Below are 115,343 nucleotides of genomic sequence, written 5' to 3'. Positions count from 1 at the left end.
GAATTTGCACCAGGTTTCGACTTGTTTGTATTTAAAGGTAGTCATGCTCTGACTGTGCAGTTTGAGGCTTTCATTTAGGACAAAGATGTTTAGGTCTACTTCGCCGTAGGTGTCGCCGGTGAGTTGGGCGTGGGTTTCTATTTTACGGTAGAGGTCGCGCAAGAACATGAGGAGTTGTCCGGGAGTATAGAGCATTGCATTGTTGTGTAGTTCATCGTCGAGGGTATGAAAAAGTTTTTCTCTGAGTTCAACGACGGTCAAAGTATTGAGCAATTGAAACTCTAGTTTTTGGGCATAGGATTCGTTTTTACTTAAAAGTTCTAATAGAATTTTGTTTTTCTGGTCGGCCGATAAATTACAGACCGCTTTTTGGAGGGCTGGGGAGATTTTCATGAGGGTTAGGTTTTGATTGAGAACAAGTTAGTGAAAATGATTTAAGAATTCAACAATTCAACAATTCAATAATTCAAAGATTCAAGGATTCAACGATTCAAGAATATTGGTTGTGGTAGTTAACGTTAACAGAGCAATGGTTTGTGCGATGCATGAATTCTGAATTCAAAAATCAAAATTTAAAAAGTTAACAGGACACTGAGGCTTGAAGTCCGATGTAGGAGGAGTCTCTAAGGCCGATTACGCGAAGTAAGAACATAAACTCTTACCTAAAACGAATCAAACAGGGGTAGAATGGAAAACCCACAGGAAATTTTGCTTAGGAAACACGCTGTGGCAAAAGCGACCTAAGAAGCTTTGGGTACAGGGATGTTGAAATGCAAAAGAGCCGAGGATTTGCAATGGCGCCCCGGCCGTTTGCCTTCTTCTCTCCTATTTACAAATCGGCAATGGTTTTGTTTTCGACTACATTAAGGATGCTGTCTCTCACCTCTACCATGGCTTTGTTGAGCTTGCAGCTTTCTTCCGAATCACAGTCTTCGCACTTTTCGTAGTAGTTTAAACTCACGCAAGGCAGCCAAGCGATTGGTCCTTCCAAAGCCCTATACACCTTGGCCAGCGAAATTTCATTGGCCGGTTTCATCAGGTAGTAACCTCCGCCCTTTCCTTTCTTGGAAGCGAGTATACCTTGCTTTTTAAGATCTAAGAGTATAGACTCTAAGAATTTGAGGGAAATGTTTTGAGATTGCGCGATTTCTGAGATCAACACAGGTTTGCCTTTCTCTTGTTGAGCCAGGTAGCTGAGTGCTTTTAAACCGTATTTCGTTTTCTTAGAAATCATGGGGTAAAAGTATATCTTTTTCTAGAGGTGGGAGGAATTTTTGGTCAGAATTTTTAAGATAGAACTTGAGTGTCCGCTATTCTTCCGAACTAAATCTGAACACGAAACAATTCATCTAGTACAACCTACTCAAAGGACTTTAAAAACCTAGACTTTCGAGTTAAATTACGTCAAAAGCATCAACACTCAACATTTCCTTTAAAGGGGTTTCGGAAAGAAAGCGGACACTCAGTGATCCATGAAATTTATAGCACAAAAAAAAGCCTTGACGCATACGCCAAGGCTCCACTTTTATATCTTGATCTAATTAAAGAATCGCGTCTAATTTAGATGCCAATTGTGCTTTAGGAACTGCTCCTACTGACTTATCAGCAACTTCACCATTTTTAATGAATAAGATAGTTGGGATGTTTCTTACTCCGAACTTAGCAGAAATTCCAGGGTTTTGGTCAACATTCACCTTTCCAATCACTGCTTTCCCTTCGTATTCTCCATGCATCTCATCAACGATAGGTCCAACCATTCTACAAGGTCCACACCATTCTGCCCAAAAATCAACCATAACTGGTTTATCTGAGTTCATTACTACTTCGTCAAAGTTAGCATCTGTAATTTCTACTGCCATTTCTATTTATTTAATGTTTATAATTCCTTATCCGAGGATAAATTTAACGTTTCAGTTCTATCAGACAAATATTTTACCAATTAAATTCTACTGACAGCTTGGCATGCTAAATACACCTCTTCTATACTGTTTGGACGGCAAAGGTCTGAAATCCATACAGCTTTTTATGTATCCTAGGTTACTTATTTATTTTATCCAGTTCTTTCTGTTTCATTAAGGCTACCCAGAGACTAATTTCATTGTTGTCCATGCGCGACCAAATGGGACGTATAATTCCGTCATAGACAGCGATATTGGTGTAATCTCCAAAAAACACTTTATCATCTGGAGTAAAAGAAGATGAACTGATTTTGTAATCTGTAAAACTTTGGGCACCATCTTTACTCACGCTCAAGTAAACATCCGTTGCATTTCCTTTTGTTGCCCTCCTATCGTAATAGACCACATACAAATACCCAGAAATAGGATCTATGCTTAACCACGTAAAAAACTGATGACGCTTACTCTCATCCTGGTTTACTTTAATTGGAGCACTCCAGGTTTCTCCTCCATCTGTAGATTTAGAAATCCAAATATCTGTATCCTCTGTACCGTTGCGCTGATCGGCCCAATTGAGGTACAACTCTCCATTTACAGGATTACACCTTAAAATTGGCAAACCGTTGGCGCGGTATATTCCTGGAATTGAAAGGGTCCACCCTTCTACCTGCTGCGCCACATCAATTTCTTTCTCGAGCCAAGTTTCTCCACCATCTGTAGACTTGGTAAAGACCAATCCATTGGGTCCCGTCCATGCCACATAAATGGTTCCATCTGGACCCACCGCTGGCACAGCGCCTTCTACGGTATTGTCATCATCCAAACAATCTCCACCTCTTTTAGAGATACGCTTGGGGGTCGACCACGACTGTCCCTGGTCTGTAGATTTAGCAAACATGATTTGGGAACTGTCCTCTGGATTTTCAGAATGATAGGCATCAAATTGTGTCCATGTAAGGTACAACTCACCATTTAAGGGATGCTCTGCCACCCAATGTTTGTCTTGCACCTTCTCTCCCACTGGTGTTGTAAAAGATTCTTCATTAAAATCACCTGTTATCGTATTGGTGCTTTGACAAACAATACGATCGAGGTGGTGTCCAAAAGTTTTCGGACTTGCCAGGTGAAAATAATAATACCTTCCCTTTTGATCTATGTGCATTACAGGATCTCCATTCACTCCATATTTAGAGCGCAGAGTTTGGGCTTTCCATTTCTTACCTCCATTGGTTGAATAATAATAATCATCCATCACGGTACCGGCTATCATTTCCTTAGGTTTTAAAGGATTGATGGCTATACTAGGTTCCACTTGCGCATAGGAATAGGTCGCACTATCTGGCTTTGGTATTTGCACTGCTTTAAATTGTTGACCAAAACCAAAAAAAGGGATACTTAAACATATCCCTCTAAAAAATAAATTCATCATACTTTTTAATTATTGTAATCTCAACCAGTATCTCGCTAATGAGTTTTCCGCTGGATCTAATACAAACTCGTATCTGTCTTGTTTGTGCTCTCCCATTTTTGCTTCTAATACGCGTAAAACATCATCACGCGAAACAATCAAGGTAAAGCTATCTCCAGGAGCCATTGTTTCTAAGAAAGAAGAAAACTTAGCAGCATCCATACGGTAACCATTAATAGAAAGAATTTCATCATTCACACTCAAACCTGCATCTTCTGCAGCAGAATTCGCTCTGATTCTTCTTACCATTAACTTCCCATCTTGCTCACTAACTGATGAACCGAAGGATGGTGTTGTAGTACTTGCATCTTTTACTTCCAAACCTATTTTCGATAAGTAAGTGTTGTAAGGAATCGTTTCAACTCCATAAACGAAGTCTCTGAAGAAGGTATTCAAATTCATATCTAAGAAATCCTCTAACTCGGCTTGGAATTCGTCTTCACTAAACCCTCTGTTCAATTTCTTGTAGAACTTGTTGTAGAGCACTTGCATGAAATCGTCTAAAGATTTCTCTCCTTCATATTTATCAATGATCATTGCATCAATCACCAAGGCCAATAAATTACCTTTCGAGTAGTACGAAATCGTAGTATTGGCAGAGTTTTCATTTGGTCTGTACGACTTGATCCAAGCATCAAAAGAAGCGTGTGCTACAGGCTGAACTTTGTTCCCTTCAGATCCTTCAACATAATTCAAGGTTCTTTTTAATCTACTCAAGTATTGCTGTTCTGAGTAAAATCCAGCTCTACGCAAGATCAATTCATCGTAGTAAGAAGTGAAACCTTCCATCACCCATAATAAAGAAGTGTAGTTTTCTTCATTGTAATTGAACGGTCCCAATGCCTCAGGACGGATACGCTTCACATTCCAAAGGTGGAAATACTCGTGTGCTACTAAAGAAAGGAAACCTAGGTAAGCTCCTCCATCGTAGGTCCAGCGGTTTACATTTAAAGTTGTAGAGTTGGTATGCTCTAATCCACCGCCACCATTTAAGGTATTGTGAATGATAAACCAGTACTCTTTATTTGGGTTTTCACCAAAAATAGAAGTCGCACTTTCAACGATTTTGGCCATGTCGACCTTTAGTTTTTCAACATCGTAGTTTCCTTCTCCATAGATGGCAACATTATGCTTTACGCCAGCTGCATCAAAAGAAAACTCTTCTTGGTTCCCTATTTCAATGGGACAATCTGCGAGATGATCGTAATTCGTATATGTAAAACGTTGCGTGTTGTTATCATTGGCTACGCCATCTCCAGCTTTAGGAAGAGCTGTGGTGATTTTCTTGAAATCTTTATAAGGTGTAATCGTCAATTCTCCACCGAGGTCTTTATAACCTTTCGGGTACATAAAAACACTTGTCCCGTTAAGGTACCCATGTGTTAAATCAAGAAAACTAGTACGAACCGAAAGTTCAAAGGCGTATACCTCGTAGTTCACGGTAACATCATCTTTCTTGTTTTTTTCAATACGCCAAGTATTTTTAGAAGTTTTGTACACTTCCAAGGCTTCCCCTTTTTGGTTTTTCGCTTTAACGAGGTTTACGTTTTTAGGAAACTCGCGGGCAAGGTAAGAACCTGGCGCCCAAATCGGCATTTGAATATCTATGTAATCTTTTGAAAAATCTTGCAAATTCATCTCTACCTTGAAGTAGTGATTTTGCGGTTTTGGCATACTTAAATTATAGCTTACTTCTTGCGCCCAAAGAGAGAGGGAAGCAAGGGTGATGCAAGCTGTAGAAAGAAGTTTTCTCATACTGTTGTTTGAATTTTTCTCAAAGATAAAATTTTATTTAGATGCTTTTGAGCCCCTAAAAATCATCCAAACGCTGAGTGTACTGAATTTTGCCGAAACTCAAAATTTAGTCGCTCAAAAAACAAAATCAATTTCGATTTTTCAGCATACCTATGGTTATACTTAAAACAATATTCATCCAACTTACCTTGTAGATGAAAACGTGAAAAATCGTGATGAATTCCATCCAAAACCTTCAGGAAATTTGCTTTTATTTTTATCATCCAATCCTCTTTTAAGGTGAGGTGACGACAGGCATGATCTTGCGAAAAACAACTTCTACTATGTTTTAATAATTTTGGAAAGCGATAGCTACAATCACACCTTAATTTATGCCTAAGATCGAGTTCTATTTTTTCCAAATCCATGGGAAGCACTAACCTTATTTTATCCCTAGTTCTTCTTTTCGACAACTTGATGAAAACTTCAAGTTTATCGGGTAAGTTTGGAAAGTGATCGAAAACTTCGGGCGCGTCTAAGAAAGCGTGACATTCCTGTACTTCCCGGAAATTTATTTCTCCTATTTCCTGCTGAATCTTTCGAATCATGTGGAAAACTGTTTCATACCTAGTTTGCTGAGAAAGCCGCAGAATCTCCTTTATGGAACATGCTTTTTTTGTGTCTAAAACCAGGTGTAAAATCTCCATCCATTCCGAAAAACTTTTATTACTATCTCGCATGAAGGATATGGATTTTAAAGACACTTTTTTTGAACATTTCTCACATCTCCAGCCCACAAAACTATCGTACCATTTCAACTTTTTAAAGCCGCATTTTGAACAAGTTTCAACAGATTTTTGATAAAAAGGTTTTAAGAATTCCACACATTTCATCTCGTCGAAAAAAGTGGAATAAAAGGTTAAATTATTCATAACTCATTTGTTTAGGTTGATTGACAATAAGTTACAACTATTTTACGATCCACACAACACTTCGGAAAGATTGCGGACACTCAGCATTTCTTGATAATTATCCTTCTCAAAAAACTTTCTCCCCCTCCCCCTCCCCCCATTCCATATAATTAATTAGCTTTGTTAACCACACTCTAAAACGTTTACGATGAACAAATATATCCTCGGATTTTGTGCCCTTTCTTTAGTGGCTTGTACAAATGACAACGATGTTCAAGAGGCTGCGCTAAACAGTCAAAATGCTGAAAATATTCAATTGCAACGCCAGGTTGAGCAACTCAAATTGGAACTTAGCAACAAAGACTCCCTCATCAACGAGTCAATTGCGTTTTTCAACGAAATCCAAGATAACCTTGCCTCAATTAGTGTGAAAAAAGACGATATTCAAATCAAGAGTAGCGATCCAGAATTGGGAGAAGATGGTAGAAAGGAAATTCTACAACAAATTCAAAACATTAACTTCTTACGTGAGCAAAATGCGCGTAAAGTCAGACAACTTCAAGGTAAATTGAAGTCGAGCAACATGCGTATTGAAGAGTTACAGTCTATGGTAGACCGACTCGTTTTACAAATCAAAGCCAAAGACGAGCAAATCGAAAGCTTGCAAAATCAATTGGCAGATTTGGACGTGCAGTATTCTGAATTGTTCGACCAGTACCAAGAGCAAGTAGATTTAAACTTGGAAACCATGATGGAGCTAAACACCGTTTACTATGCCATGGGTTCTGTTGAGGAATTGGTAGAAAACAATGTAATTGTGAAGGAAGGTGGATTTATCGGTATCGGTAAAAAGACGGATTTGAGTGCGGACATGAACGAGAATTACTTTACAAAGGGAGATAAAACGAAAATCAAAGAAATAACGGTAGGTGGAAAAGAACCTAAATTCATCACCGATCACCCCTCTGATTCTTACAAGTGGGAAGGCGGAAAATTGATCATCACCGATGCGCAGAAATTCTGGAAAATCTCAAAATACTTGGTAATTGAAATCAAATAATATCAATTGCAAACACATATTAAATACCTCTTCTTTTTGGAAGGGGTATTTTTTTTGGCTGCTCGGGCGCGTCATCCGTTAAAGTCAAACTCCTGGCCAACCTCCACCACTAAAGCTAGCATGCGCTTCCGCTGGTCGCAATGCCAACTTAACTGGTGCATGCTTTTCCAGTAGCACGCCTGCCACTTCTACCGCTAGCAGTATTCAATGCCATCATTAATCATTAAATGATGAAACTTAAAATAATACCTTATATAAAGTATTTAGATACGAAAACTCTTGAACTGAATAAAAATCCAATAGGGGTAGCAGTGGTAGTAGGTATAGCTGTTACCTAGAGGCTGTTGGGTGTGCTGGGCGACTAACAGAAGCCCAAACGCCGTTACAACCCCTTGGTAAGAGCTGTAGCTACTAGGAACGAATAACCCGACCCCTCCCCAAGTTACTTGGGAAGGGGATTGGCCTAATAAAACAACTCCTTTACATTCTGCTGTATCTTCAAGGATAATTCTGAAGTAGGCAAATCGTTGTCATCCCGGCCAAAAGGATCTTCTATTTCTTCGGCCAAAACCTCCATGCTTACCAAAATATAAAAGACCAAAGTAGCGATGATGGCCGTATAATAACCAAAGAACTCTAACAGCGCCAACGGCAATGACGCCGTGTATAAAAAGATAAACTTCTTGATAAATATACTGTATGAATAAGGGATAGGGGTGTTTTTGATGCGCTCGCAAGCACCTATATTATTAAGGAAATTGTTGAGGGTATGTTCTACAGTGATATAATTTTCTTCGCTCAGTCGCCCTTCCTGTACCAAACGTCTTACTTGGGCATACATCATTTTTACCAACTGCGAGGGAACATGTTCTCTATCTGCCAAGTTTACTTTTTCTTGGTCAGTTAAAAGTAATTCCTCCATCCTAACACCCTCTCGCAAATGATCGCGCATGGCAAACACATAATTCGAAATCATACGGTTGAAAAAGTCGCGCTCATCGTCTTTTAAGTCGAGCACACTTAACTTAGCAGCAAGATTTCGGGCATCATTGACCATTTCACCCCATTTTTTTCTTCCTTCCCACCACCTATCATAGGCGGTATTGGTTCTAAAAACCAACAAAAGAGAAATCACAAAACCTATAATGGAGTAGATGGTCAACAAATTTTCTAACATTACCGACCCTGGAAAATAAGTTGCCGCCACATAACATAGCGTTAACGTAAACACGAAAAAATAAATTAACTCCTTCCACAAGATAGAAAGTGTATCACTTTTATGTATTCCCAGTACGAGTTTGAGCCAATTTTTAGGGTTGTATTTTATCATCTAGTGTGTTTTTAACGACCACTAATATAGAAACAAGCACGAAGAAAGAGACCATCTAAAATCTTAAAAAGCTAAGGAACAGCCACCTATATTTTCAATCCATTTTTTTTTGAAAAAAAAGCACGATTTTCTTTTGAGGAACCAATTGAATTCATAATTTTGCGGCCAGTTCTTTAACACAACGGTGAGATGGGTGAGTGGCTGAAACCACCAGTTTGCTAAACTGACGTACGAGCAATCGTACCGCGGGTTCGAATCCCGCTCTCACCGCAAAAAAAAATTAAAATTATTTCAATTTTAATTGCGGATTAAAAAAAGTTGATTATCTTTGCAACCGCAATCAGGGAATGGTTAACGAATCTAACCCTTGCAATTGAAAGATAAAGACTTGAAATAACAAAAGATTAATAGGAATTATCTCCATTAATCGGGGTGTAGCGTAGCCCGGTCATCGCGCCTGCTTTGGGAGCAGGAGGTCGCAGGTTCGAATCCTGCCACCCCGACAAAGGGGATGAGAAATCATCCCCTTTTTTTTATGGATTTATCGTCCTATTATGAGTATATTGTAACTCAATAAATAATACAATGAGTAGGTCGCGTAGCTCAGCTGGAGACGCATTCCGATTTCAATCGGAACGGTCAAAGTTCGAATCCTTGCACGATCACAACAGAGGAATTGTAACTCTTTAAACACACAATCATTAGGTCGCGTAGCTCAGCTGGATAGAGCATCTGCCTTCTAAGCAGACGGTCAAAGGTTCGAATCCTTTCGCGATCACAAGTAAGGCTTCCACTAGGAAGCCTTTTTTGTTTTCGGTAGTTCACCCCACCCCGCTTCCCTTTCATCCACTTTTAGCCTACCAAATTAAACATCTAGTTAATTTTCATATTTTTGTTGCTTTACAACTACTTCACAATGACGGCTTACGCGCATACTTTTCTGCGACCTCTACTTTTGGCGCTTCTATTGTGCTGTTCTTTTAAAGGGATAGGACAAGAGAATTACTTTATTAAAGCTGACAGTTTAGAAAAAGCTGGATTACACAATGCCTTCCTAAAGGAATTGTATTCCTTAGAACAAGAAGATCAAATTAAGTCAGACCCAAAAAGTCACTTAAAACTCTACGTGAAACTAATGGAATACTATCGTTTGATAGAATTCAATCAAGATTCCGTTATCAAATATTACAAGATAGGAAATCAACTTGCGCTGGATTACCATAACCAAGAATACCTCTACAATTTTGATTTTATGTGGGGTACCTTCTTAATGAACACGGGTAATTACAAAGATGGCTTGCTAATCTTCCAAAAAATATGTCCGGTAGTAGAACAAAAGAATTACCCCTACCTCCCCCACCTTTATGATTCTTATGCCCGACTATTTTACATACTAAAAGACTACGATAAAGCCTACAATTATTTAAAGAAAGAAGCTACCATCTTCAAAAAACTAGGAAACTTAGCCAATACCTCTGCCACCTATAACAACATTGGAGTACTTTATATATCTCAAAATATTCTAGATTCAGCCCTTGTATATCATGAATTGGCTCAAAAAATTAATTTTCAACTAAACGACAGTATAAACATTGTTCGTTCCTATAACAATATTGGTAGGGCTTTTTATAAATCCGACCAATTCGATAAAGCAGATAGTATATTTCAACTGGCCTTACGCTATGATCCAAAGCGATTAAATGCTGGACTATTGGTTAATTATGCCAATTTATTAATCGACCAAAACGAATTTGAAGAAGCTGAACAGTTTTTACTTAATGCCATAGATAGAAACCCTATTAAGCACACACAAAAATCAGCCATTGCTGAATTAATACGTGTAAAAAAGGGACAAAAAAATTACAGGGAGGCACTGCAGTACAGCGAGGAATTGCGCTTGCTCTCAGAAGAATTATTAGATGAAACTAAAATAAAGGAACTAGAACGCCTCACCGTTGAGTATGAAACCACCCAAAAGGAGCAAGAAATTTCTAACCTTCAAGAACTCACCAAAAACCAGCAGGCCTTGTTGTCTAAAAACAGATTACTTGTTATTGTTTCTGCAGCTTTAATGGTCCTGATAGGTTTATTACTTGTGCTTTATTTTAAAAACAAAAATTTCCAAACGAAGGTGGAAAAAATGACCATGGAGCAAAAACTCCTTCATTCAAAGATGAATCCACATTTCATATTTAATTCCTTATCAAATATACAAGCCAACATTCTTCAAGATCAAAAAGAGGTTGCGGTGAAATACCTTGTAAAATTCTCCAAACTTTTACGCTATAATTTAGAACAATCAAAACAAGACAATGCCGTTTTAGGAGACGAACTCAAAAGCATCAAAGATTATTTAGACATGCAAAACCTACGTTTAAATGGCGCTTTAGTCTACACTATTAATGTGGAGGAGGAAGTTGAAAACGATGGAGACATCTATATTCCCGGTATGATGATACAACCCATCGTAGAAAATGCATTGGAACATGGTTTAGAAGGTGTAGAAAATCCCTATATTCAAATCGATATTGAAGATAAGGACGACCATCTAAAAATTTGCGTAATGGACAATGGAGTAGGTTTTTCTCAAACCCAAAACAAAAAGAATCCTAATAAAACTTCACACGCAAGTAATATATTAAAACGTAGGTTGGAAATACTTTCGAAAAAATTGAACCTTGAGCTCTTTTACCACATAGAAGATAATTTAGATAAAAACAATAGGATAATAGGAACCATTGCAACCCTAGCAATTCCTATTACCACTCCGCAACACTACTGAGATGAGAACGATAATAATAGATGACGAAAAACAAATTCGAGAAGGAATAAAAATATTGGTCAATACCATACCCAACCTAGAGGTTGTAGGGGAAGCTGACAACATTGTTGATGGCGAAAAATTGATCAATGAATTAAAGCCAGAATTGGTACTCCTTGACATACAACTTAAACAAGATACCGGTTTTCAACTTCTGGATAAAATAGAACATAAAAACTTCCATTTAATCTTTATCACGGCTTACAATGAATACGCTATAAAAGCCTTTAAATACAACGCGTTCGACTATCTGTTAAAACCTATAGATCCAGAAGAACTTACTTTAACTGTACAGCGCTTAAGAGAACAGAAAAACATACAAGCAGAACAACTCATTGAGGCTTCTAAAAAGAATGAAGACTTAAAAAGACTTGTTGTTAAAACTACCGAGCAAATCTATGTACTCCCCTTGGATGAAATCATTCGATGTGAAGCAGATCTTGGTTACACACACTTCTATATGAAAAGCGGGAAACGCATTTTGAGCTCCAAGACTTTAAAGGAATACAACTCTTTACTTCCAGAAGATACTTTTATTCGAATTCACCAATCTCACTTGGTGAATGTAAACTACATCACCAGCTATAATAAAAAAGGAGTAGTACATCTTTCGAACAATGAAGAGGTACCAGTTTCTGTGCGTAAAAGAAGCTTGGTTTCTGAATTATTAAAATAAAAGCATATAAATAGAAAGGTGATTCAGGTGTGATATTCAACCTCATTTAAAGAAAAGTGATGAGAGCTTAAACTGCCTTTTATTTACAATTCCCTATTGCATAAAAAAGAAATGATACAACCCATTACGAGTTGTATCATTAACTTGATGTTTAAAACACCTACTACTGGTTTACTTGTAAAAAGGCTGGTTAAAAAGCCCTTTCCGCTATGTGATGGTACAAAGATGCGAAGACTTTTAACACCAAATTCATCGGTTTAATATTCGTAAGTTAACATTCAATATTTGTTGCAAACAAAAAAAGGCCCCTCTAAAACGGGACCTTTTTTGAACTTTAACCTCTTGAATCTAGTAGTTTACATCGTCCTTCTATTACTTTCCATGAAAAACACCTTCGAGAACAGCAAATAATTCTGGATGTTTACGCGCCATTAGCTTTGGTCTTTCTTTATAATATTCAGTAATCACTGCAAAAAACTCAGCGGCATTTGTTGCGCCATAAGGATTGATGTCTGATTTACCCTTTTGAATTTTTAAAATTTCCCTTTGTGCCAGAACAACCCATTTCTCCCTAATTTCTTTGGTCATCATAAAAGGTAAGCCATCTATACTTCCATCTTCTTTGTCTAATAAATGAGCAAACTCATGTACACCCACATTTTTCTTGTCACTATCATTATTAAATCCAAGTTTCAAGGCACTCAAAGACAAACTCATAGTGCTATCCATCAATCCTCCATCATACACTTGACCTTGTATAGTATGGGTCTGTCCTACCTCAAAATCTTTATTAAAATTATCCGGATAAACCAACACCTCACTTAACTCTCCGTAATTCCAATATGGCAATCCCCAAAAAGCAATAATCGCGGCACTAGCTACGTAAAAGGCAGTTGATTTTTCTGCGTGTTCTTTCCCTATTTCCGTTACCCTTATCTCTGCTAAAAACAAACCAATCCTATGCTCAAAGACTTTCTTTTGTTCCGCTTTTAAATTCTTATAAAAAGGAATATGTTCATTCAACCAATACCTATCATTTGTATTAATTTCATAACGCCTAATTCTAGCTTTACTCTTTTCCTTTTGTTGTGAAATCAATATCCAAATAAAAAAGGCGCTAAGGACTAAAAACACGCCCATAGACATCATATATGGCGTATCCACATAGCTTATTATACACCATATAGCAGTTATTAATAAAATTAACTCTAATAAGTACTTTTTTATAAAACGAACAGTCATCACTCCTTCAATTACTTACACCTATGTTTACTAAATGTTTACCCCTTAACAATCAGTTAAAATCTAAAATATAGCTAATATGTAAGGAAATACAATAAAACACTAAAACTAATACTATGCGCAAAAAAATGTACAAGGTTTTGACATTTTTCAGTCTTACCTTTTCCCTAATCACGACCTCCTATGCTCAACAAAACGCCTTTAACTTTGATGGATCTAACGATTATGCCTCTGGAAGTTTTTCAGGAGCACCTGCAGGAAATTCCCAACGTACCGTTGAAGCTTGGATTAAAACAACGGCTACTGCCAATGGAAGTCAAAAAGTAATAGTTGATTGGGGAAACATGACCAATGGTCAACGTTTTACCTTAAACCTACTTTGGAGTAATTCCTTAAGAATCGAAATTGGTGGAAGTGGTATTTCAGGTACTACCCCTGTTAATGATGGACAATGGCACCACGTTGCTGCAACTCACAACCCGTCTGCGAGTCCAACAACAAAACTTTACATTGATGGAAATTTAGAAACAAGTGGTAACTTTTCTGTAACTCTAAACACTCCTGTTTCTCCAACAATGTACATTGGTAAAAGAAACGATAACACAGGTTACTTTGACGGTGATATAGATGAAGTTAGAATTTGGAATGTTGAACGTACATCCAGCGAAATTCAAAGCAATATGTCTTCTGAGTTTTGTACAGCCCCAGCGAACTTAGTTGCTTATTTTAATTTTAACCACGGAACAGCAAATGGTTCTAATGCCGGATTCAATTCCTTTATTGATTTTTCAGGAAATGGAAACAACCTTACTCAGTCTGGTGCATCTATGAACGGAACATCTTCTAACTATATTACAGGTATAAACGTACCTTATCAAATGTCGGCTTCTTTCGACAGTGATTACACGTGTGGGTCATACTTCTGGCAAGCCACAAATCAAACGCTAAGTGGAATAGGTAACTACAGTGCAACAATTACCTCTTCTACGGGTTGTGACTCAATAATAAATATGTTTTTAAGTTCTGGTTTAAACTTCTTTGGAGAAACAATTGATACCTGTGCAGCTTCTTATACTTGGCCGGTAAATGGAACGACTTACACTACTCCAGGTACCTACCAAGAAACATATACGAACATTCACGGATGTGATTCAATCAGACAGTTAAACCTTAGTATAGGACAAAACAATACAACTACACAAACCGTAACCTCTTGTGGAGATTATTTATGGAACATAGATGGAAACACCTACAACACTACAGGAATTTATGTTGCTAATCTTACCAATCAGTCAGGATGTGATTCTTCTGTTACTTTAGACTTAACGATTGCAACTATAGACAATACAGTTACAGATAATGGAGACCTTAGCTTAACAGCAAATGCTACAGGAGCAATTTTCCAATGGATAGATTGCGCTACAAACACACCTATTTCTGGAGAAACAAACGCCAACTTTACAGTAACTCAAAATGGAGAATACGCTGTAGTTGTGAGTAATGGAACATGTACAGATACCTCTGCATGTATTACCATAGATTATGTTGGAACGGATGATTTTAACACGCATCCTTTTGCCTTCTACCCTAACCCTGCACAAAATGAACTGCATGTCATCTTCGAAAATGGCGCGGAAAAAACTATTGAAATCATAAACGCGGCAGGACAAACTGTCTACACACAAGAAACAAAGACTTTGAACAACACCCTTAACATAGAGGGGCTACCAAAAGGAGTGTACATCCTCCAAATTAGTTCTGATGAGGCTGTAAGTTCTCAACGTTTTATCAAAAACTAAACCCTACAAAAAAGGCTGCAGAGATGCAGCCTTTTTTATTTAAATATTTAATGATTTAAAAATTTAAAGATTCGATCCATTGGATTTAATCTTTTCCGTTTTGCTCAAAAATCAAAGTTGAGATTTGATCAGCAGCAAAGAACTTCTGCGCTAACGCTCTAATTTCTTCTGCTGTTATTCTATCTAGTTCGTCGTAGATATCATCTAATGTATCTATCTGATCAAAAATTAAAAGGCTCTTACCGAGTCCTAACATCATACCTGAGTTAGAATCCATACTTAAAGCTAAGTGACCTTTAAATTGCTCTTTGCCTTTTTTCAACTGTCCTTCCGTCAACAATACTTCCGTAAAACGTTTCAACTCTTTTAAAATAAGTTTCTCCGTTTTCTTCATGTATTTTGGATCGGTTCCTGCATAGATAGACCAAAAACCTATCTCTTGATAAGGTGTATAATTGGCCTCTATATTATAGGTATAACCATATTTTTCACGTACAGACAAGTTTAATCTAGAATTCAATGCTGGTCCGCCCAACATATTCACCAATAAACTCATTACGCGTCGCTCATCATCATTATACCCTGGAGCCAAACCTCCCAATAAGATATGCGATTGATAATTGGCTTCTTTCAAAACCTTTCTAAAAGGCTTATAATCATCAAACCCTTTCGGGTGTTGCTTTTCTTTTTTAGAAGTAATGTGTCCAAAGTCCTTTTCCAGAACCTTTTCCAATTGCTTCACACTCGATTGTCCTACATAAGAAATCACCATATTGTCTGGGTAGAAGAACTTCTCTGTGTAACGCAACAAATCGTCTTTATGAAAACTGCGCACAGATTCTTCGGTCCCTAAAATATTGTTTCCCAGTGGGTGCTCTCCAAACAAGTAATTTTCAAAATCATCAAAAATTTTATCGCTTGGACTATCCATATAGGCATTCAATTCATCCAAGACTACTTCCTTTTCCTTTTCTATTTCCTTTTCAGGAAAAACAGAATGAAAAGTAATGTCAGACAAAAGTTCTGAAGTACGCTTCAAATGCTCAAATGAGAAAGATCCGTAAATACAGATTTCTTCTTTGGCTGTGTAAGCATTCAATTCTCCCCCTACAGAATCGAGGCGAGAGAGAATATGGTAGGTTTTTCGCTTCTGTGTTCCTTTAAAAATACAGTGCTCTAAAAAGTGCGCTAAACCAACTTCATGATCATCTTCAAATCTAGATCCACCCAATACGGTAACTCCCAAGTGCGCCACTTGTTTGTCTGTATGTAGGTAAACCACACGCATTCCATTCGAAAGCGTAAAAATCGTTGGTTCGTCTTGAATCATTTATGGATTTTTCCTAAACACTTCCCAATTGTGAGAAGCATCTTTTTTGTAACAAATTCTATCGTGTAATCTACTGGCTCTTCCCTGCCAAAACTCGAAACGCTCTGGTTTAATCAAATATCCACCCCAGTGCTCTGGTCGTGGAACTTCATTGGGAAATTTCGCTTCGTATTCGGCCGTTCTATCCTCCAAAGTTTGTCTACTATCGAGTTCTTCACTTTGGTGAGAGGCCCAAGCACCTATCTTACTTCCTCGTGGACGAGAATTAAAATACGCATCACTTATCGCTGCATCTGCCTTTTCACAAGTTCCTTCAAAACGTATCTGACGTTCTAAACCGTGCCAAAACAACAAACCTGCAACCACACCTGTTTCTGCGATTTCTCTTCCTTTTTGAGAATTGTAATTGGTGTAAAAAATAAAACCTTCTTCGGTAATGTCTTTCAAGTAAAGAATGCGCGAACTTGGCTTTCCTTCTTTGTTTACCGTTGTAAGATGCAAGGCATTGGCTTCGGGCTGCTCACTTTTAAAAGCGTGCTCGTACCATTCCTTAAATAAATCAAAAGGGTTGCTGGGCACATTATCGCCCAACTCCCCTTTATCAAAATCTTTATGTTCGTTCTTTATTTTAGAAATAAAGTCTATACCCATTTTACTCGCTTTCGTCAGTAAATGTACTTTCTTCTACCGTTTCTTCAACTTCATCTTCGTCATCTCCAGAAGCTGTAAATACTGGAGGGTTTCTAGACTCATTGTATTCTTCCTTCTCCTCGTCTGTCATTTCTCTTCTATCCAACTCTCTGTCTAAATCAGGGTTGAATGGGAAGATGTCAATGATAGGTGAAATAGCAATCGCTGGAATTTCAAAACTCACCAACATAGATTCTAAACTTTCCTCTATTCTTTCGTAAGCTTCTTTTGCATTAGCAGCCGTTACCAAGAAGTTGTTCGATACCTTTTTCTCTTTCCCAGAATCTGCATCTACAGAAACGTAAGTTACCTTACACTTGTACCAGTAATCTGCGTCCTCGTAGTGGAAAATGTCTGCGTAATCCGTTTTAGAAATTCCGGTTACCAAAAACTCCCCACGAATTTGCTCTCCTAACTCTTCGTAAATTCTTGCTTCAGCATCTGTAAAAGATACCGCATCTAACAAATAAGGTTCAGTAACGCGCTTTAACGTTCCATCCTCCATTTGCTTTGTATATTTAACCTTTACGGTGTACCAACTGTTCATAAATCAAAATTTCTTAGAAGCACAAATGTAAGCATTCAACTTCAAAATGTTAACGGTATTTTAAGAGAAAGTGAGAAGAGATTTGAGAAGGTAGTTTAGAGGACGAGTTTGGAGTATTAATGAGAGGATTACTATATTATGACTTAGTAATTATCAATGAATTATTTTAACCACAAAGGGAAACAAAGCTTTTCACTAAGGGCACAAAGATATCTCATCGTAAATCATGAACCTTCTTTTATTTTAAATATCTATAAATTAACCTTATCTTAAGTTACAAAACCTAACCTCATGAATGAAAATCAACTCGCAAAGACTGTAATTGGATGTGCCATAACCGTTCATAACGCACTCGGTCCAGGGCTTCTTGAGTCGGCCTATAAAGAATGCCTGTACTTCACTTTATCAGAAAAAGGACTATATACAGAAAAAGAAAAACCTATACCCCTGGTCTATAAAGAAGTCCACTTAAACTGTGGCTACAGAATAGATTTACTTGTCGAAAACAAACTCGTTATAGAAATAAAAAGTGTTGAATCTTTAAATGATATTCATCTTGCACAAACGCTCACGTATTTAAAACTGGGTAATTTCAAACTCGGCTTACTCATCAACTTCAACAATGTCCTTCTAAAACATGGTATTAAACGAGTCATAAATGGCTCACTTTAATCCTTTGTGCCCTTTGTGTAAAACCATAGTGTTCTCCGTGGTTAAAACCACATAATTCTATATGTAGAAACACATTTCTTCTTTCCAAATTTCCCCACCCTGCGGGATGTGTAAACCAGGCTATACGCTATACAAACTACCCTACTCAGCTATTACACGAAAGCTTACCACGGCTCTCGCTGTCGCCCCGGCAAGCCAAGTTCATCACGCCAGTAGTGCAGCCTGTGCCGCTGCTATCCTTTTTGGGGAAAATTTATCTGAGTCCTTTTTAAAACTTAAGAATTCTTATTTCATTAACACGAGTAATACAATCTCCCTACCTCTCTAAAAACCAAACATTTTGACTTCCAAATATCTACTCATTTCAATTGCCGTTAATAATTATTGTTTTAAGTTTGTACAACTAACCTTCAAATCATCCAATGTGCTTTGAAGAACAAAACATAAGCATATGAAAACTTTAAAAAACATCATCACAGCAGTAGCATTATTAATCTCAACTTTGAGTATGGCGCATCCTAACTCATTGCACTTCGGTCAAGACACCGACACGAACATTACAATCACAGAAGGTGAATCATTTATGATGGGGGATTGGTTAATAGAAGCTACTGAAGGAGACGTTGATATTGCTATCAGAACATGGGGGGTTAATCTAACAAAAACTCAATTGGGAGCATTTGTAATGACTTATAAAGGAGATTCATTAGAAGGTATCAATATCAACTTGAATGATATCGAAATGTATGATGATGATAATGATTACGTAGTTGGGTATTACTCAGAAATCAACAACGATGGGGAATTCACAATGATATTTGATAATAGTAGTGTAGTTTATAGATTATCTTACATTGATTTTGGCGAAAATAGTTATTTAACAACAGAAGACGAAACAATTGAAGATATTTTCAATATTACTTTAACTAATTTCAATATACAAATTACAAGCAATAGCTTTGAAGACTACACATACGCTGTATACTCAATGAATGGTCAAATAATTGAGACCAATACAGTTAACCAAAATATTACGGTTGATATGAATGGGAGAAATGGAATCTTCGTTGTAGTGATTATCAAAGGGAATGAAAAAACCTCGAAAAAAATCTATTCATAATTGAATAAAGTTAAATTCCATTTTGAAAATTGTTTTAATATTCATATCATTAATAACCGTATAATTATTAAAGAAATGTCATTTAAAAAGTTTATAGATTTTTGTACAGAAGGTAATCTTTTGGAAGCCAAAAAGCTTAATATTACTCCCACAGATAAAGTTATATCTGATGCTCTTAAAAATGCCTCCTACAATGGACATCTTGAGGTCGTTAAATATCTTATGGAATTTAATTACAATTATACAGGAATAGGTCAGGCACTTATAAATGCCAGAGCTAAAAAACATTTTGACATTGTTAAGTTCTTAGAAAAAATGAAAGGTTTCATTTCATAATTATCTATTTCCCTTATACTATTCACTCCCTGAAGTATACATAACCAAAAAGCTTCAGGTGTTAAAACAAAAGGTCTATGCTCAGCATAAGCCTTATGCAAGGCTCCAAGAAAAGAATGCTGTATACCTTGCCTTATATAATTATTCCCAATTAAACCTTCTGATGCATAAATAATCTGTTCCCCAACCTTCGAGAGCAAACAAGAATCTGCAGGATAAACCGGCAATGGAATAGAAGATGATTCAACTTTATCCACTTCAAAAACGGTTGCGTCAGACAAATCCGTTTGAGAAAAGCTCGAAAAAACGAATAGACTAAAGGTTATTGCGAAAATTGATTTCATAATTTAAATATATATTACTAATGCTATCTTTTTGAACTTTGATTTTTGAATTCATTGAAAAGGTACAAAGCACAGCAAAACAAACAAATCAGAATTTTATCGCTGCAATTCATGGCTTTGTACCTTTGGTTATACCCCTTAAATGCACCCTTCCTAGAAAAGTAACACTTCCGCGCGAATTCATCGCGTGGGAAACTGTTACTTTTGCCCCGCGCTATCGCACGATTTTAATCGTGTGATATATATTATTTTTATATATTCCTTTGAACCAAAGCTTCTACTCCCTATCTTTTATCAAAAGAAAACTCCCTAAAAAAACCTCAATCAAAAAAATAAACTATCTTTGCCCCACGCATTTAGGCGTATACATAAAAATCATTAAACAATATTGGAATGTATTTAGCACCAGAAAAAAAACAAGAGATTTTCGCAAAACACGGAAAATCAGGAGCAGACACAGGTTCTGCAGAGGGACAAATCGCTTTGTTCACTTACAGAATTAGTCACTTAACTGGACACTTGAAAAAGAACCGTAAGGATTACGCTACTCAACGTGCTCTTCAGTTATTAGTTGGTAAAAGAAGAAGTCTTTTAGATTACTTAAAGAAAAAAGACATCGCTCGTTACCGTGCTATTGTTAAGGAATTAGGATTAAGAAGATAATTCTACAAAGTTTTCTTATTTTTAGAAAACAAAATGTATTAAGAGGGGGCAATCGATTCAGTTCGACTGCCCTTTTTTTATAAAAAATCTAACACTTTAACAGGTGTTAGTCGCAGTGTAACTGTGTGAATATGTAATACATAGATATGAATATAGGAATAAAAAAGACCATCACTACAGGTGGAAAAGAGATTTCCATCGAGACAGGAAAGTTAGCCAAGCAGGCTGATGGATCAGTAGTGTTACGAATGGGAGATACAATGTTGCTTGCAACAGTTGTATCGGCTAAAGAAGCAAAAGAAGGAGTTGATTTCCTTCCTTTGACTGTTGATTACAGAGAAAAATTTGCAGCTGCAGGTAAAATACCTGGAGGATTTTTAAGACGTGAGGCGCGTCCTACAGACAGCGAGGTTTTAATCATGCGTTTGGTTGACCGTGCATTGCGTCCATTGTTCCCAGAAGATTACCATGCAGATACGCAATTGATGATACAATTGATTTCTTACGATGGTATTCACCAACCAGATGCATTGGCAGGTTTTGCTGCTTCTGCTTGTTTGGCTGTATCTGACATTCCTTTCAACGGACCAATGTCTGAAGTAAGAGTAGCGCGAGTTGAAGGTGAATACATCATCAACCCTACGAAAGAGGAAATGGAAAAAGCTGACATGGACATTATGTTAGCCGGTACGCAGAAAGACATCGTGATGTTAGAGGGTGAAATGCAAGAAGCCTCTGAAGAAGACATGATAGAAGTGATCAAATTAGGTCACGAAGCAATTAAAGAACAATGTGCATTCCAGTTGGAATTAGCTGCAGAAGTTCCTGCTTCATCTCCAAAAAGAGAATACTCTCATGAAACACACGACGAAGCATTAGAGAAACGTATCCACGAAATGGCTTACGACAAATGTGCTGATGTTGCGCGTCAAGGATTAGCTGACAAAGCAAAAAGAGCGGAGTTATTCGGAGCAATCAAAGAAGAAATCACAGCTCAATTCACAGAAGAAGAGCAAGAAGAATACGGAGCTTTAATTGGAGTTTACTTCAAGAAAGCAATGAAAGAAGCGGTACGTTACGTTATCTTAAAAGAGCGTATCCGTTTAGATGGACGTAAGTTCGAAGAAATCAGACCTATCTGGTGTGAGGTAGATTACTTACCAATGACTCACGGTTCTGCTATTTTTACAAGAGGTGAAACACAATCATTAACTACTTTAACTTTAGGTGGTAAATTAGATGAGCAGTTATTAGATGGAGCTACGTTCAGAGGTACTGAAAACTTCATGTTACACTACAACTTCCCTCCATTCTCAACTGGAGAAGCTCGTCCAATTAGAGGAGTATCTCGTAGAGAAATTGGTCACGGTAACTTAGCATTTAGAGCTATTAAGCCTATGCTACCAGAAGACAACCCATACACGATTCGTTTAGTATCTGAGATCTTGGAATCTAACGGTTCTTCATCTATGGCTACAGTTTGTGCTTCAACCTTAGCGTTGATGGACGGAGGTATCCAAATGAAGGCACCAGTTTCTGGTATCGCAATGGGATTGATCATCAACAAAGAAGGAGATTTCGCAGTATTATCTGATATCTTAGGAGACGAAGATCACTTAGGTGACATGGACTTCAAAGTAACAGGTACTGCTAAGGGAATCACTGCTTGTCAGATGGATATTAAAGTAGACGGTTTACCATACGAGGTATTAACACAAGCGTTAATGCAAGCGAAAGATGGACGTTTACACATCTTGAACAAATTATTAGAAACTATTCCAGCTCCAAATGCTGACTTGAAGAAGAATGCACCAAGAGTTGTTTCTTTCGAAGTACCTAACGATATGATTGGTGCTATCATCGGACCTGGAGGAAAAATCATCCAACAGATTCAGAAAGATTCTGGAGCTACAGTAACCATTGAAGAGATTGAAGAAACTGGAAACGGTAAAGTTCAAATCTTGGCAGAAGGAGCTGAAGCTATGGAAGCAGCAGAGAAAGCAGTTCGTTTAATTGCCTTCCCTCCACAAGTTGAAGAAGGAATGGAATACGAAGGAAAAGTTAAATCTGTTCAAGCATACGGATGTTTCGTAGAGATTTTACCAGGAACTGACGGGTTAATTCACGTATCTGAGTTCGCATGGGAAAGAATCGCGAAAATGGAAGACGTAGTAAAAGAAGGAGATTTATTGAAGTTTAAAGTGGTAGGAAAAGATCCTAAAACGAAAAAATGGAAATTATCTCGTAAGGTTTTATTACCGAAACCAGAGAAAAAAGAAGCTGAAAACAAAGAAGCTTAATATAGTAAAAGGGCGATCGAATGATCGCCCTTTTTTATTTAACCATTTAAGGATTTAAAAATTTAAGAAGATGTAGTAGCCAATCCTCTACTCAACAATAAGTCGTCTTGTAAATTTGTAATCTCCCTCATAAGTGAATTCTAAAAGATAAGTTGCAGGAGCTAATCCTTTAACATTTAAACTCGTTTCAGTAGAGCGCAACACTTCCCTACCATCAACTGCCAAAACAACTACCTCTATTAAGTTTGCGTTGGCTTCAAAATAAACTTCATCAGCCGTAGGGTTTGGATACATTTCAAATGCTATGAACTGCGCTTGATCTATCCCAACTGTTGTCACCGCAAAACATTCTGATGTATCAGAACAATATGGACCATCATTACCCACTGCCGCGTAACTTCCATTGGCTGTGGCTGTGAAACTAGTTCCCGTTCCCACCACATTACCTGTGGCACAATCTATCCAATCATAACTCACAGCTCCTTGTCCTTCTAGGGTAACATTGTCCGTACTTACGATGGTAACATCTAGTTCTGGATCTATCGTTAAGTCCAAGGTCACGATAGAATCACACCCATTACTCGCTCCCAAAGTTTGGGTATACGTACCTGAGGTGGTGTAAGTATTTCCATCCGACCAGGTAAAATCTCCACAACTACTAATGGTTTCTGAACCACTTGCATTGGGGGTAATATTTAAATCAATAGCTATCGTACTATCACAGCCTATAGCATTTTGAATAACCGCTACATAATTCCCGGACGATGTATATACTTGTCCGTCTGGTGCTGTATAATCGCCGCAAGAATTTACAGTGATATGAGAGCCTGAAGGTGTTCCAACGATAACCCACAAATCAATCACGCTGTCACAACCCACAGCATTGGGTATAGTAATCGTATAATTTCCCGAAGTCGTTAATATTTGACCATCTGGTGCTGTAAACGATCCTGTACAAGAAAACTCATACATCGTTGCGCTTGAATTTCCCTGCAATAGATTAATGTACAAAACACTATCACAACCTTGACTGTTCATTAAGGTATCCGTAACACTCCCAGGAGTTGTATAAATTTCATCTCCACTCGGAACAGTATAGGATCCCGAACCACATAAATATACATTTTGACCAGAGGCCGTTGCGCACACCTCATACACAGATACTTCATCCAACAAAAAACCATCGTTTCCGCCTCCAAAGTAGAAATTGTCATGCTGCTGCACCTTAATTACATAATTTGAATTAAAACTTAGGTTGTACAAAGCGTTTATACTATCCAAACTCCAATCGAAATGTGTGTACTGCAAATCTGTATACTGTGTCCCATTATAATGAAACACCTCCGTATAGGTGGTTCCTCCATCATCTGAAATATAAATTCCATCTTGGGGATGATCCTCTTCATTCCATTCACTTAAATAAAATGAAAAACGCAAACCAGATTCTCCTGCCAAATCTAAATGTAAGGCTGCATGTGTGGTTTCAAACAAACCTCCAACGGCATTATGTAAACCTAAAAAATGTGTACCTGTGTAGGCATCCGCAGAACTTCCACTCCACACATAAGTTCCACTTGTATAAATGGCCACTTCACAATTACTAGACTGTACATAGGTACTCCAACACCCATCCAGTCCATTCTCAAAACCTGTAAAATAAGGAATGGTTGTCGCTGTTTGTCCGAGGACTCCTCTACCAAAAAACAGCAAAATCAACATTAAAAAAAACGAGTAAAATCTTCTCATAACCAGTAGTTTAATTAGTTCTTACACAAGCTACTGATCTTTCATTAACTGACCAAAAAAAATTTTCTCACCCCCTTAAAAACGAATTTTATCGATTTCAGAAAGAGAAGAAATGAAATCTGAAGCTCTTTATTCCTTGTCTTGTTTTTGTCCGACACCATTTGACCAAAACATTTCAAATCGAAGCATATCTGTTTTAATTCTAAAATAAATTTCACAATTGTTATTTTTTTTTCATCTTAGTGCAACTTTTAAAAAACAAGCATAGTCTAGTACTATATAACATTAACACAGCAAAAACATGAAAAAGCTTCTTTTAGGTTTGACCTTTTTGTCAGCAATGCTGATTTCACAAGTGTCATTTGCCCAAAACCAAATCAACGACAGTGAGTTAACTACGGAGTTTGTTCAAATTGAAGAACAAGACGGCGTTAAGTTTTCTGTTGCTAAGCAAGAATGTATGGTCTTTGAAGGACAAAAACCTTTGGTTTACATTTTTGTTAAAATAGAAAACACTACAAACGTGGAAAAAACGGTTGACTTCGGTATCGCTTTAAGCTACGTAGAAGGATGTTCAGGATGTGACTACGACAGTGAATTTAAAACTACACTTACTATAGGTGCAGGAGAAACGATTACTGGAGATTGTAACTTCGAAACAAGAGGTACTTCTCGTATTGTAGCAAATCCTAACTTAGAAGGAGGATGGACATTCGAAGGTGTTCAAATCATGTTTATTGAAATTAAATAATAAGTACTACGATGAAAAAAGTATTATTATCACTCTTAGCCTCGGCAACTGCTGCTTTGGGATCTTTTGCTCAAAGTAACTATTGTTCGGCGGTTGTTTATCCAGATGACTCAACAGTTTGTATTGGAGATACAGTAGAAATATTTGCCTTTGCCAACTTGGTAAATGGTAACCAGGCCTTTAACTTTAACAACTCGGCTATGCCTCCAGCTTGGCAGGCAGCAGGAGGAACTAGTTTCTCTGAGCCTTGTGGACAAAGTTTAGATGCAACACCGTATTACTGGGCATCAACGGCATCAAGTGGTACAACACCAGGAATTACAACAGCTGGATTTGACGTATCTTGTGGTGGATTTATCATCTTTGATATGGTTTTCTCTATTCAGAGTCAGCCAGCTCCATGTGAAGGACCTGATGAAGGTGATGAGGGGGTTGAATTACAGTATTCTGTAAATGGTGGACCATTCCAACCAGTTTGTTACTTCTCCCCTTCTGGACAGATTTTACCACAAAACCCAAACACATCAGGAGGAGTTTTACCTCCGGGAAACATTACTCAGTTTACGTCTTGGGATACTTATACTATTCCAATTCCAATTAACGCATTGAGTACAAATACAAGATTTAGATGGATACAAGAACAATCTTCAAGTTCAGCGAATGACAACTGGGGGTTAGACAACATCATTATTAACGCAACAGGTGCTCCTTGTGGGGTTACAACAGATTTAGAATGGTGGTATGGAACAGGACCTTCATCTAACTTTAACACAGGTGCTTTAGGTAACGTTGTATCTTTTGAAGCAGTTATTACACAAGATTCTAATTTCGTAGTAGATGTGTACGATACCTTAGGTGTTTACCACTGTACTTCTGATACTATTTCTATCTACGTTCACCCAGATGCAATGACTTACAACTTGGTGGATACGGTTTACTCTGATTGTCCAACAACAAACCCAGAAGTATCTGTGACAAACTTTGCAAACGGAGTTGCTCCTTACAACGTATTCTGGCCTCAAGTTCCGTCTACAACGCAACCTACGGCTTTACCAACGGGAGGAAACACTTATGACACCCTATTGTACTATGTTGAAATTACAGATGGTTGTGGATACCAAAGGTATGACAGTACACTTTTAATTGTTCACCAGAACTTACAAGTTGACTCTATTCAAATCGGAAACACTTCAGGGTGTTCTCAAGATGGTTACGTTTCTGCATACTACAGTGGAGAAGTTGGAACAGAAGATTTGAACTGGTCTGGACCAGGACCTAACTCGCCAAATGGTATCGATGGATCAGCATGGGGTAACTTAGGACCAGGATGGTACTACTTTACGATAGAAGATGACGCTTGTAAAGCGACGGATAGTGCTTACATTGAAGCATTAAATGCACCTACAGCTGTAATTACACCAAACCAAACGGAAGGCTGTGTTCCTTTGGAGATTGTATTTACAAATGAATCTACAAATGCAGACATCGGATATACTTGGGATTTTGGAAATGGAAACTCTTACGATGTTTCTGACAACTCGGCACAAACAGAAACTTTCAATGCTTCAACTACAGTTACTTTGATTGCTCGTCAATCTGACAACTGTTCTGATACGGCAACGGTGGAAGTTACAGTATTACCTTGTGGTTGTACAGACCCTGCTGCATTAAACTACAGTGATTTAGCTGTAACTGATGATGGAAGCTGTATTTACCCTGAGCCAAATGCTACAATGCCAAACGTATTTACACCTGGAGATGATGGTAAGAACGAAATGTTTACTTTCATCACTGCTTCAAATTACTCTACAATTCGTTTAGTAATTACAAACAGATGGGGTAATGTTATGTATGATCATACAGAAGAATACGACGCTTCTTTATTACCATCTCAACAAACAATGCCAGCTTGGGACGGTACAAACAAAAGCGGTACTGATGCAGCAGAAGGAACTTACTTCTACTACTTCTACTTAGAAGGAACATCAGAAGACAAGAATGCAGAAGGTCAAGGTTTCTTACAGTTAGTGAGAAAATAAGACGACTAAACATAATTGGAAAAAGGCTTCTCTTCGGGGAGGCCTTTTTTTTGTTCAATGATTTGATTATTTGAAAAGCTACTTACTCTATTCAAACTTTAGGTATCTAGAAATCCAACTGTCTTGCTTCTATGAAAGTTCTGAGGCCTGAGGTTCGAGGAACAAGAAGTCTCGAAGGCCGAACATCATACAATTCAACAATTCAAAGATTTGAAGGATTTGAAGGATTTGAAAAATTCTTTAAATAATTCTTCTTCTAGGTATCTAGAAATCTAGCTGTCTAGTTTCCATCTAAGATCTGAGACCTGAGGTTCGAGGAACGAGAAGTCTCGAAGGCCGAACATTATATATTCAACAATTCAAGGATTCAACAATTCAAAGATTTGAAGGATTCAAGGATAGTTAACCATCTAAAAATCTATCGAGCTCTTAACTCCCCCTCTCAACTCCACTTCGTCAATTCTCCCTACTCTTGCTCCATACTTTCCTTCCGTTTATCCAAGAGATTCAACCCAAACTTATAGACATAAAAAAAGCCCGACGAATTCGTCGGGCTTGAATATTATAGATTGCTAAGATTATCTCTTCGCTAATTTGTTATCTGATACAGTAAGGCTTTTTCTACCTTTTCTTCTACGAGCAGCTAATACTTTACGACCATTTTTAGTCGCCATTCTGCTACGGAAACCGTGCTTGTTTCTTCTCTTTCTTTGTGACGGTTGGAACGTTCTTTTACTCATGACTTTCTATTATTAAGTATTTTTATTCTATATCTGTTTCCTCTGTTTCAGGGTTGCAAAGATATATAAATTTTCTTTTACGCAAAATACTTGCACAAATTTATTTAAAAATGAACAACTTATTCTACGCAAGCGTTACTTTTGTCCGAAAATAGCACGTAAATGTTAGGACCAAGAAAGAAAGGCAAGCGCGAAAAAGTAAAATTAAGTAAAGAATCTGTACAAAAAGCAAAAGGAATCTTCTCTTATTTGAAGCCCTACTCTTTTGTTTTTGCAATTGGATGGATTTGCTTGGTACTTTCTTCTTTATCAGGCCTTGCTTTCCCATATCTAATGGGGCAATTATTAGGTGGTGAATCTACTGAAACACCCACCAATATGGCCGATACGGTGAGTCTTATTAATTTAGATAACGTCAATGATGTTGCCCTATTGCTACTTGTATTATTTGGAGCTATGTCGGTTTTCTCTTTCTTTAGGGTTGTACTTTTCACCAATGTAACAGAAAACACCTTAAGAGACATTCGTAACGACGCTTTCTCAAAATTGATTTACATGCCCATGGATTTCTTCAACCAGAATAAGGTAGGAGAATTAACCAGTAGAGTATCGAATGACATCACACAAGTACAAGAAACCTTAAGAACCACCATCGCTGAATTTTTCAGACAAATCATTACGGTAGTTGGTTCAGTGCTTTTCTTGGTATTGACATCATGGAAATTAGCTTTGATTATGTTATCTACAGTTCCAGTGATTGCAATCATTGCCGTGTTCTTCGGTAGATTTATTCGTAAGTTATCTAAAAACGCGCAAGACTTTAATGCCGAAAGTAACTCTATAGTAGAAGAAGCTTTGATGGGGATTACCAACATTAAATCTTTCACCCACGAAATCTTTACCTTAAATAAGTACAAAAAGGCAACAGAAGAAATTAGAAACTTAAATGTGAAAAGTGGATTATGGAGAGGTGTTTTCGTTTCATTCATGATCTTCTTTATGACCAGTGCCATCGTCTTTATTATTTGGCAAGGAATAAAAATGACCCAAGGTCCAGACCCTGAAATTTCATCGCAACAATTCTTCTCTTTCATTATGTTTACGATAATGATGGGAGCCTCTTTCGGAAGTATACCAGATTTATATGCAGGGATACAAAAGTCTATTGGAGCCGTTGAAAACTTGATGAATATCATTTCTGAAAAAACTGAGTTTGAGGTGAAACAAGGAAGCTTGCAGCCTACGTTGGAAGGAAACATCAGCTTTGAGAATGTAAACTTTGCCTACCCTCAGCGTAAGGATATAGAAGTATTAAAGGGTATTTCTTTTGAAGCAAAGAAAAACCAAACCATAGCCTTGGTAGGTAGTTCCGGTGCCGGTAAATCTACCATAGCCTCTCTTCTATTCAATTACTACGACATAGACAGTGGTTCTATTGCTTATGACGGCAACAAAGTGGAAGATATTTCAGTTGAACATTTGCGTTCTCAAATGGCCATTGTTCCACAGGAGGTAATCTTATTTGCTGGAACCATTAGAGAAAACATTAAGTTCGGTAATGTAAATGCGAGCGAAGAAGAAATTATCGAAGCAACTAAAAAAGCCAATGCTTGGGTATTTATCAAAGACTTCCCTCAAGGATTAGACACAGAAGTTGGAGATAGAGGAATACAACTTTCTGGTGGACAAAAACAACGTATCGCCATTGCGCGTGCCTTGTTGAAGAACCCTAGAATATTAATATTGGATGAAGCAACATCTGCTTTAGATTCTGAATCTGAAAGATTGGTACAAGAAGCTTTGGAGAATTTAATGGAAGGAAGAACCTCTATTGTTATCGCTCACCGTTTGTCTACCATCAGAAATGCAGATAAAATTTTGGTATTAGAACACGGTAAAGTAGTTGAACAAGGTACACACAACGAATTAGTTCAAATTGAAAATGGGGTGTACGCGAATTTGAGTCAACTTCAGTTGAACTAAGCGCAATACCATAAAATATGTAAAGCCCGACTTGTAAGAGTTGGGCTTTTTTAATTCAAAGAATCAAGAATACTTAACTAAAGAATTCCGGGGTTTGAAGATCAATCAAGAATAGACCACTTTCAAAAAACACTCAATATTGAGTGTTGATTCATATTCGTAGTCAAAATACCTTTGAAAGAAAAATTGACTTATGAAAACTTACTATCTAATTTTAACCGCATTCATCTTGAGTGCATCGAATGCATTTGCTGCCATCATCGTGGTAGACAACAATGTAACCGCACCAGCAGGAGTTTACACTGATTTACAAGTTGCTGTAACGGCAGCAGCGGCTGGAGATACAATACTATTAACAGGATCTTCAACAAGTTATGGTTCTTGTAACGTATATAAGCAATTACATTTCAAAGGAGCTGGTTATGATCCAGACAAGCAAAATGCGTTACACTCTATAGCTAATATAATTATTTACAATGCAGGTTTGGGAAATGCTGACAGCACGAGTATTGAAGGGCTTTACGGAACCTTTAACCTTCAAAATAGTGTAACAAACTCATCACTGTCACATATCTTAATCACCCGATGCCAAGGTAATTTAGTCATTAATTCAGGTAACTATAATAATATTCAAGTTTACAACAATTGGAGCTTGGCAATACAAACCTATTATACACCTAACTTATATAATTGTATTTTCTCAAACAACATATTCCAAAATGTTGACATTCATCCTAGTTCAACAAGCACTGTCTTATTCACTAATAATATGTTCATTAGTTCCGTTGGTTCTTCACACACGATTTTCACCAATAACATATGGTACGGTTATGATCCTCAAAGCAGCTCCAACTATAACACATACAATTATAATCTAGTTTTTGGTGCCACTAACAATCAATTTACTCTTACAGGAACCAATACTGGTGGTAACAACTTTGAAGGAGTTAACCCTTTGTTTGTAAATGAAACCAACTTATACATTGACGATACAGATGACTTGAATCTCCTTGCAACTTCTCCTGTAAAAAATGCGGGTACAGATGGTACGGATTTAGGAATTTATGGAGGACCTCACCCTTGGCCTGAAGGTGGAATTTCAGGATCTGGTTTTATGTATGCCCAAGAAGCCAATATTCCACAGGTCAACCAAATGGATATACAAAACGCGAGTGTTCCTTTAAACGGTACTTTGAATGTAGAAATCAAAGGAATCACAAACCACTAGGCCATGAGACGATTTTTATTTATCAAGCAACTGCTTTTTGCACTGCTCCTCCTCCCCTTGCTTTCGTGGGGACAAAAAATCACCGGAGGTGAATACTTCTTCAATACAGATCCAGGAATAGGAAATGGAACTGCTATTCCTAGTTTTACTGCGAATGACACCGTAGATATTAACCTAAACATAGACATTTCATCGCTTTCTGAGGGATTCCATACACTCTATGTTAGATTTACAGATTCTGTAGGACAATACGGTTTATATGAAGGACGAAAGTTTTATGTGATACCAAATGGTCAACCCTATGCGAATACAACCGCCCAATTAGATGGAGCCGAATACTTCATTGATACTGATCCCGGTATTGGAAACGGAACACCTATCCCCAACTTCTCTCCAACAGATACACTAGACATGAGTTTAAACGTAGACTTAACAGGTGTTTCTAGCGGGTTTCATAGAATTTACATCAGGTTTAAAGATGATTTGAATAACTACGGACTTTACGAAGGGAAATCCTTTTACGTCATCCCTACGCCACAAGCAACGCAGAACTATCCAATTGTTGAAGCTGAGTACTTTTTTAATACAGACCCTGGTGTAGGAAATGGTATTTCCATTACTAATTTCACCCCCGCAGATACTGTAAACCTTTTAGAAAACATAAACATTTCATCGTTAGCCACAGATGCCAACCATAGGTTATATATCCGATTTAAAGATGCTAACAATGTTTGGGGACTTTATGAAAGCAGAGAGTTTACCCGTCTTTCTTGTGATTTACCTTTAGTTGATTTTTCTTATACGCAGCAAGTATGTTTAGGTGACGCTAACAGTTTTACAAATACCTCTACGGTAGTTGATGCAAACTCTATTTATACTTGGGACATGGAAAGTGATGGCACCGCAGAATACAGTAGTTCTACTACTTTAAATCACACCTTTTCTCTACCCGGTACATATGATGTAAAACTAATTGTAGAAAACGGAAGTTGTGTAGATAGCATATCTCATCAAATTACAGTGAACCCTATCGATTCTGTGGAAATTGCAATGTCTTCATGTTCAGATTACACGTGGAATGGTAATACCTATACCTCTAGTGGAATTTATTACTGGACAGGGAGTAATCAATATGGATGTGATTCAACAGTTTCATTAGATCTTACAATACTTGCTCCCACAACATCTTCAGAGGTTATTTCTGCCTGTGACAACTACGATTGGAACGGGACCAATTATACTGCAACAGGTGTTTACAATTGGACAGGAACTAACACTGCGGGATGTGACTCCACGGCAACTTTGGATTTAACCATACTTCAACCAAGTAGTTCATCTGAAGTCATTACCGAATGTGATACCTATACATGGAACGGAACGAATTACACAACATCAGGTACCTACACCTGGACAGGTACAAATGCTGTAGGATGTGACTCGACCGCTACCTTAGATTTGACAATACTCCAACCCACGTCATCTTCAGAAGTTATTGCTGCATGTAACGATTTCGATTGGAATGGAACAAACTACACAACAACGGGGACCTACACTTGGACAGGTACAAATGCTGTAGGCTGTGACTCTACCGCTACCTTAGATTTGACTATACTCCAACCCACGTCCTCTTCTGAAGTTATTGCTGCATGTAACGATTTTGATTGGAATGGAACAAACTACACAACAACGGGGACCTACACTTGGACAGGTACAAATGCTGCAGGATGTGACTCTACTGCTACCTTAGATTTGACTATACTCCAACCCACGTCCTCTTCTGAAGTTATTTCTGCATGTAACGAATTCGATTGGAATGGAACAAACTACACAACAACAGGGACCTACACTTGGACAGGAACAAATGCTGCAGGGTGTGACTCTATTGTTACACTTGACCTGACCATTAATCCTGTTCCTGATTTAACCGTCACCAATAATGATCCTACCCTAATCGCAAACCAAAACAATGCAACTTACCAATGGTTAGATTGTGATAACGGAATGGTCGAAGTTTCTGGTGCAACCAGTCAAGATTTCATACCCAACAACAATGGTAACTATGCAGTAATCGTTGAGTACAACTCCTGTGTAGATACGAGTCTGTGTTACACGATTCAAACCATAGGGTTAGAGGAACTATCTCTTGAATCTATTCAAGTATACCCAAATCCATCTGAAGGTATCCTCTTCCTTTCATCGCAACAAACCCTAATAAATGTGACCATTGAAATATTAGACGCAACAGGTAAAGTTGTTCAGAATCATCACTTCGAAACACTAAAAAACCAAGAGTTATTGTTACCAAACAATGCCGGAGTTTATTTCATAAAAATCAGTCAAACCGAAAGCCAAAAAGTTTTCAGGATAGTCAAATACTAGCCTATAAACTCACTGCTAATTAAATGAAACTGCTAACTTAAACGTTAGCAGTTTTTTGGTTTAAAACAATTGATTTTTCATACAATAACTTACCAGCTCATTGGTTTTAGAAAAATCTAATTTCTTTAATATTTTGCGTCTGTGTCCGTCCACGGTATGAGAGCTAATAAACAATTGGTTTCCTATTTCCTTACTTGTTTTATTTAAGGCCAAAAGTCTTAGTACATCCAGTTCCCTATTGCTTAAATCTGTTGCAATTAATTTTTGGGAATAGTTTTTATAAAACAAGGTTTCGTATTCCTTATTAGCATTTAGTTTTTTAACCGTTGCCACCATGGGTGAATGTTGATTTTCTTCCAAAACCGTCAATTGAGCTACTCCCATAACTGGTTTTACATGTTCATCGAAGAAGGTAGGCGTTTGATGCTCCAAGATTTTTACATACACTCCTTTTTTATTTTTCACTCTAAAACTCCACGTATAATGAAGCAAGGGTCTTTCCTCTGGAGAAACCTCAGTCATCGTGAAAAGCATCAAATCCGCCATGATATTCAACCAAATTTCTAAATCTTCGGGGTGTATAAAGGAGAACCAATAGTTAATCCCTTCATTTATCATTCTATCAATTTCCAACCCTAGTACGACTTCGAAATTTTCACTCACAAATTCAAAGCTGTTTTTTGTGGTATTAGAAACGATAAAAAAAGATTGTGAGGGAGGAAGAAAGGAGTCGAATTCTCTCAATTTATTAATTTGATCTTCAATGACAGTTCCTTCATATTCTCTGAAGGTCTCAAAAATCTCCTTGTACAAATCATGGTATTTCGTATTCATAAGCAGTGTGTTAAGTTTAATTTTCTCTTTAAAACTAATTCAAATTTTAAAAAGTATACTTCTTTAAATCATGAAAGTAGACCTTACGCCTGAAATGCAACACACCTAACCTTGATTTCCTTTCCCTTTACTCACTTCTCACAATCAAAACTACTCTTCCCCTTTCATCATTCTTAATTCTATATTCTTAATTACATTCCTATATTTAAGGTCCATAAAACAAAAAACCATGAAAAAACTTTCCGCAATAGCTTTAAGTGCCTTTTTTATTGCAGGTACTGCAACTGCCCAAAAGAAAGATAAAAAAGAAGATGCAACACTACCCAGTAGTAGTTATGCTGCTTTACAATTCAGAAATGTTGGTCCGGCCGTTACCTCTGGTAGAATTGCCGATTTAAAAGTTCACCCCAACAACCCCAATGAATGGTTGGTAGCTGTGGCTTCTGGAAATGTTTTTAAAACCACCAATCACGGTACTACTTTTACACCGGTTTTTGATAATTACGGTTCTTACTCTGTTGCTTGTGTAGAATATGCACCGAGTAATCCGAATACCGTATGGTTGGGTTCAGGAGAGAACAACAACCAACGTTCTGTTGCTTATGGAGATGGGGTTTACAAATCTTTGGATGGAGGAAACACCTGGAAAAACATGGGACTCAAAAATTCTGAGCACATAGGTAACATCATCATACACCCAGAAAATGAAAATATTGTTTGGGTAGCCGCTTATGGTCCACTTTGGAGCAAAGGAGGTGAACGCGGTGTTTACATGACCACAGATGGTGGTGAAACGTGGACTCAAACTTTATTTGTTTCAGAAAACACAGGAATTTCAGAAATCGCTATAGATCCTTCGAATCCAGATATTTTATACGCAGCGGCGCATCAAAGAAGACGTCATGTTTACACCTATATAGGTGGTGGACCAGAATCTACTTTATACAAATCTACAGACGGAGGTAAAACTTGGAAAGAAAGTGCCAAAGGTTTGCCGACAAACGATATGGGACGTTTAGGAATTGCTGTTTCGCCAGCAGACCCTAATGTTGTTTACGCCATTGTTGAAGCACGTTACGGAAAGCAAGGTTTTTACAAATCGGTGAACAAAGGAGAAAGCTGGAGCAAACAATCTGGACATGTAACTTCAGGTAATTACTACCAAGAAATTATTTGTGATCCTTACGATGTAGACAAAGTCTTCTCTATGGATACTTGGTTACACCATACAGAAGACGGAGGTAAAACATTCAAAAGAACAGGTGAAAAAAACAAACACGTAGATAACCATACCATTTGGATTAATCCAAACAACACTGATCACTGGTTAGTAGGATGTGATGGAGGAATTTACGAAACTTACAACCACGCACAAGATTGGAAATTCTATGCCAATTTACCGGTAACACAATTTTACAAGGTTGCGGTAGATAATGCAGAACCTTTCTATTACATCTATGGAGGAACTCAAGATAATAACTCTTTGGGAGGACCTTCACAAACTATCAATAATGCAGGTATTTTAAATTCAGATTGGTTCATTACCAACGGTGGTGATGGATTTGAATCTGCAATTGATCCTGTTGAGTCTAATATCGTTTATGCTCAGTCGCAATACGGATGGTTAGTTCGTTATGACAAACAATCAGGAGAAAAGATTGGAATCCAGCCTCAACCTGGAAAAGGAGAAGACGCCTACAGATGGAACTGGGATGCTCCACTATTGATCTCTCCGCACGATCACAAAACACTTTATTTTGCGGCCAACAAATTGTTCAAATCTACAGACAGAGGAAATACTTGGCAAACCATTTCTCCTGATTTAACACAGCAAATCGATAGAAACCAACTTCCAGTAATGGATCAGGTTTGGAGTATGGATGCGGTGATGAAAAATAAATCAACGACGATTTATGGGAACATTGTTGCCCTGGATGAATCTCCCGTTCAAAAAGGACTTTTATATGTTGGTACAGATGATGGTTTGATACAGGTATCTGAAGATGATGGGAAAAATTGGACAAAAATCTCAGGTATAGATGGAGTTCCTGCTAATACCTACGTAAACCAATTGTTTGCCTCTAAGCACGACGCAAATACAGTTTACGCCATTTTCAATAACCACAAGAATGGTGACTTTAAACCTTATGTTTTTGTAAGTAAGAACAAAGGAAAAAGCTGGACGAATATCAGTAATAATCTACCAGAAAAAGGTTCTACTTACTGTATGGAACAAGATCATAAAAACAAAGACTTGCTTTTTGTAGGAACTGAATTTGGAGCATTTTTCTCAACAGACGCTGGAGCAAATTGGAATGCTTTGAAAAATGGACTTCCGACAATAGCTGTTAGAGACATGGACATCCAGGAAAGAGAAGATGATTTGGTTTTGGCTAGTTTTGGTAGAGGGTTCTATGTTTTAGATGACTATGCCTTATTGCGTCAATTAAGTACAGAACAATTGAACAAAACGGCTCATCTCTTCCCTATTCCAAAAGCAGATTTATATGTAGAAAGCAATCCTTTAGGCTTACGCGGAGTAGGATCTCAAGGAGCAGCTATGTACGTAGCAGAAAACCCAGCATACGGAGCGACGTTTACCTTGTACTTGAAAAATGAATACAAAACCTTGAAAGACGAACGTCAAGCAACAGAAAAAGAAAATGAGAAAAATGGCGCTGCAAACTCCTACCCTACACTGGTAGAACTTAGAGCAGAAAAAAGAGAAGAAAAAGTACAGTTAATTTGGGTAATTACAGATGCTAATGGTAATCCAGTAAGACGTTTATTCTCTGCTCCTAAACAAGGAACACAGCGCATGACTTGGAACTTGAGACTTCCTTCTACTAACCCTATTCGTTTGAATAAATTTAAACCGGGTAGATATAGTAATCCAGATGAAGGTCCTTTAGTAAGCCCTGGTACTTATCAAGTAACTGTTTATTTAGAAGACAATGGAACAATAACAGAGCTTGTACCGACTTCTAATTTTGAAGTGAAACTTCTAGAAAACCAAATGTTGGCAAATCCTTCTCAAGAAGAGAATTTGGCCTTTGCTCAACGCATGATGGAGATCAACAGAAAGATTTCTGGTACAGCAAGTATGTATGTAGAAAATGAAGAACGTTTAAAATTCATCAAAGCAGCGATAATTCAAGCACCAAATGCAGATTTAAACCTATTGAAGGAAGTAAATGCTTTGGAAGAAATGGCCGAGGAGATTCGCATTAAAATGTGGGGAGATAGATTAAAATCTAGCCTTGAAATTGAAACAGCACCAAGTATCGCTGGTCGAGTAGGAACGGTGAACTACCAACGTTATGGAACTACAGCTGCTCCAACTACCACGCAACAAATGGACATAAAAATTGCAGAGGAAGAATACACAGCCTTGCGTCCGACGATTGAAACTTACATGGCACGTGTTGCTGCCTTACAAGAAAAATTAAATGCAGCGAATATTCCTTACACGAAAGGAAATAATAAAAACTTCAAAGCAGAATAATAATTTTACATATCGCCTATTTTTCGATAAAATTCATCGGGAAATAGGCGATTCTCTTTAAATGGATTATTTTCGAATCCGCTAAAAGAAACTCATCATATGCGTTATATATTTCTCGTACTACTTTGTACTCTAAGCTTAGGTTTAAAGGCGCAAAATACCCTTACATTTCCAGAATTAGTATTGAAAGGAGAACAAGTCACCTTCACCCTTACTACTTCTGAGGAAATCAATCACCTTTGGATAAACGGTGAAAACGTTGCACTTACGCCAACGGATGAAGGTTACAAAGGAGAGATTGAAATTCATAACGGAACTATAGAACTCAACGAAGGTTATACACACAACGAACCTATGGTAATTCCGGGTTGGTTGAGTTTACTCCCACCACTTATTGCCATAGCTTTGGCCCTCTTATTTAAGGAGGTTATCTCTTCTCTTTTCATAGGTATTTTAGTAGGAGCTGCTGTTTTCTCTTGTTACGCAGATGGTTTCATCGGAATTTTTAGCGCATTTTTTACTGTGCTGGATAAGTACATGGTACATGCCTTGTCAGACGGCAGTCATGTCTCAGTCATCCTCTTCTCCCTTCTCATAGGTTCTATTGTAGCCCTTATTTCAAAGAACGGAGGTATGCAAGGTGTGGTAAACCGTATCGTGAATTTTGCCAAAACTCGAAAGTCGGGAATGTTGACCACTTATTTTTTAGGAATAGCCATTTTCTTTGATGATTACGCAAATACACTGGTTGTAGGTAACACTATGCGATCAGTAACAGATAAGCTTAGAATTTCAAGAGAAAAATTAGCCTATATCGTAGATTCAACAGCCGCACCCATTGCAGCCATTGCTTTTATCACCACATGGATAGGTGCAGAATTAACTTACATCTCTGATGGTGTAAACAAAATTACAGCCGCCGGAGGTGAAATAAATGAAGGAGCCTATGGTATATTCATGAGCTCTTTGGCCTACTCCTTCTACCCTATTTTCACCTTGTTTTTCATGTTCTTCTTGTTGTACAAGCAAAAGGACTTTGGGCCCATGCTCAATTTTGAACGCAAAGCCTTAAAAGAGGGTGTAAATGGTGGTACAGACAATGATGAATCTACGTTAGATTTAAAAGAATTTGAAACCAAAGCTGGAGTAAAACCCAGGGCCTTCAATGCACTTCTACCAATTTTAACTGTCGTTCTAGGTACCATCATCGGTTTGGTATATACAGGCCTTGCCAGCTGTGAACAACAAATAATTGATGTTGCTGGCAGTTTTAACGGAAGCGTTTGGAGCAATCTTCAAGTAATTGATGCCTCCTCAGATAGCTTCTTTAGAAAACTCGGTTTGGTAATAGGTAACGCAGACTCTTATGCAGCCTTACTTTGGTCGAGTTTAAGTGGATTGGCTTTGGCTATACTGTTAACGGTGAGTCAAGGTATTATGGATTTAAAAGACACCATGGAGTCTGTAATGACAGGAATTAAAACCATGTTGCCTGCCATAGTAATATTAGTTCTAGCTTGGTCCTTAGCCAGCGTTACGGAAGATTTGCATACTGCAGATTACTTAAAGAGCTTCTTTGCCGGAGAATTCAAACACGTTTGGATAATTCCAAGTTTAACCTTTGTGTTATCGGCCATCATTGCCTTCTCTACGGGTTCCTCTTGGAGTACCATGGCCTTAATGTACCCACTTGTAATTCCATTGTCATTTACCGTAGCAAGCGATGCTTTGGATTATGATGCAACTTTAATCATGTACAACACCATAGCCAGTGTATTGGCAGGTTCTGTGTTAGGAGATCACTGTTCTCCTATCTCTGACACAACGATATTGAGTAGTTTGGCGAGTTCTTGTAATCACATCAACCACGTCAAAAGTCAAATGCCTTATGCCTTAACGGTAGGTGGAGTTGCCCTGTTCTTTGGAATCATTCCTGGAGCTATGGGTATTTCCTCTTTCATTACTATGCCTTTGGGAATTATCATTTTATATTTGATTGTACATTTCTTAGGGAAAGACATTGATAATGAGATGGCTAAAAAATAGTTTGGAAAAGCTGACCTCAGCTAGAGAACTTTGTGAATAATAAATCTATTTTTGTTTTAAAAAGTAAAATATTTAACATGGATATCCTTGAAAAAAGATCTATAACCTACGATAGAACTGCGTATTCTGATCAAGAATTGAAGGACATATATACCGCGATTTTAAAACCGCGTTTGATAGAAGAGAAAATGTTGATTCTTCTTCGTCAAGGAAAAATTTCTAAATGGTTCTCAGGTTGGGGACAAGAAGCAATTTCTGTTGGAGCTGCTTTAGCTATGGATGAGGATGAATTCATCCTTCCTATGCACAGGAATTTAGGGATATTCACTACACGTGGAATTCCTTTGAACAGACTTTTCGCTCAATTTCAAGGGAAAATGTCTGGGTTCACCAAAGGAAGAGACCGTTCTTTCCACTTTGGAGCGAAAGACTACAAGATAGCTGGAATGATTTCTCACTTAGGTCCACAATTAGGTATTGCCGACGGTATAGCCTTGGCCAATAAAGTGAAGAATGAAAAGAAGGCAACCATCGTATTTACAGGAGATGGAGGAGCATCTGAAGGTGATTTCCACGAATCATTAAACGTAGCAGCGGTATGGAAACTACCTGTAATTTTTACAGTAGAAAACAACTGTTGGGGATTATCAACGCCGAGCTCAGAACAATTCGCGTGTAAGCAATTTATAGACAAAGGAATAGGTTACGGAATGAAAGCCGTGCAAATAGATGGTAACAACATTTTGGAGGTTATTTCTACAATTAGAAATTTAGCCGAGGAGATGCGTGAAAATCCAGCACCTGTACTATTAGAATGTATGACCTTCAGAATGCGTGGGCACGAAGAAGCTTCTGGAACGAAATACTACCCAGAAGGCATACAAGACGAATGGCAAATTAAAGATCCTGTAACCAACTTCGAACTCTTCTTAAAAGAAGAAGGAGTGATAGATGAAGCCTTTATAAAAGATTTAACTAAATCAATTAAAAAGGAAATTCAGAACGGATTAGACATCGCCTCAGCAGAGGAGAAAATAGTTCCGAATACAGAAAAAGAAATAGAAGACTTGTTTGCCCCTTATGAGCAACAAGTTATAGCACCTGTTTCTAACAGTACCTCAGAGAAAAGACTAATTGATGCCATTTCTGATGGTTTGAAACAATCAATGCAGCGTTTCCCAGAAACTATAATTATGGGACAAGACGTTGCTGAATACGGAGGTGTATTTAAAATCACAGAAGGTTTTGTAGACCTATTTGGTAAAGAAAGAGTGCGTAATACACCGCTTTGTGAATCTGCTATCGTTGGTACAGGTTTAGGATTGAGCATGAAAGGAATGAAAGCTGTTGTAGAAATGCAATTCGCAGATTTCGTAACCTGTGGATTTAACCAAATCGTAAACAACTTGGCGAAAATTCACTGGCGTTGGGGACAAAATGCCGACGTAGTAGTGCGTATGCCAACCGGTGCAGGTGTTGCTGCCGGACCTTTCCACTCGCAAAGTAATGAAGCATGGTTCTTCCATACACCAGGTTTAAAAATTCTTTATCCATCTTCTCCATCAGAGGCAAAAGGATTGTTAGCTGCAGCCATAGAAGATCCAAACCCTGTGATGTTCTTTGAGCACAAATTCTTGTACAGAAGTATAAAAGAAGAAGTACACGATGATTACTACACGATAGAAATAGGAAAAGCGAACACTGTTAGAGAAGGAAAAGCTTTAACCATTATTACTTACGGTTTAGGGGTGCATTGGGCAAATGAAATTGTTGCAGAATCTGGAATAGATGCAGAAATCATAGACTTAAGAACTCTGGCACCTTTGGATACAGAAGCAATTTACGCCTCTGTGAAGAAAACTGGTAAATGTTTAGTGCTACATGAAGATTGTATGACAGGTGGAATTGGAGCTGAAATTAGTGCCCTGGTTACTGAAAATTGCTTTAAATTTTTAGATGCTCCTGTTAGACGTGTAGCTTCTTTAGATACTCCAGTGCCTTTCGATGCTGGTTTAGAAATTAACTTTTTACCCAAGGAAAGAGCTTTGACTGCTATAAATGAATTAATGGAGTACTAAAATTTAATGAATAGTACTTGTTTGTGTTAAAATAATATATGTATATTTAACACGAAATCGAAATGTGAGTTTATTTTTGAAATAAATGTTAATTTCGCTCACGTTTTTAGAATTTATTTACAACCACATGCTGACAATTGGGAAAATAACAGAAACAATAATTAATCGGTCACCCTTTTTAAGAGAGGCACTGACGGAAGATTTAATAAACGTATCGGCGCTTGCTAGAAAAATTAAGCCAGAGATAGAAGAAAACCTTAAGAAAGAAATTAAGGAAGGAGCCATCATTATGGCCATCAAACGTATGACGCCTGGTTTCTATCACAAGATAGACTTGAAGATTAGAAACTTTATGGGAAGTTTGGGAGACTTCTTAGTGCGTAGTGATTTGGAGGATTTCACCTTTGAAAACTCTGATACATTAACCATGCGTCAAATGGAGTTGATGCAAATTTTGGCTGATAAACGCGATACTTTCTATGCCGTGTGTAGAGGGGTTAGTGAAACTACCATTATTACTTCTTCTTCTTTAGCGCAAGACATCCGTAAGGTGTTTAACTCTGAAAAGGAAATTTCTCACTCACCAGATTTAGCCAGTGTTACGGTTAAATTGCCTACAGTGAACACAGAGATTAGTGGTATTTACTACTACATCTTAAAGCACTTAGCGTGGGAAGGAATCAACATTGTTGAAATTGTTTCAACAACCAATGAGTTCACCATCGTTGTAAACTCTAATGATATAGACAGTACCTTCTCTACTTTAATGCAATTAAAGAAATTGAGTAAAACTGCAGAAGTAGAAGAAGCATAACAGCTCATTTATAAAATTGAAAAGCTCCGAACTTCGGAGCTTTTTTTATGTTCAAGAATGAACACCTCCCTCACTATCACAACCAATAAACCCATTCCATTACTATTCATCACAATAGAAGCTTTATATTTCCGGGAAGCTGTTATTTTTGTGGAAAATCAAAAAAAACAATAATGAGATTAAAACTATTTGCATTAGCTTCATTTTTATTCTGTTTAAATGTTGCCAAAGCCGACGAAGGTATGTGGCTACCATTTTTATTGGGCAGAAACTATGAGGACATGAAAAAGCATGGACTTAACCTTACACAAGAAGAAATTTACAGCATCAACAATTCTTCTATTAAAGATGCCATAGTAAGTTTCGGAGGATTCTGTACTGCGGAGGTTATTTCTACCCAAGGTCTATTGTTAACAAACCACCACTGTGGTTACGATGCAATTGCTGGGGCTTCTACACCAGAACACAACTACTTAGATGATGGTTTCTGGGCGAAAGAGAAAAGTCAAGAAATTCCAGTACCAGGTTTATTTGCAAATTTCGTGGTTCGTATTGCAGATGTTTCTGAAGAAGTAAACAAGAATTTAAGTGAGTCTATGACTTTGGAAGATAGGCAAGCGAAAATCAAAGAAGTTACTGCGCTTTTAACAAAGGAAGCAACAGAAGGTACACACTACGAAGCTTTCGTAAGAGATTTCTTTGAAGGAAACGAGTTTTACTTATTTGTTACTGAAAAGTACAATGATGTACGTTTAGTAGGAACACCTCCTCAGTCTATTGGTAAATTCGGTTACGATACTGACAACTGGGTATGGCCTCGTCATACAGGAGATTTCTCTATGTTCCGTATCTACGCAGGGAAAGATAATGCACCAGCAAAATACAATGCTGAAAACATTCCTTTCACACCACGTCACTCTCTTCCTGTTTCTATCAAAGGAGTGCAAGAAGGTGATTACGCAATGATCTTAGGTTTCCCAGGATCTACAGACCGTTACCTTTCTTCTTACGGAATTGAGCAAGCGGTAAACTTAGAGCAACCAAAAAGAGTAGATGTTAGAGCGAAGAAATTGGAAATCATGAAAAAACACATGGACCAAGACACAAAAGTTCGTTTAAAATACTCTTCTAAATACGCACAAGTTGCTAACTACTGGAAATACTTCATCGGACAAACTGAACAGTTGAAAAACAATAAAGTTGCCGATAAGAAAAGAGCTATTGAAGCACAATTCAATGAATTTACTGCAAGCAAAGATTTGTACCAAGGAGTGATGACAGACATCAAAGATGCTTACGCAACTACGAATGACATCATCAACATCAAAGTTTACCAATCAGAGTTTATTTACTCTGTAGATTTAAACTTGAATGTATTCCGTTACACTTTCTTGAAAAAAGCACATGAAGCGGGTCAAACAGAAACAGTTGAATCATACAAAGCGCGTTTAGCAGAGTTGATGAATGATTTCTACGCCAACGCAAACATGGACATCGAATTCGAAATCTTGGAAGAAGTATTGAAAATGTACAACCAAGATGTTCCTGCAGCGCAACAACCAGAATTGGTTCAAAAGTTAGGAAGCAAAAATGCGATTTCTAAGTACATTGCTAAAATCAAAAAGAAATCTGTATTCGCTAACCAAGAGAACTTCAATGCTTTCATGGAAAAATTCTCTATGAAGAAATTGATGAAGGATCCTTTATACGTGTTAATTGAATCTATTAACGCAGCTTACGCGGAAACGACAGGAACTGAGGAAATTCAAACTGCTGAAGAGAAATTAGAGAGAGCAAACAGATTGTTTGTTAAAGGTATTCGTGAAATGATGCCTGAGAAGAAATTCTACCCGAATGCAAACTCAACATTGAGATTGACTTACGGAAATGTTCTTCCTTACTCTCCAGCTGATGCGGTTACTTACCACTACACAACATCTTTAAGTGGAGTGATGCAAAAAGAAGATCCAAACAACCCTGAGTTTGTTGTTCCAGCGAAATTGAAAACGCTTTGGGAAAACAAAGACTTTGGTCAGTACGGAAACGAAGACGGAACTTTAACGGTGAACTTCTTAACGAATAATGACATCACAGGTGGTAACTCTGGTTCTCCAGTTATCAATGCTGATGGACAATTAATCGGTACGGCGTTTGATGGAAACTGGGAAGCTATGTCGGGTGACATCTACTTCGAGCCAGAAATCCAAAGAACTATTGTTTGTGACATCCGTTACGTATTGTTCGTAATCGAGAAATACGGTGAAGCTACAAACTTGATCGAAGAAATGAATATCATTAAATAATCCTTTTGAGGAGGATGAAGAAGGGAGGCTTAGGTCTCCCTTTTTTTATGTGAAACATTGGCAAATAAGTTTATCTTTAAGAGATGAACTTTTTAGGACATCTCTACTTTTCTGGTAACGACACCGAACTCATGGTGGCCAACCTTTACGGTGATTATTTTAAAGGAAATAAGTTTGAAGGACTACCGCAAAAAATTCAAGAAGGTATAAAACTACACAGAGCCATTGATAGTTTTATAGACACCAATACAGGGGTAAAAGAACTCTTTCATCACCTCTATCCCCACTTACCCAAAATAGCAGGCATAGCCGTTGATTTATATTTTGATCATTTGTTAGCCAAAAACTGGAAACAATTTCATCCTCAAGATCTTAATGATTTTGTAAATGCCTTTTATCAACAAACGAATCATTTAGTTTACGATTACTCTCCTCATTTCCTTATGATGTTAGACTATATGAAAAAGGGAAATTGGCTGTTCAATTACAGGAGTTTAGAAGGTCTTGATAGTGCAGCGCGAGGGCTCTCCAGAAGAATTTCATTTCCTAACGAATTGTTCAAGGCTAAACAAGTATTCGTAGAAAATGAGCCACTAATTACAAAACACTTCAATAGTTATATGCAAGAGGCTGTGGATAATTTTTATTGTACGGGTTCACAAAATTTACGTAATTTCAATTTGAAATAGAAAGTGTACTACTATCGGAAATTTCTCTACATATCTGGCTGTTCTTCTAAGTATCAGCACTTTATTCTTCACTTCGTGTGAAGTCAACACCAACAAAATGAGGGTTGAACCCGTGTCTAAAGACATGGCCAACACCATAAAAGTTGACTTAAAAGAAATTAAAGAGCAAGATAAATTAGTTGTTTTGGCAGAGAATTCTACTGCTTCTTACTTCATTTATAGGGGTAAGAAAATGGGCTTAGAGTACGAAATCTTAAAAGAGTTTGCCGAGCATTTAGGCGTTCAACTCGAAATCAAAATGGTACACAACCTCGATAATATTGTTGATTTATTGAACAATGGCGAGGGAGATATGATAGCCTGTAACTACACCGTTACCAAAGAAAGGGCACGTTCCATCAACTTCACAAATCCTTACATGCGCTCCTCGCAAGTGGTTGTTCAACGCAAACCCAAAGATTGGAGAGAACGCAACAGAAAACAAGCTTGGAAGGAAGACGTGATTACTGATCCCTTAGGACTCATAGGTAAAAAGGTTCACGTTTGGAAAAATTCCTCTTATTATGATAGGTTGGTGAACTTACAAAATGAACTCGGAGACACCATTTACATAGAAGCTGTTGAAGGTGACGTATTGCCCGAACAATTGATAGAACAAGTTGCCGATGGACTCATAGACTATACCGTTACAGATCAAAATGTTGCACAAATCAATAGTCGCTTCTACCCTAACATAGACATAGATTTAAATATCAGCGTAAAGCAGCAGATTGCATTTGGTATGCGTAAGTCAAGCAAAGTGCTATTACATGAATTTAACCGTTGGTTGAAAGACTTCATGAAAACAAGTACTTTCTCTTACATCAAACACAAATATTTAGATATCTCTCAATTTTCTTCCAAAGCTCAACATGAGTTCTCTTCTTTAGGTGGAGGGAAAATTTCTAAATACGATAAACTCTTTAAAGAAATTGCGGCAGATTACAATTGGGATTGGCGTTTATTGGCCGCTTTAGTATACCAAGAATCTAAGTTTAAAACAGGTCAAAAATCTTGGGCTGGTGCCTATGGCTTGATGCAGTTTATGCCAGGTGTTGGTCCGTCCTACGGCGTCTACCCTAATTCTTCGCCAGAAACACAGATACGTGGAGGTATGAAAAAACTCTACAAAAACTATGGAGATTGGCACATGATTACCGATTCTATTCAGCGTATTAAATTTACACTGGCTACCTACAATGCAGGTTTAGCGCATATACAAGATGCTCAGCGTTTAGCTACGAAATACGGTAAAAATCCAAACGTTTGGGACGATAATGTTGAAATCATCGCCTTGAATTTGAACAACCCTAAATACTATAAGGATGAATTGGTAAGAAGCGGATACTTGAGAGGATCTGAAACCTACAATTATGTACGAGAGATTTTCACGCGCTTCAATGAATATGAATCTGCCTTTGAAAAAACAGTACCTAATTCTTAACGTCCAAAATAATTAAGTCGTACATGATATCCTCGTTCGGCTTCACTTTCCCTTCTAAACCTTGTTCTCCATAGGCTTGAGCTGCAGGAATATGAACATAAACTTTGTCGTGATTTTTTCTTTCTTTCAATGCTTTTACCAACGCAGGCAGTTCTGTTGTATTCGCCATATCAATGTATATAGGCTTCACATCAGCATAGGTGTTGGCATAGCGTGGTTGAGAAGCTGAATGTGCAAAGTAATGAACTTTAATTTTACTCTTATCTGTAACTACCGCCTCATTTTCTTCCTTGCTTTCTTCTATTGTGTAGACTTTGATTCCATCTACATTTGCAACTGGTGCTATTTTATCAAGAATACTTAGGTGTAAATAGTTATCCGCATTCGGTGGAACAAGTCCAGGAATCCCCCTTTCTCCCCTCGCTAATTTAGCAGGTAGAAAAATGTCAACTTCATCTCCCACACTTAAATACTGTAAGGCTATTTTCCAACCTTCTGTTTGTATGTTCCAACCGTAAGGATATGCAATACTTGTTTTTTTGATCAAATGATTACCGTCATATACTTTACCATCTTCTAAAGCATTTTTGTAATCTATTCTCAGCACATCATATAATTCAACCTTAGGCCCCTTTCCTTTTTTAAACCATGTAATTTTAATTCCATTGTCTAAAGCCAATTCGCTAACCGTATCTTTTTGTACGATTTCCAAGGTATCAGCGCTATCCATTTTAACGCTTGACAAAGAATCTTCAGCGTTCATTGCCGCACTATCTACTGTATTAAAAGGCGTGTTACTGTCTACATCTTTCACTCCATCTATAGAACATGCATAAAAGAAAGGAAGTGCAAAAAAAGGTACTAAGGCGTTATTCAATTTCATGATTAAGGATCTTTTTATTTAGAAGTGATTGCTGTTAATTCTATGTCTGCTACGATTACTTCAAGGGGTGGAATTTCTTGCATATCTCCAAGTAGACCGTGGGCTAAATGACTCGGCATAATGAATTTTGCTTTATCACCAACAGACATCATTTTTATTCCTTGATGCAGTCCTAATTCCACATCGCTTTTGTCCACTTTAAAGCTACTGGTTGTATTCCCTTCACTTTGATACACCGTATCTTCGTCCAAAAGTTGAATTAAAAACTTCACGTGAGCTATTTCATCTTCTTGAATGGTAGGTCCAGCACTATCTTTATAAATATCATACTGCAATCCTGTCTCCGTCTTTTTCATCTCCAATTCAGGGTGACGTTTTAAATACACCTTTATCTCCACCTCTTGTTCAAAGGCAAAACGTTGGTTCATTTCGACAGATTGCTCTGTAGACCAATGCGTAGGTTTATCTTCCACCACCTCAGGTGTATATGTACATGCTGTAAATACAGCCAAAAACGGAAGTATACGTAATGATTTTAGCAAAACTCTGGTAATACGGATTTTAATTTTTCAATTGCCCCTTTTAAATCTTTGGTATATCTACCTCCAGCCGCATTTTTATGTCCGCCACCATGGAAATAAGTAGAAGCCAAAGTATTTACAGGGTTATCTTCTCCTATAGAACGGAAAGAAATCTTGATTATTCCATCCGATTCTTTCAGGAAGATAGATTTGCGAATTCCTTCTATAGACAATACAGTATTTACCAATCCTTCTGTATCACCTTTTTCATAGTGGAAACGCTCTAAATCTTCTTTGGTTAAGTAGATAATGGCTGTTTTGTATTCTGGTAAAATCTCCAAGTTATTGCTAATGGCATAACCGTGCAATTGCAAACGATTTACAGAATTATTGTCGAAGGTATTTTCGTGAATTTTGTTGTTCTCTATTCCTAAATCCAACAAATCTGCAACAATGCGATGGGTTTTAGAAGTCGTACTTGAGAACCTAAAACTACCTGTATCTGTCATGATACCCGTATAAATGGCCTCACCACACGCTTTGGTAATTTTAGTTTGATTTGCATTGGCTTCTATCAGCTCATAAACTAACTGTGCAGTAGAACAAGCCGAAGTATCAGAAAATACAATTTCGAAACCTTCTTCCTCTGGGTTTAAGTGGTGATCTATCATCACTTTTTTACCTGGAGCAGAAAGTAGGAAGGGCTGCATTTCATTGCCCACCCTTCCGAATGAATTAAAGTCTAAACAGAAAATTAAATCTGCAGCACTTAAATGTGCCTTTACCTCATCTATATTATTTTCGAAAGACAAGATTTCATCTGCCCCTTGCATCCAATGTAAAAACTTGGGAGCAGCATCGGGGTGACAGATATGTAATTCACCTGTGTACACTTCTTTTAAGTAGTGATACAAGGCCAAAGAACTACCGATAGAATCCCCATCGGGAGATTTGTGTGCAGTAATTACTACCTGTTTTGCATCCTTTAATAATACGTTGAGTTGGTTGATTTTCTCTTCTGTAAATACCATATAAAATTTCGCTTACGACTTTAAAATCGCTTGTGTTTCTTCAATTAATTTTGCTTCTAAAGCTGCTGAAACGTTAACCAAAGGAAGACGCAAATGCGTTTCACAAATTCCTCTTTCTTTCAAACAAACTTTAACTCCAGCTGGGTTTCCTTCTGCAAACATCATGTTGGTGATGTTGAACAATTTGTAGTGATTTTCTCTTGCCGTTTCATTGTCATCAGACAGGGCAGCTTTCACCATTGTTGAGAATACCTCTGGAAAAGCGTTACAAGATACAGAAATTACACCTTGCGCTCCAGAAACTATCATAGGAAAGGTTAAATTGTCATCTCCAGAGATAACATCAAATCCTTCTGGCGCTCCTTGTATCAATTGCATGATTTGGTCTAAATCTCCACACGCTTCTTTAATTGCCACTACATTGTCAAACTCACGTGCTAAACGCAAAGTAGTTTCTACAGACATGTTAGAGCTTGTTCTACCTGGTACATTGTACAAAATGATAGGTAATTCCGTAGCTTCTGCGATTGCCTTAAAGTGCTGGTAAATTCCTTCTTGCGTTGGTTTGTTGTAGTATGGAGAAACACTTAAAATACCGTCAATAGCATCGTGGTTCATGTTCTTCAACTGATTTACGATAGCCATGGTATTGTTTCCTCCTACCCCAAATACGATAGGCAACTCTCCGTTGTTTTCATCTGCTACGATGTCTAAAACATGCGCCTTCTCCTCTGGTGATAAAACAGGGTTTTCTCCCGTAGTACCTTGTACCACCAAAAAGTCTGTTCCTCCTTCAATTTGAAGTCGAACCAACTTTCTTAATCCTTGCTCATCTACCGTAAGATCAGCATTGAACGGTGTAATTAACGCTACACCTGCTCCTTTGAACATGTTATTCATTTGAACTTATTTATGTACTTATTACTTTTTTCTAAATATTTACTGATGTCTTGCTCCTCATCTGTAATGACAACATTTGACGCCGCTGAATCCACACCAGAACGCACTAATTTGTATTCACTTTTATAAGCAGCAATGATCTTTTCTAATTTCTTGTTGTTTTTGGTTTGGCAACTCACCAGAGCAAAAGGACTGTTTCCCCATTCTCCGGGTAAAGCCTTTGCATCCAAATTACCAAACATCGAAAAAGAAGCTCCCGTGAGGTATTGCGTATCCAAGGTGTTGCTCAAATCTTCGGGCAATTTTTTTCCTTTGTACCACAACAGAACATGTACTTTGAATTCATCCTTAGAAAAGGATTTTTCTATATCTCTTTTTAAGAGATTGGTCATATCCTTGCTCTCGAACTCCGTTAAAAAAACTATATCGCGTTTATTCACCTGTCAACATTTTTTCAAAGTCCAACTCACTAATAATCTTCACCCCTAAGGTATTGGCTTTTTCCAATTTTGCAGGTCCCATGTTATCGCCTGCTATCAGGTAAGAAGTTTTGGCAGAAATAGAACCTACGTTCTTTCCTCCATTGTCTTCTATCATGGCTTTTAATTCATTTCTAGAATACTTTTCAAACACTCCAGAAATTACAATTTTCAAGCCTTCTAGTTTGTTCGATGCCTTCACCTCTGCCACTGTTTCCAATTGCAAACCTGCTTCTTTCAAACGCTCAATAATAGCCAAATTCTCCTCATTTTGAGCAAAAGCTAGAATACTCAAAGCGATCTTATCACCGATTTCATCTATGGCAATTAACTCATCATAAGTTGCCGAAAGGATCTTATCTATGGTCAATAAAGACTGCGCAATTTTCTTGGCCACTGTCTCTCCTACGAAACGAATTCCTAAACCAAACAAGACTTTTTCGAAAGGAACTTGCTTACTGGCTTCTATTCCTTGCAACATGTTATTGGCCGACTTATCAGCCATTCTATCCAATTCTATGATATCCTCAAAAGTCAACTTGTAAAGGTCTGCGTAATTTGCAATCAACCCTTTGTTTACAAGAAGTGCTACGGTTTCCGTTCCTAGTCCGTCTATATTCAACCCTTTGCGCGAAATAAAGTGATCTATCTTACCAATGATTTGCGGTCTACAACCTAAGTCGTTCGGACAATAGTGTTGCGCTTCTCCTTCTGTCCTTTTCAATTCAGATCCACATTCTGGACAGTTTTCAATAAACACTACAGGCTGAGCATCCTCCGCTCTGGCGTCTAAATTGACCCCTACAATTTTCGGAATGATTTCGCCCCCTTTTTCTACGTACACCTCATCGCGTTCGTGCAAATTCAACTTTGCAATTTGATCGGCATTGTGTAAAGAAGCACGTTTTACGGTAGTTCCACCCAACTGCACCGGTTGCAAATTCGCTACTGGAGTAATGGCACCCGTTCTTCCTACTTGATAAGTCACTTCCTCTAAAATGGAAGAAACACGCTCTGCTTTAAATTTATAGGCGATGGCCCAACGCGGTGATTTGGCGGTAAAACCAAGCTCCTGTTGTTGACCGTAATCATTCACCTTTATTACTACACCATCTATTTCAAAAGGCAAATTGGCTCTTTCTACATCCCAGTGGTTGATGAAGTCCATTATGCCCTCAATAGAATTGGTTTTAACAATGTATTTTTTTTCTTCTTTCGGTACTTGGAAGCCCCAATTGGCAGCAGTCGCTACGGTTTCAAAGTGACCTGTACCCGGTAAATCGCCACCGTATACGCCATAGAGCAAACAATCCAAACCTCTATCAGCTACTACTTTAGAATCTTGCATTTTCAAGGTTCCTGAAGCCGTGTTTCTTGGGTTCGCAAATTGAGGCTCACCTAACTCCTCACGCATGGCGTTGAGTTGGTGGAAGTTTTCTAAAGGAAAGAAAATCTCTCCTCTGATTTCAAACTCTTCTGGGTAATTTCCTTTCAACTGTAAAGGAACTGTTTTAATGGTGCGCACATTGGCAGAAACATCTTCACCTTGTGTTCCATCACCACGCGTTACAGCTTGTACAAACCGACCATTTTCGTAGCGAATTCCTATCGCCACTCCGTCGTATTTGAGCTCACAAACGTATTCTATGTCGCCTTCTACATTCTTTCGCACACGTGCTTCCCATTCTTGAATCTCTTCTTGCGAATAGGAGTTAGACAAAGACAACATAGGGTATTGGTGTACCACTGTTGCAAACTTTTTTGTGATGTCACCTCCAACTCTTTTGGTTGGACTATTGGGATCCGCTAAGTCTGGATGTTTCTTTTCCAAACCCTCCAATTCTTTGAGTAACTGATCAAATTCATAATCACTTACCTCAGATGTATTTTCTACATAGTATGCATGGTTTAAGGCATGCAACTGTGCTGTTAATTCTTTTATTCTATCGCGAACGTTCATTGTCTAAAATTTTGTAGCCTTGAGCATGCGGTCTTTCCCCTGCATGTCTTGCTTTAATTCTACCATGAAATAGCCCATGCTTTGCAACAAATTTTGTGTTGCAGCCGCGTAGTTTTCATGCAATTCAAAATAAATACTGCCTCCTTCTTTGAGGTGAACCATACCATACATCCCTAAGTTTCTATAGAAAACCAATGGATCTTTGTCATCAACAAACAAGGCTATACCTGGCTCATGATCTAAAACGTGATCGGCCATAAAGCTCTTGTCGGCATTAGGAATGTAGGGAGGATTGGAAACAATCACATCCAGACCTTTCGGCGCTGTTTGAGAAATGTTCAAAGCATCTTGTTTTTCAACCACTACCTCCAAACCAGTAAAAACGACATTCTCTTGCGCAACAGTCAAAGCTGCATCGTCATAATCTATGGCTTTAACTTGAGCGTTGGGCAAAGCTTTTTTCAAGGCTAAGGCTATACACCCCGAACCTGTACACCAATCTTCAAGGATTATGGTTTCTGATTCCTTTTTCTGTGCCTGAATATCTTCTACTATCCAATTCACCAACTCTTCGGTTTCTGGTCGAGGTATAAGTACCCCTGGCTTCACTTTCAATTCCAAATTGTAGAAATACGTCTCACCCAAAATGTATTGAAAGGGTTCTCCTGCAAGAAGTCGTTTTATGGCCCCTCTAAAAAAGAGCAAATCAGATTCACTCACTGTTCCATCTTTGTGCAGGAGGTAATCATCGAAAGCAAAACCTAAACGTTGTGCAATCAAGCTTTTAGAAATGGTTTTAATTTCACTTCCGCTAAAAATATCGCGTAGCTTTTCTTCAAAATAAAGCTCTACCGATTTGATATGATTATCCTTTACAAACATGGGACAACAAAGTAAGTAAAACTCACCGAAAAATGAAGCCCTCAGTCTCAAATTAAGCAGCACAAAATTCAAATAATCACACAGTTGTTTGGAGTAGTTAAGAATTAGGTAGTTAGGGGATATTATTAGAGGCTGATCTAATTAAACTATTATTTCTACTCTCCCCTTACCGACCCTCAAAATAAATTGTTTATGAAAATTTATATTACTAAATTACCTTGTTCATAAATTGGTACAAACAAATTATTGAACTAGCTATTCACTTTATTTATAGAATATCATGAAATGTGTCCTAATACTACTGCTATTACCCATGATATATTGTAATAGTATTGCCCAAGAAACTAAAGTTTATTTTGGTATTGGTAGTCTACACAATACCTTCCAAGACACGCGGTTTTCAAATGTTCATCTTGTTAAAAAAAGTATTCTTCCAGAGTTTGGCTTTCAAAGACTTTCACTCAAAAGCCAAATCTACTTAAACGCAAATGCTTTTGTTTTTAAGAGTGATTTCCCAAATTCTACTAATACTGAGGTAATGACTTTAGGCTATAACGTCAAGTTGGGCTATTTGCATAAAGTTAGAAAACACTATTTCGGTTTAACTTGGAATGCATTAGACTTTGTTACACGCTCGAATAATAACTTAGGTAATAGTTCTAATTTTTACAGGTTATCCTCAGACATCCTTTTATCTTGGAGCTATTCACATGCATTAAAGAAAAACCGCAGTTTAGAACTAGGCTTAGATTATGGAATATTAAGTTTCATGAACACAGCCCCTAGTTTCACTGCCAATCTACCACAAAACGTAATCGATAATGGAGAAGTAAGTTTTTTTGACTCCAGTACAAGAAACCCATATGACCTCAGCTACTTAACTGCAAAAACAGTACATAATCAACTTCTTTTAAATACCTATATCAGATTCAATTTTAAGAAAAAATTAAGTCTTGCTTACTCTTGGAAGTTACGTAGCTTTTATGACCATAAAAGTTACCCCGTAACCGACGCCTTTCATACTTTAAGTTTACAATACAACTTTATTCGTCATATTAAATAGTTTAGCCATGAATACTCGAATATTACTGATGGGGCTATCCCTTCTCTTCACAATAAGTTCTTGTGAAAAAATTGTAATGAAACCTAAACCGGGACAATCGAACATGGACATTTTTAACGAATACACCAAAATAGCCATAGAAAAATTTGGATTACAAGAAGTCAAACAAATTGATCTAATAAGTTTAAGAGACTCAATTAGCCCCTTTATAAATGATGCGCTCAATGAGCAAGAGCTTTTCAATTATTTAGGAATTATTGCAAGTCGTATGCAAGAAGGACACACCAATATTGAGGATTTAGACAATAATTATTGGGCCGGTTATGATTTCTATTCTGGTTATCCATCTGCTTACAGTTTTTTGATTGCGCAAGAATATTATTACGGAGAAGCGGCCAACCCTAATGTTCAAACAATATCTTCTTCAGATTCATATTTCAATATACAATATGGATTCTTACCTCAAGACAATACTCTTGGATACATTCGTATATCAAGTTTTGACATGACTGTATCTGAGGCTGAATTAGAACAAATGATGAATTACTTAAAAGACGCCAAAGGAATCGTAATTGATGTTCGCGGCAACCTTGGTGGATACATTAATTTAGCTGCCCGTATGGCTTCATATTTCACCCAAGAAGAAATCATTTTTGGTACAAACCATGTAAAAAACGGACCCGATTTCGATGACTTCTCAGCGAGTCAAATGAAACTTACTCCTTCCGGAAGTGAAAATACCTTTCTTAAGAAAGTTGTAGTTTTGCATGACAGAACCACATTTAGTTCTGGATCACTTTTTACTATCATGATGTATGCTCTAGATAATGTGACAACTATAGGACAAAAATTTGGTGGTGGAACAGGAGAAATAATAGACGGTTTTCTCTCAAATGGATGGAAATATAATTTATCCACCTCTAATTTAGAGGATGCACAGGGTAACCCTACAGATAATGGTATAGAAGCTGATATCCCTATGGTTCTTGATGAAACAGACACTGACTCAGACGCTCTTATTGAACAAGCCATAGTAGAACTTCAGTAATTTTTTTCAAAAGCATTTTCCATGAATCGCTTTGAGCAAGTAGTTTATTTGAAAAGTCCAGAAGAAAAAGCGTTTTTAAACTACTTCAAATCATAATAAAAAAAGTCGAGTATTAATGTTAGGAATCCTTGTCATTTTAGTTCTTTCTTGGTTTTTGAACTACCTCTACAATAAAGGGAATTTTAATTTTATGGGATTATCCCCCCTTGTAAAGAGAATCATACAATGGACACTTGGTTTTCTAGTAAGCGCTATACTTTGCGGTGTTTTACTACTCCTTGAAGCTTACCTCAAAGGTGCATCCTGGCAATTAAGCACCTCCTTTTCTTCCACTTCCTTTTTTCATTCTGTCCTATGGGATTTTAAATCTGTTTTCACCGAAGAGCTTTTGTTTAGAGGCGTTCTTTTGTACATACTTATCCATAAAATTGGAGAAAACAAAGCCGTACTTCTTTCGGCCTTAGCTTTCGGGGTATACCATTGGTTCTCTTTTGGCGTTTTTGGCAACGTAATGGCCATGCTCGTAGTACTCGTTAGCACTGGTTTAATGGGCTATGCTTGGGCCTGGTCTTTTTCGAAAACGAAATCTATGTTTCTACCTATAGGTCTCCACTTTGGTTGGAACTTTATGTACAATACCATATTCTCCAAAGGGCCTTTAGGCCAGGTCACGCTTGCTTTAACAAATGCCCAAGATTTAGAGGACTGGACATCTCTCCTCTACTTTTTAATTAGCGTCATTATGATTCCATTATTGGTGATGATCTTCGTAAAATACGGCATAAAAAAAGCCAAAGCGTAACTCAAATTATTAGAAAGGATTACAAATTCATATTGGATTATTTATTACTATTATTGGATAGTAATACCAATTCTTGAAATAAAAATGATCGTAAAAAAAATAGTAATGCTGTTCATGATTGTAGGTTTTATGCAATCAAAGGTTAACGCCCAAGAAATAGAAACAAGAACACTTTTCAATTGGAATGGATCATCTTGGACGGGTGCCTTAAAAATGAGCTACACCTACAGCTCTACGAATGAGCTTTCCGAAATACTGCATCAATCCTTTCAGAATTCGCAATGGATCAATTCCTCAAAAAACACTTACATCAATAACCTGAATGGCTCTCCAGACACTATACAAATTACATCATGGAATGCTGTAAACAGTACTTGGGACTACACTAGTCGGTATACCTTCACCTACAATACAAATAACCAAACTATTGCCAAGGTCTTGGAAAATTACCAAAACAATGCTTGGGTAAATATGAAGAAATTTGAATACCAATATGATTTAAACGGTAATTTAATTGAGGAAAAGCAACTAAATTGGGATAGTTCAAATGCGCAATGGACGAATAAACTCCTTATACAGCAAACATTTTTAGGAAATGGTAAATTGCTTCAGAGGCAAGAACAGACATGGGATACAACCGCAGTAAATTGGGTGAATTCAACTAAAGTTGAACATAGCTATACGGCCTCACTCCAATATGACACCTTATTTTCTTACGCATGGAATACCAATTCAAATGATTGGACCAACTTTATGCGAACTTCTTTTCATTACGATGCAAATGACCATATATCTTATAAAAATCAAATGCAATGGAATCAGAGTTTAAACAGCTGGAATAACTATGTTCGAGTAGATTATGCTACAGATACTTTGGGTAAGGTTACAGAATCTATTACGAAAGCATGGATATCTTCGCCTGGAATTTGGTTTAATTTAGAAAAGGATGTACGAACTTATACCTCACCTACTGCAATAACTGAAAATGAAACAATTTTTAGTCTTGATATATTCCCGAATCCCGTGCAAAGCAAGGTGCACATTCGACTGCACGAAACCGGCAACTCAACCATTCAGGTTGTGGATAATTTGGGACGTACGCTTTGTACAGAGTTGACTGACCAACAGGAAATTGAACTTGACTTGAGTACTTTTCCATCAGGTACCTACTATTTACACATCTTTACTGATCATAAACAAGTTACACGTAAAATCATTAAAAAATAAAGGAGAGATTGAAGTTTAAGAATCATAATTTATTCTGAAACAAACAATTTCAATCCAATTATTTAGGAATCAACTGATAAAAACATTAAATTGATGTAACTTTTAACAAAAAAACATGAAAACCACCATCCTTATTCTCCTGCTCTTCGGTACGTTTTACAGTTGTGAAAAAACCAATAAAAATATTCATGAGGTAAAAATGTCTGATACTCTGGAGGCGCAATACATGAATGGCGTATATGATTTGGACTACACCTTAGACGTATTCAACAACAAAGCGAATGTAATAGAATTTGATTTACACAACTCCCTTGGAAGCAGTGGTTCTAGTGCTTACACTAAAATCAATGGTACAGGAGATATACAAATAGCCTATGAAATTGTTCATGACACTTCTTGGCACTATGCTTTCGAAGATACTGTTTGGAACTACAGCAGCTTCAATGAAGCCTCCTATTACCTTCCTAATTCAGGAATACCTGGCCCTTTAAATTTCTCATCAGATAAAATTATTATGACGAATTACTATAATCCGGGAACAATGGGACCTCCTTCTCAATCTGATAATTATGAGTATAGTATAATAAACAGTGGACACGTTTACCTCCTTGCTAAAAATAGTAACGATGTTTACATTAGAGTTGAAGTAGAAGTCTTAGGAACATCAAAACTCGTAATTCATGGCTACGGATATTCAGATGACCTCAATGAATTGTTTGAGTAAAGTGGTAGATCTGGAGAAATTATCTTTCTTTCTGAACATTATTCAAAATTCTCCTCTTTAATCTCCATCTAATCATAATGCTTTCTCTATTTTAGTTGCGAAAAATTAAAAAAGCTTCGCGACTTTATGAGCAAGTCCCATATTTATAAAATCATTCTATTAAGTATCTCTTTTAAGCTTCTGTACATTGCCTTTGCTTTCTTTTTAGCTGAAGTTAAAGATGATTTTAGTGTAGAAAAAAGTTCTGATGACATCATAAGGTTGTTCAAAAGAAACGATAGCTTTTGGTATGAAAACATACATGACAATGGCTATCCAGAGATAAATACAAAAAAAGACTTGGGGTGGCATAAAAATGAAATTTTTCATCAATCCAGTTGGGGATTTATGCCGGGTTACCCCCTTCTTGTAAAAACTGTATCAACTCTATTCCAATGTAGTTTTAACAGCGCCTCTTTTTCCATAAGTATCCTTTTTTCTACCCTTTGTTTCTTGGTCTTCTATTGGTTGGCTACACAATGGTTTCAGGATACGAAAAACGCATTTTTTGCTACACTACTGTTTATTTGTATGCCTTTTCAATACTACTTTTCTATGATGTATACAGAAGCTATTTTCGCTTTTTTACTCATGGGCGCTTTTGTATGTATACAGCGCAAGAAGTATTTCGTATTGTCCCTTTTTTGCGCCTTCATGGTTATCCTCAGAGCCAATGGTTTGGTAATGCTCCTTCCTCTTGTTTTATTTCTATTCGAGAAAGAACAATTGCTGGTAGCTTATAAATTACAACCAAAGATATGGTCGTGGAGCACCTTAAAAAAACTAAGTTTTCTATCATTACCCCTGTTATGTTTTGGTGCTTATGTTTTGTATCAATATGTAAGAACCGGTTATCCCAACGCCTATTCCATCGCCCAACAAGGTGGTTGGTATAGAGAAATGATGTTTCCCTTAGCCGGACTTTTTAGACAAGGAGATTTCGGGACACAGTTTAACTCTTGGTACGCCATTCTATTTATGATAATTGCTGGTTTTGCCTGGAAAAGACTTCCTTTAAGCTTTAACCTCATTGTATGGTTCAACATTTTGCTTCCGCTAAGCGCGGGTTCGAGTACGGCAATGACAAGGTATATCTCCATAATCTTCCCTCTTTTCTTTGTATTTGCCTTTTGGTTGCGAAATATAAAATGGAAATATGCACTCTTACCTGTATTTACAGGCTTACAGCTTTACATGTTCTATTTCTGGTTAATTTCTGATGATTTTAGTCAGTAAATGAACAGATTCCTTGATGCTTTGGTGGCCAAAGCGTATATTAACCTCTACAAAACACATCACCGAAAGCACCATGAAATTCGATACCAACAAATACAAAGTCTACACCTGGAAAAATCCATTGATGTTACATTGGATAATAAACCCTGCCTTAGTTATAAATGAAATTCTATTCGGTCAAAAAATTCCTAAGGTTAGTTTGGTTGACAAAACCTCTCACAAACCAAGAGTAGAAAGAAGTTTTGTTCCATGTCCGCATTGTGAGACCATCCACGATGGTAGAACATGGTCACCCCAAAACGGTACGGCTTTTAAAAACTGGTTTGGACTATACTGTAATAATTGCGGAGAAATCATTCCTTGCGTGAACAATGTATTTAGTCTTTTAATACTTGCCCTCACCTTTCCAATTTGGGGATGGTTTAGAAAATCCTTGAAAGCAAAATGGTATGAAAAACAAGCGAAACGCTATGAAAATTTAGAATTCTCGAAAGTCACCAATCCTTTTGATAATAAGAATTGGTGGATAACGGGCTTAAAATGGGCTGCATTTATGTATGTAACTATGCAAGTGATTTGGCCCTTGTTGGATGGAACAGGAATTACATGGGCAAGTTTGGCCAAGGGTGCTGTGATTTGGCCAATTTCCGGAATTTTCTTTGGGTTTACGATGAAACTTTTTACGACGAAGAAAGGACGTAGGCAGAAGGAACAACTGTTGGATAATTAAAAAAGTCAAACATCAATTTATTATGTCAAAATTAATTGGCTCCATTTTCCTTTTAGTATTCTCCCTCCCTTTACTTGGTCAGTTTGACGGGAGCATCATTAATACTGGGTTTATCCATCAAACCAAAGACAAACTATATCTCAGCCATCACCTTTATGAGAAAACAAATTCACTACTGTATTCAAACAAGCTGAACCTAGATTCTGCAACAACAAACTTACTTCAGAAAGGTAATTCAAAATGGAATCTCCCTTATTTGGAAATGAATTATTGCTATTTATTCGATAGGCGAAACACATGGTCCATACGTGCATATAGAACCCTAGATTTAAAGGATATTGAAAACAGACACTTCACGAAAGGCTCTTGTAGTATTCAAAACCTTGTACTAGAAAACAATACAATCCAAAGCGATACAATTTACCTGAAAGAAAAGAGTTTCATACACGTCATCACGCAAGCTCTTAAAGAGCAAAAAATTACAGCCTTTTCTTCTCCTCATTTCGAAAATAACTCTATTCTTTACGATGAAATAGATGCAGATAAACTGTCCTCTCGAATTTATTTTATAAAAATTAAGGAAGACTACCATTATGACAAAGCAACTGGGCGTTTAAAGGCTTTTCCTATAGGAATCGCTTTGTTGGACAAAAATGAAAATGAAATCTTCTGGTTGTACTACCCAGAAATTAGAATTGAACTTCAGCAATCCTTTGTAACAACTCAATTCACTTCACAACCTCATATCTCCTGGAGCGAAATCATTGAAGAACATCATTATCTGAGTGAAAATTTACAAACTGAGCCACACTCGAATCATCAAGCCCCCACACGTCCAGATTATAAAGAACATCGCGATGATTTCGATGCATTGTTTGAAATAGAAATCATCAGAGAGCATATAACCAAAAACTACCCAAACTACACAGGTGAAATCAATAGTGTTTTGATAAATGGGGACATTGTACATGGTGAATTAGTATGTGGTTTACAACAGGGAAAATGGCAAGTTCTTCACCAAAATGGAAATCAAAAAATTGAGCTTAGTTTTAAAGACCATCTGCCGCATGGAAAATTTCTACTTCAAAATGAACTGGGAAAAACCTTAATAAAGGGTAGCTTTAAAAACGGATTACGCTCGGGTATTTGGGAGAGCTACTTCTCTAACGGCCAAAAAAAATCACGTCGACATTACCACATGGGAATGTTAGAAGGAGAACAACAAACTTGGTATTCATCGGGACAAAAACATTTACATTATAACTATGAAAATTATCAATTAAATGGAATTTTTGAACGATGGAATACATCGGGTATATTAACTGAATCAGGTCAGTTTAAAAACGACCATATTACAGGTGAATGGACCATAGCTATTAAGGTTCCTGAAGTCTATCAAAACATTATTAAAAACAACCCAAATTATGATTGGGGAATTACGCCAACTGCACTGGATGATGGCTATTTAAATTATTCCGTAATCATTCAACAATATACAGCGCATTGTTCCAAAGAGATTTGCTCAAAAAGAATTTCATTAAGCGCTATCCATTAACATAAGATTATTATGCCCCTCAAATCCAACGCCACCGCTGACGAAAAAACATCTCCATTTTACCTTAAAAATGAAGAACTCTGTAGGGAGTGGGAAAACTATATAACGGAAAAAAATGGTCAACTTAAAGGAGTCTACAACGCTTCATCTTTTCATATAGAGGGACGTATAGAAACAACAAATACTTGGAGCATAGAGGTGAAAAAAGCTACCTTTTCTAGCGGAAATTTACTGCTCTCCTCAAAGTATCAGAACTTACAAGAAATATTAACCTTATCTACAAAAATCTCTAACACTACTAGTGGAAATTTCAGAATCTGTAAGTCAATATTTAAGAGGAAAAGTCAAAAACATCCTTTGTACAAAAAAGTAAACGATCTATTCATAGCCGATTTAGATAGCGGTGAATTATATGAAATCGTATTCAAGAAACAACAACTCACATTTACCTATCACCATTGCAATGAACGCTTTGATATCGTAAATAAAATCATCAACTTAGATTTAAATTCTGAAGCATAAGCAATACTATGGTTAGAATATTTCTCATTAGCCTCCTGTTCCTTACGCATTGGAGCTCAGCACAGTCTTCATGTGTTATAAAGCTCCAAGATGCCCATACCTTGGAACAAATTCAAATATCAGAAATCACTTTTGTCAATCAAAAAAAACATAGCATAGACAGCCTTACCAATTCTTTGATAATTGAAAAAGCGAGAGGAAAAAAATTGAATATCCATACTAAAAACTACAAAGAATTTACAAGGAAAATTGATTTTAGAAAGCATAAAGGAGATACGCTCGTCCTTCATCTTCTACCTTCTAAAAACTTAATCCAGAGCCGTTATCAAGAGCTTTATGAATCAATGGGGGTCCCCAAAGACACCCTTATATTCGAAAACCAAGCTGCATTAAAAAATCACCTTAGCGCTTATATCTACCCTTTAATTAGCTATGCAATGGACAGTTGTAAGAATGGCTTGTGTAATTATAACAACACCTATTCCTTCCATTTCATTTTTGAAGCTTCAAATGGAGTCTACTCCTTAAAAACTTGTGATCAAACGAAATCCTATGCATACAGCTGTGATTCATTAGACAATGCCTTAGACCGGTTAATCACAATTTATCCTTACTTTCTCTTAGCAGAAGAAGAAAATACTTTTCGTATTAGAATTAGTATTTCCCCCAATTTAAGAAATAACAGTATTAACAAACGGACATATTAAATCCCTTTGAGTAAATAAATTGAGTTCGCTCAAACTATTTTTTCATTAATCTCGTTATCTTCAATGATAACTTAAATACACCACATCATGAAATCACTTACTTTTTTATTATTACTCCTAACGAGTATAAGTTTTGCCCAACAAACTTGGGTAAGCGATAACGCTAAATGGACCTATACATTTCACAGTTTTCCCTATGGGGGATATATTATCGTACAAGAAGTAATGGATACAGTTATAATGGGAGAAGCATGTAAAGGATATGAAACCACGCAGTATAACTTTGGAATGAATCAATTTGGTGAGACTGTCGAACTATTCTCAGAAGTATTGGATACGAACTATGTATATTACGCCAATGATACTGTGCACATGTACTACGAAAGTGATTTTCATCCCATTTACATTTTCAACCTGAACCAAAATACCACCTACAATACCATGGCCAACCCATCAGAAACAACTTGTGCCATTACCAGTAACATTAGTGTTGTAGATAGTACAACCGTGACTTTATCTGGTCAAGACTACCTACAGTATACCCTTAGTGCCGATGACAACAATAGTTTTAGAATAAATGGTGTAGTAAATTCAAGATTTGGACATTTTGAAACCACCTCTCAACAATACAGTTTTGTTTTTCCTCGTATGACATTTTGCTTCATGCCAGATGAAAGTCCATTTTACAGCTTTAGTTGTTTTGAAGATGATGACATCAGCTATACGGCCAATACTGGAAGTGATTGTATCTACCCTTATAACACAATAGGTATTGAAACATTTGATATTGATTTAAATCTGATTAACCCCGTAATTAATGGTGAAATACAACTTCCTTCAGATTTTGTTAATGTTCGCTCAACAATTACAGACCTGAAAGGTCAAGTTGTATTACGCAGCACAAACAACACCTTAAAGGTATCTACCTTAGAAAATGGCATTTACCTCCTGCATGTAGAAAAAGAAGGGAAGGTATACACAAAGAAAATGGTGATCAGAAATTGATTTAAAAAAGAACCAATAATTATAGATTTAAGCTCCATTTGGGGCTTTTTCTTATTTTTCGTGATATTACTGAAAACAGATAAAAATTACAGCATGAAAACATCAAAACTAACTTTTCACTTTCTTGTCGGAGTATTCATCTTTTGCATGAATACGGCATTTGCACAAATCGACTCATTAAATATCGACTACACTTCCAGTCCTTCACTGACAATAAAAGGTTTAAATCTTACAAGTAAAACAACGATAAAAGAAGTGACAAAAGAACTTGGAGATGCTACGGAAATTAAAGAACACGCCAATGGAGAAAAAGCTTATTTCTACGAAACCTCAGGTATTGTTTTCTTCACCAACAAAAATAAAATTACTGGATTAGGTATAAATTTCAACACAGATGGTGATGAAAAATTTCCTACAACAAGTTTTACAGGTACATTAACCTTGGGAGAGGTTAACATCTTTAAAGAAACAGTTAGCGCGGATATCGCAGGCATTGAAAACATAGAGTTCATTTGTCCTTTTCCAGCCATGTGTGCAACCAAAGATAGATCTTTAAATATTGTATGTACTGCGGCATTCAAAGACGAACAGCTCACACAAGTTGTATTTTTAATGCACTAATACGTGACGGAATACATAGATTTCACTTTACAAAACCACTCTGATAAAAAGGCAGTTCCCCTCACTTTGATTTTTATCAATTTATTCCTTTACCTGTAGGCAGTTCCAAAACCAATTCTATTTTTGCAGGCAATCAATGAAATTTTAGCGAAATAGTAGATTCATTTGGTTTTATATCTCAACCATCTGAGTGTTTTTATTTCGCGAAATAAAGCATCTTTTATGGAAATTGAATTTATATCACACGCCGGTTTTATCGTTAAAGCAAACAATAAAAAAATATTCTTGGACCCGTGGACGAAAGGAAAAACATTTAACGATAGCTGGGCCTTATTGGCTGGAGATATAGAGGTAGATTATTCTGAGATCGATTACATTTTTGTAACCCATGAACATCCAGATCACTTTAATTTCCCTACCTTAAAAGGTATAGATGAAGCAGATAAGAAGAGAATTAAAATTCTTTATCAAAAACACGCTTCTACTCGTTTAAAAGAGGCTTTTGAAAAGCTCGGTTTCGCAGAGGTAATAGAGCTTCCTATTTACAAATGGACACAAGTTGAAGGCATTGATTTGTATTGTGGTTCTGCAGGTTCTATGGATTCTTTCTTAGCGGTAAAAGCCGAGGGTACTACAATTTTAAACTTAAACGATTGTGTATTTACAGCAAACCAATATAAATATATCGCCAAACAAGTTGGAAAAATAGACTACCTATTCACGCAGTTTTCATTTGCAAATTGGGTAGGAAATAACGCCGATGAAATTGGAGCCACGCAAAAGAAAAAGGAAGATATTCTATTACAAAATGAGATCTTCTCACCTACTTACATCGTTCCTTTTGCCAGCTTTGTATACTTCTGTAACGAAGAAAACAAACGCATGAACGAATGGGTAAATACACCGGAAGACATCTTGAAAATGGGATTGGAGAAGATACAATTTATGTATCCGCATGACAAAGTAAATACCAAGCAACCTGCATTCAATTCTGAGTATGCCGTTGAACGCTACATGAGGGATTTAGAAAACTGTAAAATTGACCCTACTCCAGCTTCAAAAACATTTGAAGAAGTTACAGCAGCAGTTGAGGCCAACATGGCAATTTTTCAACAAAAAATTAAAGCTCCTTTCCGTAAAATGGTAGAACCTTTTGGTATCTATTTACATGATTTAGACAGAGCTATATTTATCGATCCTAAAAAGGGAACTTGGGAGGAAACAACACGAGAAAAAGCGAGGTACACCATGTGCAGTCAAGTATGTTGGTTTACTTTCAACTTTGAATGGGGAACAGGAACTTTACAGGTTTCGGGGATGTTTTTAGACAAAGATCATCCAGCAGCGACCTCTAAATATTTCTTTTTCCAAAATATGCTATCAACAGGCTTTTTATCAACGAAATCTATTCCCCAGACTTTAAGAACATTAAAATTTCTCTGGAGAAAAAAATGGGAAATCTTTTATAGATTTATATAATCATGATTAAGGGGAAGGCTAAAACACGCTCCCCTTTTTTATTGTCCAGAAAAAAAATAAAAATCTTTATCTTCGTCTTACCTCAAAGCGCTATACTTCGGGGTATTTGAAGACCAACAACTGTATTTCAAGTATGATACAATCTAGAAAAGATTACATCCATTATTTAAAGGAAGATTTACGTCATTATCAAATGACTACCTACAGTCTATCTACGCATATTAAAAATCCCGTCATTCGCTTTCAAAGAAGGTTAAGAAAAATAGAATACCTGACGAATTGTAAATCGCGTAACCCCTTACGTAAAATTCAATGTAAAATACTTCAAATTCTAAATGTTAGGTTGGGTATACGTTTAGGCTTTTCCATACCGATCAACACCATTGGTCCAGGCTTATGTTTTCCCCATTATGGAACACTGATTATCACTAAAAATGCGACGATAGGAAAAAATTGTAGAATACATCCAGGGGTAAGCATAGGTACCTATCATGGAGCACCGGTTATAGGTGATAATGTGTATATAGGTCCGGGAGCAAAATTATTTGGTAACATCACTATAGGTAACAATGTTTCTATAGGTGCCAACAGCGTTGTGACCAAAAGTGTAGGAGACAACGTTGCTATAGCAGGAGCTCCAGCAAAAATCATCTCTCACAAAAGCACCGTAGAATTGGGTATGTTCCCAAAAGGATTTTTAGAAAATTCATAGAAGTATTCACTAAAAATTAACCTTTTTAAGTTATGTCTACTCACCTTAAAGATACCCTCGACGAAGTTTACACTACTTTTAGCTCTTACCCTCTTCCTTCTGAAATCGATGGCTGTCCTTGCTGCGTTGGTAAAGAGGATCATTATCATATTCACTCCCTTCCATTAAGAGATTTGAAGGACAAAGAACTTTCCAAATATGCTTTTAAGGCAATGACCACTTGGGGAAATGTAAATGACTTTAAACATTTCCTCCCCAGAATTTTAGACCTGAGTGCATGCAATGAACTTAGCGTAGACCTTTTTGTAGTGCTTGGAAAACTTGAATATGGCCATTGGAAAACTTGGCCACAAAATGAACAAAAAGCCGTTGTGGAATTTTTGAAAGTATGGTGGGAATACGCGATCAAACATACTGAACTTCTAGATTTTGAACTACTGATTGAACTTCATAAAGTTCTCAAACAAATCTCTGAAATGTTAGCACTTTGGGACCTTCAACCGGATAAATTTGGGCTCCTCAATTTCTTGACATTTATAGAAAGTTATTATCCCGATATGGTAGATAAAGAAGGTGAAAATTCAGACTTTTCTGGAGAAGTAGTTGTGGACCTTAAAAACTGGATAAATTCTAAAAAAGAAGACCTTGAAAATGCCTTTTTTAAAATGGAAAAGGAAAATAATGATTTAGCCCAACGAATTTCAAAGGCCCTCTACATTTTGGAACATACCTGATTATTTTATGGAAATTTAAACACAGCTACATCCTTAATTAAACGCTCTAATGAAACCAGTAATTTTCTTCCTATTACTTACACTTCCCCTTTTATCAGTTGCCCAAAGAGGTTTCCGTTTGATTGATAAAGCTGCCAATAAAATTGAACAAGGAAAGTTAAAAAAAGCTCTTGAAATTCTGGAAAAAGCAGAACATTCAAATTATGGTTTTTGTGGCCTTACTTACACAGATGCCTATCAAAATATAGCATTGCTTCGATTTATAATTTACGATAGTCTTCAGGAGCCTTTAAAAGCAGCAAATACTTTAAATAAGCTGTATTATTTTCAAGGTATGGACTTAGACTCTTTGAAAATGACGTATTACCTAGATGTCTATGATAAAGAAAAATTAAAACAGCAAATGGATACAGCAATTGAAGCACTCACTCCAGATTCTACGAACTTTCGGGAATATTTTTACGATATAACCTTAAACGTTACTTTCGCGGATAACGGATTTTCAATCTCTTATGAGAACATTCGAAGTTTAATAAAAAGAGCATTGGTAATCCAAGAAAAAAATCAACATCTTAGCTTTTTGGAGGCCTATAAATTAGCCATACGCGAAGAAGCTTTTTACACGTTATTAGAATAAAATTTTATCTTTCTATTCATGAAAAATTACATCGACGGATTTGTATTTAGCCTTCCCAAAAAGCATTTAGACACCTACCAAAAAATAGCCGAACAAGTTTCGGAAATATGGCTCGAACACGGTGCATTATCTTATCAAGAATTTGTAGGTGATGATATGGCATTGGATGGAGTTATTTCATTTATAGATACTCTTAACTGCAGTCCTAATGAAATCCCCGTATTTGGTTGGGTTGTTTTTCCTTCTAAAGAAATTCGAGATAAAGCAAACACTTCTGTACCTATGGACCCCAGAATGACAGAGCTTGTGGCTCCTTTGATGGATGAAAAAGATTTGATTTTTGATGCACGTAGAATGATCTATGGCGGATTTAAAGCATTTGTATGATACTTCACTACTAAAAACAGATTCGACATGTATCCTAAACACCTCTTGCTATTCATGCTCCTTTTAACGCTTTTTGCTTGTCAGCAAAATCCAACACCTAAAACATTCACCGGTGATCTAGCTCAGGATATTGAAAATGACACGATTTATCCTTCCTCTTCTCGTTTACCAGTAGCTGATATTTTAGAACGTTTGAAGTATCAAAAAAGAAGTATAGATACACTTATTGCGAACAATGAATTACTTATTGAATCTTGGCTTTTAGATGAACCCTCTGAGCATATCATTCGCTTACTAAGTCAAGATTTACTCGACACATGCACAAACACCACCTATAGTCTTTTTAGGGATAATTCGGGACAGTTTCTTTGTGCAAAGCAAGTACCTTATCTACAAAGTGGTGATGGTTCAATTGGGTATATGCATTATTTCGATGAAGACGGCAAAACTTTTGCTTTTGAAAGACATACCAGTTATATCAACTCATTCTATGAAGAAGGCTATTATACAGAGCAAATAACCGAATTCTACAACGAAGATTTTAATAGAATTGAACGTGAAAAAGTCGTAAGTTTAGAGAAAGGTGAACATCCATGGAACCAGAGTTATGAAGTAGCCCCAAACCTAAGTTACTATCTAAATAACATCACGCAGCATAATGAGGTATTCTTTTCACCCCAAGACCAAATTGTAAACGACTATTCGAAATTTGTAGATTCTCGATTTGTCAATAAAAAACGCAATTATCACTCTCTATATATCGAACATGAAATTACCTACCTAGGTCAGATACAGGGCGTAGAAGAGAAAATTTCTTATTCCGTTGTTACAGATTTTTCTAAAATTGGAATTGGTGATTCCATTTCTAAAAAGGGACAAAGTAAACTTATTTTTATATCCAGTTCAAAAGAACGCATATACAAATATGATATGTTGATGCCAGATAATCTTCCCTATAGAATTGAGAATAATTTTTTGTATTTTCAAGGAGTTAATAGCACAAAAATTGAAATTAAAAATGGATTAAATTCATTCGTGTGCATCCCAAACAAAGAATGTTTTGAATTAATACATTAATCATCAATCCCTAAATACATGAGAAAATTTCATTTCCTTTTACTAGTTACTTGTTTTGTAATGTCTTACTCTTATGGTCAAGACTCAACTTCGTTCAATGTAAAATATAAACTGCGAGGTAATATGTATGTTAAATCAAGTATAATAGACTCAACGGCTTTCGGCGGGTTTGGAGGATCAAGTAATACGCCCAAGGTTTATTCGGACACTTTAAACCTAAGGGGTGAAGGAGTTTATTTATACCTCGACACTACCAAAACTACCACGGTTTATAAGCAATATGAAGGCTATAAATTTTATATCGTCAACTTATCTGATTCTATACTTAAACTTTCTGCCTCAGATAGCAGAATATCCTGTGTTGCAGAAGTACTTTATAATGGTGAATGGAAAAAAATAGAATATTTACCTAGCAGTGGTTGTGGCAACAGTTACCATAAAGTATTTCTAGACAACAACCAATATTGGGAATTTGATGTCCCAAAATTTAATGGTACAGAACCGGTTCAATTGCGCTACAAATTGGCTCTAGGAGGAGGTAAATATTTATATTCGAATGCAATTCACGCATCCATAAACAAGGAACAATTTGGCACCAAGCAAGGTTATAAACCGAATGGAATTATGGATCCTTATAAAGATTAATTGGAATAATTAATTAGATGAAAAAGTACGCCTCCACTTTTCTAATAATCACCTTGATCACAAGTAACCTTTGGTGTCAATACTTCGGTCCACAGATCGCGGATTCCGTACTTAAAATCAATAACGTAAACAAATGTATTGAATTCGACACAGAAGATTCCATGGCGTTTTTCAACGATTACCCCAATGCTTTTTACTGGGTTTATAACGAAGAAGGAAAAGAAATTGAAGCTAATACCTATAGCTTCGGAGATTCAATTATTGAATTTAAAATACATTCGATTTATGATCATTTAGGAAGAATAATTATGATGCTTTGGTACGACAAATCTTCTCCAAATAAAATAATTCGAGTGCGACAAGAAGAATATAATGAACAATGAGAAAATTACGCCTTCAAAGATTTTTCTCCTATAACCGATCAAGCAGCCAATTACACATTAAAATTGTATCCTAAAAAAGAATATGAAGTTATAGACTCTATTGTTTCCGAAACTCAAAGAACTTACACTTTTTATAAAAATGTAAAAAGGGAGGATAGCATTAAACAATGGATAGAATACCGCAGTAACAATCGCATAGATTCTGTTCGTATAAGTTATAATGAATCTTCATTTCAAGGAGAAGAAATTCAACGTTTCATTTACTGGGAAACTGGTTTTTTAAGAACAAATGAATTAAGCCTAATGAATCTTAATGGAAAAGTTATCCGATATCAAAAGACCAATTATTCGCAATCAGGTTTACCTTTGAGTAGACAATACAAAAGGAATACTAAAAATAAAGTGGAGTCAACCAAAACCACTTTTAAATACACATATTATTAACTACTCAATGTCTGAAAAAATAAACATATTTCACCCGAATTCCCCAAAAGCATGGAGGGAATGGTTGGTTAAAAACCATGAAAATACAGAAGCGGTTTGGCTCGTTTTTCATACCGTTAAATCTGGGAAACCGAGTTTAACTTGGAGTGAGGCGGTTGACGAAGCCTTGTGTTTTGGATGGATAGATAGCAAAAAGGTAAAAATTGACACAGACACCTATCATCAATATTTTTCTAAGCGTAAGGCGAACAGTACGTGGTCTAAAGTCAACAAAGACAAAATACTACAACTCGAAGCTGAAAACCGCATGGAAAAAGCCGGATGGCAAGTGATAGAGCGCGCGAAAGAAAATGGTTCTTGGACCCTGCTCGATAGTGTTGAAGCTTTGCTGGTTCCTGATAAACTTGTCGTGGAATTTAACAAGTATGAAGGTGCAAGTGACTACTTTGAAAGCTTGAGCAAATCCTCTAAAAAAATTCTATTATCCTGGATTGTTTTGGCCAAAAGAGAAGAAACCAAAATGAAACGTATACAAGTCATAGCAGAAGCTGCCGGACAACAAAGTATGCCGAAACCGTTTCAATAAAAAGCAAAGTATGCTAAACAAATTATTCCTTGCTATACTCTTCGTCTTTCTCAGCATTTTAAGCACCGCGCAAAATGATTTTGAATCGAATTTTGGTCTCCTTAAAGATAGCGCTGGATTCACCTACATGCGTTCTACACAAAGTTCAAATTCAAAGATAGTAGACACCCTTTATGCGAAGGATTTTTTTGTTTATTATCCCACTGACACCTCAGATTGGTTTTGGGTATTAAAAGCATGTGACGAAGGTGGATTTATTCATAAAAACAGCATACAAGATATATTAGACCTTCCAGTGATTGAAAAATATCACCTCATCGATTCTATCTTCCAGCTTGAAGCGATTCACTACCCACTACTTTTAAATGGTGACTCCCTTCAAAAGCAAAAAGCCTTAAATTTTCATGAATTCAAATATGCACCTACCCTAACCCTATTCAATGCTTACATCCTCAGTGAATATGATGAAAGCTTAGTTCGACAGTTTATTGATTTACTCCTTTTAGAAAAAGGGTCGGCAGACGAATATCCCACATGGATTTTGGGATCTATTTATTTAAAATATCCCGATCATATCATTCAACTAATAGAAGAATATGACCATTACATCCTTTATGCTGATTTGGAATTTGGCTTTCTGAATGTAACCTATGAAAAAACCAAAGTAATTGAAAACTATAACGAATTAAAAAATAAAATGGACCAATTTTTAAAGTCACATTAATCATTTGCTAGCACTTATAAAATTGATTACCCTACATTATACACCTAGTTTTTTAATTCAAAACAAATAATCACCACCGATCCACCAATAAAAACTCACGGGCAATTGAAGGTCGTTTTCATGCAATTTTTTTCACCTTTTTTTTCGTAACTTGTAGGGAAACAAAAACCCAAAGACGATGAAAAGAAAATTAATTTATTCCGTAGGATTTTCGGCCATTACCCTTTTGGCAGTGAGTTGTAAAAAGGAAGTTACAGAGCAGCAAGCACAAAGAGAGGAAATTGAAAATGTGGAAGCCCCTACAAAATTTGGAGAGATTATACCCAACACCTACATCGTTCGCTATGCGCAAAGCAGTGTTGCCACGCCAAAAAACAATGTGAGTTTAACTTATCATGAAAGACAAAACCTTTACAAAGAAGAGCTTCAACACTTACACAAAAGTATTACCCAAAGAGATTTAGAAGCGCAGAGCATTTACGATAAAACCATACTTGGCTACTCAGCTGTCTTGAGCGAAGAAGAAGTTGAAAAATTGAAAAACGACCCTCGCGTAATCAATATAGAACCCGACAGAATCGTTTCATTGGGTAAACCCGATGGCGTTGGAGGTGGTGGAAACAAGGGTGGTGATACGCCTCCCCCACAAACTACACCTTGGGGAATTTCAAGAGTAAACGGTGGTGGTTCTAGCTCAGCTTTTACCGCTTGGATTATAGATTCGGGTGTTGATTTAGATCACCCAGATTTAAATGTAAACACAAGTTTATCCGAAACCTTCTTAGGAGGGAATTCTACACCAGACGATCAGAATGGTCACGGAACCCATGTTGCCGGAACGGTGGCAGCCCTGGACAACAACTTTGGTGTTATTGGCGTAGCTCCTGGAACCTCAGTAGTTTCTGTACGTGTATTAGACAGAAGAGGAAGTGGATCTTTAAGCGGTGTGATTGCAGGAGTAAATTACGTAGCCAGTAATGCTGGAGCCAACGACGTAGCCAACATGAGTTTGGGAGGAGGAATTTCCACTTCTTTAGACGCTGCGGTTATTTCAGCTTCTAGTACTTGTAAATTCGTTCTGGCTGCAGGTAATGAATCTGACGATGCCAACAACCATTCTCCTGCCCGTGTGAATGGAGCGAATATTTATACGGTAAGTGCCATGACTTCAACAGATGGTTGGGCGAGCTTTAGTAACTACGGTTCTCCTGTAGATTACATAGAACCAGGTGTAAACATCAACTCAACCTGGAAAAATGGCGGATACAATACAATATCAGGAACTTCTATGGCAGCACCTCACTTAACAGGATTGTTATTGTTAGGAAATGTTTCTGTAGGAGGTTATGTAAATGTAACTCCAGATTTACCAGATACGGACCCTATTGGAGTACACTAGGAAAAATCTTATTACAATAGAAAACTCAGCCTTCGGGTTGAGTTTTTTTTATGCAACCTTTTTCCTTTGAGCTTCATTAACCAATAAAGCGCTAATTATGAAAAACATCTTCCTCCTTTGCTTCTTTGCTTTCACATTTATTTCTTGTAGAAAAATTGATACTTCATGCATGCAGGGCACTGTCATCGGTAAAATTAGATCATCCGGTGGAGGTTTGGCTGTATCACTCCATAAGCATTACCACAAAGCCGTAAAATGGCAGGGCCATAAAAATGTGATAGAGCTTTTAAATATACCAGAGGATATGCAATTAGAAGGCACAACTATCTATTTTAAATCACGCATTGCAACCACGGAAGAACAAGGTATAATTACAGCTGATGGAGAGGAAAGCTTAAAACTCGTTCTTTACGGAAAGAACTTTAGTATAGACGCCTGTCCATAAAACATCTCCATTTGTTCTATTAATTGTTATTTTTAGATGGAAGGATAACCAATGCTTCCATTATAAAAAATACAATCACTTATGGACAATAAAATAGGATTACGCGAGGCCATTTCTATAGGTATAGGCGGTATGGTTGGCGGCGGAATTTTTGCTGTTTTAGGACTTGCTGTTGCCCTAGCCCAAGGAGGAACGCCCATTGCCTTTTTATTAGCAGGTTTCTTAGCACTTATCACTTCCTATAGCTATGTAAAATTATCGCAAGCTTATCCAGATCGTGGAGGAACAGTAAAATTTATCAATCAAGGATTTGGTAAAACAGTATTCAGCGGGGCCATGAATAATTTACTATGGTTGAGCTACATTATCATGCTTTCTTTGTATGCATCGGCCTTTGGATCTTACGCTCCCAATCTTTTAAAATTGACCTCTAATCCTACCTATGATTTTCACATCTATGCGAGTGCTATCATACTCTTGGCTACTGCCATTAATTATTACAGCATTGCAGTGGTTGGTAAAATAGAAGCCTATGCGGTGGTCATAAAACTACTCATCCTTTTGGCCTTTGTAGGAATCGGAGCCTATGGTTTAATAGGCAATGTAAACCTTGTTCAATTATCACCGGAGCATTGGGAAACTCCAATAAAACTCTTCGCAGGCGGAATGGTAATTTTTGTAGCCTATGAAGGCTTTGAACTAATTGCTAATGCTGCTCCAGATATTAAAAATCCAGAGAAGAACATTTCTCGCGCTTACTACATTTCAGTCATCTTTGTCATCCTGCTTTACGTTATTATAGCGTTTGTTACTGTTGGCTCACTTCCTTTCGGAGAAATCGCCAACGCCGAAGATTACGTCTTGGCCAAAGCAGCAGAACCCATGTTGGGTAAGATTGGTTTTAGCATCATTACAGTAGCTGCCTTAATTTCAACTTTCTCTGCTATTAATGCCTCACTTTATGGAGGTAGTAGGGTGAATTTTGAAATTGCACAAGATGATGAACTACCGCATCACTTCTTATCAAAGGTATGGAACCAACCTCTAGGATTACTTATTACTTCTATTGCAACCCTAGTATTGGTAAATGTTTTAAAACTTGAAAGTATATCCACTGCAGGAAGTGTAGGTTTCCTTATCATTTTTGGCATCGTAAACCTCACTGGATATCGTTTGGCAAAAGAAATAAAAGCCAACAAATTCCTTCCCTTAATAGGAGCTCTGTTATGCGGAATTGCTTTGATCGTACTTATCAGTCAACAAGCGCAAAGTAATTTAACGGGAGTGATTATCGCCATAGGTATTGTTGTTTTTTGTATCCTTTTAGAATCCATATACAAGACCTTTGAAGCTCGCGGAAATAAAACAAGCAATTAAAATACACTTCGTCTTATTTAGATAAGAACCCGAAGTAAACTACTCTAGCAAATCACAGTAAACACTAACTTCGGTGGAGTTATAATTGTCTTCTTGACACCTCTCCCGCGCATAGCTTTCCGTTATATCAGAAACAGTATGTTCTGTAGTATCGGTTGGTGAACCGTTCGCATAGTTGTACGTGCATGAACAGGTATAATCTTTTGAGCAAGAGCTTATACTCCATAAGCCAAAGAAAACGAGTAGTAGAGATACATTTTTCATGATAGTGAATTTTTGATTGAAAACAACCAACCCACCTATTTTGTTCATTATCAATAAAAAACAAGAATTACTTTCTACTCTGTGGTTTGGAAAAGTGTGGTATTTTAACTTATCCAGTATGATCTTCTTCCCTTTGACAGCATGTACATTTTATGGAGATACGGTTACCCTCCTCCTCCTTTTAGCTTTAGGCGCCGGACAATTACTACAAGCTGTTTTTTGGACAAATAAGCATAAAACAATCAACTAAGATTCACAAATCTGTCTAAGTTTTAGAGCATCTTAACTTTTTTAATGCGACACCCTACAATTCTACCCTAACCTGTAGTTAATCAGTGATTTATTTTGTATCTTTTAATGACGATAAAACACATTATTAAATCCTTGTTCATGAAAAGATTGCAAAAATTACTTACAGAAATAAGTGCCCTTACTTTGAAAATAGAACAGGAATACCCTGAACTCTACCAACATTTGAATGAAACTCCTGTTACCCTGAAGGCTCCTGTATCAGATAAGATAGACACTCAAAATTTTTCAGATTATCTAGAGAGCCTTAAACTACTTTTAGAACATCACATACAGACGCATCCCGACAACTAATGCCGCTATGGAACTAAATCCTATCCCCATTCTAAAAATGAATGGAAAAAAAGCCCTTTTCAACGAAGAGAAACTAAAACTTTCTTTAAAAAATTCTGGTGCTACAGCTGAAATGATTGCTCATGTGCTGGAAGAAGTCAAATTAGCGCTCTACCCCTATATCTCTACCCAAGAAATACATAAAATTGCCTTTTCGCGTTTGAAACAATTTAAGCGCGCTACTGCTGCACGCTACAATTTAAAAAAAGCACTTTTAGACTTAGGCCCTTCTGGTTTTCCCTTCGAACGCATTGTTGAACAAACCTTAATCTATCAAGGATTCACCACTAAGACCGACCAAATACTAAAAGGAAATTGTGTGCAACATGAGGTTGATGTTATTGCAATTAAAAACAATTTTTACCTTCTAGTGGAATGCAAATTTCACAGCGATCAAGCGCGTCAAAGTGATGTAAAAGTCCCCCTTTACATTCAATCTCGCTTTTACGATATTCGCCTACAATGGAAAAAGGACGCGTCCTATCAAAACAAATCCTTACAAGGTTGGATATTTACCAATACGCGTTTCAGTAAAGACGCTATAAGTTATAGTAATTGTATGGACTTGAATTTGGTAGCTTGGAACTATCCCAGTAAAGGATCTCTTAAAGAACGCATAGACGTAGCTGGCCTTCATCCAATTACTTGCCTAACGACTTTAACCCTAAATGAAAAACAAGCCCTTCTCAAAGAGATGATAATTCTATGCCGAGAGCTTCTTAAAAAAAGAGAAATTCTTACAAAAATCGAAATTCATCCCCAAAGGCATGCGAACATATTATCAGAAGCCAAACAATTGTGTAACTTGTAATAACATAAAATGTCTACTATGAATGCAAGCGATAAAATATCCCTACACTTTTTAGGTGCAGCCGGTACAGTAACAGGTTCTAAATATCTCATCGAGGTGAGAGACAAAAAAATTATGGTGGATTGTGGTTTGTTTCAAGGTCTTAAAAAACTTCGGCAACTCAATTGGGATTATCTACCAGTAAATGTTGCAGAAATTGACGCTGTTGTACTTACACATGGTCATATGGACCACACCGGCTATTTGCCAAGGTTGATAAAAATGGGGTATAAAAATGCGATTTACGGAACCGCTCCAACATTAGACATTGCTGAAATAATTTTACGCGACAGTGCCAAAATTCAAGAAGAGGAGGCCGATAGAGCCAACAAAGAAGGATATTCAAAGCATAACCCATCCGTTCCACTCTACGATTTAACAGACGCTGAGAAGGCCATACATCATTTCAAGGCATTACCAGAAGGAGAGTGGATTACACTTTTTGACCAAATCGAAATCCGCTTTCAATACAACGGACATATAATAGGCGCTACTTTCATAGAAATGAATGTCTACGGAAAACGTTTTGTTTTTTCTGGAGATATAGGAAGAAAAGAAGACTTGTTGATGCGCCCTTATAAGAAACCTCAAAAAGCAGATATACTTTTTATTGAAAGTACCTATGGTGACCGCATACACCCCAAGGAAAACCTTTACGAAAAGATAGAGAAAATCGTAAACCATACCGTTCAAAAAGGTGGTACATTGATAATTCCGAGCTTTGCTGTAGAACGGACGCAAACACTCATGTACATTTTATGGCAACTTAAAAAGAAAGGCCTAATTCCAGAAATCCCGTTGATTATGGATAGTCCTATGGGGGCCAATGTACTCAAAGTCTTTCACAACCATAAATCTTGGCACAAACTATCCTCAGAAGAATGTGCGGCGATGTGTGATGCATTTACCATAGTTCAGGAATACAGAGAAACTTGGGAAGTTATAGATGATAAACGTCCGAAAATTGTTATTGCTGGAAGTGGAATGATGACGGGAGGAAGGGTTCTCACCTACTTACAACAATACGTAGGTTTACCCGAAACCTCTGTACTAGTAGCAGGTTTTCAGGCGGATGGTACACGCGGAAAAAAACTTTTAAATGGCTGTCTATCGCTCAAAATTTACGGTAAATACTACGAGGTGAAAGCTGAAGTTTTTGAAATACAAACACTCTCAGCCCATGCCGACCAAGCTGAACTCATTGACTGGATGAGTGAAATATCCAATACACCGGAACAAGTTTTTATCATTCATGGTGAGGCCCATGCCGCTGATACCTTTAGAGTGCGACTTACTGATACTTACAATTGGAACTGCTACATACCCGAACTTTATGAGATAAAAGAGTTTTTTATAGATGTCACTTAGATATAAACTAAACCTAAACCCTCTATATTTGATTTGATTACGAAAAAATGAAATTTTCAACTAAAAACGCTTTAATTACAAAATACTGATTCCATAGTGCTTATATCATTTTTTTCTTGTAAATTACTAGTCCAATAGGAAATTTCCCCTAGAAAAAAGGGGAGAAAAAAACCAATAATTAAAACAAAGGGTTGTACATTTCTGTTAATATTTGATTTAACGAAAGATTTAATTTAACAGAAAACCATTTGGATTAACAAATTCACTGCAAAACTTCCTTTTAAATCTGGCCCGTTAAATCTTAGAAAATTGAAATGAAATATAAAACGGTACGACAGAATTGATAAGGAAAAAATTTTAGGTTCTATACTTTACAACTAAACAAACCTCAGAAAAAAGAAATAGTCATTCTGCGATGAATGATAAAATTGATAATTACTTAAAAAAGAAATAACGATTTGAATTTCCTTTCTTCTAACAACATAGGATTCTTAAATTTTTTCCCTGTCTACCATACTCCCTATATCATAAACAACCTTTACACCTGAATTGTTCTCTAGAATTTAAAAATAATTCTACCTCTTCCCTTTCACGGTAAAAAAATGTATTTTAGAAAAGTAATCTTTAAGCATTTTCACCATGGAAAAAGTAAACATCGACAATTACTTAGACAACCATTATATCAACAGAAGTAATTGGTTAAGAGCGGCCGTTCTGGGTGCCAACGATGGAATTATCTCAGTATCTAGTCTTGCCATAGGTGTCGCTGCTGCCAGTCACACACGCGAACCAATATTACTAGCTACCGTAGCAGGTTTAGTAGCCGGTGCTCTATCCATGGCAGCAGGAGAATACGTATCTGTTAGCTCACAAACAGATACAGAAAATGCAGATATAGAACGTGAAAAACAAGAGTTAAAAGACACCCCAATAGAGGAATTACAAGTACTCGCTCAAATCTATGAAAAGCGTGGACTATCCAAAGCAACAGCCTTGCAAGTTGCTATAGAATTAACCCGAGCAGATGCCTTAGGAACACATATTCGAGATGAACTCGGAATCAATGAAATATCAAAAGCCAAACCCTTACAAGCCGCACTCGCCTCTGGAGCTTCTTTTACAGTTGGTGGTTTACTTCCCTTGCTCGTCGTTTTCTTTGTTCCCTTGGATGTTATGGAATACGGCCTTTACATTTTTACTATACTATTTTTGATGCTATTAGGAGCCATATCCGCCAAAACAGGAGGCGCACCTATGCTAAAACCTGTTCTACGAATTACCATTTGGGGAACAATAGCTATGGTAGTTTCTGCCTACGTGGGATCTTTATTTGGAGTGGATATCTAATCCTATCCTCCATCCGTAACTTTAGCTACCGAGTTTAATGTACAAGTAGGCTAACTTTGCTCAATATTTAAAAATCATGCTCAAAACGAGGTATCAAATAAAAAAAATGGATTGTCCCTCCGAGGAAAACTTGATTCGAATGAAGCTCTCCCCATTCCAAAGTATAGACTTCCTCGAATTTGATATACCGCAAAGAACTTTGGACATTTATCATACCGCTGAGCTAGAAGAAATTGATAATGCACTAAAAACACTTCGATTAGGAGCTGAAAAAATCTCATCCACAACCAGCACTCGGCAAAATTTTGATAGCGCAAGAAATCAAAGAAAAATGCTTTGGGCTGTCTTATGGATAAACTTCGTGTTTTTCATCCTTGAAATGACTACAGGTTTATTTTCCAAATCTATGGGATTGGTAGCCGATAGTCTGGATATGCTCGCTGATAGCTTTGTTTATGGTATAAGTTTATTTGCCGTTGGAGGAAGCTTAATTCGCAAAAAACGGATTGCAAAAACAGCAGGGTATTTTCAGATCATATTAGCAATTGTAGGATTTACAGAGGTAATACGCCGATTTATCGGGGCTGAAGAACTGCCAAATTTTACTACCATGATTATCGTTTCCATTTTTGCATTAATTGCCAACGCTGCTTGTCTCTACATATTACAGAAATCGAAAAATAAGGAAGACGCCCACATGCAAGCGAGTATGATTTTCACCTCTAATGATGTTATTATAAACCTTGGAGTAATACTTGCCGGTATCTTAGTGCTTTATTTAGAAAATGGTCTACCCGATTTAATTATAGGTTCTTTGGTTTTCATATTGGTTATTCAAGGTGCTTTTCGAATTTTAAAGCTCGGGAAATAAGAGAAGTCAACCAGAAGTGTAAGGTGCTAACATTTGAGGAATTTATCCCTTCACGCAGACTCCAAAAACTTTTAATTTCCATCTTATTCTGCTATCTTGGCGCCCAATCTGATGGAGAAAATTATGGAGAACAATAAATTGATCAATTACATTTCAACACTAATCGAGCAAGTACCAACAGACTGGTTAAAACTTACAACTCACCGATTAGATATTTACGACGAATCTCAAGCAAAAACTCAATTTTTAGAGCAATTTGAAACTTTGGTGAAGGAGAATAATGCCCAGACATCAGCATTAGAAGAATTGCCAACAGCTTACGATTACATACGTTTAGGACACCCACTTTCCTCAGTTTTAGAATGGACGATTGCTCAGATCAACGGACTTTCGGCTGACAGTGTAATAAGCTTTCAATCTATTACCATTCCATTGATGGCAGTATTGAGAAAGAACTTATTCACAGGAAAAAACACACGTGTTGTGTATACAAATGAATTACCAACTGCGTTTGACTTTGACTCTCTAAGAGATGTTTACGGATACAACTTCGAGGTAATGCAAATCAATACGGAAGAGGAGCTAGAATCTTTTGAAGGAAGTACCGTTTACATATCAACCCAAAATAAAGTAGGCGAATTAAGCAACAATGCAAACATCGATTTTTTCTTAAGCATACACGCCCCTTATGGTAGCATACTTTCCGTATTGGGAGAAGATAATAAAGCCTACATCTCAGAAATTCAACACGTAAGAAGAAGAGAAACAGTAGCCATGACACCAGCTAATACCTTTGCTGTATTACAAGAATTGGTAGAAAAAGATGCACCACAAAAACAAAGTGATGTACTTGCGAATAAAGCCAGTTTACGCGCTTCAATAAAAACCATTACCAATACATCTTCTGAAGCACTTGTAGCTTCGAGTGGGTTATCAACGCAATACGCTATTGTAATGGGCTTAATTGACCATGCTTTAGAAAACCATCCAGGTAAAGAGATTAAAATAGTTGTGCCCCCTAACTGTTACGGAGGTACCAACGATCAGGCGCGACGAGTTGCGGCTTGTTTGGATAGAGTTGAAGTTATGGATTTACCTGTTGATGGTGGAAATGACATGGTCAACAGTGTGGATAGGGTCTTAACTACCATAGCAGAAATGGATGCCGTTCCCTTCATTATTGCCGAAATACCTACCAACCCAAGGGTTGAGGTTCCTGTGTTGACAGATTTAAGAGATGCTTTGAGCAAGGAGCGTAAAACTCCAAATGGAGATCAAGCCATTGCACCTGTCTTTATTCTCGATCAAACTTTTTGTCCTAACTTCCATTTCTTAGGAGAAGACAATATTTTAGCCTCTGTTCAAGCCATCGCCTATGTAAGTGGATCTAAATTCCCAAGTGGTGGTAAATGTACTGCAGGATACTTGGTTGCGAATAAAAAAGCAGAAGCATTGATGACTAAAATTGAAAAGCATTTGACCTTATGTGATAATGAGGCAACAGCACTTCAATACGAAATATTAGCCGAGCAAATCCCTTCTATGAACCAGCGTATCGCAGATGCATTCACCAATACACGTGCTTTTGTCAACTTCATAGAAGAAACATTACCCGAAGCTAAAATCAACTTTGTTTCCGAAGAATTAGCCGCTGAAGGATTTACTCCATCCGTATTCTCTTTGGATCTTCCTACAAAAGGAAATACAGACCAAGAAAGGGAAATGTACAAACGTGAGATGAACAATTTGTTGATCAACATGATGATTAACGAAATACCAAATGAAAGTAAATATTGTGTGAGTTACGGACAGTTGAAAGGGTGTTACTGGACTATTCCTGCGACTTCTACACAGGGTACAACCAAAGAGGCCGATAAGGATTACATCGCCCGTGTAGCACTTTCAGCTCACATGGATTTAGAAAAACATAAAGAAGTCTTTAAAGATTTCGTTTCAAAAATGTAAACATAGAGCGGTGACTTCGGTTACCGCTTTTTTTTTGACCCTAACTTACAGTGGCTTTGGAAGATTTATTATTTTAGAACTATAATCAATAGTTACACTACTCAATATGTTTGGAATCATAGCTGCCTTGATCGTTATCATCCTACTAATTTCCCTCTTTTCTTTCTTTTTTAATGAAGAAGCCCGCACCAAAAGGGCGTTAAAACAAACTCCTATATCATCCTTTACAACTTTCAAAGATGGACAAATTGGAAAAATTGTTGGTCAGGTAATACTCAAAGACAAAGCGCTAATTAGTCCGTTAACCCAACAAGAATGTGCGGGCTATCATGTTATTGTACAAGAAGAACGCGAAAGCACCCATAAAGATGCAGATGGCGACGAACACACATCAACAGAATGGCACACCATTATTGAAGAAAAGTTAATTTCAGATTTCCTCCTTAAAAATGCAGAGGGTATTGCTTTGGTTAGATCAAGAGGGAATAACACTGCCATTAACAAAGAACACCAGTTTAAATCAGGTATTTTTAACGATAGCACACCTACCTTGGAAGCCTTTTTAAATAAACATGGTGAAAAAAGCACAACGTTTTTTGGCAACAATAAAACCTTAAGATATGTAGAAGGTTTGTTGGAAGAAGGCGAAAAGGTAGCGGTATTAGGGAAAGGTAAATGGCTCTATCATTTACCAGAATTGCATGCACATCACAAGGTTTTAGAAATTTATGCTGACAAAGAACAGCGTTTATTCATCAGTGATAAATTCAGTACCTTCACTAACTAGCACAAAAGAAGGCTACCTTTTCAGATAGCCTTTCAAAGTTCTTATTCATCTAGCGAACCAGTTGAACAAATCCCTGCTCAACCAATTCGTCACCAGACTCCAATACGGCAACTATTTGATAGAAATACGTACCTGTTGATACTTCCGCACCGCCTTTGTTTGTTCCATCCCAAGCATCATAGGGGTCTATACTCTCATAAACCACGTTACCCCATCGGTTGGTAATAATTATTTCGTAATCCTTCACTCCACTAAATTGAATGATGAATCGGTCATTTTTATTGTCTCCATTTGGAGTTATGACATTCGGAATGGTTAATCCACAAACTTTTTCCCCTATCTCCATAGACGCAGAAAACTCATGACATTCATTCGAAACGGTAACGGTGTAAATACCCGCACCGGTAACAGTTCTATTTCGCGTTGGGGTTCCATCATCCCATAAATAGTTTTGATTGTACATATTGGTATCCGGCCAAAGTTCAGTTGTCACTCCTTCACATAATACAGTATCATTCAAATTGGTCCAAGGATATCCAGGATAATAAATTTGAGCGCTGATTTCTCTATTACATTGTAGGTCTGTGTAGGTCACCTCATAAGTACCTGGTGTACTTGTGCCTATATAAGGATTTTGAACATTTTCACTCGGTGAAAAGTGAATTGCCGTGTCTTGAGCGCTCCAAACTCCTCCGGCATAAGAATTAGTGCCCGTTACCGTTAAACCTAAATCACATGCTATGGTATCCCCAAAAATTTCAGGTCCGGGTGCCACAAAAAAGCTTACCGTGGTGTCGTACTCACATCCAAAGTCATCTATAACATTAAATGTAAAGTTATATTCTCCCTCACTACTCGGGTTTACCATTAAAACCGTATCCTCTTGTCCCCCCACTATAGCTGGGTCATCTGTCCACCAATCTTCAACAATAACGTTCTGGTAGCCCTCTGTTTCTGGAAATAAATCCTGATTAAAAAACAATCCCCAAGAGAAAATATATCCATCATCGATTCCAAGGTTATCGGTAACTGTTATGGTCCATGGTCCATCCAACGGACAACCAACAAAACCGCTAAAAGGATCTTGAGGCTCGTATACACCATTCGGATTCATAGCGTTAAACCCTCCAGAATTTTGTATGGTATTACCGTTCGCATTTTCCGTAAGTAAGTCACTCCAATTGGCATAGGTGTCAGAAAAAGCATAGGTCCAAATTTCAGGACCAGGTGCTCCCCCATCTATATCTGTATCATCACCTAAGAAGGTTCCTCCACCCCCTCCGGTATTTCCATTAAAAATGACAATGGAGGTTCCATTCGGACATTCTAATTCTACTTCTAAATCTCCCAAATAACTATGCTCCATAGCCAAAATTAGGGAATCAATATCAGAGGCAGACTGAACAGTAACACCTGGACCAAATCCAGATATCGGAATGGTTGTAGAATAGGAAGCTCCAACACCATCGGGCAAAACTGTTAATCCTGCGTAGGTTCCACCAATCACAAAAGTACCTCCTGGAACTTCTACCCCAGCAGTATCTGTGGTTGTAGTTCCACCAACAAGTTCTGTAATTTCTCCCAAACAAACGGTATCCTCTAGTGTTCCGGCTCCAGCAAAATTTGGCAATTGAGAAACTCGAATTTTACAACTCATTACCTCTGTAGTTGGAAAATCATCTGTAGTTCTTAATTCAACAAAATACCCCGTTCTCGCAGGAGGAGTAAACCACAAAGAATCTCCTTGAAATTGACCAACTCCTGAAATCGTCCAATCAAAATTAACGCTAGCATTTGATTGAGAATAACCCGTTCCATTGTTTTCAAGCGAATAGGGGAAACTTGGTTTGGCTACAAAAAGAATTGAATCTCCCAAACAAACGTCAACATATCCTGTATCTGATGGATTTAATTCATCTACTGTTCCATCATTAATAAAAGCCTCTATATGGTTTTCAAAAGGCTGAGGAGGATTTCCACAAGTAATATTCGCGGTCCACCCCGTTCCTTGATTGGCTCCATCAGAAATAAATTCTAAGGTTAAACATCCAGAAGGATTATTCCATGTTGCTTCCACAGTCATTCCATTGGGATGTGTAACAGAATTATAAGTACCCAATAAAGGCGCTGTTAGGTCCGCCCCATCATAAATCCTGAGTTGATCACTCCCATCAATATCAAAGGTAAAACCTGCATTTACAGAAAAGGCCACCCTAACTTTAGACCCTTGCGATAGATCCGGACATAAGGTTAAAACTTCATTGGCATTGGCCGGATAACTACCCGAACCATCGTAGGTGAAATTCGTCGGATTCCCACCTATAGATGCGCAATCCAAAGGATTATTTTCATCATTATCTGGTCCTGTCATGGTAAACTGACCAAAAGTCAATGCAGAACTCAATATCGCCAGTAAACTAAATAAACTCTTCATTACTTCTTACGATTTTTAGATTGATATTCTATTTTTAATCGCTCAAAAGATGAAAGACTCACCCACAAGTTACTTCCTTTTAATTGGATGTATTGCGTTTTATTGGCTTTGATTCTTAAGCCCAATTCTACATAAGACTTTGCAGCCTCAAAAGCGGATGATTCCATGATAAAATCTGGTGTAACCCCTACTTTTTTCATTTCAAAGGTTGAAGACAAACCATGTGTGATACTGTAATTCATCACAGCAATATCTTCTGCCGGCATGGATTTCAAAGTATTCAACTCTTGGGTTGAATAGTGCTTTACAAACTCGCTATGGACTTTGATTTCAGTGGTTAAAGAAAAACTAAACACACCCAAAAGTGCAATTAAAAAAAGCTTCATAAATAAAAATTTTGAGGGCTTTGTTGTAAGGTTCAGACAACGAATATAAGGTTTGAATAATACATTTTTAACACGATACAGTCAGAAATATTGAAAAATTAACACTTTTATTTTTTTCTCTTGAAGAGCTACGTTTGGATAGTTTCACAAGATCTACAAGGTTGAACAAGGAAACTTAATATATAACACTACATACATAATATTTACATCAGATTTCATGGTGGTTGGTAAGTTAAATCACGACACTTTTAGAAGGAATTTCACGAAATCAACCAAGAAGGGCAAGAAGGTTCAAGAATTCCTTCTATTTTTAAGCTCAAATTGAATATTCATGGGTATTTCAAAGAAAGAATTAGACTTTAACAAGAATGAGGACGCTATGCGTCTCAAAATATCACAACTACAAAGAGAATTAGACCAAGTATACCTAGGAGGTGGAAAAAAGAAAATAGAAAAACACCACGCAAAAGGTAAACTAACTGCGCGAGAACGTATAGACTATTTATTAGACAAAGACACTGAACGCGTTGAAATAGGTGCATTTGCTGGTAAAGGAATGTACGAAGAATACGGAGGATGTCCGTCTGGAGGTGTAGTAATCGTTATTGGTTATGTAGCGGGTAAACAATGTATAGTTGTTGCGAATGACGCCACGGTAAAAGCAGGAGCTTGGTTCCCAATTACTGGTAAGAAGAATTTAAGAGCACAAGAAATTGCTATGGAAAACAACCTTCCTATCATTTATTTGGTAGACTCTGCAGGTGTATTCTTGCCCATGCAGGATGAAATTTTCCCAGACAAAGAGCACTTTGGTAGAATTTTCAGAAATAACGCTGTAATGAGTTCTATGGGTATTGTTCAGATTGCTGCCGTTATGGGAAGCTGTGTTGCGGGTGGAGCTTATTTGCCTATCATGTCAGACGAAAGTTTGATCGTAAACAAAACAGGAACCATTTTCTTAGCAGGTTCTTACCTTGTAAAGGCTGCTATTGGAGAATCTATAGATAACGAAACCTTAGGAGGAGCACATACGCATACAGAAATATCAGGTGTGTGTGATTACCAAAGTGAATCTGATGAAGAGTGTTTGGATACCATACGCGAAATCATGGACAAAGTTGGTGCAAAGGAAAATGCAGGTTTTGATAGAAAAGAAGCCATCGCACCCAAAGTTCCAGCCAAAGATCTTTACGGCATTTTACCTGTAGAAAGAAGCAAACCTTACGATGTTAGAGATATCATCAAAGCTATAGTTGATGACTCAGAGTTTACAGAATATAAGAAAGGATTCGGAAAATCTTTGGTAACGGCCTACGCACGCATTGATGGATGGAGTGTTGGAATTGTTGCCAACCAAAGAGAATTGGTGAAAAACGGTAAAGGTGAATTGCAATTTGGAGGGGTAATCTATTCAGATTCTGCCGACAAAGGTGCGCGTTTCATCATGAACTGTAACCAGAAAAATATCCCATTAGTCTTCTTAACAGATGTTACTGGTTTTATGGTAGGATCTAAGAGTGAGCACGGTGGAATCATTAAAGACGGTGCCAAATTAGTGAACGCAATGGCCAACAGTGTTGTTCCTAAATTCTCAATTATCATGGGGAACTCATACGGAGCAGGTAACTACGCCATGTGTGGAAAAGCCTATGACCCTCGTTTAATTGTGGCTTGGCCTACGGCTGAAATTGCGGTAATGAGTGGAGCTGCGGCAGCGAAAACATTGTTACAAATTGAAGTAGCTTCTCTAAAAGCAAAAGGAGAAGAAATTACTCCAGAAAGAGAAAAGGAACTTTACGACACTATTAAGAATAGATACGACGAGCAAATCTCTCCTTACTATGCTGCTTCACGTTTATGGGTTGATGCTATTATCGATCCTACAGAAACGCGAAAAGTAGTAAGTATGGGTATAGAAATGGCCAACAATAAAGTAGCTGAAAAGCCATACAATGTTGGTGTTATCCAAACTTGATTTAAAAAAAACTGCTTATTGCGCTAGCGTAAGCAAGATTTCATCGTAATCTGTATAGAAACGATCGAAAGCAATTAATTTTTCTTGAAAGAAGGCATAGATTTTATCTGTGTCTTCTTCTTTAAACATATTTACATCGGGCAATTCCCAGTAAATTCTACTTACACTGTGTCCGTATTTTATTTCCACATCTTCGTCCCAAATACCAGCACCCATCTCGGCTTCCAACACCACTTTCAACTCCTGTAATTGCTCCCAGAAAATTTCTTTAATTCCTTCATCCTTGGGTTGTAAGTCTAATGCGAAAATGGCACGTTTGCTATTTACATCCAAACGCACAAAGAAGAATTTAAGTCCAGTTTTATAATTGATCCAATTCGCACGTCTTCCATTGGCCGACTTGCGGTTTTGCATCTTCTTTTTCAAACCTTCCCAAAACTGGGTTTTTCTCTCGCGTAACTCTTCTTTACTAAACATTATGGTTGGATGTAATGAAATTTAATTGTCTCCTTATCCAAAGCATCCACTGCTGTTCTGATTTCAAAACTAAGGGTATACTCTCCGGGTAAGAAATGTTTAAAATTTTCCGCAAAAATAAGAGGATATTTTTCACTGTAAAACTGTAAATGCGCAACAAAAGATTTTACTTTAAAAGTAAGTTTTCCCGTTCCTATTTCATCGTCAAAGTTTAAAGAAATGATTTCAAGCGATGCATTATCCGATTCATTTGGTTCTTTATCCCTTACTATAAATTCAAAATTCTTTTCTCCTAGAGAAATCACAAGAAAATCTCCCACACCCTCCTCTACTAATATCTCTTGTTTCCTACTTGAAAGTAGGGGGTAATCTTTTCGGTGTAACAACTTTCCATCAAAAGAATAATAGTTCAATTCCAAGACTTGATTTACTGGCGGAATATCGTCTTGTAAAAAATAAAAATCTGACGGATGACTAGGGTCTCTTACAATTGTTTGAGGAGCAAACACTACTTTTGCTTTATAATACAAGGCCTTGCGCTCACCGTAATAATCAATAGCCGACCAGGTAGGTGCTTCCCAACAATCATTCAATTGCCAAAACAAGGAACCTCCACAAGCTGGGGATGCTAAACGATGTGCAATTAGCGCTCCACCTACTCCTTTGGTCTGTACCAACTGACTCTTGTACACAAAGTCAGAAAAATCTGTAAATCCACCGTATTCTCGTTGGATAAAGTCTTCAATTTTAGCACTGCCGATATAACTTTTTTGTCGCTTTTGAAGATTTGGATTATCTAGTGACAAGGGTGAGTTTGATTCAATTTGGTTTAAAGCATAAACAGAAGGAAAACTTTGAAAACCAAACTCTGCATTAAACCTTCCGATTTGTTTCCAAAACTCTTGTAGTGAATCATTCCCATGCCAAACACCCCAGTAATGCATGCTTCCATGGTTGAAATTTTCAGGAGAACCCCAATTGCTTAAAGGAGAAGTGTGTTCATAAGGTATATTCGAGTGCTGATGTACGACATCCTTTAAAATACCCTTAAATATTTTAGTGTAGCCTGCTTCAATTTCTCTTTGAGCTGACGCCGTTAAATTGTATTTTTCTAGACCTTGAAAACCCCAATTTTTCCAGGCTACATCCACTTCATTATTTCCATTAAAATAGACAACGGAAGGATGTTGACGCAAACGCTTTACTTGATAAACAGCTTCGTCTTGCACACTTTTTAGAAATGAAGAATCACTGGGATACATGGCACAAGCGAACATAAAATCTTGCCAAACCATAATACCTAAACTATCACATAAAGTATAGAAATACTCGGGTAAATAATCTCCTCCACCCCAAACACGGAGCATATTCATATTCGCTTCTTTGGCATCCAACACAAGGTTTCTGATTTTTTCAGGAGTAACCTTTTCAGGGAAAACATCCAAAGGCACGACATTAGAACCTTTGCAAAAAACAAATTCATTATTGAGCTTGAAATAAAAAGGAGTTCCCAAACTGTCTGGCGTTTGAATCAACGCTACTTTTCGGACTCCATACCTCACCTTCTTTGTACTTCTAACGCTATCGGCAGTAAAACTCCACTGCTCTTCATAGAGCTCATTAATTTCACCGGCTTGCCATAAAACGGGGTTGAACAACGTGTCTTTCCATTTTAACACACCGTTTTCAGACTTTAGACTTCTCACCTCATCCTCTATCCTCCAAACAATTTCGGTATCATTCGATGCCATTAGTTCTATAGAACGTTCTATTATTGCAGAATTAGCAGTTATAGAAAGGGTTTTGACATAAGGGTTTTTAAAAAGCTCTGTCTGGGTAGATATCACCACGGGAGCCATAAAACCTATCAAATTCATTCTTGGGGCAAAGTCCCACCCAAACATATGTTGAGGTTTTCTAACCAAAGACGCGATTTCGATTTCACCTTCATCATTGGGGGCCGGATGCAGGTAATCATACTTCTCTTCCAATTCCATTTTAGCAGCCGGAATGAAGTGTGCTTCAATTTGATTCTCACCTTGTTTTAGATAGTCAGTAAGTTCTATCTCCCAGGGATGAAAATAATTATTGGTGTGTAAGACGGTTTTACCGTTGACTTTAAGCTCACAAAAGGTGGCGATTTTAGCACAACTTAAAAATGCCTTTCCGCCTGTATGATTATAAGTAGTTTCGAGTACAGCAAGCTCATTTTCAATTGAAGTATACCTTAAAGACTGATCGAGATGGTAGGGTAGAAATTTATTAAATTTCTTTAAAACTTGATACTGGAGGCTACCTTGTGAAAAGGGTTCTAAATTCTGATAATTCCAAACTAAGGTATCTACCTTCTGCGCTTTTAAACACAAGGGAAGTAAACACAAAAGCAGTAGAATATTTCTTACCATTTTCTATTAAAAGGAGCGTCAATTAGTTCGTCTTGATCTTTAGATTTTAAACCATAGTTAAATCCATTGTACACGGAATAAGCTCCTACTTCTCCCTTTTTGTTTAAGGCCAAGAATCCAACTTGTAAGCCCGTAAGATCATCGTGCTTGGCGATGATGCGTTCTACAGCCAGTTGACACGCTTCTTGCGGAGATTTTCCTTGTCGCATGAGCTCTACCACCAAATGTGATCCTGAAACGCGAATGACAGCTTCACCTAGTCCTGTTGCAACCGCTCCTCCAATTTCATTATCCACGTAAAGTCCGGCACCAATAATCGGCGAATCTCCCACTCTACCGTGTAGTTTATAAGCCCAACCAGAGGTTGTACATGCACCAGAAATATTTCCAGCTTCATCCATGGCTAACAAACCTATGGTATCATGATTTTCGTGATTCACCTCTGGCTTCTTGCGCTCTTGCGAAGCCTTCCATTTTTTATAATCTTCCTTGCTACTTTTAGAAAGTAAATTCTTCTTTTCAAAACCTTTTTCCAGGGCAAATTTTTGAGCTCCCTCTCCTACCAACATAACGTGAGGAGTATCTTCCATCACTTTTCTAGCCACAGAAATGGGATGTTCTATGTCTTGCAAAAAGGCTACAGAGCCGCACTTATGGTTGTGATCCATGATACAGGCATCAAGGGTAACTTTTCCTAATTCATCAGGCAAGCCACCTATACCTACAGATTTATTTTCAACTTGCGATTCTACTTCACGCGCGCCTTGTTCTACCGCATCTAAAGCTGAACCTTTGTTTCCAAGAACTTCCCATGCTTTTTTATTGGCGTCCATACCGTGCTGCCACGTAGAAATGATAATAGGTTTGCGGGTTACTTTACCCAAACTCCCCAAATTATTCATTGCTTTAGCAGGAGCAGTTAAACCAATTGCTCCCAGCGCCAAACTCCATTTAAAAAAACTTCTTCTGTTCTCTTTCATCGTTCTATCGTATTCCTTGTTCGTTTAACCAACGTCTGTAAACAGCAGCATAACGCTCATGTTGGGCATTGGTGGTAGAAAAATTGTGCAAGCCACTGTATTCTGGTTTTGCACACATAAAGATATAATTATGTTCTTCGGCATTTAGCACCGCTTCAATAACTTTTGAGGGTGGAATTAAAATAGGGCCGGGTGGTACACCAGGATATTTATAAGTATTGTATGGACAATCTAACTGCGTATGTTTTCTAAGTACGCGTCTTTGTTTTCTTTCTCCTGGAGGCAAGCAAAAAAGTGAAGTTGGATCACTTTGCAATAACATACCTCTACGCACACGATTTAAATACAAACCTGCAATTCTCGGCCATTCTTCTGGCTTTCTATTTTGTTCTGCGTATACAATACTGGCTATGGTTACAACTTCCGATTGTGTTTCTAAACCTATCTGCTTCACCCGAGCCACTCTGTGCGGGTTCCAGAATCTCTTGTATTCTTTAGCCATGCGTTGTATGAAACTTTCTGGAGTTACATCCCAGAACATTCTGTAGGTATTGGGTAAGAACAGCGTTCCCACCGTCTCTTCTGTAAATCCATAGTGGTTCAAAGTCTCATCCGACAATAAATATTCGATCAGCTCAGTACTATCTACCATACAAGATTGAGCCACTTTCCCAGCTAACTCATATACATCTAAGCAGTTATTGAAAGTAACATCTACCTCTAACTCACCGTTACCATTTCCATTGCTGTTTAAGGTAAAACCATTCAACAAGGTCTTAAGGTTCATCCCAGGTTGGATTTCATATTTACCCAAAGCTATATTGTCTTCATCTAATCCTTTGTATTCTCCTACAAGAATCAAATCTCCTTTGCGCTTCAAACAGCCTTTATCAAATAAAGAATCCGCCAAACTCTCCAATTTCATGGGAGCATCTATGTAAAAGGTAAGGGTTTCTTGATTAATGGTGTGACGTTCACTTGCAAAGAAAAGGGCAATTTTTCCTCTCAATAGAAAAGCACTTAGTCCTATTACTACAAGAACTATTAGCCAAGTCTTTTTATTCTTCATTCAACTCAAATCTCTTTTGGTAAAAATATTCGTCTATATAACTACCGTCTATTTTGTACCAATCTTTTTTAACTCCTTGTTTTTGATACCCTAATTTTTCAAAAAGGGCAATGCTATCGGTATTATCTGCCTGTATGTTGCAGAAAAGCTGTCTAAAATTAAAAACCTTTTTGACATATTCCTCGGCGATACTCAAACTCTCTTGTGCAAATCCTTTTCCTCTATCAGCGTGATCATTTATCAAAATCCCAACACCTGCGCGCAGTTCTTTGAAGTTCATTTCAAAAAAGTCTAAACAGCCTATGGATTTATTTGTTTGATTTTCTATGATCATTAAACGAAGCTGACCGGTGGTTCTAAAGGCTTGTGCATTGTCAATAAACGCCTCTATTTCGTGGAGAGAAAATGGAATTTCTGTATTTGAAACCCGCCAATTAGACGGATTGTTCTCCCAAAATAAAATGGTGGTAGCATCGTAGGTTTCTACTCTTCTGAGGTAAATTTTATCTCCCTTTAACATTGCGTAAAAATTTAATACGCTCCTCTATCTCACGTCTCCCATAAGCGGGAATACCTTCATAATCTTCCGGCAAATGAATACCGTAGACCTTTAAGAGCTCTTTTTTTTCTGTCAATGAATTTAATAATTCTCCCACAGATGAAAAATTATTATTGGGATCAATTACTTTATTTATAGGCGCTAAGCAAGAACTCCCTTCAGGAATTGAGGAATATTTTTGGAAGATATCTTCTACCTCCTTGAGCTTTAAATCCTTTATTTGAACAAAGAGAGATCCTACTTTTTTACGTTCTATTAAGGCAAAAACATAGGAGGTCGCAATACCAAAATCTCTTCCTCTCGACTTAATGCTGTAGAACTGATTTTCAGTTGAAATACCTATATGTGGTGGAATTTTATCGGCATGAAAAATCCAGAGAAAGCTTCCTTTTTTAAGAAGTTCTTGACTCTTTAATTCCTCTATGTTTTGGGGACGGAAACTATAGTTCATATTCTCCACGGAAGACCTCAACGGCCGGACCTATCAATTGAATGTTGCTGTATGCGTCTCCCTGTCTTTCGAAAGCCACTTGAAGTAAACCACCCTTTACCTGGAGGTTCAAGGCCACTTTTCCTTCAATCTCAAATTTCTTTGCGTAGGCCAAAGCTACTGCTGTTGCTCCTGTACCACAAGAAAGGGTTTCATCTTCTACCCCTCTTTCATAGGTCAACATTTCTAAGGTAGATGCATTGGCAACGTTTACATTTATACCGTCTTGTTTATAGGTTTCATTGTAACGAATCTCTTTCCCGTAGGCAACGATATCAACGGCGTCTATAGCGTCTTCTGTAAATTTAATGTAGTGCGGACTACCTGTATTACATACATAGTTCCCTTCAATTTCACTCACCTCATTTACGGGCGACATGGCCAGGGCAATTTCGTTGGGGAAAATTTTTGCTGTATGTACTCCGTCTATTGCTAAGAAGGAACATTCATCCTTTGCCAAACCTAAAAACTCGGCAAAACGAACAGCGGCTCTCGCACCATTTCCACAAAAGCTACGTGAACCATCGGCGTTGTAATAACGCATTTCAAAATCATGTTCTGCGTGTGGCATAACCAAAATTACTCCGTCACACCCTATTCCAAACTTTCGATGAGAAATTTGTTGAATTTGTTCATTTGTGAGGGCATTAAAAGCACCGTTAGAATTATCTAACATCACAAAATCATTTCCAGTACCTTGGTATTTGTAAAAATTGAATTTCATCATAACTCCAGTGAGATAAACTTGTCTGTCTTTCTTAACTCGAAGCTCATCGTGTCAATAACTAATTGCAAACGATTTCCTTCTTTCGCTTGCAAAAGTACTGCTTGTCTGGGGTCAAAACCAAATAGTTTTAAGGTATTTCTTGATAATTCGTAACCGGTGAGTTGTAAGGGACTGGTCCAGAACTGTACTGTCATTTCACTGGCATAGTGTTCAGATTTCACATTAAAGATATCTTCCACATCCACACTATCACTTTCCTGAAACTTTCTCAATTTCACTTTCACCGAAGAGCTCATTTGCTCACTCACGATTAAATCATCGGAAACATTGTTGGTATCTTCCCACAACACCAAAGAATCTATCACCGTATCGAGGGTATCTCTTTCTTCCAAAACTTCAGGATAAGTTTCGTCCTCATCTTGAGAACTTGACTTTTCCTTTTTAGAAAGATAAACAGTATCCCTCACCACCTTGGGTTTATAGACTGTCTTAACCAACTTTTGCGTCTCTTCCTCTTGATTTACAGAACCTGTAGCCAAGTATATCACCAAGGCTCCTATTCCACTTCCAAGTAAGAAAACGATAAGAAATTGTATGTACTTCTTTTCCATTTATAGTACAAAAATAGAATTTCTTAAATCACACACAATCAAGCCGAAAAGATTTCCTAAAAACTATCCTAAAAAACGATTGAAACACCCTTAACAATCTTTAACACAGCCCAGAGCACTAAAGGAAAGTTGCAACGTTAATTTAGTAGACCAATTTCAAAATAATTAGAAAATGAATAAAGCAATAAAAAATCTAGGGATAGGTGTAATCGGAGGAATGCTACCACTTGGAGCATTTTTATTGATGAACGATAACTCACCTTTTACAAATAAATCTCAACCCACAACAACCCTTCCCGTTCATACGGTAAATTTACCTGAGTTTAACCCAGGAATTACAGAGAATTTCACAGCTGCTTCGGATAGAAGTTTACACTCTGTAGTACACGTGAAAACCATCGTTACCAAAACGACGGTAGTTCGAGATCCTTTCTACGAATTTTTCAATGGCCCAGGAACAGGTCAAAGAGAATACGAGCAACGTGGGCAAGGCTCTGGTTCTGGAGTAATCATGTCAGAAGATGGGTACATCATTACCAACAATCACGTTATAGATGATGCCACAGAAATTGAAGTAACCTTAAATGATGATAGAACCTATAAGGCTACCATCGTAGGTACAGATCCATCTACAGATTTAGCCGTTATTAAAATTGATGCTGAAAATTTACAACCCATGACCTTCGGAAATTCTGACGAAGTAAGAGTTGGAGAATGGGTATTGGCTGTGGGTAACCCTTTTAATTTAACGTCTACGGTTACAGCAGGGATAGTTTCTGCAAAAGGACGTAACATTAACATTATCGCTCGTGAAGGAAAAAGTAAAGCTCCTATTGAATCTTTTATACAAACGGATGCCGCAGTAAATCCTGGTAACTCGGGTGGTGCTTTGGTAAATACACAGGGAGAATTGGTTGGAATTAATACAGCCATTGCCTCACAAACCGGTTCTTACGCGGGTTATGCTTTCGCCGTTCCTGCCAACTTGGTAAAAAAGGTAATGAAAGACATCATTGATTATGGAATTGTACAACGTGCGTATTTAGGCGTTCAAATTGCAGATATAACACAAGAATTAAAAGATGAAAAATCGTTGGCGAGTTTGAACGGTGTATACATTGCAGGAGTTGTTGAGAAGTCTGGAGCAGACAAAGCCAAATTGAAAGAAGGTGATGTCATTATTAAAGTAGGAAGTAAAGCCGTTAATAGTCCATCTGAACTCCAAGAAGAAATTGGAAAAAGAAGACCGGGCGACAAAGTGAGCTTAACTATCATAGATACAGATGGTAACGAAAGCATCAAAGAAGTGTTATTAAGAAATGATGCAGGAGAAACGAAACTTATTTCAAAAAGTGAAGTAGAAAGGAACACCGCATTAGGTGCACAGTTCGGTGAATTAAGCTCTAAAGAGATGAAAGAACTGAATATAGAAAATGGCGTTAAGATCAACTCTTTGGGCGCAGGAAAATTAAAAGCTTTGGGCTTAACTGAAGGTATGGTAATTACAAAGATTAACAATCAGGTAGTTACAGATACTGAAATGTTAACTGAGGCTTTAAGAAATGCCAAAGGAGGAGTGCTCTTAGAAGTTGTTTCACCAAGCGGTAAAAAAGACTACGTTGGTTTTGGTTTATAGCCCATTACCAGAGAGTTAAGGCATGCTTTTTGTGATAATTGAAATTCAATCTTTTGTCAACAAAAAATTTTTTTAATCAAAAAGAAGGGTGTATCTTTGCACCCACTTTTACAAGTGTTTAACAGACTAGGAGGATAAATATACATGAGACAACTTAAGATAACAAAGTCGATCACTAACCGTGAGAGTCAATCACTTGATAAGTACCTTCAAGACATAGGTAAAGAAGAGCTTATCACTGCTGAAGAGGAGGTAGAATTAGCGAGAAGAATTAAAGCAGGAGATCAAACCGCTTTAGAGAAATTAACTAGAGCGAACTTACGTTTCGTTGTTTCTGTAGCCAAGCAATACCAAAACCAAGGATTAACTTTACCAGATTTAATTAACGAAGGAAACTTAGGATTAATTAAAGCTGCACAGAAGTTTGATGAAACAAGAGGTTTTAAATTTATCTCTTACGCCGTATGGTGGATTCGTCAGTCTATCCTTCAGGCTTTGGCAGAGCAAGCAAGAATTGTTCGTCTTCCTTTGAACCAAGTTGGTTCGTTAAACAAGATTAACAAAGCATTCTCTCGTTTGGAGCAAGAATACGAACGTCCACCTTCAGCTGAGGAATTAGCAGAAGCTTTGGAAGTTCCTGAAGACAAAGTAAAAGAATCTTTGAACGTTTCGGGTAGACACGTATCTATGGATGCTCCCCTTTCTTCTTCTGAAGATGGTGGTACATTGATGGACGTAATGGCGAACTCTGATTCTCCAAAAGCGGATTCTGAATTAATGGCGGAGTCTTTACAAAGAGAAATCGAGCGTTCACTTTCTACGTTAACAGACAAGGAAAGAGAGATTATTCGTTTGTTCTTCGGAATTGGTATGAACCACGGATTAACACTTGAAGAAATTGGATCTAAGTTCAATTTAACAAGAGAGCGTGTGCGTCAAATTAAGGAGAAAGCTATTCGCAGGTTGAGACATACTTCGCGTAACAAATTATTGAAAGCATACTTAGGATAACATTTTAGGCTGCCTTGTTGGCGGCCTATTTTTTTATATACACTATAATTTTTTATCATGATGGAAGCTGCTATCGGCTACGAAAATGAATTAAACGAGCACGTAAGAAAAGAGCGTGCTGCAGTAAAATTACAAAGTAAAACTGGTCAGTTGTTGTACGACCAAGGGATTGAACTAGTATTGTTCAGAAACCACCTTATCAATACAACGATTGCAGAAATTCTAAACCTTCACCGTTACGCAGATACGGTAGTGAACAAACCAATCGATGTGTTCACAACTTCTGAGTTGGCTGAAGAGTTATTAAGCTTAAACTTGAATCCATCAAAATTGGATATCGGGAAATTAGCAAGCGAGTGGTTAACTGAAAAAGACAACTTCGCGTCTAAAGCAGATTTCTTGAAAAACAAGTTAGCGGATTTCATCGGTGAAAACAACGGTAAAATTGAACCAAGAGACGTAGTTTTATACGGATTCGGTAGAATTGGACGTTTGGCTGCTCGTGAATTAATCAAACAAGCTGGTAAAGGTCAGCAGTTAAGATTAAGAGCTATCGTTACACGTAACGCAGATGCTACAAACATCACAAAGCGTGCTGCTTTATTAAGAAACGATTCTGTTCACGGTGCATTTGACGGTACTGTTATTGAAAACGTTGAAGAGAAAACAATTAGCATCAACGGACAAATTGTTCAAATGATTGAAGCTAATTCTCCTGAAGATGTAGATTACACAGCTTACGGAATCAACAACGCTTTATTGATAGATAACACAGGTGTATTTACTGACAGAGCTGCTTTATCAAGACACTTAGAGGCGAAAGGAATCTCTAAAGTTTTATTAACGGCTCCAGGTAAAGAAATTCCTAACATCGTTTACGGAATTAACCACTCTGATTTAGATTTAGATAACGAGAATGTATATTCTGCAGCATCTTGTACTACAAATGCTATTTCTCCTATCCTGAAAGTAGTTTCTGACGAGTTTGGAATCGAAAAAGGTCACATCGAAACTGTACACGCGTACACGAATGACCAAAACTTATTGGACAACATGCACAAGAAGCCAAGAAGAGGTAGATCAGCTGCCATCAACATGGTAATTACTTCTACAGGTGCAGGTAAAGCAGTAACGAAAGTTATTCCTTCTTTAGAAGATAAATTAACAGCTAACGCGGTACGTGTACCAACTCCAAACGGATCTTTAGCTATCTTATCTTTGAACTTGTCTAAAGCAACAACTACAGAAGAAATTAACGAGAAAATTAAGCACGCAGCATTGAACGGTGACTTAGTAAACCAAATTTTCTACTCTGTGGATAACGAATTAGTATCTAACGATATTATCGGAAACACTTGTTGTTCAGTATACGATTCTCCAGCTACAATTACTTCTAACGATGGTAAAAACGTAGTGTTGTACACATGGTACGATAACGAGTACGGTTACACAAAACAAGTTATTCGTTTAGCGAAATACATCGCTAAAGTAAGAAGATTAATATACTACTAGGAAACTCATTTTTTTAGTGAAAACCGTTATCTTTCGAGGTAACGGTTTTTTTATGTCTTTATGAAAATAGAAATTAAAAAATGGGAGGAACTCTCTCCCCTCGCCTTACATGATTTAATTGCTTTGCGCATTAATATTTTTGTGGTTGAACAAAATTGTCCTTACCCAGAACTAGACGGCAAGGACTTATTAGCCGATCATCTTGTAATCCATAATGAGACCAAACAACTCATAGGAACAGCACGTATATTAGCCCCGGGTGTGAGTTATAAGGAAGTAAGCATAGGTAGAGTTGCTATAGCAGAAAGTGAAAGAGGTAAAGCCATTGGTCACGAATTAATGCGTGCTGCATTGGACTTCATAGGGCAAAAATATGGCAAGGTTGCTGTAAAAATATCAGCCCAAGAGCATTTACAAAACTACTATCAACAACACGGCTTTGTTACCGTAAGTGAAATGTATTTGGAGGACGACATACCTCATGTTGCCATGAAAAGATCTTAATAACTGGCCTGGATAGCAACGGTAGCTCCACAATGAAATTGGGGACTAGGAGTGGATATCCAGAAATGTCAAGCCCCCCTTCTTAAAACCTCCTACTCCTCACCTAAAAAAGCAAGATGGAGAAGCTTTTGTATATCCTTTAATAAATCAATGCTTTTCCTTATCTTTCCGAGCTTATAATAAACACGCACTACAAAACAAAAAATCAATGATAAAGCAAATCTCAATTTTATCGGTATCTGCACTTGTAGCTACAAGTTGTGGGATTTTTACAGGTAAAGACAAGAATGAATTGCGTTCGTCAGACGGACAAAAAACGATTGACTTATCTTACATGGATAAATCTGTAAAAGCTTCAGAAGACTTCTTTACATACGCCAACGGAACATGGGTGAAAAATAATCCAGTACCAGCGAGTGAGTCGAGATGGGGAAGTTTTAACGAGTTAGATCAGGAAAACAAGAAGAAATTAAAAGCCATTTTGGATGACGCTGTAAAAGCAAATGCGCCAGAGGGTGATATTCAACAATTGTTGGGAGCGTACTATGCTTCTTACATCAACATGGATCAAAGAAATAAAAATGCACTTGGTCCTGTAGAAGAATTGATCTACAACATTACTGAAATGAAAACGAAGGATGAGTTACCTGCTATCCTTGCTCAACTTCACAACAAAGGAATATCTGCATTTTTTAATTTCGGTGTAGGTCAAGATTTAAAAAAGGTTGATGAACACGTTTTGTACCTTTCTCAGGGAGGAATAGGTTTACCAAACCGTAACTACTATTTAGATAAAGATAAAGAGAGCATTCTTTCTGATTACAAGGGATACATTACAAACTTAATTGGTATTACTGGTTTAAGAGATAGAGATAATTTCGCAGGTGCTGTTGTAGCTTGGGAGCAAAATATGTCTGCCTCTATGATGGAGCCGAAAGAATTAAGAATTCCTGAGAATACATACAACCCAACAGATTTTGCTGAGGTTGCACAATACTTCCAGAATTTCGATTTTAGATTGTATACGCATACGAGAGGTTTTGGTGACATTGAAACTCCTATCATTGTTGGTCAGCCAGGTTTCTTTGAAACTTTAGGAAACCAGATAACTGATGCACCATTTGAACAAATAAAAATGTACATGAAGTGGTGTGTTTTAAATCACTATGCTCCACATTTGAGTCAGGATTTTGTAGACGCTTCTTTTAATTTTTATGGTAAAACAATCAAGGGTTCTCAAGAAATGAAACCTATAGAAGAGCGAGCAATCAATGAAATTACTGATATTGCCATAGGTGAAGCACTTGGAAAAGCATTTGTTGAAAGACACTTTAGCGAAGCGGCTAAAGAAAGAGTAAACAAAATGGTAGATAACCTTTTAATTGTATTCGAAGAGCGTATCAACAACTTAGATTGGATGAGTGCTGAAACCAAGCAACAGGCACAATTAAAACTTGCTTCTATTGGTAGAAAATTAGGTTTCCCAGAAGAGTGGAAAGATTTTTCAGGATTGAAATTAAGCAAGGACAACTACATCGCTAACGTGGATGCTTGTACGGAGTTTTCGATCAAAGAGAACATGGCTAAATTGAACAAACCTGTTGACAAAAAAGAATGGGGTATGCCAGCTCACATGGTGAATGCGTATTACCACCCTCTTTTGAATGAAATTGCTTTCCCTGCAGGAATTATGCAACCGCCTTTCTTTGATATGGAAGCTGAAGATGCTGTAAACTACGGTACTATAGGAATGGTTATCGGTCATGAGTTTACGCATGGTTTCGACGACATGGGATCTAAATTTGCTGCTGATGGATCTTTCACAAACTGGTGGTCAGAAGCAGATAGATCAGCCTTCGAAAAAAGAACTGAGAAGTTGGGTAATACTTTTGAGCAATTCTGTGCTATAGAAGGTCACTGTGTAAACCCTGATTTAACGATGGGAGAAAACATTGCCGACTTAGGTGGTATTACCATGGCCTACCACGCATACACGCGTACTGAAGAATTTAAGGAAGGAGAAGAAATAAAAGGCTTTACACCTGCACAACGTTTCTTCATTGCCTACGCACAATTGTGGAAAATCAATTATACGGAAGCAGAATTGAAAAACAGATTAGAGAATGACCCTCACTCTCCAGGAATGTATAGAGTGAATGGACCATTAATGAACTGTCCAGAATTCTTTGAAGCTTTCCAAGTTGCTGAAGGAGACGCTATGCGTAACTCAGCAGATAAGATTAGTAAAATCTGGTAGAAAAAATACCCTATAAATTAAGCCCAGTTCGCAAGAGCTGGGCTTTTTTCGTATTTTTAGTTCAAAGCCCTTACTATGATTGTAAAAACTACTGGACCTTACAAGCTATTACTACTCTTTCCAAAGGACATACATACGCTTTTTAAAGAACAAGATAAAGCTTACATCATGAACTTTTTTGGCTATAGTTCTGAAGCCGAATTTGAAAAACTACAACGCATGCACAAAGAAGGCATGACCACCTATAGATATTCCCTAGCGCTTGGAGTTGTTCAGAATGAACAAGGAATGACTATAGGACATACGGGGTATCATATTTGGAACAAAGACCACAGGAATGCCGAACTATTTTATAGTTTAAAAAGTGATGAATACAAGCGCAAAGGTATTATGAGCAGTGTTGTGCCTTTGGTGCTTCAGGTAGGTTTCGAACACATGAAGCTTCATCGCGTACAAGCGCGTGTAGCCGCTTGGAATACGGCATCCATTCGATTGTTAGAAAAACTAGGATTTCAAAAAGAAGGTATACATCAACAAGATTACTTTTATGAAGGGCAATTTTCTGACTCCATTTGTTATTCCTTGTTAACCGAGGAGTAACTTAACATCTTTTTTAAGAAGGAGCTATACGAAAAACTTTGGTCCTACGTTTTCATCCAAAGCCTAAGCACTTGAAATTATATTTAAGATTTTATCGACCTCTTTTCCCAACTTTAATCATCATCGACCTCATTTGTATGATATTGTTATTAGGAATGGGCAAATATGCATTGATCCTATTCCCGAGCTTTCTAATTTTTAAAATCATAAGTCTTTCGTTGATCGCATGGGTTTACCACCTACGCAATAAAAAGTACTACCTGTATTACCACAACCTAAACATTAAACGTATGCGACTTTGGATATTTACCCTAGGAATAGCATTCTTACAATTTTTGTTGCTCACACTCCCCTTAAGCATCCTTATATATGTCAACTAAACTCCGCCTTTTATCTTCTTCCTACAGCATAGAAAACAGTAAGCATGAAGTTGAGCTCTTCTTAGGGGTTAACGGTGCAAAAATCATAGCCCTTTACGGGAGAAATGGGAGTGGTAAAAGTTATTTATTGGAATTAATCTGTGGAATTAAAACAACCTTCAGTACAAGGGTTGAAATCCAAGAAAAGGGAGAAAATTGGAGAAAACTGAATGCGAATGAAATCGGTTACCTTGCCCAACACAACTTCATACCACCTCATTTAACACTGAAACAGGTTTTGTTGGACTACAGCATTAACCTTCATGATTTAGTAAGAGAATGTTCTTTGTTCGCGCTTAAAGAAAATTACAAAATCAAAAACTTTTCTGGTGGGGAAATTCGACTACTTGAATTGTATTTACTTCTACATAGAGAAAGTAAACTCTTGTTACTAGACGAACCCTTTGCCCAACTCTCCCCATTACATGTTCAACAAGTTAAAACATGGATGAAGCAAAGTAGGTGTGTTATACTTATTACCGACCATAATTTTCAAGAAGTGTTTCCTCTTGCCGATCAACATCTTCTGTTAAAGGATAAACAAGAAATAATTCTCATCGAAAATGAAGAAGAACTTATTAGAGGTGGATATATTCCTAATTCTATTTTCGAACACAATTAAAAAAGGAGCATATCCCCCTGTTTTTAAAGTGTTTTCTCCTTAGTATAGTTGAATTTTTAATATTAAATTGAACCAGAAAAATTAACAAAACTCACTGTTATATCCCTCCTTATGTTGCATTTGATAATTGGAAATACAGGAGCGGGAAAATCGAGTTATGCTCAAAAGCTGAAAAAGGAAGTTGGAGGTGTTTTGTTTTCTATAGATGAATGGAACAAAGTTCTTTTCTTAGAAGACAAAACATCCTCTCACGGACTTGAATGGTTTTTAGAGCGCATAGAAAGGGGTGAAAAAATGATACAGTCGCTTATCATCCAACTCGAAGAATACGAAGTTAACGCCGTCCTTGATCTAGGTTTCTCAAAAAAAGCTCACCGACTAAAATTTATCAAGTTTGCTAAACTACATAACTTCAAAATCCAATTACACTACCTGGATATAGACAAAGCCACACGTTGGCAAAGGGTGAAGTTTAGAAACATCAACAAAGGTCCTACTTATCAATTCAAAGTTAACAAGGCCGAATTTGACTTTATGGAAACTTGGTTTGAGGAATTAACGCCAGATGAACTTAAAAAATGTGTTATTTTTCGAGGCTAAACACATCGGCAAACCAGGAATGATACGCGAATTTCATGTAAAAGACACTACTCCTCTACTCGAATTATTCGATGCAAATACACCCAAATATTTTCATCCCGAGGAAAAAGAAGACCTTAAACATTATCTGGAGAATGAAGTAGAAAATTACTTTGTTTATACATTTGAAAATGGTTTGGTTGCAGCAGGTGGAATCAATTACAAGCCAGAGGAACATACAGCTATTCTATCTTGGGATATTGTACATCCTGAATTTCAAGGCAAAGGAATTGGTAGTGAATTGGTTAAACACCGCTTGCATTTTATTGCCCAACAAAGAATTTACAGTCGTTGTATCGTTAGAACCTCGCAACTTGTCTATCCTTTTTACCTCAAACATAATTTCAAATTGATCAGTAAACATCCCGACTTCTGGGCAAAAGGCTACGACATGTATTATATGAAATTGATTTTTGAATCCTAAGCGATAATTTAATAACTTTAAATTGAAATTTTAGTTCTTACTGCTGCGCTATGACATTTAGGTTACTCCTCTTTAGTTTTACTTTATTTTTAAGTTCATCTGTTCTTTTTAGTCAAGAAGTTCAGAAGGCTACTATTACCTATACCCCACCCGAAAACGGATATGAAATCTCCCTTCCCCTTGCTTGGAAGTTTATCAATTGTTATGGTGAAATTAATGTAACCATTACCAAGAAAATAGATCAGATAAGATCTTCTGCCTACATCTATAATGGTCAAAGGTATACTGTTCAAGATTTAGGTAACGAAGCTTTCTCAAAAATAGAATGTGGACTAACGGATATAAGTGCTGATGTATACAACGCTTCTTACAATTTGGGAAAGGTCAAAATGGGGAATGTAATTGATTGGCTGGGAGGATGTTTTGGGCAAACCTACCACGTTATTGGCGACTTAGGACTTGTGGATGCAGACTATAAAGACAAACTCAGTCAACTTTCCCTGAAAAACTTAAAAATTGAATACGCCAGTACGCGTAATTACAAACTAGAGAGTCAAATCAAAGAATTGGAAAAGCAGAATGCGGTAAAAGCAAAGATAGCTGAAGCTAGAAACGCCTACAGTTCTGGAAATAAAGAAGAAGCTCTAAAACTTTACCAAGAAGCCTTGAAATTAGATTATTCTAATGCTGATGTAAAGGCCAAAATTGAAGCGCTTAAGAAGGAGATAAAAAAGGATGCTAACCAAGAAGAAAAAGAAAAGTTAGAGAAAGAAGCTGATGAACTTCTAGAAAAGGGGAATTTGGAAGAAGCTAAAAAACGCTATCAAGACGCACTTTCGAAAGATCCTTATGATGCCGGGATTAAAGAAAAAATAAAAGAAATAGATCAACAGCTTCAAAAAGAGAAGCAAGCTAAAGTTCAAAATGCGGCTGCTAAATCAGCCGCTTCAAATCGATCACATAGCGGTAGTATTTGGGGAACCAATCACAATGCCGACTCACATGGAAGCGCCACGCAAGCCGCACACCTCTTGGGTAATTTTAGAGTGGATTACAAAATATGGACACTCTCCGGAGAACCTGCACATCAATTTAGATTTTATTGGGAATGGTCAAATGCTCTAAAATCTGGATATCCGCAATGGGTATCGGTGTTAGGTGATACGGTTGTGTTGATTAAAGAATTGAAAAAATATCCCGATTTATGGAATCAATGGAATGCTTTAAAGCCTCTTTATGTAGAAATTGAATGCGACATCTTATATTATAAAAACAAAGATAATTATGTTGCCGATGATGGTACAATCAAAATTATTCCAGAAATAATCGGTACTTCTGGTCAAGAAGTTTCCTGGTCTTTACCTGCTAGTTCTAATTGGGACGAACTCTTTCCTTATTGTAATGGAATCAATTGGACTTTCTTTAGAGAACAAGGTGTTTATGAAGAAATGAATGAATACGAAGATCAATTCGGAACAGATATAGCGTGGCCAAAGTATGCATTTGAGTACAGTGATAATATCAATTATTTCCAAAGTCACAGTTGGTTTAGTAGCATATATAAAGACTTAACTAAAACAGATTTTGAAAACAAGAGTTCATCTGCTGACGTCACCCGAGTTGTATGGCCCGAAGAAAAAATGCAAGCCATTATTCGCGAATTTAAAAAGCGCGAAAAAATGAAGGAAGAATCTAAAATGACAGAAGAAGATTTCTGGAGTACTCCTGAAAATGCAACCACCACAGAGAATACGGACTTTTGGAATACTCCAGAAAATGGTACTACCGTGCAAGAAGTGAAAAGAAAAAATATGGCTGCTGAAACAGCTCAGCTACTCAGCAATAGATCTGTCGCCATAGCCAAGCAAAGGGAAAAATACAAAGCACTCTTAAACCCTTTCACCATAGAAACACCCACTGAAAACAGTGAGCACAGTAAAAATGTTGTAACGATTAAGGGATACATAAATCAATATTTTAGAAAGAACTCAAATAAAGTTTTTCTAAATCTGAATGGAGTAAAACAACAAGTAAATGTAGGTAGTGACGGTCGTTTTTCCAATGCCATGGTACTTTCTAGTGGTCAAAACGATATTAAATTAGAATTACAAGGGAATGGATTCACGCTTTACAAGCCCTTTTCAATTTATTACACGGGTCAGCCTACAGACATTCGCGTTACCCTTACTTGGAATACCTCTTCAAGCGATATTGATTTGTATTTAATTGACCCCAACTCAACCTCTTGCAGTTACAACAATAAATCTACGCAAACCATGTCCTTAGATGTAGATGACACGGACGGATATGGACCTGAGAACATATCCGTTATTAATGGAAAACACGGTACTTATAATATCAGGGTTCAAAATTTTTCTGGTGGAAATGGAACGAAGGCCACCGTGTACATATATGTTCATGAAGAATTAATAGACGTTAAAACCCATACCTTTTATAGGAATAAAGAGTTTTGGGATGTTAAAACAATCGTACTAAACTAAAGCAACATGAGAACTTTTTGTAAACCTTTACTTTTTCTGATTCTAATTACCCTCCCTTCACTTTTGTATGCTCAAAACAATGAACAACAGGCTTTTCAAACCTATAAAAAAGCACGAGCAGCATATGAAAGTCAAAATTTCCACGAATCAGCGCGACTTTTAAAAGAAACTAAAAGTCTCTTAGGAAGTACCAACATACGTATACAACCCATGTATATTAAATCTTTGGTGCAAATAGAAAATTGGCAAGAAGCAAAGAATGAAATTGCTGTTTACTATGGCTTAAACCCTGATCAAAATTTGGTTGAATTCCAAGAAATAAAAAAACTAGAGCTGAATGTTAACCAAAAAGTAAATTCAGAAAACAGCACCTATACCGCACTTATGCGTGTAGAAAACAATTTGGGTTCGAGTATTAGTAGTCACGAAAACTTGGCTGCTCAATACAAAAACTATTTGGCACAATACCCTAAAGCTTTGCATAAATCTGAAGTTGAAAACAAACTCACTAAGCTCAATGATAAAATAGCCTATCTCTATGCTCAACAAGGAAATTCAACAGCAAGTTATGAACGTTACTTGTCTAAGTATCCCTATGGAATTTATGCCCAAGAAGCAAAAAGTAAGAGGGGAAATTTAGATCAAGACGCCTATCAGACTGCCAAAAATAAAGCTACGGCACAGGCCTATAGAGATTACTTGTACCAATTTCCAAAAGGAAAATACAGAACAGAAGTTCAATCTTTATTAAATAATCAACTAGATGAAGATGCCTATAAAAAGGCTTCGAATTCAAACTCCATTACAGACTACGAGTCCTATGCAAGAAACTTCCCCAATGGAAAATATATCACTAGAGTAAATCACATTATTCAAAATTCCTATTTCAAATGGGCCAATGAAGCTTTTGATAGAAAAAACTACTCAACCGCTAAGAATTATTACCAAGTGTTGGACTCGAGATATCCCTATGGCAAGTACGCCCCTGAGGTTAAGAAACAACTGCAAAAATGTAACAGACGGTTGAATCAAAGAGGAGCAGAATTTCTGATGTATAGTTACGACTCTTTGAGTCCAATTGGACTAACATACGGACAACTTAACACAAACAGACTGGGGTATTATTGGACCTTTAAAATGAACGCCAATATTTTTAAAGGCTTTGATGTACTCTATGAAATTGATGATTCAGGGAATACTGATAGCTCTTTCGATACGAAAAGAACCTTTGAATATGCACCGGCAAACATCTGTTTTTCTTATGGTATGACCTTTAAAATAGTCTATCCATTATGGGGTACAATTGGCTTGGGCGGTGGTTATTTCCCAACCTATGAAATGGTAGATAAATACTACAGTGATGGAGATTTTTACGAGTCCGAATGGATGAAAAACACAGACAGAACATCTTGGAATCTTTTTCCTGAGGTAGGTTTAAATTTGAAGGTAGGAAATTCCCTCATGCTTAAATATGGTGTGCTTTATAAAGACAACATCATACATCAATTCGGCTTTGGATTTCAACTCTAACTGTTGAAGTAATTAATATTGAAAAAATATTTTAAAAGCACCAACACTTTGCCTTAGTTGAACGTCATACTATACAAAACGCGTAAACCATGAAATATCTCTTGTTACTTGCCTTACTTATTCCTTTTGCATCATGCATTAAAGAACCCGATTGTGAAATCGTAAATCCTGAAGGGGTTAATTACAAGGGGTGCGGAAATTTCATCGTATATGATCTGTTTGGTGAAGACATACTCCAAAACGCCATCGTTCATGTAGAAGTAGATATCAATTCATTTGCCCTTACGCAAAGCTACAAGAGTTTTGATCTCGCTAATCATCCAGAAATACTATCTCAAATCACGAGCTATAATAAATCTACGTTCAATGGAAATTTATGTACAGATGGTTTAGATCCAGATTTAACAGCGGTGAATATATGGACAGCCACTTCGGGCACAGTTAATATGCGTATAGACAGACCGATAAGTGAATGCGATAATACCTATGTGGTTGATGTAGTAGTTAAAGATGCCAAGTTTGTAGATGATAATGGAAACGAAATTCTCGTTACTGAACAAAACTTTTTACACCGTATGGTCAATTACCAAATTCCTTAGTGCTTCTTTCTATATTGATTCGGACTTAATCCTTCATATTTTTTAAAAGCTCTACAGAAATAATTGGGATCATTAAAACCAGAAGCGTAAGCCACCTCTTTTACACTAATCTCCTTATTTGTGAGTAATTTTTTGGCGTAGTTAATTTTTTCATCAAGTATAAGCTGCCCGGGAGGTATTCCCACTTCTTCTACGAATATCCTGTATAGATTAGATTTCGACATACAAGCAACTTTACATAAATCATCAATGGTAATATTTTGATTTACCTTAGCCATAATAAATTGAATCACCATATAAACGGGTGAATTCAGGTTGGCAAAACTATTTTTATAGTGGTGTAAATTCTGTACACGAATCACGTTTAATAATAATTCACGCACTACAAAATCAACATTATAATCTCTAAAAGGATCGTTTCCCGTAAATACCTGCAGGAGTTTATTGCTTAATTGAGCTAATTCTTCGTTGTTTTTCAGCAAGACTTCATTGAAATTGAAGTTCCATTCTTCGGCAGCCAAATCTGGTTTTATATTATCATTGATAAGTTCTAGCTGTCTTGAAATATAGCTATTATCAATGGCCAAAGCTGTACACTGTGTTGGATTATCCATCTTGGCTTCCGGGAAATCAATTTGAATTAAGGTATCAGAAGGGATTATTACAGTTTCCCCAGGTAAATAATCGAAATGATGATCCTTTGACATGTGCATCACTTTCTTCCCTCTTAACATAGAGGTTATAGTGAGTCCATTAAACTTCAAATTAAAATTTTTTGCTTTTTCTCGCGTCTCGAATAAATTCAATTCACAGAAGTTCGCACTGAACTTAGAACGGTGTTCAACAAGAGAATTTAACTTATCGATTTCCGTGAGTTGGTATGGGGTTATGAACTGTTTCACATGTATGGCTTACCCTACCAAATATACCGAAAAAGCTCTCCTTTAACAAGTTGTAAAATTTAAATCGGGAATAAAATGCTATGAATTGAAAATTATGTCCAGCAAGAATAAATAAATAGTAAGGAGCTTTGAGAAAACACTAAAACTATATACATATGGAAACACTAACTCAAACTTTTCCTTTCGAAGGATTAGAAGTTAATTTCAAGCAAAAATACGACAATTACATTAATGGAGCGTGGACAGCTCCGACCAATGGAATCTATTTTGATAATATCTCTCCCATTAATGGAAAAGCATTTACCCAAGCTGCTAGATCTACGAAAGAAGACATAGATTTAGCACTAGACGCAGCCGAAAAAGCCTTTGTAACATGGAGTAAAAGTGCAGCTGCTACGCGTTCTAACTTGTTACTTAAAATTGCACAAGTATTAGAAGATAATTTGGAATACCTTGCAACCATAGAGACTATAGACAACGGTAAAGCCCTGCGCGAAACTATGGCCGCCGATTTACCTTTGTGTATAGATCACTTCAGATACTTTGCAGGCGTTATTCGTTCAGATGAAAGTACTATATCAGAACATGATGAGCATACAGTGAGCATTAATTTACACGAACCTATAGGTATAGTTGGACAAATCATTCCTTGGAACTTTCCTTTACTTATGGCTACATGGAAAATTGCTCCTGCCTTAGCGGCTGGTAACTGTGTGGTTGTAAAACCTGCTGAACAAACTCCAACAAGTATCATGTGTATGATGGAACTTATCGGAGACATCCTTCCACCGGGTGTATTGAATATCGTTGCTGGCTTTGGTCCTGAAGCGGGTAAACCCTTGGCTACATCTCCTCGTATCTCCAAAGTAGCCTTTACCGGAGAAACGACTACAGGTCGATTAATTATGCAATATGCCTCAGAAAACTTAATTCCTGTAACCATGGAATTAGGAGGTAAATCACCCAACATTTTCTTTAGCTCTGTGGCCGATAAAGACGATGCCTTCTTCGATAAAGCCGTTGAAGGAGCAGTAATGTTCGCGCTTAACCAAGGAGAAGTTTGTACATGTCCATCTCGCATACTCGTCCAAGAAGATATCTATGATAAATTCATGGAAAAAGTAATAGAACGTACCAAGGCCATAAAAGTAATTAACCCTTTGTCTAAAGACAGTATGATGGGGGCACAAGCTTCTAACGATCAATACCAAAAGATTTTGAACTACATAGAGATTGGTAAGGAAGAAGGTGCAGAAGTGCTTTGTGGAGGTGGAAAAATGGAATTGAATAGCGGTTTAGAAAACGGTTATTACATTCAACCTACTTTATTAAAAGGTCATAATAAAATGCGTGTATTCCAAGAAGAAATTTTTGGACCAGTAAGTTGTGTTACCACTTTTAAAACAGTAGAAGAAGCCATAGAAATAGCGAACGATACCTTGTATGGATTAGGTGCGGGAGTATGGACAAGAGATGCCCACGAGTTGTATCAAGTACCAAGAGCTATACAAGCTGGAAGAGTATGGGTAAACTGTTACCACGCTTACCCAGCACATGCGCCATTTGGAGGCTATAAAAAATCAGGATTCGGAAGAGAAACACACAAGATGATGTTAGACCATTACCGTCAAACAAAAAACATGTTAATCTCTTACGATAAAGAAAAACTAGGATTCTTTTAACCCCTTTTCAATTTCCTCAGATAGAAAAGAAGAGTTTATGAATAAACAAACACCAAGAATAACAGTTACCCCAGCTGCCAAAGATTTGATAGCCGAACTCAAAACACTCCATGGAGATTTGTTCTTTCATCAAAGTGGAGGATGTTGTGATGGGTCTTCCCCTATGTGTTTTGCAAAAGGAGATTTCATTATTGGTTACTCAGATATTGGTTTAGGTAAAATTGAGGAAACTGAATTCTGGATGAGTAAAGATCAATTTGAATACTGGAAACACACCCAGCTAAGCTTGGATGTAACAGATGGGAGAGGTTCCAGTTTTTCATTGGAAATTCCGCTCGGGAAAAGATTTATCATTAAGTCTCGCATGTTTACACCCGAGGAAGAGAGCAATCTAACACCTCTCTTTTACAAGGAAGACGATTAAAACTCAAAGAAAAAGCGCCGAGATAACTCGGCGCTTTTTTTTATTTTGCTAATTCAAAATTAATGGGAAGCGTTACATAACTCCTCACTTTCAGACCATCTGCCACAGCTGGCGTCCATGCAGGCATTTCTTCTATCGCCTTTTTGGCTTGCGCATCCAGTAGCTCATTTACTCCTTTAAGTACTTCTACAGAACTTATAGAACCGTCTTTTTCCACGACAAACCTCAGGTAAACTTTTCCAGAAATCCCTTCCTGCTTTGCACTATCCGGATACCTAACATGATCTATCAAATAGGTCATCATTGCCTTTTGACCTCCCACAAAAGTTGCCACTTCATCTGGTGTTGTTGTAGGCACTTCCGGATTTTCTTGTGCTTGAATACCAAACACCATTAAGCACAAACTCAGTGCTAAACAAAACTTTGTAAACTTCATATTTTAGATTTTATAGTTCTTTCCAAAAGCAGCAATTATCGTGCTTAAAATAAACGCTACATGATCATTAATTACAAACTCTTAACATGTCTATTCCCGTTTAATTCTCTATATATGCTAAATAATCCACACATTTCTTTGGTAAAAAGAAATAGTAATCTAACCATGAATAGTGAATATCCTCTCTAAACTCATCATTAAGTACTAGGACAAAAGCATACACTCCTAGCCACCAACACTTTTAAATTTTGAATTTTGAATTAAAGCTGGCTGTTCGGGCGGGCTATCCGTTCTACTCCGTTGTGTTCAGCTTAGTGGACTATGGTCAAACAATAAGTTTCTTATAGTCACTTTCCGTTTTCCCTCTTCCACACAGCTGCTCCCATCCGGGGTGCCACTACTATCCCTAACAGAAGACAGTATTGAGCAAGAGTTTTGAGGAATTTGAAATTGGAGGTTGGAAATTGGAAATTTGAGATTCGAGATTGATTCTTCTAGTAAGGCTATCGCACGAATGTATGGCGTGAGACGATGAACACCATCTCGTGTACTTATGACTGATCACTTTTCACCAATGGCTATAAACTAAAAAAGCCTCATTCCGTTTGGAACAAGGCTTTCTAAAAAGTGGCGTCGACTTACTCTCCCACCCTCAATAGGGCAGTACCATCAGCGCTAGTAGTCTTAACTTCTCTGTTCGGAATGGGAAGAGGTGGACCCTACTGCAATAGACACCGAAAATCATTAATATTTTCGTTGATTGAATATTGGGCGATTGAAGAGTAATAAAGCAAAACTATAAGTCTATGGGTAATTAGTACTACTCGGCTTTGACATCACTGTCTTTACACCTGTAGCCTATCAACGTGGTAGTCTTCCACGACCCTTTAAAGATATCTCATCTTGAGGTGAGTT

The 115,343-nt window shown here is 37.3% G+C and carries 103 protein-coding genes, 3 tRNA genes and 2 rRNA genes (1 of these 108 running past the window's edge); 71 read left to right on the top strand and 37 right to left on the bottom strand.

The window, feature by feature from the left end:
• The 6 genes from BM327_RS00545 to BM327_RS00520 all read right to left on the bottom strand — a co-directional run.
• Nucleotides 1–393, bottom strand: the 5' portion of a protein-coding gene (locus tag BM327_RS00545) for a hypothetical protein (RefSeq protein ID WP_090245102.1). It extends 267 nt beyond the left edge of the window; only the first 393 of its 660 coding nucleotides appear in the window; the start codon lies at nt 391–393; its stop codon lies off the left edge, out of view.
• A gap of 436 nt (nt 394–829) precedes the next feature.
• Entirely contained in the window at nt 830–1,234 is a 405-nt protein-coding gene (locus BM327_RS00540) for an RrF2 family transcriptional regulator (protein WP_090245093.1), read from the bottom strand.
• 307 nt (nt 1,235–1,541) lie between these two features.
• Complete coding sequence (gene trxA / locus BM327_RS00535; protein ID WP_090245088.1) at nt 1,542–1,859, bottom strand: thioredoxin; 318 nt, start codon at nt 1,857–1,859, stop codon at nt 1,542–1,544.
• A gap of 178 nt (nt 1,860–2,037) precedes the next feature.
• Nucleotides 2,038–3,327 (bottom strand): sialidase family protein, encoded by a 1,290-nt coding sequence (locus tag BM327_RS00530; protein ID WP_090245083.1) that lies wholly within the window; start codon nt 3,325–3,327, stop codon nt 2,038–2,040.
• A 9-nt stretch (nt 3,328–3,336) separates the two neighbouring features.
• A complete protein-coding gene (locus tag BM327_RS00525; protein WP_090245079.1) occupies nt 3,337–5,121 on the bottom strand; it encodes a M61 family metallopeptidase in 1,785 nt (594 codons plus the stop codon).
• Nucleotides 5,122–5,183: 62 nt separating this feature from the next.
• A complete protein-coding gene (locus BM327_RS00520) occupies nt 5,184–5,840 on the bottom strand; it encodes a hypothetical protein (protein ID WP_170853626.1) in 657 nt (218 codons plus the stop codon).
• 379 nt (nt 5,841–6,219) lie between these two features.
• Between BM327_RS00520 and BM327_RS00515 the strand changes: the two genes are divergently transcribed.
• Complete coding sequence (locus BM327_RS00515) at nt 6,220–7,071, top strand: Cbp1 family collagen-binding glycoprotein adhesin (protein ID WP_090245074.1); 852 nt, start codon at nt 6,220–6,222, stop codon at nt 7,069–7,071.
• 463 nt (nt 7,072–7,534) lie between these two features.
• Here the strand turns inward: BM327_RS00515 and BM327_RS00510 are convergent, their stop codons facing one another.
• Nucleotides 7,535–8,401, bottom strand: a complete 867-nt coding sequence (locus tag BM327_RS00510; protein WP_090245067.1) for a bestrophin family protein — start codon at nt 8,399–8,401, stop codon at nt 7,535–7,537.
• Nucleotides 8,402–8,584: 183 nt separating this feature from the next.
• On the opposite strand from BM327_RS00510, the gene BM327_RS00505 reads away from it, so the two are divergent.
• The 5 genes from BM327_RS00505 (at nt 8,585) to BM327_RS00485 (ending at nt 11,898) form a co-directional block, all read left to right on the top strand.
• Nucleotides 8,585–8,671: transfer RNA gene (locus BM327_RS00505), tRNA-Ser, on the top strand.
• Between the two features lie 158 nt (nt 8,672–8,829).
• Nucleotides 8,830–8,904 (top strand) — tRNA-Pro (locus BM327_RS00500).
• A gap of 201 nt (nt 8,905–9,105) precedes the next feature.
• A tRNA-Arg gene (locus tag BM327_RS00495) sits at nt 9,106–9,179 on the top strand.
• Between the two features lie 138 nt (nt 9,180–9,317).
• Nucleotides 9,318–11,183: a histidine kinase gene (locus tag BM327_RS00490; protein ID WP_090245064.1), complete on the top strand. Its 1,866-nt coding sequence runs from the start codon at nt 9,318–9,320 to the stop codon at nt 11,181–11,183.
• 1 nt (nt 11,184) lies between these two features.
• Nucleotides 11,185–11,898, top strand: coding sequence for a LytR/AlgR family response regulator transcription factor (locus tag BM327_RS00485; protein WP_090245061.1), 714 nt, complete (start codon nt 11,185–11,187; stop codon nt 11,896–11,898).
• 372 nt (nt 11,899–12,270) lie between these two features.
• Here the strand turns inward: BM327_RS00485 and BM327_RS00480 are convergent, their stop codons facing one another.
• Nucleotides 12,271–13,140 carry a M90 family metallopeptidase gene (locus BM327_RS00480; RefSeq protein ID WP_090245057.1) on the bottom strand — a complete coding sequence of 290 codons (870 nt, stop codon included), beginning with the start codon at nt 13,138–13,140 and terminating at the stop codon, nt 12,271–12,273.
• 116 nt (nt 13,141–13,256) lie between these two features.
• Here BM327_RS00480 and BM327_RS00475 point away from each other — a divergent pair, with 116 nt between their 5' ends.
• Nucleotides 13,257–14,939, top strand: coding sequence for a LamG-like jellyroll fold domain-containing protein (locus tag BM327_RS00475; RefSeq protein ID WP_090245054.1), 1,683 nt, complete (start codon nt 13,257–13,259; stop codon nt 14,937–14,939).
• 85 nt (nt 14,940–15,024) lie between these two features.
• Here the strand turns inward: BM327_RS00475 and BM327_RS00470 are convergent, their stop codons facing one another.
• The 3 genes from BM327_RS00470 to BM327_RS00460 are packed head-to-tail and all read right to left on the bottom strand — an operon-like array spanning nt 15,025 to nt 17,506.
• Nucleotides 15,025–16,269 carry a M16 family metallopeptidase gene (locus BM327_RS00470; RefSeq protein WP_090245051.1) on the bottom strand — a complete coding sequence of 415 codons (1,245 nt, stop codon included), beginning with the start codon at nt 16,267–16,269 and terminating at the stop codon, nt 15,025–15,027.
• The gene (pdxH, locus tag BM327_RS00465) at nt 16,270–16,920 is read right to left on the bottom strand and encodes a pyridoxamine 5'-phosphate oxidase (RefSeq protein ID WP_090245048.1); all 651 of its coding nucleotides are present in this window, start codon (nt 16,918–16,920) and stop codon (nt 16,270–16,272) included.
• Nucleotide 16,921: 1 nt separating this feature from the next.
• Nucleotides 16,922–17,506, bottom strand: coding sequence for a DUF4494 domain-containing protein (locus tag BM327_RS00460; protein WP_090245044.1), 585 nt, complete (start codon nt 17,504–17,506; stop codon nt 16,922–16,924).
• 291 nt (nt 17,507–17,797) lie between these two features.
• On the opposite strand from BM327_RS00460, the gene BM327_RS00455 reads away from it, so the two are divergent.
• Together BM327_RS00455 and BM327_RS00450 are read left to right on the top strand one after the other, a co-directional pair.
• Nucleotides 17,798–18,178, top strand: coding sequence for a GxxExxY protein (locus BM327_RS00455; protein ID WP_090245040.1), 381 nt, complete (start codon nt 17,798–17,800; stop codon nt 18,176–18,178).
• 451 nt (nt 18,179–18,629) lie between these two features.
• A complete protein-coding gene (locus BM327_RS00450; protein ID WP_090245035.1) occupies nt 18,630–19,298 on the top strand; it encodes a T9SS type A sorting domain-containing protein in 669 nt (222 codons plus the stop codon).
• A 254-nt stretch (nt 19,299–19,552) separates the two neighbouring features.
• On the opposite strand, the gene BM327_RS15755 is transcribed toward BM327_RS00450, so the two are convergent.
• Nucleotides 19,553–19,978: a DUF4419 domain-containing protein gene (locus BM327_RS15755; protein ID WP_139230186.1), complete on the bottom strand. Its 426-nt coding sequence runs from the start codon at nt 19,976–19,978 to the stop codon at nt 19,553–19,555.
• Nucleotides 19,979–20,371: 393 nt separating this feature from the next.
• Here BM327_RS15755 and rpsO point away from each other — a divergent pair, with 393 nt between their 5' ends.
• Nucleotides 20,372–20,641 carry a 30S ribosomal protein S15 gene (gene rpsO / locus BM327_RS00435; protein WP_090245022.1) on the top strand — a complete coding sequence of 90 codons (270 nt, stop codon included), beginning with the start codon at nt 20,372–20,374 and terminating at the stop codon, nt 20,639–20,641.
• A 146-nt stretch (nt 20,642–20,787) separates the two neighbouring features.
• On the top strand, nt 20,788–22,941 hold the full coding sequence (locus BM327_RS00430) for a polyribonucleotide nucleotidyltransferase (protein WP_090245018.1): 2,154 nt from the start codon (nt 20,788–20,790) through the stop codon (nt 22,939–22,941).
• A gap of 87 nt (nt 22,942–23,028) precedes the next feature.
• Here the strand turns inward: BM327_RS00430 and BM327_RS00425 are convergent, their stop codons facing one another.
• Entirely contained in the window at nt 23,029–24,687 is a 1,659-nt protein-coding gene (locus tag BM327_RS00425; protein ID WP_090245013.1) for a T9SS type A sorting domain-containing protein, read from the bottom strand.
• A gap of 301 nt (nt 24,688–24,988) precedes the next feature.
• Between BM327_RS00425 and BM327_RS00420 the strand changes: the two genes are divergently transcribed.
• Nucleotides 24,989–25,438: a hypothetical protein gene (locus BM327_RS00420; protein WP_139230185.1), complete on the top strand. Its 450-nt coding sequence runs from the start codon at nt 24,989–24,991 to the stop codon at nt 25,436–25,438.
• A gap of 11 nt (nt 25,439–25,449) precedes the next feature.
• Nucleotides 25,450–27,477: a T9SS type B sorting domain-containing protein gene (locus tag BM327_RS00415; protein WP_090245005.1), complete on the top strand. Its 2,028-nt coding sequence runs from the start codon at nt 25,450–25,452 to the stop codon at nt 27,475–27,477.
• A 578-nt stretch (nt 27,478–28,055) separates the two neighbouring features.
• Here BM327_RS00415 and rpmH read toward each other — a convergent pair.
• Nucleotides 28,056–28,217, bottom strand: coding sequence for a 50S ribosomal protein L34 (rpmH, locus tag BM327_RS00410; protein WP_090245000.1), 162 nt, complete (start codon nt 28,215–28,217; stop codon nt 28,056–28,058).
• Between the two features lie 162 nt (nt 28,218–28,379).
• On the opposite strand from rpmH, the gene BM327_RS00405 reads away from it, so the two are divergent.
• From BM327_RS00405 to BM327_RS00395, 3 genes are all read left to right on the top strand, one after another.
• Entirely contained in the window at nt 28,380–30,200 is a 1,821-nt protein-coding gene (locus BM327_RS00405; protein WP_090244996.1) for an ABC transporter ATP-binding protein, read from the top strand.
• Nucleotides 30,201–30,393: 193 nt separating this feature from the next.
• Complete coding sequence (locus BM327_RS00400; RefSeq protein ID WP_090244991.1) at nt 30,394–31,428, top strand: hypothetical protein; 1,035 nt, start codon at nt 30,394–30,396, stop codon at nt 31,426–31,428.
• Nucleotides 31,429–31,431: 3 nt separating this feature from the next.
• Entirely contained in the window at nt 31,432–33,807 is a 2,376-nt protein-coding gene (locus tag BM327_RS00395; RefSeq protein WP_090244986.1) for a T9SS type A sorting domain-containing protein, read from the top strand.
• 60 nt (nt 33,808–33,867) lie between these two features.
• Here BM327_RS00395 and BM327_RS00390 read toward each other — a convergent pair whose 3' ends face one another.
• Nucleotides 33,868–34,641 carry a LuxR C-terminal-related transcriptional regulator gene (locus tag BM327_RS00390; protein ID WP_090244981.1) on the bottom strand — a complete coding sequence of 258 codons (774 nt, stop codon included), beginning with the start codon at nt 34,639–34,641 and terminating at the stop codon, nt 33,868–33,870.
• Nucleotides 34,642–34,870: 229 nt separating this feature from the next.
• Between BM327_RS00390 and BM327_RS00385 the strand changes: the two genes are divergently transcribed.
• From BM327_RS00385 to BM327_RS00355, 7 genes are all read left to right on the top strand, one after another.
• Nucleotides 34,871–38,146: a WD40/YVTN/BNR-like repeat-containing protein gene (locus BM327_RS00385; protein ID WP_090244976.1), complete on the top strand. Its 3,276-nt coding sequence runs from the start codon at nt 34,871–34,873 to the stop codon at nt 38,144–38,146.
• A gap of 99 nt (nt 38,147–38,245) precedes the next feature.
• Nucleotides 38,246–40,192, top strand: a complete 1,947-nt coding sequence (locus BM327_RS00380; RefSeq protein ID WP_090244972.1) for a Na+/H+ antiporter NhaC family protein — start codon at nt 38,246–38,248, stop codon at nt 40,190–40,192.
• A 77-nt stretch (nt 40,193–40,269) separates the two neighbouring features.
• Nucleotides 40,270–42,270 carry an alpha-ketoacid dehydrogenase subunit alpha/beta gene (locus BM327_RS00375; protein WP_090244968.1) on the top strand — a complete coding sequence of 667 codons (2,001 nt, stop codon included), beginning with the start codon at nt 40,270–40,272 and terminating at the stop codon, nt 42,268–42,270.
• A gap of 127 nt (nt 42,271–42,397) precedes the next feature.
• Entirely contained in the window at nt 42,398–43,084 is a 687-nt protein-coding gene (locus tag BM327_RS00370; RefSeq protein WP_090247571.1) for an aspartate kinase, read from the top strand.
• A gap of 173 nt (nt 43,085–43,257) precedes the next feature.
• Entirely contained in the window at nt 43,258–45,387 is a 2,130-nt protein-coding gene (locus BM327_RS00365) for a S46 family peptidase (RefSeq protein ID WP_090244963.1), read from the top strand.
• An 83-nt stretch (nt 45,388–45,470) separates the two neighbouring features.
• Nucleotides 45,471–46,076 carry an acyl carrier protein phosphodiesterase gene (locus BM327_RS00360; RefSeq protein WP_090244959.1) on the top strand — a complete coding sequence of 202 codons (606 nt, stop codon included), beginning with the start codon at nt 45,471–45,473 and terminating at the stop codon, nt 46,074–46,076.
• 97 nt (nt 46,077–46,173) lie between these two features.
• Complete coding sequence (locus tag BM327_RS00355; protein WP_090244951.1) at nt 46,174–47,559, top strand: MltF family protein; 1,386 nt, start codon at nt 46,174–46,176, stop codon at nt 47,557–47,559.
• On the opposite strand, the gene BM327_RS00350 is transcribed toward BM327_RS00355, so the two are convergent.
• Genes BM327_RS00350 through prmC form a run of 7 tightly spaced genes read right to left on the bottom strand, consistent with a single transcriptional unit; the run spans nt 47,549 to nt 54,215 of the window.
• Nucleotides 47,549–48,442, bottom strand: coding sequence for an FKBP-type peptidyl-prolyl cis-trans isomerase (locus BM327_RS00350; RefSeq protein WP_090244946.1), 894 nt, complete (start codon nt 48,440–48,442; stop codon nt 47,549–47,551). The two genes, BM327_RS00355 and BM327_RS00350, sit on opposite strands and share 11 nt — an antisense overlap.
• Nucleotides 48,443–48,456: 14 nt before the next feature.
• Entirely contained in the window at nt 48,457–48,984 is a 528-nt protein-coding gene (locus tag BM327_RS00345) for an FKBP-type peptidyl-prolyl cis-trans isomerase (RefSeq protein ID WP_139230184.1), read from the bottom strand.
• Nucleotides 48,978–49,994, bottom strand: a complete 1,017-nt coding sequence (locus tag BM327_RS00340; protein ID WP_090244937.1) for a DHH family phosphoesterase — start codon at nt 49,992–49,994, stop codon at nt 48,978–48,980. Before BM327_RS00340 ends, BM327_RS00345 begins: the two co-directional genes overlap by 7 nt.
• A 12-nt stretch (nt 49,995–50,006) precedes the next feature.
• Nucleotides 50,007–50,894 (bottom strand): 4-hydroxy-tetrahydrodipicolinate synthase, encoded by an 888-nt coding sequence (gene dapA, locus BM327_RS00335; RefSeq protein ID WP_090244934.1) that lies wholly within the window; start codon nt 50,892–50,894, stop codon nt 50,007–50,009.
• A complete protein-coding gene (locus BM327_RS00330; protein ID WP_139230183.1) occupies nt 50,891–51,334 on the bottom strand; it encodes a hypothetical protein in 444 nt (147 codons plus the stop codon). Before BM327_RS00330 ends, dapA begins: the two co-directional genes overlap by 4 nt.
• A complete protein-coding gene (ligA, locus tag BM327_RS00325; RefSeq protein WP_090244921.1) occupies nt 51,327–53,333 on the bottom strand; it encodes an NAD-dependent DNA ligase LigA in 2,007 nt (668 codons plus the stop codon). The genes BM327_RS00330 and ligA overlap by 8 nt, the downstream gene beginning before the upstream one ends.
• Nucleotides 53,334–53,336: 3 nt before the next feature.
• Nucleotides 53,337–54,215 (bottom strand): peptide chain release factor N(5)-glutamine methyltransferase, encoded by an 879-nt coding sequence (prmC, locus tag BM327_RS00320; RefSeq protein WP_090244917.1) that lies wholly within the window; start codon nt 54,213–54,215, stop codon nt 53,337–53,339.
• Between the two features lie 538 nt (nt 54,216–54,753).
• On the opposite strand from prmC, the gene BM327_RS00315 reads away from it, so the two are divergent.
• The 25 genes from BM327_RS00315 to BM327_RS00190 all read left to right on the top strand — a co-directional run bounded on the left by BM327_RS00315 (nt 54,754) and on the right by BM327_RS00190 (nt 76,523).
• Nucleotides 54,754–55,278, top strand: a complete 525-nt coding sequence (locus BM327_RS00315) for a hypothetical protein (RefSeq protein ID WP_139230182.1) — start codon at nt 54,754–54,756, stop codon at nt 55,276–55,278.
• Between the two features lie 76 nt (nt 55,279–55,354).
• Nucleotides 55,355–56,326, top strand: coding sequence for a S41 family peptidase (locus BM327_RS00310; protein ID WP_170853625.1), 972 nt, complete (start codon nt 55,355–55,357; stop codon nt 56,324–56,326).
• A 115-nt stretch (nt 56,327–56,441) separates the two neighbouring features.
• The gene (locus BM327_RS00305; protein ID WP_170853624.1) at nt 56,442–57,128 is read left to right on the top strand and encodes a CPBP family intramembrane glutamic endopeptidase; all 687 of its coding nucleotides are present in this window, start codon (nt 56,442–56,444) and stop codon (nt 57,126–57,128) included.
• 105 nt (nt 57,129–57,233) lie between these two features.
• Nucleotides 57,234–58,355, top strand: coding sequence for a T9SS type A sorting domain-containing protein (locus tag BM327_RS00300; RefSeq protein ID WP_170853623.1), 1,122 nt, complete (start codon nt 57,234–57,236; stop codon nt 58,353–58,355).
• Nucleotides 58,356–58,470: 115 nt separating this feature from the next.
• Nucleotides 58,471–59,079, top strand: coding sequence for a hypothetical protein (locus BM327_RS00295; protein ID WP_090244895.1), 609 nt, complete (start codon nt 58,471–58,473; stop codon nt 59,077–59,079).
• A gap of 126 nt (nt 59,080–59,205) precedes the next feature.
• Nucleotides 59,206–60,354 carry a mannosyltransferase family protein gene (locus tag BM327_RS00290; protein WP_090244890.1) on the top strand — a complete coding sequence of 383 codons (1,149 nt, stop codon included), beginning with the start codon at nt 59,206–59,208 and terminating at the stop codon, nt 60,352–60,354.
• 16 nt (nt 60,355–60,370) lie between these two features.
• Nucleotides 60,371–61,084 (top strand): hypothetical protein, encoded by a 714-nt coding sequence (locus BM327_RS00285; RefSeq protein ID WP_244526199.1) that lies wholly within the window; start codon nt 60,371–60,373, stop codon nt 61,082–61,084.
• A gap of 22 nt (nt 61,085–61,106) precedes the next feature.
• The gene (locus BM327_RS00280) at nt 61,107–62,639 is read left to right on the top strand and encodes a hypothetical protein (protein ID WP_139230181.1); all 1,533 of its coding nucleotides are present in this window, start codon (nt 61,107–61,109) and stop codon (nt 62,637–62,639) included.
• 12 nt (nt 62,640–62,651) lie between these two features.
• A complete protein-coding gene (locus BM327_RS00275; RefSeq protein ID WP_090244881.1) occupies nt 62,652–63,161 on the top strand; it encodes a hypothetical protein in 510 nt (169 codons plus the stop codon).
• An 8-nt stretch (nt 63,162–63,169) separates the two neighbouring features.
• Nucleotides 63,170–63,868 carry a hypothetical protein gene (locus BM327_RS00270; protein ID WP_090244876.1) on the top strand — a complete coding sequence of 233 codons (699 nt, stop codon included), beginning with the start codon at nt 63,170–63,172 and terminating at the stop codon, nt 63,866–63,868.
• A gap of 87 nt (nt 63,869–63,955) precedes the next feature.
• Complete coding sequence (locus BM327_RS00265) at nt 63,956–64,873, top strand: T9SS type A sorting domain-containing protein (RefSeq protein ID WP_090244872.1); 918 nt, start codon at nt 63,956–63,958, stop codon at nt 64,871–64,873.
• A gap of 93 nt (nt 64,874–64,966) precedes the next feature.
• A complete protein-coding gene (locus BM327_RS00260) occupies nt 64,967–65,494 on the top strand; it encodes a DUF7738 domain-containing protein (RefSeq protein WP_139230180.1) in 528 nt (175 codons plus the stop codon).
• A gap of 222 nt (nt 65,495–65,716) precedes the next feature.
• Nucleotides 65,717–66,973, top strand: a complete 1,257-nt coding sequence (locus BM327_RS00255) for an MBL fold metallo-hydrolase (RefSeq protein ID WP_090244861.1) — start codon at nt 65,717–65,719, stop codon at nt 66,971–66,973.
• Nucleotides 66,974–67,106: 133 nt separating this feature from the next.
• A complete protein-coding gene (locus tag BM327_RS00250; protein WP_090244857.1) occupies nt 67,107–67,685 on the top strand; it encodes a serine O-acetyltransferase in 579 nt (192 codons plus the stop codon).
• A 32-nt stretch (nt 67,686–67,717) separates the two neighbouring features.
• The gene (locus BM327_RS00245; protein WP_090244854.1) at nt 67,718–68,419 is read left to right on the top strand and encodes a hypothetical protein; all 702 of its coding nucleotides are present in this window, start codon (nt 67,718–67,720) and stop codon (nt 68,417–68,419) included.
• Between the two features lie 49 nt (nt 68,420–68,468).
• Nucleotides 68,469–69,056 (top strand): hypothetical protein, encoded by a 588-nt coding sequence (locus BM327_RS00240; protein WP_090244850.1) that lies wholly within the window; start codon nt 68,469–68,471, stop codon nt 69,054–69,056.
• 18 nt (nt 69,057–69,074) lie between these two features.
• On the top strand, nt 69,075–69,443 hold the full coding sequence (locus tag BM327_RS00235) for a DUF1428 domain-containing protein (RefSeq protein ID WP_090244846.1): 369 nt from the start codon (nt 69,075–69,077) through the stop codon (nt 69,441–69,443).
• Nucleotides 69,444–69,470: 27 nt separating this feature from the next.
• Nucleotides 69,471–70,520, top strand: a complete 1,050-nt coding sequence (locus tag BM327_RS00230; protein WP_090244839.1) for a hypothetical protein — start codon at nt 69,471–69,473, stop codon at nt 70,518–70,520.
• Nucleotides 70,521–70,538: 18 nt separating this feature from the next.
• Nucleotides 70,539–71,165, top strand: coding sequence for a hypothetical protein (locus tag BM327_RS00225; RefSeq protein WP_139230179.1), 627 nt, complete (start codon nt 70,539–70,541; stop codon nt 71,163–71,165).
• Between the two features lie 17 nt (nt 71,166–71,182).
• A complete protein-coding gene (locus tag BM327_RS00220) occupies nt 71,183–71,548 on the top strand; it encodes a hypothetical protein (RefSeq protein ID WP_090244831.1) in 366 nt (121 codons plus the stop codon).
• A 451-nt stretch (nt 71,549–71,999) separates the two neighbouring features.
• Nucleotides 72,000–72,578: a YdeI/OmpD-associated family protein gene (locus BM327_RS00210; RefSeq protein WP_090244822.1), complete on the top strand. Its 579-nt coding sequence runs from the start codon at nt 72,000–72,002 to the stop codon at nt 72,576–72,578.
• A gap of 10 nt (nt 72,579–72,588) precedes the next feature.
• Complete coding sequence (locus BM327_RS00205; RefSeq protein WP_090244817.1) at nt 72,589–73,302, top strand: hypothetical protein; 714 nt, start codon at nt 72,589–72,591, stop codon at nt 73,300–73,302.
• Between the two features lie 178 nt (nt 73,303–73,480).
• Nucleotides 73,481–74,701 carry a S8 family peptidase gene (locus BM327_RS00200; RefSeq protein ID WP_090244813.1) on the top strand — a complete coding sequence of 407 codons (1,221 nt, stop codon included), beginning with the start codon at nt 73,481–73,483 and terminating at the stop codon, nt 74,699–74,701.
• A gap of 97 nt (nt 74,702–74,798) precedes the next feature.
• Nucleotides 74,799–75,146, top strand: coding sequence for a hypothetical protein (locus tag BM327_RS00195; RefSeq protein WP_139230178.1), 348 nt, complete (start codon nt 74,799–74,801; stop codon nt 75,144–75,146).
• 81 nt (nt 75,147–75,227) lie between these two features.
• Complete coding sequence (locus tag BM327_RS00190; protein ID WP_090244807.1) at nt 75,228–76,523, top strand: APC family permease; 1,296 nt, start codon at nt 75,228–75,230, stop codon at nt 76,521–76,523.
• A gap of 39 nt (nt 76,524–76,562) precedes the next feature.
• On the opposite strand, the gene BM327_RS15750 is transcribed toward BM327_RS00190, so the two are convergent.
• On the bottom strand, nt 76,563–76,787 hold the full coding sequence (locus BM327_RS15750; RefSeq protein WP_139230177.1) for a hypothetical protein: 225 nt from the start codon (nt 76,785–76,787) through the stop codon (nt 76,563–76,565).
• A 118-nt stretch (nt 76,788–76,905) separates the two neighbouring features.
• Between BM327_RS15750 and BM327_RS15975 the strand changes: the two genes are divergently transcribed.
• From BM327_RS15975 to BM327_RS00150, 8 genes are all read left to right on the top strand, one after another.
• On the top strand, nt 76,906–77,037 hold the full coding sequence (locus BM327_RS15975; protein WP_262987292.1) for a hypothetical protein: 132 nt from the start codon (nt 76,906–76,908) through the stop codon (nt 77,035–77,037).
• A 140-nt stretch (nt 77,038–77,177) separates the two neighbouring features.
• On the top strand, nt 77,178–77,390 hold the full coding sequence (locus BM327_RS00180) for a hypothetical protein (RefSeq protein ID WP_090247569.1): 213 nt from the start codon (nt 77,178–77,180) through the stop codon (nt 77,388–77,390).
• 37 nt (nt 77,391–77,427) lie between these two features.
• Nucleotides 77,428–78,240: a PDDEXK family nuclease gene (locus BM327_RS00175; protein ID WP_090244795.1), complete on the top strand. Its 813-nt coding sequence runs from the start codon at nt 77,428–77,430 to the stop codon at nt 78,238–78,240.
• 18 nt (nt 78,241–78,258) lie between these two features.
• Nucleotides 78,259–79,647 (top strand): MBL fold metallo-hydrolase RNA specificity domain-containing protein, encoded by a 1,389-nt coding sequence (locus BM327_RS00170; protein ID WP_090244791.1) that lies wholly within the window; start codon nt 78,259–78,261, stop codon nt 79,645–79,647.
• Between the two features lie 639 nt (nt 79,648–80,286).
• The gene (locus BM327_RS00165) at nt 80,287–80,994 is read left to right on the top strand and encodes a VIT1/CCC1 transporter family protein (protein WP_090244787.1); all 708 of its coding nucleotides are present in this window, start codon (nt 80,287–80,289) and stop codon (nt 80,992–80,994) included.
• Between the two features lie 76 nt (nt 80,995–81,070).
• Nucleotides 81,071–81,865, top strand: coding sequence for a cation efflux transmembrane domain-containing protein (locus BM327_RS00160; RefSeq protein WP_170853622.1), 795 nt, complete (start codon nt 81,071–81,073; stop codon nt 81,863–81,865).
• A gap of 123 nt (nt 81,866–81,988) precedes the next feature.
• Nucleotides 81,989–83,830, top strand: coding sequence for a PLP-dependent aminotransferase family protein (locus BM327_RS00155; RefSeq protein WP_090247567.1), 1,842 nt, complete (start codon nt 81,989–81,991; stop codon nt 83,828–83,830).
• A 106-nt stretch (nt 83,831–83,936) separates the two neighbouring features.
• On the top strand, nt 83,937–84,617 hold the full coding sequence (locus BM327_RS00150; protein ID WP_090244783.1) for a hypothetical protein: 681 nt from the start codon (nt 83,937–83,939) through the stop codon (nt 84,615–84,617).
• Nucleotides 84,618–84,666: 49 nt separating this feature from the next.
• Here BM327_RS00150 and BM327_RS00145 read toward each other — a convergent pair whose 3' ends face one another.
• A complete protein-coding gene (locus BM327_RS00145) occupies nt 84,667–87,051 on the bottom strand; it encodes a T9SS type B sorting domain-containing protein (RefSeq protein ID WP_090244779.1) in 2,385 nt (794 codons plus the stop codon).
• Nucleotides 87,051–87,437: a hypothetical protein gene (locus tag BM327_RS00140; RefSeq protein ID WP_090244774.1), complete on the bottom strand. Its 387-nt coding sequence runs from the start codon at nt 87,435–87,437 to the stop codon at nt 87,051–87,053. Before BM327_RS00140 ends, BM327_RS00145 begins: the two co-directional genes overlap by 1 nt.
• Before the next feature lie 331 nt (nt 87,438–87,768).
• On the opposite strand from BM327_RS00140, the gene BM327_RS00135 reads away from it, so the two are divergent.
• Nucleotides 87,769–89,412: an acyl-CoA carboxylase subunit beta gene (locus BM327_RS00135; protein WP_090244771.1), complete on the top strand. Its 1,644-nt coding sequence runs from the start codon at nt 87,769–87,771 to the stop codon at nt 89,410–89,412.
• A 15-nt stretch (nt 89,413–89,427) separates the two neighbouring features.
• Here BM327_RS00135 and BM327_RS00130 read toward each other — a convergent pair whose 3' ends face one another.
• Genes BM327_RS00130 through BM327_RS00095 form a run of 8 tightly spaced genes read right to left on the bottom strand, consistent with a single transcriptional unit; the run spans nt 89,428 to nt 96,730 of the window.
• Nucleotides 89,428–89,889: a DUF4268 domain-containing protein gene (locus tag BM327_RS00130; protein ID WP_090244767.1), complete on the bottom strand. Its 462-nt coding sequence runs from the start codon at nt 89,887–89,889 to the stop codon at nt 89,428–89,430.
• Nucleotides 89,889–92,294 carry a glycosyl hydrolase 2 galactose-binding domain-containing protein gene (locus BM327_RS00125; protein WP_090244763.1) on the bottom strand — a complete coding sequence of 802 codons (2,406 nt, stop codon included), beginning with the start codon at nt 92,292–92,294 and terminating at the stop codon, nt 89,889–89,891. The genes BM327_RS00130 and BM327_RS00125 overlap by 1 nt, the downstream gene beginning before the upstream one ends.
• The gene (locus tag BM327_RS00120; protein ID WP_090244759.1) at nt 92,288–93,274 is read right to left on the bottom strand and encodes a glycosylasparaginase; all 987 of its coding nucleotides are present in this window, start codon (nt 93,272–93,274) and stop codon (nt 92,288–92,290) included. The genes BM327_RS00125 and BM327_RS00120 overlap by 7 nt, the downstream gene beginning before the upstream one ends.
• Before the next feature lie 4 nt (nt 93,275–93,278).
• Nucleotides 93,279–94,343 (bottom strand): endolytic transglycosylase MltG, encoded by a 1,065-nt coding sequence (mltG, locus tag BM327_RS00115; RefSeq protein WP_090244755.1) that lies wholly within the window; start codon nt 94,341–94,343, stop codon nt 93,279–93,281.
• A complete protein-coding gene (locus BM327_RS00110) occupies nt 94,333–94,863 on the bottom strand; it encodes a GNAT family N-acetyltransferase (protein ID WP_090244750.1) in 531 nt (176 codons plus the stop codon). Before BM327_RS00110 ends, mltG begins: the two co-directional genes overlap by 11 nt.
• Entirely contained in the window at nt 94,847–95,353 is a 507-nt protein-coding gene (locus BM327_RS00105; RefSeq protein ID WP_090244746.1) for a hypothetical protein, read from the bottom strand. Before BM327_RS00105 ends, BM327_RS00110 begins: the two co-directional genes overlap by 17 nt.
• Nucleotides 95,343–96,119: a diaminopimelate epimerase gene (gene dapF, locus BM327_RS00100; protein WP_244526170.1), complete on the bottom strand. Its 777-nt coding sequence runs from the start codon at nt 96,117–96,119 to the stop codon at nt 95,343–95,345. Before dapF ends, BM327_RS00105 begins: the two co-directional genes overlap by 11 nt.
• Complete coding sequence (locus BM327_RS00095; protein WP_090244734.1) at nt 96,116–96,730, bottom strand: hypothetical protein; 615 nt, start codon at nt 96,728–96,730, stop codon at nt 96,116–96,118. The genes dapF and BM327_RS00095 overlap by 4 nt, the downstream gene beginning before the upstream one ends.
• A 172-nt stretch (nt 96,731–96,902) precedes the next feature.
• On the opposite strand from BM327_RS00095, the gene BM327_RS00090 reads away from it, so the two are divergent.
• The 12 genes from BM327_RS00090 to BM327_RS00035 all read left to right on the top strand — a co-directional run bounded on the left by BM327_RS00090 (nt 96,903) and on the right by BM327_RS00035 (nt 110,984).
• Nucleotides 96,903–98,366: a Do family serine endopeptidase gene (locus BM327_RS00090; RefSeq protein WP_090244730.1), complete on the top strand. Its 1,464-nt coding sequence runs from the start codon at nt 96,903–96,905 to the stop codon at nt 98,364–98,366.
• A gap of 144 nt (nt 98,367–98,510) precedes the next feature.
• Nucleotides 98,511–99,377 carry a sigma-70 family RNA polymerase sigma factor gene (locus tag BM327_RS00085; RefSeq protein WP_090244726.1) on the top strand — a complete coding sequence of 289 codons (867 nt, stop codon included), beginning with the start codon at nt 98,511–98,513 and terminating at the stop codon, nt 99,375–99,377.
• A 60-nt stretch (nt 99,378–99,437) separates the two neighbouring features.
• On the top strand, nt 99,438–100,889 hold the full coding sequence (locus tag BM327_RS00080) for a glyceraldehyde-3-phosphate dehydrogenase (RefSeq protein ID WP_090247566.1): 1,452 nt from the start codon (nt 99,438–99,440) through the stop codon (nt 100,887–100,889).
• A gap of 60 nt (nt 100,890–100,949) precedes the next feature.
• Nucleotides 100,950–101,393 (top strand): GNAT family N-acetyltransferase, encoded by a 444-nt coding sequence (locus BM327_RS00075; RefSeq protein ID WP_090244721.1) that lies wholly within the window; start codon nt 100,950–100,952, stop codon nt 101,391–101,393.
• A gap of 208 nt (nt 101,394–101,601) precedes the next feature.
• Nucleotides 101,602–103,650 carry a M13 family metallopeptidase gene (locus tag BM327_RS00070; protein ID WP_090244717.1) on the top strand — a complete coding sequence of 683 codons (2,049 nt, stop codon included), beginning with the start codon at nt 101,602–101,604 and terminating at the stop codon, nt 103,648–103,650.
• 75 nt (nt 103,651–103,725) lie between these two features.
• The gene (locus BM327_RS00065) at nt 103,726–104,250 is read left to right on the top strand and encodes a GNAT family N-acetyltransferase (RefSeq protein WP_090244712.1); all 525 of its coding nucleotides are present in this window, start codon (nt 103,726–103,728) and stop codon (nt 104,248–104,250) included.
• A gap of 369 nt (nt 104,251–104,619) precedes the next feature.
• Nucleotides 104,620–105,291 (top strand): ATP-binding cassette domain-containing protein, encoded by a 672-nt coding sequence (locus tag BM327_RS00060; protein WP_090244709.1) that lies wholly within the window; start codon nt 104,620–104,622, stop codon nt 105,289–105,291.
• 111 nt (nt 105,292–105,402) lie between these two features.
• The gene (locus BM327_RS00055) at nt 105,403–105,891 is read left to right on the top strand and encodes a P-loop nucleotide/nucleoside kinase family protein (RefSeq protein ID WP_090244703.1); all 489 of its coding nucleotides are present in this window, start codon (nt 105,403–105,405) and stop codon (nt 105,889–105,891) included.
• Nucleotides 105,857–106,354 carry a GNAT family N-acetyltransferase gene (locus BM327_RS00050; RefSeq protein WP_090244701.1) on the top strand — a complete coding sequence of 166 codons (498 nt, stop codon included), beginning with the start codon at nt 105,857–105,859 and terminating at the stop codon, nt 106,352–106,354. Before BM327_RS00055 ends, BM327_RS00050 begins: the two co-directional genes overlap by 35 nt.
• 50 nt (nt 106,355–106,404) lie before the next feature.
• The gene (locus tag BM327_RS00045; RefSeq protein WP_090244697.1) at nt 106,405–108,855 is read left to right on the top strand and encodes a hypothetical protein; all 2,451 of its coding nucleotides are present in this window, start codon (nt 106,405–106,407) and stop codon (nt 108,853–108,855) included.
• A 6-nt stretch (nt 108,856–108,861) separates the two neighbouring features.
• Complete coding sequence (locus BM327_RS00040; RefSeq protein WP_090244693.1) at nt 108,862–110,385, top strand: tetratricopeptide repeat protein; 1,524 nt, start codon at nt 108,862–108,864, stop codon at nt 110,383–110,385.
• Between the two features lie 89 nt (nt 110,386–110,474).
• On the top strand, nt 110,475–110,984 hold the full coding sequence (locus BM327_RS00035; RefSeq protein WP_090244688.1) for a hypothetical protein: 510 nt from the start codon (nt 110,475–110,477) through the stop codon (nt 110,982–110,984).
• On the opposite strand, the gene BM327_RS00030 is transcribed toward BM327_RS00035, so the two are convergent.
• A complete protein-coding gene (locus tag BM327_RS00030) occupies nt 110,981–111,886 on the bottom strand; it encodes a helix-turn-helix domain-containing protein (RefSeq protein ID WP_090244684.1) in 906 nt (301 codons plus the stop codon). The genes BM327_RS00035 and BM327_RS00030 overlap by 4 nt on opposite strands.
• A 155-nt stretch (nt 111,887–112,041) precedes the next feature.
• On the opposite strand from BM327_RS00030, the gene BM327_RS00025 reads away from it, so the two are divergent.
• Nucleotides 112,042–113,568: an aldehyde dehydrogenase family protein gene (locus tag BM327_RS00025; RefSeq protein ID WP_170853621.1), complete on the top strand. Its 1,527-nt coding sequence runs from the start codon at nt 112,042–112,044 to the stop codon at nt 113,566–113,568.
• A 37-nt stretch (nt 113,569–113,605) separates the two neighbouring features.
• Entirely contained in the window at nt 113,606–113,992 is a 387-nt protein-coding gene (locus tag BM327_RS00020) for a DUF779 domain-containing protein (protein WP_090244675.1), read from the top strand.
• 40 nt (nt 113,993–114,032) lie between these two features.
• Here BM327_RS00020 and BM327_RS00015 read toward each other — a convergent pair whose 3' ends face one another.
• From BM327_RS00015 to BM327_RS00005, 3 genes are all read right to left on the bottom strand, one after another.
• Entirely contained in the window at nt 114,033–114,428 is a 396-nt protein-coding gene (locus tag BM327_RS00015) for an energy transducer TonB (RefSeq protein ID WP_090244671.1), read from the bottom strand.
• Between the two features lie 625 nt (nt 114,429–115,053).
• Nucleotides 115,054–115,167 (bottom strand): 5S ribosomal RNA (rrf, locus tag BM327_RS00010).
• A gap of 55 nt (nt 115,168–115,222) precedes the next feature.
• Nucleotides 115,223–115,343: ribosomal RNA gene (locus BM327_RS00005) — 23S ribosomal RNA — on the bottom strand; the annotation flags it as partial.

It is taken from the genome of Lishizhenia tianjinensis (genome assembly GCF_900116425.1).
Classification (GTDB): Bacteria; Bacteroidota; Bacteroidia; order Flavobacteriales_D; family Crocinitomicaceae; genus Lishizhenia; species Lishizhenia tianjinensis.
The sequence above is the reverse complement of the archived record's forward strand: the minus strand, read 5'-3'. Positions and strand labels throughout refer to the sequence as shown.

What these genes read in the sequence shown, in the direction of transcription:
- BM327_RS00540 (WP_090245093.1), bottom strand. Translation starts at nt 1,234, where the DNA reads ATGATTTCTAAGAAAACGAAATACGGTTTAAAAGCACTCAGCTACCTG.
- trxA (WP_090245088.1), bottom strand. Translation starts at nt 1,859, where the DNA reads ATGGCAGTAGAAATTACAGATGCTAACTTTGACGAAGTAGTAATGAAC.
- BM327_RS00530 (WP_090245083.1), bottom strand. Translation starts at nt 3,327, where the DNA reads ATGATGAATTTATTTTTTAGAGGGATATGTTTAAGTATCCCTTTTTTT.
- BM327_RS00525 (WP_090245079.1), bottom strand. Translation starts at nt 5,121, where the DNA reads ATGAGAAAACTTCTTTCTACAGCTTGCATCACCCTTGCTTCCCTCTCT.
- BM327_RS00520 (WP_170853626.1), bottom strand. Translation starts at nt 5,840, where the DNA reads ATGCGAGATAGTAATAAAAGTTTTTCGGAATGGATGGAGATTTTACAC.
- BM327_RS00515 (WP_090245074.1), top strand. Translation starts at nt 6,220, where the DNA reads ATGAACAAATATATCCTCGGATTTTGTGCCCTTTCTTTAGTGGCTTGT.
- BM327_RS00510 (WP_090245067.1), bottom strand. Translation starts at nt 8,401, where the DNA reads ATGATAAAATACAACCCTAAAAATTGGCTCAAACTCGTACTGGGAATA.
- BM327_RS00490 (WP_090245064.1), top strand. Translation starts at nt 9,318, where the DNA reads ATGACGGCTTACGCGCATACTTTTCTGCGACCTCTACTTTTGGCGCTT.
- BM327_RS00485 (WP_090245061.1), top strand. Translation starts at nt 11,185, where the DNA reads ATGAGAACGATAATAATAGATGACGAAAAACAAATTCGAGAAGGAATA.
- BM327_RS00480 (WP_090245057.1), bottom strand. Translation starts at nt 13,140, where the DNA reads ATGACTGTTCGTTTTATAAAAAAGTACTTATTAGAGTTAATTTTATTA.
- BM327_RS00475 (WP_090245054.1), top strand. Translation starts at nt 13,257, where the DNA reads ATGCGCAAAAAAATGTACAAGGTTTTGACATTTTTCAGTCTTACCTTT.
- BM327_RS00470 (WP_090245051.1), bottom strand. Translation starts at nt 16,269, where the DNA reads ATGATTCAAGACGAACCAACGATTTTTACGCTTTCGAATGGAATGCGT.
- pdxH (WP_090245048.1), bottom strand. Translation starts at nt 16,920, where the DNA reads ATGGGTATAGACTTTATTTCTAAAATAAAGAACGAACATAAAGATTTT.
- BM327_RS00460 (WP_090245044.1), bottom strand. Translation starts at nt 17,506, where the DNA reads ATGAACAGTTGGTACACCGTAAAGGTTAAATATACAAAGCAAATGGAG.
- BM327_RS00455 (WP_090245040.1), top strand. Translation starts at nt 17,798, where the DNA reads ATGAATGAAAATCAACTCGCAAAGACTGTAATTGGATGTGCCATAACC.
- BM327_RS00450 (WP_090245035.1), top strand. Translation starts at nt 18,630, where the DNA reads ATGAAAACTTTAAAAAACATCATCACAGCAGTAGCATTATTAATCTCA.
- BM327_RS15755 (WP_139230186.1), bottom strand. Translation starts at nt 19,978, where the DNA reads ATGAAATCAATTTTCGCAATAACCTTTAGTCTATTCGTTTTTTCGAGC.
- rpsO (WP_090245022.1), top strand. Translation starts at nt 20,372, where the DNA reads ATGTATTTAGCACCAGAAAAAAAACAAGAGATTTTCGCAAAACACGGA.
- BM327_RS00430 (WP_090245018.1), top strand. Translation starts at nt 20,788, where the DNA reads ATGAATATAGGAATAAAAAAGACCATCACTACAGGTGGAAAAGAGATT.
- BM327_RS00425 (WP_090245013.1), bottom strand. Translation starts at nt 24,687, where the DNA reads ATGAGAAGATTTTACTCGTTTTTTTTAATGTTGATTTTGCTGTTTTTT.
- BM327_RS00420 (WP_139230185.1), top strand. Translation starts at nt 24,989, where the DNA reads ATGAAAAAGCTTCTTTTAGGTTTGACCTTTTTGTCAGCAATGCTGATT.
- BM327_RS00415 (WP_090245005.1), top strand. Translation starts at nt 25,450, where the DNA reads ATGAAAAAAGTATTATTATCACTCTTAGCCTCGGCAACTGCTGCTTTG.
- rpmH (WP_090245000.1), bottom strand. Translation starts at nt 28,217, where the DNA reads ATGAGTAAAAGAACGTTCCAACCGTCACAAAGAAAGAGAAGAAACAAG.
- BM327_RS00405 (WP_090244996.1), top strand. Translation starts at nt 28,380, where the DNA reads ATGTTAGGACCAAGAAAGAAAGGCAAGCGCGAAAAAGTAAAATTAAGT.
- BM327_RS00400 (WP_090244991.1), top strand. Translation starts at nt 30,394, where the DNA reads ATGAAAACTTACTATCTAATTTTAACCGCATTCATCTTGAGTGCATCG.
- BM327_RS00395 (WP_090244986.1), top strand. Translation starts at nt 31,432, where the DNA reads ATGAGACGATTTTTATTTATCAAGCAACTGCTTTTTGCACTGCTCCTC.
- BM327_RS00390 (WP_090244981.1), bottom strand. Translation starts at nt 34,641, where the DNA reads ATGAATACGAAATACCATGATTTGTACAAGGAGATTTTTGAGACCTTC.
- BM327_RS00385 (WP_090244976.1), top strand. Translation starts at nt 34,871, where the DNA reads ATGAAAAAACTTTCCGCAATAGCTTTAAGTGCCTTTTTTATTGCAGGT.
- BM327_RS00380 (WP_090244972.1), top strand. Translation starts at nt 38,246, where the DNA reads ATGCGTTATATATTTCTCGTACTACTTTGTACTCTAAGCTTAGGTTTA.
- BM327_RS00375 (WP_090244968.1), top strand. Translation starts at nt 40,270, where the DNA reads ATGGATATCCTTGAAAAAAGATCTATAACCTACGATAGAACTGCGTAT.
- BM327_RS00370 (WP_090247571.1), top strand. Translation starts at nt 42,398, where the DNA reads ATGCTGACAATTGGGAAAATAACAGAAACAATAATTAATCGGTCACCC.
- BM327_RS00365 (WP_090244963.1), top strand. Translation starts at nt 43,258, where the DNA reads ATGAGATTAAAACTATTTGCATTAGCTTCATTTTTATTCTGTTTAAAT.
- BM327_RS00360 (WP_090244959.1), top strand. Translation starts at nt 45,471, where the DNA reads ATGAACTTTTTAGGACATCTCTACTTTTCTGGTAACGACACCGAACTC.
- BM327_RS00355 (WP_090244951.1), top strand. Translation starts at nt 46,174, where the DNA reads ATGAGGGTTGAACCCGTGTCTAAAGACATGGCCAACACCATAAAAGTT.
- BM327_RS00350 (WP_090244946.1), bottom strand. Translation starts at nt 48,442, where the DNA reads ATGAAATTGAATAACGCCTTAGTACCTTTTTTTGCACTTCCTTTCTTT.
- BM327_RS00340 (WP_090244937.1), bottom strand. Translation starts at nt 49,994, where the DNA reads ATGGTATTTACAGAAGAGAAAATCAACCAACTCAACGTATTATTAAAG.
- dapA (WP_090244934.1), bottom strand. Translation starts at nt 50,894, where the DNA reads ATGAATAACATGTTCAAAGGAGCAGGTGTAGCGTTAATTACACCGTTC.
- ligA (WP_090244921.1), bottom strand. Translation starts at nt 53,333, where the DNA reads ATGAACGTTCGCGATAGAATAAAAGAATTAACAGCACAGTTGCATGCC.
- prmC (WP_090244917.1), bottom strand. Translation starts at nt 54,215, where the DNA reads ATGTTTGTAAAGGATAATCATATCAAATCGGTAGAGCTTTATTTTGAA.
- BM327_RS00315 (WP_139230182.1), top strand. Translation starts at nt 54,754, where the DNA reads ATGACTTTAGGCTATAACGTCAAGTTGGGCTATTTGCATAAAGTTAGA.
- BM327_RS00310 (WP_170853625.1), top strand. Translation starts at nt 55,355, where the DNA reads ATGAAACCTAAACCGGGACAATCGAACATGGACATTTTTAACGAATAC.
- BM327_RS00305 (WP_170853624.1), top strand. Translation starts at nt 56,442, where the DNA reads ATGTTAGGAATCCTTGTCATTTTAGTTCTTTCTTGGTTTTTGAACTAC.
- BM327_RS00300 (WP_170853623.1), top strand. Translation starts at nt 57,234, where the DNA reads ATGCTGTTCATGATTGTAGGTTTTATGCAATCAAAGGTTAACGCCCAA.
- BM327_RS00295 (WP_090244895.1), top strand. Translation starts at nt 58,471, where the DNA reads ATGAAAACCACCATCCTTATTCTCCTGCTCTTCGGTACGTTTTACAGT.
- BM327_RS00290 (WP_090244890.1), top strand. Translation starts at nt 59,206, where the DNA reads ATGAGCAAGTCCCATATTTATAAAATCATTCTATTAAGTATCTCTTTT.
- BM327_RS00285 (WP_244526199.1), top strand. Translation starts at nt 60,371, where the DNA reads ATGCTTTGGTGGCCAAAGCGTATATTAACCTCTACAAAACACATCACC.
- BM327_RS00280 (WP_139230181.1), top strand. Translation starts at nt 61,107, where the DNA reads ATGTCAAAATTAATTGGCTCCATTTTCCTTTTAGTATTCTCCCTCCCT.
- BM327_RS00275 (WP_090244881.1), top strand. Translation starts at nt 62,652, where the DNA reads ATGCCCCTCAAATCCAACGCCACCGCTGACGAAAAAACATCTCCATTT.
- BM327_RS00270 (WP_090244876.1), top strand. Translation starts at nt 63,170, where the DNA reads ATGGTTAGAATATTTCTCATTAGCCTCCTGTTCCTTACGCATTGGAGC.
- BM327_RS00265 (WP_090244872.1), top strand. Translation starts at nt 63,956, where the DNA reads ATGAAATCACTTACTTTTTTATTATTACTCCTAACGAGTATAAGTTTT.
- BM327_RS00260 (WP_139230180.1), top strand. Translation starts at nt 64,967, where the DNA reads ATGAAAACATCAAAACTAACTTTTCACTTTCTTGTCGGAGTATTCATC.
- BM327_RS00255 (WP_090244861.1), top strand. Translation starts at nt 65,717, where the DNA reads ATGGAAATTGAATTTATATCACACGCCGGTTTTATCGTTAAAGCAAAC.
- BM327_RS00250 (WP_090244857.1), top strand. Translation starts at nt 67,107, where the DNA reads ATGATACAATCTAGAAAAGATTACATCCATTATTTAAAGGAAGATTTA.
- BM327_RS00245 (WP_090244854.1), top strand. Translation starts at nt 67,718, where the DNA reads ATGTCTACTCACCTTAAAGATACCCTCGACGAAGTTTACACTACTTTT.
- BM327_RS00240 (WP_090244850.1), top strand. Translation starts at nt 68,469, where the DNA reads ATGAAACCAGTAATTTTCTTCCTATTACTTACACTTCCCCTTTTATCA.
- BM327_RS00235 (WP_090244846.1), top strand. Translation starts at nt 69,075, where the DNA reads ATGAAAAATTACATCGACGGATTTGTATTTAGCCTTCCCAAAAAGCAT.
- BM327_RS00230 (WP_090244839.1), top strand. Translation starts at nt 69,471, where the DNA reads ATGTATCCTAAACACCTCTTGCTATTCATGCTCCTTTTAACGCTTTTT.
- BM327_RS00225 (WP_139230179.1), top strand. Translation starts at nt 70,539, where the DNA reads ATGAGAAAATTTCATTTCCTTTTACTAGTTACTTGTTTTGTAATGTCT.
- BM327_RS00220 (WP_090244831.1), top strand. Translation starts at nt 71,183, where the DNA reads ATGAAAAAGTACGCCTCCACTTTTCTAATAATCACCTTGATCACAAGT.
- BM327_RS00210 (WP_090244822.1), top strand. Translation starts at nt 72,000, where the DNA reads ATGTCTGAAAAAATAAACATATTTCACCCGAATTCCCCAAAAGCATGG.
- BM327_RS00205 (WP_090244817.1), top strand. Translation starts at nt 72,589, where the DNA reads ATGCTAAACAAATTATTCCTTGCTATACTCTTCGTCTTTCTCAGCATT.
- BM327_RS00200 (WP_090244813.1), top strand. Translation starts at nt 73,481, where the DNA reads ATGAAAAGAAAATTAATTTATTCCGTAGGATTTTCGGCCATTACCCTT.
- BM327_RS00195 (WP_139230178.1), top strand. Translation starts at nt 74,799, where the DNA reads ATGAAAAACATCTTCCTCCTTTGCTTCTTTGCTTTCACATTTATTTCT.
- BM327_RS00190 (WP_090244807.1), top strand. Translation starts at nt 75,228, where the DNA reads ATGGACAATAAAATAGGATTACGCGAGGCCATTTCTATAGGTATAGGC.
- BM327_RS15750 (WP_139230177.1), bottom strand. Translation starts at nt 76,787, where the DNA reads ATGAAAAATGTATCTCTACTACTCGTTTTCTTTGGCTTATGGAGTATA.
- BM327_RS15975 (WP_262987292.1), top strand. Translation starts at nt 76,906, where the DNA reads ATGATCTTCTTCCCTTTGACAGCATGTACATTTTATGGAGATACGGTT.
- BM327_RS00180 (WP_090247569.1), top strand. Translation starts at nt 77,178, where the DNA reads ATGAAAAGATTGCAAAAATTACTTACAGAAATAAGTGCCCTTACTTTG.
- BM327_RS00175 (WP_090244795.1), top strand. Translation starts at nt 77,428, where the DNA reads ATGAATGGAAAAAAAGCCCTTTTCAACGAAGAGAAACTAAAACTTTCT.
- BM327_RS00170 (WP_090244791.1), top strand. Translation starts at nt 78,259, where the DNA reads ATGAATGCAAGCGATAAAATATCCCTACACTTTTTAGGTGCAGCCGGT.
- BM327_RS00165 (WP_090244787.1), top strand. Translation starts at nt 80,287, where the DNA reads ATGGAAAAAGTAAACATCGACAATTACTTAGACAACCATTATATCAAC.
- BM327_RS00160 (WP_170853622.1), top strand. Translation starts at nt 81,071, where the DNA reads ATGCTCAAAACGAGGTATCAAATAAAAAAAATGGATTGTCCCTCCGAG.
- BM327_RS00155 (WP_090247567.1), top strand. Translation starts at nt 81,989, where the DNA reads ATGGAGAACAATAAATTGATCAATTACATTTCAACACTAATCGAGCAA.
- BM327_RS00150 (WP_090244783.1), top strand. Translation starts at nt 83,937, where the DNA reads ATGTTTGGAATCATAGCTGCCTTGATCGTTATCATCCTACTAATTTCC.
- BM327_RS00145 (WP_090244779.1), bottom strand. Translation starts at nt 87,051, where the DNA reads ATGAAGAGTTTATTTAGTTTACTGGCGATATTGAGTTCTGCATTGACT.
- BM327_RS00140 (WP_090244774.1), bottom strand. Translation starts at nt 87,437, where the DNA reads ATGAAGCTTTTTTTAATTGCACTTTTGGGTGTGTTTAGTTTTTCTTTA.
- BM327_RS00135 (WP_090244771.1), top strand. Translation starts at nt 87,769, where the DNA reads ATGGGTATTTCAAAGAAAGAATTAGACTTTAACAAGAATGAGGACGCT.
- BM327_RS00130 (WP_090244767.1), bottom strand. Translation starts at nt 89,889, where the DNA reads ATGTTTAGTAAAGAAGAGTTACGCGAGAGAAAAACCCAGTTTTGGGAA.
- BM327_RS00125 (WP_090244763.1), bottom strand. Translation starts at nt 92,294, where the DNA reads ATGGTAAGAAATATTCTACTGCTTTTGTGTTTACTTCCCTTGTGTTTA.
- BM327_RS00120 (WP_090244759.1), bottom strand. Translation starts at nt 93,274, where the DNA reads ATGAAAGAGAACAGAAGAAGTTTTTTTAAATGGAGTTTGGCGCTGGGA.
- mltG (WP_090244755.1), bottom strand. Translation starts at nt 94,343, where the DNA reads ATGAAGAATAAAAAGACTTGGCTAATAGTTCTTGTAGTAATAGGACTA.
- BM327_RS00110 (WP_090244750.1), bottom strand. Translation starts at nt 94,863, where the DNA reads ATGTTAAAGGGAGATAAAATTTACCTCAGAAGAGTAGAAACCTACGAT.
- BM327_RS00105 (WP_090244746.1), bottom strand. Translation starts at nt 95,353, where the DNA reads ATGAACTATAGTTTCCGTCCCCAAAACATAGAGGAATTAAAGAGTCAA.
- dapF (WP_244526170.1), bottom strand. Translation starts at nt 96,119, where the DNA reads ATGATGAAATTCAATTTTTACAAATACCAAGGTACTGGAAATGATTTT.
- BM327_RS00095 (WP_090244734.1), bottom strand. Translation starts at nt 96,730, where the DNA reads ATGGAAAAGAAGTACATACAATTTCTTATCGTTTTCTTACTTGGAAGT.
- BM327_RS00090 (WP_090244730.1), top strand. Translation starts at nt 96,903, where the DNA reads ATGAATAAAGCAATAAAAAATCTAGGGATAGGTGTAATCGGAGGAATG.
- BM327_RS00085 (WP_090244726.1), top strand. Translation starts at nt 98,511, where the DNA reads ATGAGACAACTTAAGATAACAAAGTCGATCACTAACCGTGAGAGTCAA.
- BM327_RS00080 (WP_090247566.1), top strand. Translation starts at nt 99,438, where the DNA reads ATGGAAGCTGCTATCGGCTACGAAAATGAATTAAACGAGCACGTAAGA.
- BM327_RS00075 (WP_090244721.1), top strand. Translation starts at nt 100,950, where the DNA reads ATGAAAATAGAAATTAAAAAATGGGAGGAACTCTCTCCCCTCGCCTTA.
- BM327_RS00070 (WP_090244717.1), top strand. Translation starts at nt 101,602, where the DNA reads ATGATAAAGCAAATCTCAATTTTATCGGTATCTGCACTTGTAGCTACA.
- BM327_RS00065 (WP_090244712.1), top strand. Translation starts at nt 103,726, where the DNA reads ATGATTGTAAAAACTACTGGACCTTACAAGCTATTACTACTCTTTCCA.
- BM327_RS00060 (WP_090244709.1), top strand. Translation starts at nt 104,620, where the DNA reads ATGTCAACTAAACTCCGCCTTTTATCTTCTTCCTACAGCATAGAAAAC.
- BM327_RS00055 (WP_090244703.1), top strand. Translation starts at nt 105,403, where the DNA reads ATGTTGCATTTGATAATTGGAAATACAGGAGCGGGAAAATCGAGTTAT.
- BM327_RS00050 (WP_090244701.1), top strand. Translation starts at nt 105,857, where the DNA reads ATGAACTTAAAAAATGTGTTATTTTTCGAGGCTAAACACATCGGCAAA.
- BM327_RS00045 (WP_090244697.1), top strand. Translation starts at nt 106,405, where the DNA reads ATGACATTTAGGTTACTCCTCTTTAGTTTTACTTTATTTTTAAGTTCA.
- BM327_RS00040 (WP_090244693.1), top strand. Translation starts at nt 108,862, where the DNA reads ATGAGAACTTTTTGTAAACCTTTACTTTTTCTGATTCTAATTACCCTC.
- BM327_RS00035 (WP_090244688.1), top strand. Translation starts at nt 110,475, where the DNA reads ATGAAATATCTCTTGTTACTTGCCTTACTTATTCCTTTTGCATCATGC.
- BM327_RS00025 (WP_170853621.1), top strand. Translation starts at nt 112,042, where the DNA reads ATGGAAACACTAACTCAAACTTTTCCTTTCGAAGGATTAGAAGTTAAT.
- BM327_RS00020 (WP_090244675.1), top strand. Translation starts at nt 113,606, where the DNA reads ATGAATAAACAAACACCAAGAATAACAGTTACCCCAGCTGCCAAAGAT.
- BM327_RS00015 (WP_090244671.1), bottom strand. Translation starts at nt 114,428, where the DNA reads ATGAAGTTTACAAAGTTTTGTTTAGCACTGAGTTTGTGCTTAATGGTG.